General features: G+C 65.7%; 118 protein-coding genes and 2 tRNA genes (2 of these 120 cut by a window edge). 81 read left to right on the top strand and 39 right to left on the bottom strand.

What is annotated here, in order from left to right; genetic code table 11:
* Positions 1–840, top strand: the 3' portion of a protein-coding gene (gene argJ, locus V6X73_RS02065; protein ID WP_367957978.1) for a bifunctional glutamate N-acetyltransferase/amino-acid acetyltransferase ArgJ. It extends 372 nt beyond the left edge of the window; the window shows 840 of its 1,212 coding nt (coding positions 373–1,212); the start codon falls outside the window, past its left edge; it ends in the stop codon at positions 838–840.
* Between the two features lie 2 nt (positions 841–842).
* Complete coding sequence (locus tag V6X73_RS02060) at positions 843–1,796, top strand: Nudix family hydrolase (RefSeq protein ID WP_367957979.1); 954 nt, start codon at positions 843–845, stop codon at positions 1,794–1,796.
* Here V6X73_RS02060 and yacG read toward each other — a convergent pair.
* The 8 genes from yacG to V6X73_RS02020 all read right to left on the bottom strand — a co-directional run bounded on the left by yacG (position 1,793) and on the right by V6X73_RS02020 (position 8,293).
* Positions 1,793–2,014: a DNA gyrase inhibitor YacG gene (yacG, locus tag V6X73_RS02055; protein ID WP_367957980.1), complete on the bottom strand. Its 222-nt coding sequence runs from the start codon at positions 2,012–2,014 to the stop codon at positions 1,793–1,795. The genes V6X73_RS02060 and yacG overlap by 4 nt on opposite strands.
* Complete coding sequence (gene zapD / locus V6X73_RS02050; protein ID WP_367981207.1) at positions 1,980–2,768, bottom strand: cell division protein ZapD; 789 nt, start codon at positions 2,766–2,768, stop codon at positions 1,980–1,982. Before zapD ends, yacG begins: the two co-directional genes overlap by 35 nt.
* Positions 2,769–2,798: 30 nt before the next feature.
* A complete protein-coding gene (gene coaE, locus V6X73_RS02045; protein ID WP_367957982.1) occupies positions 2,799–3,467 on the bottom strand; it encodes a dephospho-CoA kinase in 669 nt (222 codons plus the stop codon).
* The gene (locus V6X73_RS02040) at positions 3,448–4,266 is read right to left on the bottom strand and encodes a prepilin peptidase (protein ID WP_367957983.1); all 819 of its coding nucleotides are present in this window, start codon (positions 4,264–4,266) and stop codon (positions 3,448–3,450) included. The genes coaE and V6X73_RS02040 overlap by 20 nt, the downstream gene beginning before the upstream one ends.
* On the bottom strand, positions 4,266–5,474 hold the full coding sequence (locus V6X73_RS02035; RefSeq protein ID WP_367981206.1) for a type II secretion system F family protein: 1,209 nt from the start codon (positions 5,472–5,474) through the stop codon (positions 4,266–4,268). The genes V6X73_RS02040 and V6X73_RS02035 overlap by 1 nt, the downstream gene beginning before the upstream one ends.
* 8 nt (positions 5,475–5,482) lie before the next feature.
* A complete protein-coding gene (locus V6X73_RS02030) occupies positions 5,483–7,135 on the bottom strand; it encodes a GspE/PulE family protein (RefSeq protein ID WP_367957985.1) in 1,653 nt (550 codons plus the stop codon).
* Between the two features lie 95 nt (positions 7,136–7,230).
* A tRNA-Pro gene (locus tag V6X73_RS02025) sits at positions 7,231–7,307 on the bottom strand.
* An 8-nt stretch (positions 7,308–7,315) separates the two neighbouring features.
* Complete coding sequence (locus V6X73_RS02020; protein ID WP_367957986.1) at positions 7,316–8,293, bottom strand: polyprenyl synthetase family protein; 978 nt, start codon at positions 8,291–8,293, stop codon at positions 7,316–7,318.
* A gap of 145 nt (positions 8,294–8,438) precedes the next feature.
* Here V6X73_RS02020 and rplU point away from each other — a divergent pair, with 145 nt between their 5' ends.
* From rplU to proB, 4 genes are all read left to right on the top strand, one after another.
* Complete coding sequence (rplU, locus tag V6X73_RS02015) at positions 8,439–8,753, top strand: 50S ribosomal protein L21 (protein WP_367957987.1); 315 nt, start codon at positions 8,439–8,441, stop codon at positions 8,751–8,753.
* A gap of 32 nt (positions 8,754–8,785) precedes the next feature.
* Positions 8,786–9,046: a 50S ribosomal protein L27 gene (gene rpmA, locus V6X73_RS02010; protein ID WP_367957988.1), complete on the top strand. Its 261-nt coding sequence runs from the start codon at positions 8,786–8,788 to the stop codon at positions 9,044–9,046.
* A gap of 70 nt (positions 9,047–9,116) precedes the next feature.
* Positions 9,117–10,181 (top strand): Obg family GTPase CgtA, encoded by a 1,065-nt coding sequence (cgtA, locus tag V6X73_RS02005; RefSeq protein ID WP_367957989.1) that lies wholly within the window; start codon positions 9,117–9,119, stop codon positions 10,179–10,181.
* The gene (gene proB, locus V6X73_RS02000; RefSeq protein ID WP_367957990.1) at positions 10,174–11,298 is read left to right on the top strand and encodes a glutamate 5-kinase; all 1,125 of its coding nucleotides are present in this window, start codon (positions 10,174–10,176) and stop codon (positions 11,296–11,298) included. Before cgtA ends, proB begins: the two co-directional genes overlap by 8 nt.
* 30 nt (positions 11,299–11,328) lie before the next feature.
* Here the strand turns inward: proB and rpsT are convergent, their stop codons facing one another.
* On the bottom strand, positions 11,329–11,592 hold the full coding sequence (gene rpsT / locus V6X73_RS01995; RefSeq protein WP_367957991.1) for a 30S ribosomal protein S20: 264 nt from the start codon (positions 11,590–11,592) through the stop codon (positions 11,329–11,331).
* A gap of 117 nt (positions 11,593–11,709) precedes the next feature.
* Between rpsT and murJ the strand changes: the two genes are divergently transcribed.
* The 5 genes from murJ to ispH are packed head-to-tail and all read left to right on the top strand — an operon-like array spanning position 11,710 to position 18,647.
* A complete protein-coding gene (murJ, locus tag V6X73_RS01990; RefSeq protein WP_367957992.1) occupies positions 11,710–13,275 on the top strand; it encodes a murein biosynthesis integral membrane protein MurJ in 1,566 nt (521 codons plus the stop codon).
* A gap of 57 nt (positions 13,276–13,332) precedes the next feature.
* Positions 13,333–14,283 carry a bifunctional riboflavin kinase/FAD synthetase gene (gene ribF, locus V6X73_RS01985; protein ID WP_367957993.1) on the top strand — a complete coding sequence of 317 codons (951 nt, stop codon included), beginning with the start codon at positions 13,333–13,335 and terminating at the stop codon, positions 14,281–14,283.
* Between the two features lie 4 nt (positions 14,284–14,287).
* Positions 14,288–17,107 carry an isoleucine--tRNA ligase gene (ileS, locus tag V6X73_RS01980; protein ID WP_367957994.1) on the top strand — a complete coding sequence of 940 codons (2,820 nt, stop codon included), beginning with the start codon at positions 14,288–14,290 and terminating at the stop codon, positions 17,105–17,107.
* Between the two features lie 15 nt (positions 17,108–17,122).
* Entirely contained in the window at positions 17,123–17,623 is a 501-nt protein-coding gene (gene lspA / locus V6X73_RS01975) for a signal peptidase II (RefSeq protein WP_367957995.1), read from the top strand.
* 40 nt (positions 17,624–17,663) lie between these two features.
* Positions 17,664–18,647, top strand: coding sequence for a 4-hydroxy-3-methylbut-2-enyl diphosphate reductase (ispH, locus tag V6X73_RS01970; protein WP_367957996.1), 984 nt, complete (start codon positions 17,664–17,666; stop codon positions 18,645–18,647).
* Between the two features lie 7 nt (positions 18,648–18,654).
* Here ispH and V6X73_RS01965 read toward each other — a convergent pair whose 3' ends face one another.
* Entirely contained in the window at positions 18,655–19,176 is a 522-nt protein-coding gene (locus tag V6X73_RS01965; RefSeq protein ID WP_367957997.1) for a GspH/FimT family pseudopilin, read from the bottom strand.
* Positions 19,177–19,245: 69 nt separating this feature from the next.
* On the opposite strand from V6X73_RS01965, the gene V6X73_RS01960 reads away from it, so the two are divergent.
* The gene (locus V6X73_RS01960) at positions 19,246–19,725 is read left to right on the top strand and encodes a type IV pilin protein (RefSeq protein WP_367957998.1); all 480 of its coding nucleotides are present in this window, start codon (positions 19,246–19,248) and stop codon (positions 19,723–19,725) included.
* Between the two features lie 46 nt (positions 19,726–19,771).
* Positions 19,772–19,847 (top strand) — tRNA-Thr (locus tag V6X73_RS01955).
* A 26-nt stretch (positions 19,848–19,873) separates the two neighbouring features.
* Here V6X73_RS01955 and V6X73_RS01950 read toward each other — a convergent pair.
* The 10 genes from V6X73_RS01950 to V6X73_RS01905 are packed head-to-tail and all read right to left on the bottom strand — an operon-like array spanning position 19,874 to position 27,296.
* Positions 19,874–21,556, bottom strand: coding sequence for a Na(+)/H(+) antiporter subunit D (locus tag V6X73_RS01950; RefSeq protein ID WP_367957999.1), 1,683 nt, complete (start codon positions 21,554–21,556; stop codon positions 19,874–19,876).
* A complete protein-coding gene (locus tag V6X73_RS01945; RefSeq protein ID WP_367958000.1) occupies positions 21,549–21,845 on the bottom strand; it encodes a hypothetical protein in 297 nt (98 codons plus the stop codon). The genes V6X73_RS01950 and V6X73_RS01945 overlap by 8 nt, the downstream gene beginning before the upstream one ends.
* Positions 21,846–21,865: 20 nt before the next feature.
* Positions 21,866–23,314, bottom strand: a complete 1,449-nt coding sequence (locus tag V6X73_RS01940; RefSeq protein WP_367958001.1) for a proton-conducting transporter transmembrane domain-containing protein — start codon at positions 23,312–23,314, stop codon at positions 21,866–21,868.
* The gene (locus V6X73_RS01935) at positions 23,311–24,804 is read right to left on the bottom strand and encodes a monovalent cation/H+ antiporter subunit D family protein (protein ID WP_367958002.1); all 1,494 of its coding nucleotides are present in this window, start codon (positions 24,802–24,804) and stop codon (positions 23,311–23,313) included. Before V6X73_RS01935 ends, V6X73_RS01940 begins: the two co-directional genes overlap by 4 nt.
* Entirely contained in the window at positions 24,801–25,160 is a 360-nt protein-coding gene (locus tag V6X73_RS01930) for a cation:proton antiporter subunit C (RefSeq protein WP_367958003.1), read from the bottom strand. The genes V6X73_RS01935 and V6X73_RS01930 overlap by 4 nt, the downstream gene beginning before the upstream one ends.
* Complete coding sequence (locus V6X73_RS01925) at positions 25,157–25,645, bottom strand: Na(+)/H(+) antiporter subunit B (RefSeq protein WP_367958004.1); 489 nt, start codon at positions 25,643–25,645, stop codon at positions 25,157–25,159. The genes V6X73_RS01930 and V6X73_RS01925 overlap by 4 nt, the downstream gene beginning before the upstream one ends.
* Positions 25,645–26,169 (bottom strand): DUF4040 domain-containing protein, encoded by a 525-nt coding sequence (locus tag V6X73_RS01920; protein WP_367958005.1) that lies wholly within the window; start codon positions 26,167–26,169, stop codon positions 25,645–25,647. Before V6X73_RS01920 ends, V6X73_RS01925 begins: the two co-directional genes overlap by 1 nt.
* Before the next feature lie 8 nt (positions 26,170–26,177).
* Positions 26,178–26,537 (bottom strand): monovalent cation/H(+) antiporter subunit G, encoded by a 360-nt coding sequence (gene mnhG / locus V6X73_RS01915; protein ID WP_367991042.1) that lies wholly within the window; start codon positions 26,535–26,537, stop codon positions 26,178–26,180.
* Complete coding sequence (locus V6X73_RS01910) at positions 26,530–26,820, bottom strand: monovalent cation/H+ antiporter complex subunit F (protein ID WP_367958007.1); 291 nt, start codon at positions 26,818–26,820, stop codon at positions 26,530–26,532. The genes mnhG and V6X73_RS01910 overlap by 8 nt, the downstream gene beginning before the upstream one ends.
* The gene (locus V6X73_RS01905) at positions 26,817–27,296 is read right to left on the bottom strand and encodes a Na+/H+ antiporter subunit E (protein ID WP_367958008.1); all 480 of its coding nucleotides are present in this window, start codon (positions 27,294–27,296) and stop codon (positions 26,817–26,819) included. Before V6X73_RS01905 ends, V6X73_RS01910 begins: the two co-directional genes overlap by 4 nt.
* A 137-nt stretch (positions 27,297–27,433) precedes the next feature.
* Between V6X73_RS01905 and phoB the strand changes: the two genes are divergently transcribed.
* From phoB to phoU, 7 genes are all read left to right on the top strand, one after another.
* A complete protein-coding gene (gene phoB / locus V6X73_RS01900) occupies positions 27,434–28,117 on the top strand; it encodes a phosphate regulon transcriptional regulator PhoB (RefSeq protein WP_367958009.1) in 684 nt (227 codons plus the stop codon).
* 12 nt (positions 28,118–28,129) lie between these two features.
* Positions 28,130–29,446 (top strand): phosphate regulon sensor histidine kinase PhoR, encoded by a 1,317-nt coding sequence (gene phoR / locus V6X73_RS01895; protein ID WP_367958010.1) that lies wholly within the window; start codon positions 28,130–28,132, stop codon positions 29,444–29,446.
* A gap of 81 nt (positions 29,447–29,527) precedes the next feature.
* Positions 29,528–30,544, top strand: a complete 1,017-nt coding sequence (locus V6X73_RS01890) for a substrate-binding domain-containing protein (protein ID WP_367958011.1) — start codon at positions 29,528–29,530, stop codon at positions 30,542–30,544.
* Between the two features lie 112 nt (positions 30,545–30,656).
* Entirely contained in the window at positions 30,657–31,904 is a 1,248-nt protein-coding gene (pstC, locus tag V6X73_RS01885) for a phosphate ABC transporter permease subunit PstC (RefSeq protein ID WP_367958012.1), read from the top strand.
* A gap of 14 nt (positions 31,905–31,918) precedes the next feature.
* A complete protein-coding gene (gene pstA, locus V6X73_RS01880; protein ID WP_367958013.1) occupies positions 31,919–33,097 on the top strand; it encodes a phosphate ABC transporter permease PstA in 1,179 nt (392 codons plus the stop codon).
* A 17-nt stretch (positions 33,098–33,114) separates the two neighbouring features.
* The gene (pstB, locus tag V6X73_RS01875; protein WP_407810450.1) at positions 33,115–33,969 is read left to right on the top strand and encodes a phosphate ABC transporter ATP-binding protein PstB; all 855 of its coding nucleotides are present in this window, start codon (positions 33,115–33,117) and stop codon (positions 33,967–33,969) included.
* A 22-nt stretch (positions 33,970–33,991) separates the two neighbouring features.
* Complete coding sequence (gene phoU, locus V6X73_RS01870; RefSeq protein ID WP_367958014.1) at positions 33,992–34,714, top strand: phosphate signaling complex protein PhoU; 723 nt, start codon at positions 33,992–33,994, stop codon at positions 34,712–34,714.
* On the opposite strand, the gene argF is transcribed toward phoU, so the two are convergent.
* Together argF and V6X73_RS01860 are read right to left on the bottom strand one after the other, a co-directional pair.
* Positions 34,711–35,640: an ornithine carbamoyltransferase gene (argF, locus tag V6X73_RS01865; protein ID WP_367958015.1), complete on the bottom strand. Its 930-nt coding sequence runs from the start codon at positions 35,638–35,640 to the stop codon at positions 34,711–34,713. The two genes, phoU and argF, sit on opposite strands and share 4 nt — an antisense overlap.
* 19 nt (positions 35,641–35,659) lie before the next feature.
* Positions 35,660–36,862, bottom strand: coding sequence for an acetylornithine transaminase (locus tag V6X73_RS01860; protein ID WP_367958016.1), 1,203 nt, complete (start codon positions 36,860–36,862; stop codon positions 35,660–35,662).
* An 89-nt stretch (positions 36,863–36,951) separates the two neighbouring features.
* On the opposite strand from V6X73_RS01860, the gene V6X73_RS01855 reads away from it, so the two are divergent.
* The 5 genes from V6X73_RS01855 to typA all read left to right on the top strand — a co-directional run bounded on the left by V6X73_RS01855 (position 36,952) and on the right by typA (position 42,957).
* The gene (locus V6X73_RS01855; protein ID WP_367981205.1) at positions 36,952–37,797 is read left to right on the top strand and encodes a PHP domain-containing protein; all 846 of its coding nucleotides are present in this window, start codon (positions 36,952–36,954) and stop codon (positions 37,795–37,797) included.
* Positions 37,794–38,804 carry a serine/threonine protein kinase gene (locus V6X73_RS01850; RefSeq protein ID WP_367958018.1) on the top strand — a complete coding sequence of 337 codons (1,011 nt, stop codon included), beginning with the start codon at positions 37,794–37,796 and terminating at the stop codon, positions 38,802–38,804. Before V6X73_RS01855 ends, V6X73_RS01850 begins: the two co-directional genes overlap by 4 nt.
* Before the next feature lie 40 nt (positions 38,805–38,844).
* Positions 38,845–39,525: a potassium channel family protein gene (locus V6X73_RS01845; protein ID WP_367958019.1), complete on the top strand. Its 681-nt coding sequence runs from the start codon at positions 38,845–38,847 to the stop codon at positions 39,523–39,525.
* 3 nt (positions 39,526–39,528) lie between these two features.
* A complete protein-coding gene (locus tag V6X73_RS01840) occupies positions 39,529–40,992 on the top strand; it encodes a TrkH family potassium uptake protein (protein ID WP_367958020.1) in 1,464 nt (487 codons plus the stop codon).
* Between the two features lie 126 nt (positions 40,993–41,118).
* Positions 41,119–42,957 carry a translational GTPase TypA gene (gene typA, locus V6X73_RS01835; protein ID WP_367958021.1) on the top strand — a complete coding sequence of 613 codons (1,839 nt, stop codon included), beginning with the start codon at positions 41,119–41,121 and terminating at the stop codon, positions 42,955–42,957.
* Here typA and V6X73_RS01830 read toward each other — a convergent pair whose 3' ends face one another.
* Positions 42,958–43,851: a polyprenyl synthetase family protein gene (locus V6X73_RS01830; RefSeq protein WP_367958022.1), complete on the bottom strand. Its 894-nt coding sequence runs from the start codon at positions 43,849–43,851 to the stop codon at positions 42,958–42,960.
* Positions 43,838–44,086, bottom strand: a complete 249-nt coding sequence (locus V6X73_RS01825) for an exodeoxyribonuclease VII small subunit (protein ID WP_367958023.1) — start codon at positions 44,084–44,086, stop codon at positions 43,838–43,840. Before V6X73_RS01825 ends, V6X73_RS01830 begins: the two co-directional genes overlap by 14 nt.
* 126 nt (positions 44,087–44,212) lie before the next feature.
* Between V6X73_RS01825 and parE the strand changes: the two genes are divergently transcribed.
* Genes parE through htpX form a run of 3 tightly spaced genes read left to right on the top strand, consistent with a single transcriptional unit; the run spans position 44,213 to position 49,284 of the window.
* On the top strand, positions 44,213–46,105 hold the full coding sequence (parE, locus tag V6X73_RS01820) for a DNA topoisomerase IV subunit B (protein WP_367958024.1): 1,893 nt from the start codon (positions 44,213–44,215) through the stop codon (positions 46,103–46,105).
* Between the two features lie 43 nt (positions 46,106–46,148).
* Positions 46,149–48,395, top strand: coding sequence for a DNA topoisomerase IV subunit A (gene parC / locus V6X73_RS01815; RefSeq protein ID WP_367958025.1), 2,247 nt, complete (start codon positions 46,149–46,151; stop codon positions 48,393–48,395).
* Positions 48,396–48,399: 4 nt separating this feature from the next.
* Entirely contained in the window at positions 48,400–49,284 is an 885-nt protein-coding gene (htpX, locus tag V6X73_RS01810) for a protease HtpX (RefSeq protein ID WP_367958026.1), read from the top strand.
* A gap of 31 nt (positions 49,285–49,315) precedes the next feature.
* On the opposite strand, the gene epmB is transcribed toward htpX, so the two are convergent.
* Positions 49,316–50,314: an EF-P beta-lysylation protein EpmB gene (epmB, locus tag V6X73_RS01805; protein ID WP_367958027.1), complete on the bottom strand. Its 999-nt coding sequence runs from the start codon at positions 50,312–50,314 to the stop codon at positions 49,316–49,318.
* 83 nt (positions 50,315–50,397) lie between these two features.
* Here epmB and efp point away from each other — a divergent pair, with 83 nt between their 5' ends.
* Both efp and epmA read left to right on the top strand, forming a co-directional pair.
* The gene (efp, locus tag V6X73_RS01800) at positions 50,398–50,967 is read left to right on the top strand and encodes an elongation factor P (protein WP_367958028.1); all 570 of its coding nucleotides are present in this window, start codon (positions 50,398–50,400) and stop codon (positions 50,965–50,967) included.
* Positions 50,968–50,985: 18 nt separating this feature from the next.
* Entirely contained in the window at positions 50,986–51,924 is a 939-nt protein-coding gene (gene epmA, locus V6X73_RS01795) for an EF-P lysine aminoacylase EpmA (protein ID WP_367958029.1), read from the top strand.
* Here epmA and asd (V6X73_RS01790) read toward each other — a convergent pair.
* On the bottom strand, positions 51,856–52,797 hold the full coding sequence (gene asd / locus V6X73_RS01790; RefSeq protein WP_367958030.1) for an archaetidylserine decarboxylase: 942 nt from the start codon (positions 52,795–52,797) through the stop codon (positions 51,856–51,858). The genes epmA and asd (V6X73_RS01790) overlap by 69 nt on opposite strands.
* Entirely contained in the window at positions 52,797–53,435 is a 639-nt protein-coding gene (locus V6X73_RS01785; RefSeq protein WP_367958031.1) for an SCO family protein, read from the bottom strand. Before V6X73_RS01785 ends, asd (V6X73_RS01790) begins: the two co-directional genes overlap by 1 nt.
* A 61-nt stretch (positions 53,436–53,496) precedes the next feature.
* On the opposite strand from V6X73_RS01785, the gene prmB reads away from it, so the two are divergent.
* From prmB to V6X73_RS01685, 20 genes are all read left to right on the top strand, one after another.
* Positions 53,497–54,426: a 50S ribosomal protein L3 N(5)-glutamine methyltransferase gene (gene prmB, locus V6X73_RS01780; protein ID WP_367958032.1), complete on the top strand. Its 930-nt coding sequence runs from the start codon at positions 53,497–53,499 to the stop codon at positions 54,424–54,426.
* 4 nt (positions 54,427–54,430) lie between these two features.
* Positions 54,431–55,534 (top strand): chorismate synthase, encoded by a 1,104-nt coding sequence (gene aroC / locus V6X73_RS01775; protein WP_367958033.1) that lies wholly within the window; start codon positions 54,431–54,433, stop codon positions 55,532–55,534.
* Positions 55,535–55,543: 9 nt separating this feature from the next.
* On the top strand, positions 55,544–56,710 hold the full coding sequence (locus V6X73_RS01770; protein ID WP_367958034.1) for an MFS transporter: 1,167 nt from the start codon (positions 55,544–55,546) through the stop codon (positions 56,708–56,710).
* A gap of 70 nt (positions 56,711–56,780) precedes the next feature.
* A complete protein-coding gene (gene leuC, locus V6X73_RS01765) occupies positions 56,781–58,190 on the top strand; it encodes a 3-isopropylmalate dehydratase large subunit (protein WP_367958035.1) in 1,410 nt (469 codons plus the stop codon).
* A gap of 3 nt (positions 58,191–58,193) precedes the next feature.
* Entirely contained in the window at positions 58,194–58,847 is a 654-nt protein-coding gene (leuD, locus tag V6X73_RS01760) for a 3-isopropylmalate dehydratase small subunit (protein ID WP_367958036.1), read from the top strand.
* The gene (leuB, locus tag V6X73_RS01755) at positions 58,844–59,932 is read left to right on the top strand and encodes a 3-isopropylmalate dehydrogenase (RefSeq protein ID WP_367958037.1); all 1,089 of its coding nucleotides are present in this window, start codon (positions 58,844–58,846) and stop codon (positions 59,930–59,932) included. Before leuD ends, leuB begins: the two co-directional genes overlap by 4 nt.
* A gap of 9 nt (positions 59,933–59,941) precedes the next feature.
* The gene (gene asd, locus V6X73_RS01750) at positions 59,942–61,054 is read left to right on the top strand and encodes an aspartate-semialdehyde dehydrogenase (RefSeq protein WP_367958038.1); all 1,113 of its coding nucleotides are present in this window, start codon (positions 59,942–59,944) and stop codon (positions 61,052–61,054) included.
* On the top strand, positions 61,054–62,619 hold the full coding sequence (locus tag V6X73_RS01745; RefSeq protein WP_367958039.1) for a FimV/HubP family polar landmark protein: 1,566 nt from the start codon (positions 61,054–61,056) through the stop codon (positions 62,617–62,619). The genes asd (V6X73_RS01750) and V6X73_RS01745 overlap by 1 nt, the downstream gene beginning before the upstream one ends.
* Positions 62,620–62,626: 7 nt before the next feature.
* Positions 62,627–63,427: a tRNA pseudouridine(38-40) synthase TruA gene (gene truA / locus V6X73_RS01740; protein ID WP_367958040.1), complete on the top strand. Its 801-nt coding sequence runs from the start codon at positions 62,627–62,629 to the stop codon at positions 63,425–63,427.
* A gap of 10 nt (positions 63,428–63,437) precedes the next feature.
* A complete protein-coding gene (locus V6X73_RS01735; RefSeq protein ID WP_367958041.1) occupies positions 63,438–64,067 on the top strand; it encodes a phosphoribosylanthranilate isomerase in 630 nt (209 codons plus the stop codon).
* Entirely contained in the window at positions 64,054–65,274 is a 1,221-nt protein-coding gene (gene trpB / locus V6X73_RS01730; RefSeq protein ID WP_367958380.1) for a tryptophan synthase subunit beta, read from the top strand. The genes V6X73_RS01735 and trpB overlap by 14 nt, the downstream gene beginning before the upstream one ends.
* The gene (gene trpA, locus V6X73_RS01725) at positions 65,271–66,098 is read left to right on the top strand and encodes a tryptophan synthase subunit alpha (RefSeq protein ID WP_367958042.1); all 828 of its coding nucleotides are present in this window, start codon (positions 65,271–65,273) and stop codon (positions 66,096–66,098) included. The genes trpB and trpA overlap by 4 nt, the downstream gene beginning before the upstream one ends.
* Entirely contained in the window at positions 66,095–66,982 is an 888-nt protein-coding gene (gene accD / locus V6X73_RS01720) for an acetyl-CoA carboxylase, carboxyltransferase subunit beta (protein WP_367958043.1), read from the top strand. The genes trpA and accD overlap by 4 nt, the downstream gene beginning before the upstream one ends.
* Before the next feature lie 10 nt (positions 66,983–66,992).
* Positions 66,993–68,285 carry a bifunctional folylpolyglutamate synthase/dihydrofolate synthase gene (locus V6X73_RS01715; protein WP_367958044.1) on the top strand — a complete coding sequence of 431 codons (1,293 nt, stop codon included), beginning with the start codon at positions 66,993–66,995 and terminating at the stop codon, positions 68,283–68,285.
* 23 nt (positions 68,286–68,308) lie between these two features.
* The gene (locus V6X73_RS01710; protein WP_367958045.1) at positions 68,309–68,884 is read left to right on the top strand and encodes an SPOR domain-containing protein; all 576 of its coding nucleotides are present in this window, start codon (positions 68,309–68,311) and stop codon (positions 68,882–68,884) included.
* 36 nt (positions 68,885–68,920) lie between these two features.
* Positions 68,921–69,496: a CvpA family protein gene (locus V6X73_RS01705; protein WP_367958046.1), complete on the top strand. Its 576-nt coding sequence runs from the start codon at positions 68,921–68,923 to the stop codon at positions 69,494–69,496.
* A gap of 6 nt (positions 69,497–69,502) precedes the next feature.
* Positions 69,503–71,008 carry an amidophosphoribosyltransferase gene (purF, locus tag V6X73_RS01700; RefSeq protein WP_367958047.1) on the top strand — a complete coding sequence of 502 codons (1,506 nt, stop codon included), beginning with the start codon at positions 69,503–69,505 and terminating at the stop codon, positions 71,006–71,008.
* Positions 71,008–72,195, top strand: a complete 1,188-nt coding sequence (locus tag V6X73_RS01695) for an O-succinylhomoserine sulfhydrylase (RefSeq protein WP_367958048.1) — start codon at positions 71,008–71,010, stop codon at positions 72,193–72,195. Before purF ends, V6X73_RS01695 begins: the two co-directional genes overlap by 1 nt.
* Entirely contained in the window at positions 72,192–73,433 is a 1,242-nt protein-coding gene (locus V6X73_RS01690) for a glycerate kinase type-2 family protein (RefSeq protein WP_367958049.1), read from the top strand. Before V6X73_RS01695 ends, V6X73_RS01690 begins: the two co-directional genes overlap by 4 nt.
* A 4-nt stretch (positions 73,434–73,437) precedes the next feature.
* On the top strand, positions 73,438–73,944 hold the full coding sequence (locus V6X73_RS01685) for a hypothetical protein (RefSeq protein ID WP_367958050.1): 507 nt from the start codon (positions 73,438–73,440) through the stop codon (positions 73,942–73,944).
* Here V6X73_RS01685 and V6X73_RS01680 read toward each other — a convergent pair.
* Positions 73,909–74,649: a UDP-2,3-diacylglucosamine diphosphatase gene (locus tag V6X73_RS01680; RefSeq protein ID WP_367958051.1), complete on the bottom strand. Its 741-nt coding sequence runs from the start codon at positions 74,647–74,649 to the stop codon at positions 73,909–73,911. The two genes, V6X73_RS01685 and V6X73_RS01680, sit on opposite strands and share 36 nt — an antisense overlap.
* 85 nt (positions 74,650–74,734) lie before the next feature.
* Between V6X73_RS01680 and gltX the strand changes: the two genes are divergently transcribed.
* Together gltX and cysS are read left to right on the top strand one after the other, a co-directional pair.
* Positions 74,735–76,156, top strand: a complete 1,422-nt coding sequence (gltX, locus tag V6X73_RS01675) for a glutamate--tRNA ligase (RefSeq protein WP_367958052.1) — start codon at positions 74,735–74,737, stop codon at positions 76,154–76,156.
* Complete coding sequence (cysS, locus tag V6X73_RS01670) at positions 76,149–77,540, top strand: cysteine--tRNA ligase (protein ID WP_367958053.1); 1,392 nt, start codon at positions 76,149–76,151, stop codon at positions 77,538–77,540. The genes gltX and cysS overlap by 8 nt, the downstream gene beginning before the upstream one ends.
* Here cysS and V6X73_RS01665 read toward each other — a convergent pair.
* Positions 77,537–78,811 (bottom strand): HlyC/CorC family transporter, encoded by a 1,275-nt coding sequence (locus V6X73_RS01665; RefSeq protein ID WP_367958054.1) that lies wholly within the window; start codon positions 78,809–78,811, stop codon positions 77,537–77,539. The two genes, cysS and V6X73_RS01665, sit on opposite strands and share 4 nt — an antisense overlap.
* 9 nt (positions 78,812–78,820) lie before the next feature.
* Positions 78,821–79,624 carry a cytochrome C assembly family protein gene (locus tag V6X73_RS01660; RefSeq protein WP_367981204.1) on the bottom strand — a complete coding sequence of 268 codons (804 nt, stop codon included), beginning with the start codon at positions 79,622–79,624 and terminating at the stop codon, positions 78,821–78,823.
* A 153-nt stretch (positions 79,625–79,777) separates the two neighbouring features.
* Here V6X73_RS01660 and ffh point away from each other — a divergent pair, with 153 nt between their 5' ends.
* The 5 genes from ffh to rplS are packed head-to-tail and all read left to right on the top strand — an operon-like array spanning position 79,778 to position 83,158.
* Positions 79,778–81,175 carry a signal recognition particle protein gene (gene ffh, locus V6X73_RS01655; protein WP_367958056.1) on the top strand — a complete coding sequence of 466 codons (1,398 nt, stop codon included), beginning with the start codon at positions 79,778–79,780 and terminating at the stop codon, positions 81,173–81,175.
* A 54-nt stretch (positions 81,176–81,229) separates the two neighbouring features.
* Positions 81,230–81,490, top strand: a complete 261-nt coding sequence (gene rpsP / locus V6X73_RS01650) for a 30S ribosomal protein S16 (RefSeq protein ID WP_367958057.1) — start codon at positions 81,230–81,232, stop codon at positions 81,488–81,490.
* A 10-nt stretch (positions 81,491–81,500) separates the two neighbouring features.
* Positions 81,501–82,022 carry a ribosome maturation factor RimM gene (rimM, locus tag V6X73_RS01645; RefSeq protein WP_367958058.1) on the top strand — a complete coding sequence of 174 codons (522 nt, stop codon included), beginning with the start codon at positions 81,501–81,503 and terminating at the stop codon, positions 82,020–82,022.
* A gap of 6 nt (positions 82,023–82,028) precedes the next feature.
* The gene (gene trmD, locus V6X73_RS01640; protein ID WP_367958059.1) at positions 82,029–82,766 is read left to right on the top strand and encodes a tRNA (guanosine(37)-N1)-methyltransferase TrmD; all 738 of its coding nucleotides are present in this window, start codon (positions 82,029–82,031) and stop codon (positions 82,764–82,766) included.
* A gap of 14 nt (positions 82,767–82,780) precedes the next feature.
* Complete coding sequence (gene rplS / locus V6X73_RS01635; RefSeq protein WP_367958060.1) at positions 82,781–83,158, top strand: 50S ribosomal protein L19; 378 nt, start codon at positions 82,781–82,783, stop codon at positions 83,156–83,158.
* Between the two features lie 47 nt (positions 83,159–83,205).
* Here the strand turns inward: rplS and serB are convergent, their stop codons facing one another.
* Complete coding sequence (gene serB, locus V6X73_RS01630) at positions 83,206–84,438, bottom strand: phosphoserine phosphatase SerB (RefSeq protein WP_367958061.1); 1,233 nt, start codon at positions 84,436–84,438, stop codon at positions 83,206–83,208.
* Between the two features lie 62 nt (positions 84,439–84,500).
* Between serB and msrB the strand changes: the two genes are divergently transcribed.
* From msrB to minE, 6 genes are all read left to right on the top strand, one after another.
* Positions 84,501–84,902, top strand: coding sequence for a peptide-methionine (R)-S-oxide reductase MsrB (gene msrB, locus V6X73_RS01625; protein ID WP_367958062.1), 402 nt, complete (start codon positions 84,501–84,503; stop codon positions 84,900–84,902).
* Positions 84,903–84,980: 78 nt separating this feature from the next.
* The gene (gene ilvB / locus V6X73_RS01620; protein WP_367958063.1) at positions 84,981–86,870 is read left to right on the top strand and encodes a biosynthetic-type acetolactate synthase large subunit; all 1,890 of its coding nucleotides are present in this window, start codon (positions 84,981–84,983) and stop codon (positions 86,868–86,870) included.
* A 94-nt stretch (positions 86,871–86,964) separates the two neighbouring features.
* Positions 86,965–88,827 (top strand): molecular chaperone HtpG, encoded by a 1,863-nt coding sequence (htpG, locus tag V6X73_RS01615; protein ID WP_367958064.1) that lies wholly within the window; start codon positions 86,965–86,967, stop codon positions 88,825–88,827.
* The gene (gene minC / locus V6X73_RS01610) at positions 88,827–89,537 is read left to right on the top strand and encodes a septum site-determining protein MinC (protein ID WP_367958065.1); all 711 of its coding nucleotides are present in this window, start codon (positions 88,827–88,829) and stop codon (positions 89,535–89,537) included. The genes htpG and minC overlap by 1 nt, the downstream gene beginning before the upstream one ends.
* A gap of 13 nt (positions 89,538–89,550) precedes the next feature.
* Entirely contained in the window at positions 89,551–90,357 is an 807-nt protein-coding gene (gene minD, locus V6X73_RS01605; protein WP_367958066.1) for a septum site-determining protein MinD, read from the top strand.
* Between the two features lie 4 nt (positions 90,358–90,361).
* Entirely contained in the window at positions 90,362–90,619 is a 258-nt protein-coding gene (gene minE, locus V6X73_RS01600) for a cell division topological specificity factor MinE (RefSeq protein ID WP_367958067.1), read from the top strand.
* Positions 90,620–90,635: 16 nt separating this feature from the next.
* Here the strand turns inward: minE and V6X73_RS01595 are convergent, their stop codons facing one another.
* Positions 90,636–92,255 (bottom strand): lytic transglycosylase, encoded by a 1,620-nt coding sequence (locus V6X73_RS01595; protein WP_367958068.1) that lies wholly within the window; start codon positions 92,253–92,255, stop codon positions 90,636–90,638.
* 8 nt (positions 92,256–92,263) lie between these two features.
* The gene (gene gloB, locus V6X73_RS01590) at positions 92,264–93,031 is read right to left on the bottom strand and encodes a hydroxyacylglutathione hydrolase (RefSeq protein ID WP_367958069.1); all 768 of its coding nucleotides are present in this window, start codon (positions 93,029–93,031) and stop codon (positions 92,264–92,266) included.
* 66 nt (positions 93,032–93,097) lie between these two features.
* Between gloB and V6X73_RS01585 the strand changes: the two genes are divergently transcribed.
* Genes V6X73_RS01585 through V6X73_RS01555 form a run of 7 tightly spaced genes read left to right on the top strand, consistent with a single transcriptional unit; the run spans position 93,098 to position 98,157 of the window.
* On the top strand, positions 93,098–93,847 hold the full coding sequence (locus tag V6X73_RS01585) for a class I SAM-dependent methyltransferase (protein ID WP_367958070.1): 750 nt from the start codon (positions 93,098–93,100) through the stop codon (positions 93,845–93,847).
* On the top strand, positions 93,834–94,280 hold the full coding sequence (gene rnhA / locus V6X73_RS01580; protein ID WP_367958071.1) for a ribonuclease HI: 447 nt from the start codon (positions 93,834–93,836) through the stop codon (positions 94,278–94,280). Before V6X73_RS01585 ends, rnhA begins: the two co-directional genes overlap by 14 nt.
* Positions 94,280–95,008, top strand: a complete 729-nt coding sequence (dnaQ, locus tag V6X73_RS01575) for a DNA polymerase III subunit epsilon (RefSeq protein WP_367958072.1) — start codon at positions 94,280–94,282, stop codon at positions 95,006–95,008. The genes rnhA and dnaQ overlap by 1 nt, the downstream gene beginning before the upstream one ends.
* Positions 95,005–95,739 carry an HAD-IA family hydrolase gene (locus tag V6X73_RS01570; RefSeq protein WP_367958073.1) on the top strand — a complete coding sequence of 245 codons (735 nt, stop codon included), beginning with the start codon at positions 95,005–95,007 and terminating at the stop codon, positions 95,737–95,739. The genes dnaQ and V6X73_RS01570 overlap by 4 nt, the downstream gene beginning before the upstream one ends.
* Entirely contained in the window at positions 95,739–96,503 is a 765-nt protein-coding gene (locus V6X73_RS01565; protein ID WP_367958074.1) for a competence/damage-inducible protein A, read from the top strand. Before V6X73_RS01570 ends, V6X73_RS01565 begins: the two co-directional genes overlap by 1 nt.
* The gene (locus V6X73_RS01560) at positions 96,503–96,694 is read left to right on the top strand and encodes a hypothetical protein (protein ID WP_367958075.1); all 192 of its coding nucleotides are present in this window, start codon (positions 96,503–96,505) and stop codon (positions 96,692–96,694) included. The genes V6X73_RS01565 and V6X73_RS01560 overlap by 1 nt, the downstream gene beginning before the upstream one ends.
* A complete protein-coding gene (locus tag V6X73_RS01555) occupies positions 96,691–98,157 on the top strand; it encodes a sodium:solute symporter family protein (RefSeq protein WP_367958076.1) in 1,467 nt (488 codons plus the stop codon). The genes V6X73_RS01560 and V6X73_RS01555 overlap by 4 nt, the downstream gene beginning before the upstream one ends.
* Positions 98,158–98,183: 26 nt before the next feature.
* Here the strand turns inward: V6X73_RS01555 and V6X73_RS01550 are convergent, their stop codons facing one another.
* Positions 98,184–98,780, bottom strand: a complete 597-nt coding sequence (locus tag V6X73_RS01550) for a chalcone isomerase family protein (RefSeq protein WP_367958077.1) — start codon at positions 98,778–98,780, stop codon at positions 98,184–98,186.
* The gene (locus V6X73_RS01545) at positions 98,777–99,343 is read right to left on the bottom strand and encodes a DUF3833 domain-containing protein (RefSeq protein WP_367958078.1); all 567 of its coding nucleotides are present in this window, start codon (positions 99,341–99,343) and stop codon (positions 98,777–98,779) included. The genes V6X73_RS01550 and V6X73_RS01545 overlap by 4 nt, the downstream gene beginning before the upstream one ends.
* Before the next feature lie 90 nt (positions 99,344–99,433).
* Here V6X73_RS01545 and V6X73_RS01540 point away from each other — a divergent pair, with 90 nt between their 5' ends.
* Entirely contained in the window at positions 99,434–99,880 is a 447-nt protein-coding gene (locus tag V6X73_RS01540) for a DUF3429 domain-containing protein (RefSeq protein WP_367958079.1), read from the top strand.
* Here the strand turns inward: V6X73_RS01540 and V6X73_RS01535 are convergent.
* The gene (locus V6X73_RS01535; RefSeq protein ID WP_367958080.1) at positions 99,864–101,276 is read right to left on the bottom strand and encodes a phospholipase D-like domain-containing protein; all 1,413 of its coding nucleotides are present in this window, start codon (positions 101,274–101,276) and stop codon (positions 99,864–99,866) included. The genes V6X73_RS01540 and V6X73_RS01535 overlap by 17 nt on opposite strands.
* A 63-nt stretch (positions 101,277–101,339) precedes the next feature.
* Between V6X73_RS01535 and V6X73_RS01530 the strand changes: the two genes are divergently transcribed.
* From V6X73_RS01530 to V6X73_RS01485, 10 genes are all read left to right on the top strand, one after another.
* Positions 101,340–102,851 carry a lytic transglycosylase domain-containing protein gene (locus tag V6X73_RS01530; protein ID WP_367958081.1) on the top strand — a complete coding sequence of 504 codons (1,512 nt, stop codon included), beginning with the start codon at positions 101,340–101,342 and terminating at the stop codon, positions 102,849–102,851.
* 42 nt (positions 102,852–102,893) lie between these two features.
* The gene (locus V6X73_RS01525; protein ID WP_367958082.1) at positions 102,894–103,391 is read left to right on the top strand and encodes a tellurite resistance TerB family protein; all 498 of its coding nucleotides are present in this window, start codon (positions 102,894–102,896) and stop codon (positions 103,389–103,391) included.
* Positions 103,391–103,873 (top strand): hypothetical protein, encoded by a 483-nt coding sequence (locus V6X73_RS01520; protein ID WP_367958083.1) that lies wholly within the window; start codon positions 103,391–103,393, stop codon positions 103,871–103,873. Before V6X73_RS01525 ends, V6X73_RS01520 begins: the two co-directional genes overlap by 1 nt.
* Positions 103,874–103,890: 17 nt before the next feature.
* Positions 103,891–104,037, top strand: a complete 147-nt coding sequence (locus V6X73_RS01515) for a hypothetical protein (RefSeq protein ID WP_367958084.1) — start codon at positions 103,891–103,893, stop codon at positions 104,035–104,037.
* A gap of 153 nt (positions 104,038–104,190) precedes the next feature.
* On the top strand, positions 104,191–106,347 hold the full coding sequence (locus V6X73_RS01510; protein ID WP_367958085.1) for an adenosylcobalamin-dependent ribonucleoside-diphosphate reductase: 2,157 nt from the start codon (positions 104,191–104,193) through the stop codon (positions 106,345–106,347).
* Between the two features lie 11 nt (positions 106,348–106,358).
* Positions 106,359–107,069 carry a TSCPD domain-containing protein gene (locus V6X73_RS01505; RefSeq protein WP_367958086.1) on the top strand — a complete coding sequence of 237 codons (711 nt, stop codon included), beginning with the start codon at positions 106,359–106,361 and terminating at the stop codon, positions 107,067–107,069.
* An 83-nt stretch (positions 107,070–107,152) separates the two neighbouring features.
* Positions 107,153–107,545 (top strand): prepilin-type N-terminal cleavage/methylation domain-containing protein, encoded by a 393-nt coding sequence (locus V6X73_RS01500; RefSeq protein WP_367958087.1) that lies wholly within the window; start codon positions 107,153–107,155, stop codon positions 107,543–107,545.
* Entirely contained in the window at positions 107,542–108,441 is a 900-nt protein-coding gene (locus V6X73_RS01495) for a PilW family protein (protein ID WP_367958088.1), read from the top strand. The genes V6X73_RS01500 and V6X73_RS01495 overlap by 4 nt, the downstream gene beginning before the upstream one ends.
* Positions 108,438–108,923, top strand: coding sequence for a pilus assembly PilX family protein (locus V6X73_RS01490; RefSeq protein WP_367958089.1), 486 nt, complete (start codon positions 108,438–108,440; stop codon positions 108,921–108,923). Before V6X73_RS01495 ends, V6X73_RS01490 begins: the two co-directional genes overlap by 4 nt.
* Before the next feature lie 37 nt (positions 108,924–108,960).
* Complete coding sequence (locus V6X73_RS01485) at positions 108,961–109,818, top strand: D-amino-acid transaminase (RefSeq protein WP_367958090.1); 858 nt, start codon at positions 108,961–108,963, stop codon at positions 109,816–109,818.
* A gap of 10 nt (positions 109,819–109,828) precedes the next feature.
* Here the strand turns inward: V6X73_RS01485 and dsbG are convergent, their stop codons facing one another.
* The 3 genes from dsbG to V6X73_RS01470 all read right to left on the bottom strand — a co-directional run.
* Positions 109,829–110,617: a thiol:disulfide interchange protein DsbG gene (dsbG, locus tag V6X73_RS01480; RefSeq protein WP_367972584.1), complete on the bottom strand. Its 789-nt coding sequence runs from the start codon at positions 110,615–110,617 to the stop codon at positions 109,829–109,831.
* A 147-nt stretch (positions 110,618–110,764) separates the two neighbouring features.
* Complete coding sequence (locus V6X73_RS01475) at positions 110,765–111,103, bottom strand: high-potential iron-sulfur protein (protein ID WP_367958092.1); 339 nt, start codon at positions 111,101–111,103, stop codon at positions 110,765–110,767.
* Positions 111,104–111,256: 153 nt separating this feature from the next.
* Positions 111,257–112,041, bottom strand: partial view of an SLAC1 anion channel family protein gene (locus tag V6X73_RS01470; protein ID WP_367958093.1) — the 3' portion only. The gene runs 175 nt beyond the window's last position; the window shows 785 of its 960 coding nt (coding positions 176–960); the start codon falls outside the window, past its right edge; it ends in the stop codon at positions 111,257–111,259.

Here is a 112,041-nt window from a genome sequence, read left to right as displayed (position 1 = left end):
GCCGATCGCATCGACGCGGCCCTGCCGCAGGCGCTGGAGGCGCTGAGCGACGAGGGCTGGGCGCTGGCCGCCGATGGCATCCGCACCACCGATACCCGGCCCAAGGGCGATAGCATGCGTCTGCCGCTGAGCGGCGGCGAAGTGACACTCACCGGCATTGCCAAGGGCTCGGGCATGATCCGCCCGGACATGGCGACCATGCTGGCGTTTATCGCCAGCGATATCCGTATCCCGCAAAACCGGCTCCAGGCGTTGTTGGAGGTGGCCGTCGCCGAGAGCTTCAACCGCATCACCGTGGATGGGGATACCTCGACCAATGATGCCTGCAGCCTTGTGGCCACCGGTGCCAGCGGCATCGGGCTTGAAACCCCCGAAGACGAGCGGCTGTTCGCCCGGGCGCTCGGCCAGCTTTGTCAGCGCCTTGCCCGGGCCATCGTCGCCGATGGCGAGGGGGCAACGCGGCTGGTGACGGTCCGCGTCGCCGGCGCGCGGACAGTGGCCGAGGCCGAGCAGGTGGCCTTTACGGTGGCGCAGTCGCCTCTGGTCAAAACCGCGCTTTTCGCCGGTGATCCCAACTGGGGGCGGATCCTGGCGGCGGTGGGCCGGGCGGGGATCGCCGACCTGGCGCTGGATCGGGTGTCGATCGCCATTGGCGATTATCCCATCGCCGAGGCCGGGGCATTGAGCCCGGATTATGACGAGCGCAAGGCGGCGGCTCGCATGGGCGCCGATGAGTTGACCCTCGATATCCAGCTGGGTCGCGGCGATGCCGAGGCCTCGGTCTGGACCTGTGACCTTTCCTATGATTACGTCCGCATCAATGCGGAATACCGCAGCTGAGCATGAGCGGAGCGGGACCGGTCCACGTGGCCGTCGGGGTCGTCCAGGACGGCGCTGGCCGGATCGTGATTGCCCGCCGCGACGCCCATCGCCACCAGGGGGGGCGCTGGGAGTTTCCCGGCGGCAAGATCGAGCCCGGAGAAACGCCGTTCACGGCACTCCAGCGCGAGCTCGCAGAAGAGCTCGGCGTGACGGCGGAGGCGGCATCGCCATTGATTCGCATCCCGTACGACTATGGCGACCGGCAGGTTGTGCTTGATGTGATGCGCGTCACCGCCTATAGCGGTGAGCCCGAGGGCGTCGAGGGCCAGCCCCTGGCCCGGGTCGCGATTGATTCGCTCGATCCGGTGGCGTTTCCGGCCGGCAACCGGGCAATCATCACGGCCCTGCGCCTGCCATCCACCTATATCATCAGCCCGGACTGCCATGACCCGGACGACTGGCTGGCGCAGCTCGACCGCTGCCTGGCCGGTGGTACGCGCCTGATTCAGTTCCGGGTCCGCGGTGAATCGCCCGGCCGTGACCGACTGGCCAGTGAGGCGGTCAAGCGATGCCATGCCGGCGGCGCCGTGATGCTGGTCAATGGCGATGCAACACTGGCCGAAGCCTCGGGCGCCGACGGTGTGCATTTGAATGCCCGGCAATTGCGGGATTGCAACCGACAGTCACTGTCGGGCTTTACATGGATTGGGGCCTCCTGCCACAACGGCCCCGAGCTGGCGCGGGCGGCCGATCTGGGTGCGGATTTTGCAGTGCTTGGCCCCGTGGCGCCGACCGCCAGTCACCCGGGGGCAGCGCCGCTGGGGTGGGCGGCGTTTGCCGACGCGGTGGCCGCGGCCCGGCTACCGGTCTACGCCCTCGGCGGCATGGGCCGGGCGGATACCGAGACGGCCATCACCCACGGCGGCCAGGGGGCTGCCGGTATTCGCGGGTTCTGGCCCGGCCTGTCGGGTTAGTGGGGGTCGTTGTCGCCGGGTGGCGGGGGATCGGCGGGCTCGCCCGGAATACGATGCCCTTCGTCCAGCCACTCCCCCAGGTCGACCAACCGACAGCGCCTCGAGCAGAACGGCCGATAGGTGGACGATGCCGTCCACGGCACCGGCGTGCCACATTGCGGGCAGCTGACCTGCGCGGGTTGATCAGATGACACAGCGTTCCAGGATGAACGAGACATCGTTGTCCACCTGTTGGGGTCGCTCGCCGGAGCGGGGTTGCTGGAGGAAGCGGATGTTGCAGTAGTGCCGGCTCCCGCTGATCTCTGGATAAACGCCGGCACCGCCCGGGACGGTGATGCGCAGCATCTGATACGGGGTGGCCCGGTCGAGCATGGCCTGGAAATTGCCGCCGGGGGCACTCTCTTCGATGGGGTCGGCGCTGTGCCGGAGCAGCTTGAGTACCATGGCGACCCCCTTGTCGATCAGCTCGAAGGCGTCATGCCAGTGCGCAAGAAGCGCCTGACGTTCGGCGACCGGGGTTTCGAGCCATAGATGATAGCCCGGCAGGTCAAAGGCGCAGGTGCCTCCGGGCACGCCGGCGCGTTGTTCGATGGTGGTGAGAAAGGCGTTGTCGCTGACCGCCGCCGGAATGCCGGTGGGGGCATTGCGCAGCCGGCCGGCGAGCGCGTTACAGTCCTGGATCACCGGCTCGAGCAGACCGCTGTCGACCTCGGGCCGTTGCTCAAGCTGGGTGAGGCTGGCCTCGATTCGGTCGAGCTCTTTCTGTAGCTCGGAGCGGACATCGCTGCGAGTGAGCAGGCTTTTGACATCCAGCAGTGCGTTCACAGCCTCACGGGTATGCCAAGCGCTTTCACCGGCGGCGCCGAAGCGGTACTGGGCGAACAGAAACTCAAGACGCAAGAAGGTCCGCATCCGCTCGTTGAGCGGATACTCATACACGATTGGCTCATCCAATGCGTCCGAATTGCCCACGCATGCCCTCCAATGGATCCTGCGGCATTCTCACTCACTCGGGCCGGTGGGCACAAATGGGGGGGATGACCGGCGCGCCGCCAGGTCCCGATATCGACGATCCAGTGCTGCGATCTGTGACTGCAGTGCCGTGTGGTTGTGCCGATTGTCGATGATGTCATCGGCGATGGCCCGGCGTTGATCCGCATTGGCCTGGTTTTCGAGCATTCGGCGTGCAGCGGGCGCACTGAGCTGGTCGCGTTGCATCACGCGGCGTTTCTGATCAGCGGCCGAGGCATCCACAAGCAGGATACGGTCAAAATGATCCTGCCAACCGGCCTCCACCATCAGCGGTACGACGACGATGGCATAGGGTGTGGTCAAGGCTGCGAGGCGTTGCGCCATCAAAGCCTCGATTCGCGGATGGGTAATGGCTTCGAGGGTCTCGCGCGCGGTCGGGTCGGCAAAGATCCGATCCCGAAGTGCCCGTCGGTCGAGTTGCCCGTCGTCGGTGATCACCTCCGGCCCAAAGGCGTCGCGGACGGCTTCCAGCCCCTCGGTGCCGGGGGCCACGACCTCACGGGCCAGGTCATCGGTGTCGATGACCGGCACCCCCAGCCGGGCAAACGCCTGTGACACCGTGGACTTGCCGCTGGCCACACCGCCGGTCATCCCGACCCGAAGGCCGACGCCGTTGTGGCTAGAGGTAGAACCGCTCATGCCCCCAGACTAGCGTGATCCAGCCCGCCAGGGCGAGCCAGGGGCCAAAGGCGAGGTGATTGTCACCGCCGGTGCCAGGCCAGCGACGCACCAGCAGCCAGAGACAGCCGCCGCCGGCGGCGAGCAGCAGAACCACTGGCAGGGCCGCGGGTCCGGCCCAGGCGCCGAGCATCGCCAAGAGCTTGCAATCGCCGCCGCCCAGGCCATCGTGGCCCCGCACCAGGCGATAGGCGCAATTCAGCCCGGCCAGTAGTGCATAACCCGCGGCCGCACCGATGATGGCGCCACTCGGCCCGGGCATGGACGCCACCGGCATGACGCTCAAAAGCAGCCCGATCCAAAGACCGCTGAGCGTCAGGCTGTCCGGCAGCAGCCGTGTCTCGGCGTCAATCACCGACAACGCCACCAACCAGAGACTGACGAGGGTCAGGGCAGCGGTCCGCCACGGGTCGGCCTGGGTCGCCCAGACCACCATCACTACCAGGGTGGTCACTGATTCGATGACCGGATAACGCAGGCTCACCTGCTGCCGGCAGACCGAACAACGCCCCAGGCCGATGGCCCAGCCCACAAGCGGCAGGTTGCGGTACCAGGGGATCACCCCGCCGCAGCGAGGACAGCAGGAACGCCAGGCTCGCTCGGGGGTGGTCGTGGGACCGTTCGACTCGGTTTGCCATAACGGCAGCAACCGCAGCGCTATCCGATGGGTGAGCATGGTCAGAAAGCTGCCCGATACCAGACCGAGCACGAGCGAGGCGCTCAAGCCGATGCAGTAATGAATGGTGTCGGCGGCGATCATCAAAACACCGCGCCCATGCGAAAGACCGGCAGATACATGGCGAAGACCAGGGCGCCGACCAAAAGGCCCAGCAAGGCCATCATCAACGGCTCGATGCTGCTTGTCAGGGCACTGACCCGCCGCTCGAGCTCGCCCTCCTCGGCAGCGGCTAGCTCATCAAGCAGTGCGGGTAGCCGGCCGGTGGACTCGCCTACGGCGGCAACCTGAGCCAGTGCCGGCGAAAAGCCCTCGCTGCGGGCGATGGCATCGGCCATCGAGCGCCCGGCCCGGAGCTCGTGAACCATGCGCGTGACCAGCCGCTGGTAGTGGTGGTTATCCAGCGCCCGTGCCACCGCCGACAACGCCTCGGTGGCCGGCACATCGGCGCGCAGGAGCAACGCCAGGGTCCGGGCAAAACGACACAGCAACGCCCGTCGATGAACGCCGCCGTAGATCGGCAGTCGCACCCGCAGCCGATCGCGCAGGTGGTGCAGGCGGGGCAGGTACCGGGCGAATCCCCAGAGCAATGGCAGCAACCCGGTCAGCATCGGGACGAGCGTCCCCCCGCCGGTGCGAAACCAGCGTGACAGGTCAATCACCGATTGGGTGAATGCCGGCAAGGGTGCATCGAGATCGCTGAACATCGCCTCGAAACGGGGGATGACGAAAATCAGTAATGCCGCGGTGACCAGCAGGGCGACCGCCAGGACCAGACCAGGATAGAAAAGCGCCCGCCGCAGGCGCTGCCGCGTCTGCGCCAGGCGTTGTCGATGATCGACGATGCGACGCAGCAGGGCGGGCAGTTCGCCGGACTGCTCACCGGCGGCAATCAACCCGCGTGCCAGCTCATCGAAGCAGCTGGGCCACTCGGCGAGTACCGCTGACAGGTCGCTGCCACTGGCGATTCCCTCGGCGAGGCTCTCGAGCAGACGGCGGCCGGCACCGTGCCGTTCCTCGGCGGCGAGCATCTCCAGCGCCTGGGCCAGGGGGATGCCGGCGTCGATGAGCGCGGCCATGCGCTGGAGGATGCGGGTGATGTCCTGCTCGCGCAGTCGGGGACGCGCGGGGTTGATCAGCCGGTCAAACCAATCGGGCAGCGAGAGGGCCCGCGTGGTGATCACCCCCTGGTGGCGGAGCCGTTGCTGGAGCTGCCGTTGACTGCGTGCCGGCGCCAGTCCCATCCGGTTTCGTCCGTGCCGGTCCGTGCCCTGCCAGATGAAACTTCGCATGGCTCTCATCACCGGATGATGCGATCGATTTCGGTGCGGCTGGTGACTCCCTCGGCGACACGCTGCAAACCAATGGCATGCAGATTCTCATAACCCGCTCGCCGGGCTGCCGACAGCAGCTGCGATCGCGTCCCGCCGGCGGCGATGCATTCGGCAAGCGCTGGTGTGACGGCGAGCAGCTCGTGGATGCCGGTGCGGCCGTCATAGCCGTCGCGGCATCGGTGACAGCCGACCGGCGCAAAGTCGACGCCCGATTGGCAGCTGCCATCGGATCCATGGTCCTCGGCGCCCGCCGCCGGCCCGGCCGGCCGCCGGCATTCCGGGCAGAGGCAGCGCACGAGACGCTGCGCGGTGATCAGATTGAGCGTTGCCGCCAGACTCCATCGCGGGATCCCCATGTTGGCCAGTCTTGTAATGGCCCCCAGGGCATCGTCGGTATGCAGCGTCGAGAGGACGAGATGGCCGGTTTGAGCCGCCTTGATGGCGATTTCGGCGGTCTCGCGGTCGCGGATCTCACCGACCATCATGATGTCCGGGTCCTGTCGCAGAAAGGCGCGCAGCGCTGCGGGAAAATCCAGTCCGATGCGCGGATTGATGGAGACTTGGTTGACCCCAGGCAGGCGAATCTCGACCGGATCCTCCACGGTGAGCAGATTGCGCTCGGGGGTGTTGAGCGTCTCCAGGCCGCTGTAGAGGGTCATGGTCTTGCCCGAGCCGGTCGGCCCGGTCACCAGGATGATGCCATAGGGCCGTTGCAGGGCCTGCCGGTACTGCTCGATCTGGGCGGCCGTCATCCCCAGCCGATCCAGGGCCAGGGCACGGTGGCTGCCATCAAGCAGCCGCAGCACCAGCTTTTCGCCAAAGAGCGTGGGCAGTGTGCTGACGCGGAAATCCAGCGGCGCGCCGGCGTCACGGGCGATGCGGATGCGGCCGTCCTGCGGCAGGCGTCGCTCGGCGATGTCCAGACGCGCCATGACCTTCAGCCGGGTTGTCAACCGCGGGCCGAGCGGCGCAGGCGGGACGGCCGTCTCCTCGAGCAATCCATCCTGACGCAGCCGGATCCGGTAGCCATCCGCCAGTGGTTCGAGATGGATATCCGACGCCCCCTCGGCGGCAGCGCGACCGAGGAGTTCATCGATGTAGCGGGCTGCCGGTGAGTCGTCACCGGTGTCATCGCCATCGCGAAGGGTGATGGCGCTTTTGCGTGTCGCCGCGGCGGGGGCATCCTCGGGCGCAAGTGCATCGAGACAGGCCTTGAGGCGGTCGTCGGCAGCGATCACCGGAGTAACGGATAAACCGGTTTTCAGGCGGATCGTCTCCTGGGCGTTGACATTGCCCGGATCCGAGACCGCCACCAGCAGGCCGCCATCGCCGATTCGCAGCGGCAGGGCATGCAGGCGGCGCAACAGGGCGGGGTCCAGGGGCGGCAGCTGCGAGGGCTCATGCTCGGCGCCCGGGTCGCAGAGGCGCAGCCCGAAAAGCCGCGCCAGGCAGTCCGCCAGTGCCGCCGGCGATACCTGCCGATGATCCAGAAGGTAGCGGACCAGGGACTGGTTGTGGTGGCGGGCCCGTTCGAGGGCCGCATCGATCTGCGCCGGGTCGACCAAACCCTCGTCGATGAGCTGCTGCGCAATGGCCGGTCGTCTTCGGGGTGCGGGCACCGGATGCTGCTCCAATCGCCGTCAGGGACGTCGATCACAGCATGGGTTTCACCGTTGTTCCGGGCAGTGGTTCACAACCTGAGGCATTCGATAAGTGGTCGGGGTGACTGGATTCGAACCAGCGACTCCTGCCTCCCGAAGACAGTGCTCTACCAAGCTGAGCTACACCCCGTTCTGGGACTAGTGGTCCCGCCCGACCGAAAACCGGGCGAGATCACTGAGCGCCGATCGGAAGTCGTTTTCCGGGAAGGCCTCCAGCGCCTCCAGCGCCCGGTCGGCTTCGGCCTCGGCGAGCGCGCGAGTATAGGCAATCGACCCGGTCTGCGCAATTGTCTCGGCCACTCGGGTCATGTCTTCACGGCCGCCCTGTTCGATGGCCCGCTGCAGGACGGTCCGGGCCTCGCCGTGGCTTTGCGCCAGGCTGTGGATAATCGGCAGGGTCGGCTTGCCCTCCGCCAGATCATCGCCAATGTTTTTGCCGGTGGCGGCGCTGTCGCCGTCGTAGTCGAGTGCGTCGTCGGCGAGCTGGAAGGCAATCCCCAGGTGCCGTCCGTAGGCCGCCGCCGCGTCGGTCAGCCGGGTGTCGCCGGGGTGAGAGAGCCGGGCGGCGAGCCGGCAGCCGGCCTCGAACAGCACAGCGGTCTTGCGATGGATGATCTCCATGTAGCGGGTCTCGGTGACATCGGCGTCATGGATGTTCATCAGCTGCATGACCTCACCCTCGGCGATCTGATTGGTGGTCCGCGAGAAAACCGACATCACGGTCATATCCTCGAGCTCGACCATCATCTGGAAAGCCCGTGTATACAGAAAGTCGCCCACCAGGACGCTGGCCTCGTTGCCCCAGATCTGGTTGGCCGTATCGCGTCCGCGGCGGACGGCGGAGTCATCTACCACATCATCATGCAGCAGGGTGGCGGTGTGGATGAGCTCGACGGTGGCGGCGAGCAGCGCATGGCGGGTGTCGTCCGGTGGGTGGCCAGCAAGCCGTGCCGTCAAAACGGTCACCATGGGCCGCAGGCGCTTGCCTCCGCCGCCGACGATGTACTGTCCGAGCTGGTTGATCAGCGCCACATCCGAGCGCAGCCGCTCGGTAATCATCGTGTCCACCGCCTTCATGTCCGTGGCGACGCGTTCGCGGATACGGGTTATGTCCATGGCGGGCGGGGTACTATGTCGAGAAAAGGACACTGGATGCTAGGAAGGGGGCGTGGGGGTGTCAAGCGAGGCGACGAGCGTTGACGCTCGCCCCCGATGCGGCTATCCTTCTGCGGTTTTGAACCATTCCTCGGGAGAAATCCAGATGTACGCGGTTATCAAGTCGGGCGGCAAACAGTATCGGGTTGCTGAAGGCGATGTGCTGCGGGTTGAAAAGCTCGAAGCCGAGGCCGGCGAGACGGTGACCTTTGATGATGTGCTTCTGGTGGCCGACGGCGACAAAGTGACCGTGGGAACGCCGCGGGTGGACGGTGGCAGCGTCTCGGCCGAAGTCGTTGCCGAAGCCCGCGCGCGCAAGATCGAGATCGTCAAGTTCAAGCGCCGGCAGGACTATCAGCGCCACTACGGCCATCGTCAGCCCTACACCGAGGTCCGTATTACCGGGATCAAGGCCGGTTGAACGTTTGGGATTTACGCGGAGACTAGACAGGCATGGCACATAAAAAGGCAGGCGGCAGCACACGAAACGGCCGCGATTCGCAATCCAAACGGCTGGGCGTGAAGCGCTTCGGCGGCCAGGCAGTGGTGGCCGGGAACATCCTGGTGCGCCAGCGGGGTACTCACTTCCATGCCGGCGAAAATGTCGGGATCGGAAACGACCATACCCTGTTTGCGAAAACCGACGGACATGTGGTGTTCGCCCGCAAGGGCCCACTCAAACGGCGGGTGGTCAGCGTTCAGCCGGCGGGCTGATCCCGAGCGGGCCGAAGCCGCCCCACCAGCCCCGCCCCGAGCGGGGCTTTTTGTTAGCGGGTAAGCGACCATGAAATTCGTTGACGAGGCCAGCATCCAGGTGACCGCCGGGGATGGGGGTGATGGTTGCGTGAGCTTTCGGCGCGAGAAGTATATCCCGCGGGGTGGGCCGGATGGGGGCGACGGCGGTCGCGGGGGCAGCGTCTGGCTGGTGGCCGATCCGGGGCTCAATACGCTCGCCGATTTCCGTCACAGCCGGCGTTTTGCCGCCCAGCGTGGCCACAACGGACAGGGGCGGCAGATGACCGGTCGTTCCGCCGAGGACATCGTCATCCCGGTGCCGGTGGGGACGGTTGTCCGGGATGCGGATACCGATGAACTGCTCGGCGATCTCACCCGCAGCGATGAAAGGCTGTGTGTGGCCGCCGGCGGCGAGGGCGGGCTGGGTAACGTCCACTTCAAGAGCTCGACCAATCGGGCACCGCGACAGTCGGTGCCTGGCACCGCCGGCGAGCGGCGTCGACTGGCGCTCGAGCTTCGATTGCTGGCGGATGTGGGGCTGCTGGGGTTGCCCAATGCGGGCAAATCCACCTTTTTGCGGGCGGTCTCCGCCGCCCGCCCGCGGGTAGCGGATTATCCTTTCACCACCCTCCATCCCGGGCTGGGGGTGGTTCGGATCGGCCCGGGGAGTAGTTTTACGGTTGCCGATATCCCCGGGCTGATCGAGGGCGCCGCCCAGGGCGCCGGGCTGGGGACCCGGTTTCTGCGTCATCTCTCGCGGACGCGTTTGTTGCTCCACCTGGTGGATGCCGGCTCGCTGCTCGAGGGGCGTGACCCGGTGGCCGAGGTCGAGACCGTAGCCGGCGAGCTGCAGGCCTATCATGCCGATCTTGCCGCGCGGCCTCGGTGGCTTGTGGTCAACAAGTCGGATCTATTTGCCGACAATACCGCGGAGACGCTCGCCGAGACACTCCGGCAGCGGCTTGAGTGGTCCGGGCCGGTTTTTATCGTCTCGGCCGAAACCGGTGCCGGCATTGAGGCGGTATGCCAGGCGGCCATGACTTTTCTGGACGAATCCGGTCAAAGGCCAGGGCGCGAAGGGCCAGTGCAGCAGGAGACGGCGGGCGATGACTGAGCGGCTCAACGAGTCCCGGCGCCGATGGGTGATCAAGGTCGGCAGTGCGCTGGTCACCAATCATGGACGCGGGCTCGATCATGAACGCATCGCTGCCTGGGTGGATGGGATCATGGCCATCCGTCAACAGGGCATCGAGGTGGTCCTGGTCTCTTCGGGCTCGGTGGCGGAGGGCGTGCGGCGATTGGGTTGGCAGGATCGACCCCATGCCTTGCATCAGCTCCAGGCTGCCGCCGCGGTCGGGCAGATGGGACTGGTGCAGGCCTATGAAAGCCGCTTTCAGGCCTTCGGCGCGAAAACCGCCCAGGTGTTGCTGACCCATGAGGATCTGGCCGATCGGCAGCGCTATCTCAACGCCCGGGTGACCCTGCGGGCCCTGCTTAATCTGGCGGTGGTGCCGGTGGTCAACGAAAACGACACCATCGCCACCGAGGAAATCCGGTTTGGAGACAATGACACCCTGGCCGCGCTGGTCAGCAATCTGATCGAGGCGGAGCGCCTGGTGATCCTCACCGACCAGGCCGGGTTATTCGACAGCGATCCGCGGGCCAACCCCTGGGCAGCGCTGGTGGAGGAGGCCGAGGCCGAGGATTTGGGGCTCGAGCGAATGTGCTCGGATGCCCCGGGGGTCCTCGGTCAGGGCGGGATGCGGGCCAAGGTCATGGCGGCACGACGGGCTGCACGGGCCGGGGCGGCCACGGTGATTGCCTCGGGCCGGGAGGCGGCGGTACTCGAGCGGCTGGCGGCCGGCGAGCGCTGCGGGACCTTGTTGACGCCCTCTCGCGAACCACTGGCCGCACGCAAGCAATGGCTCGCCGGGCAGCTCCAGGCGCCCGGTCGGGTCTGGCTGGATGACGGCGCGGTCCGGGTGCTGCGGGAGGGAGGTGCCTCACTGCTGCCGGTGGGCGTGACGCGGGTGGCCGGGCGGTTCCGGCGGGGCGAGCTTGTGCTCTGCCTCGATGCCCGGGGCGAGGAGATTGCCCGGGGGCTCATCAACTATGACGCCGAGGCGGCGGATCGGATTAAGGGCATGGCGAGCGATGATATCGAGTCGGTGCTCGGCTATGTGACCGAGCCCGAGTTGATTCATCGAGATAACCTGGTGTTAACCGGCTGATGCCGGGTCGCCCCCGGCGGCCGCAAAGCGCTAGCCGAGCGCCTTGATCTGCTGGGACAACCGGCTTTTGTGCCGGGCGGCCTTGTTTTTGTGGATCACCCCACGGGTGGCCATCCGGTCGAGCACCGGGACTGCCTCGTTGAACGCGGCCTCGGCGGCGGCCTTGTCGCCCTTAGCGATGGCGGCGGTCACCTGCTTGAGCTTGCCGCGCATCATCGAGCGACGCGCCTGGTTGTGGCGACGCCGATGCTCAGCCTGGCGGGCGCGTTTCTTGGCGGAGGCAATGTTGGCCAACGTGATGCTCCTGTCAGAGGTTCGTCTCGAAGAAAAGAGCGGTAATATGCGAATCTTGGCGGGGAATGTCAACCACGGCCGGCCACAGCGCCGGTCCTCGGGACAAGGGAGGCGGGGTTGCGCGCCGGGCTGTGGCAATCGGTAATGACCTTTGGCAGTTGGACGCTGCTCTCCCGGGTCTTCGGGCTGGTGCGGGACATTGTGCTGGGCGTGGTTTTTGGCCCCTCCGCGGCCACGGACGCGTTTTTTGTCGCCTTCAAGATCCCCAATTTCCTGCGCCGACTGTTTGCCGAGGGGGCCTTTCAGCAGGCCTTCGTGCCCGTGCTTGCCGACGCCCGTCGCGCCGGCGGCGATGCCGAGGTCCGCGCGCTCCTGGCACGGGTGAATGGCTGCCTCGGCGCTGTCCTGCTGGTGCTGACTAGTCTGGCAATGGCCGCCTCGCCGGGGCTGATCACCCTCTTTGCCCCCGGGTTCGCCGATGCCCCCGCCCAGCTTGCCCTGGCGGCAGAGATGCTTCGCTTGACCTTTCCGTATCTGCTGCTCATCGCCTTGACCGCTGCGGCGGCGGCGGTGCTGAACACCTATGAGAGTTTCGGCCCACCCGCCTTTGCCCCGGTTTTGCTCAACCTGGCTTTGATCGGCGCCGCCTGGCTGGTCGCGCCCCGGCTCGAGACCGGGGTCATGGCACTGGCCCTGGCAGTGCCGGTGGCCGGCGCGCTGCAGCTGGCGCTGCAGCTGCCATTCCTCTGGCGCCGCGGTCTGCTGCGCTGGCCGACCCTGCGGTGGCGGGACGCGCGGGTCCGTCGCATCCTGCGGTTGATGGGGCCGACGCTTTTCAGCACATCCGTCCAGCAGCTAAACCTGTTGCTCGACACCGTGCTGGCCTCCTTTCTGGTGGCCGGCTCCATCAGCTGGCTGTACTGGTCGGATCGGCTCATGGAGTTTCCGCTGGGGATTTTTGGGGTGGCGCTCGGCACGGTCATCCTGCCGCGGCTATCCAGCGACCATGCACGGGTCGATCCGGCGGGGTTCAACGCCACGCTGGACTGGGCCCTGCGGCTGACCGCGGTATTGATGGTCCCGGCAACACTGGGCCTGGTGGTATTGGCCCAGCCATTGTTAACCACGCTTTTTCAGTACGGGGCGTTTGCCCCGGCTGACGTGGCAGCGGCGAGCTACTCGTTGATGGCCTATGGCGCCAGTCTGATGGCGTTTGTGCTGGTCCGGGTTCTGGTGCCGGGGTATTTTTCTCGGCAGGACACCCGCGGACCGGTTCGCTGCGCCATCGCGGCGATGCTCGTCAACATGGCTGCCAGCATCACCCTGGTGCTGATGCTGATCGGAACCGGTCTCGCCCATGCGGGCCTGGCACTGGCGACAGGCCTGGGCGCCTGGACCAATGCCCTTTTGCTCTATCGGGGCCTGCGCGCCCAGGGCATCTATCGCCCCGGCGCCGGCTGGGCCTGGCTATGGCCGCGGATCGGGCTGGCGGCGCTGGTCATGGTGGCGGTGCTGGCCTGGCCCGCCGCCCAGCAGACGTTCTGGCTGGCCCAGGGGGCGGTGGTCCGGGTGGTGGCCATGATCGGGCTGATCGCGGTGGGGGGGCTGGTCTACTTTGCCGTGCTCTGGGCCGCCGGGCTGCGGCCGGCAGCGCTGGCGGAGCCGCGGCCCGAGCATGGCTGATCAATGGCCGGCTGGCGTATACTCTAGGCCTTTTGCACCGGTATCCGGGAAGACCGTATGGAGCTCATAAGAGGCGCCCACAACCTGAGCGAAAGGCACCGGGGGTGTGTTGCGACCATCGGCAACTTCGACGGCATCCACCGGGGCCATCAGGCGGTGATCGAAGCGCTGCATCAGGCAGCCGCCCGACTGGGCCTGCCCGATATGGTGATCCTGTTCGAACCCCAGCCGCGTGAGTTCTTCGCCCCGCAGACCGCGCCCGGGCGGATCACCCGGCTGCGCGACAAGCTGCGCATCCTCCGGGAGCTGGGGGTACAGCGGGTATTGTGTCTGCGCTTCGACGCCCGACTGGCGGCCCAGCCGGCGGAAGCGTTCATCCAGACGCTGCTTCACCAGGCCCTGGACGTACGCTTTTTGATGGTGGGCGACGACTTTCGCTTTGGGCACAAGCGCCGGGGCGATTTCGCCATGCTCGCCGAGGCCGCCGACCAGTATGGGTTCGAGTTGTCGCGGATGCCGACGGTGCAGGAGGGGGATAGTCGGGTGAGCAGCACCAGGGTGCGAGAAACCCTGGCCGCCGGCGATCTGGCCACCGCCGCGCGCCTGCTTGGCCGCCGGCTTCGGATCTCAGGGCGCATCGTCCGGGGTCAGGCCCTTGGCCGCGAGCTTGGATGGCCAACCGCCAATATGGCCTTTGGCAAACATCCCCCGCCCATGCGCGGTATCTTTAACGTCTTGGTCCACGGACTGGGTGATCCGGTGCCTGGCGTGGCCAGTCTGGGCACACGGCCAACGGTCAACGGGGTCGAGACATTGCTCGAGACCTATCTGATCGACTTTGCGGGTGATCTCTACGGCCGTCATGTCGAGGTGGAGTTCATCCACCGCCAGCGCGATGAGTGGGATTTCGAGGGGCTGGACGCGCTCAAGCGTCAGATCGCCATCGATGTCGCGCAGGCGCGTGATTGGTTTGACGGCTTCGATGCAACAAACACGACGGCAGGATGAGTAAGTGAGCGATTACAAGGATACGCTGAATCTTCCCCGCACGGACTTTCCCATGCGGGCCGGTCTGGCCAAGAGCGAACCCGAACGACTGCGACGCTGGCGGGAGGCGGGCGTTTATCAGCGCCTGCGTGACGCCCGCCAGGGGCGTGAGCGCTACATCCTCCACGATGGCCCACCCTACGCCAACGGCGATATCCACATCGGCCATGCGGTCAACAAAATCCTCAAGGACATTATCGTCAAAACCCGCAGCCTCGACGGGCTGGATGCGGTTTATGTGCCCGGATGGGACTGTCACGGACTGCCGATCGAGCACAAGGTCGAGCAGACCGTGGGCAAGGCCGGTGAGGCGATAAGCCCCCGGGCGTTCCGGGATGCCTGCCGCGAATTCGCCGCTACCCAGGTGGCCGGGCAGAGCGAGGACTTCCAGCGGCTCGGAGTGCTAGGGGACTGGGATCAGCCGTATCTGACCATGGCCCCGGCGACCGAGGCCAACATCTTGCGCGCCCTTGGCGATATCGTTCGTAAGGGGCACCTGCGGCGAGGCTACAAGCCCGTTCATTGGTGCACCGACTGCGGCTCGGCACTGGCCGAAGCCGAAGTGGAGTATCACGAGCACACCTCGCCGGCGATCGATGTGCGCTTTGCCGCGTTGGATCCCGAGGCCATGATGCGCCGCTGCGGCGCGGCCTCGCCGGCGGCGGATGCCCCGGTCTCGGTGGTGATCTGGACCACGACCCCATGGACCCTGCCGGCCAACCAGGCGGTGGCGCTTCATCCGGAACTCGATTATGTGCTCGTGTCGGTGGATCACGAGCGCGAGTTCCTGCTGCTGGCCGAGGATCTGCACGAAGCGGCCCTGGCGCGCTACGGCATCGAGCATTTCGGGATCGTTGGCCGGTGTCGTGGCCGGGATCTCGAAGGGTTGAGCCTGGTGCATCCGTTCATCGAACGCCACGTGCCGGTCATTCTGGGCGAACATGTCACCACCGAAGCCGGCACGGGGGCCGTTCATACCGCGCCCGGACACGGCGCGGACGACTTTGCCGTGGGGCAGCGGTACAACCTGCCGGTGGACAACCCGGTGGGCGACGACGGGCGGTTTCTGCGCGGCGATTTTGCCGGGGCCTTCGTCTTTGATGCCAACCAGGACATCGTCCAACGGCTCGAGGCCGAGGACGCCCTGCTCGAGCATGCCCCCTACAACCACAGCTACCCCCACTGCTGGCGGCACAAAACGCCCATCCTGTTTCGGGCTACGCCGCAGTGGTTTCTTAATCTCGAGGCCGGCGGTGTCCGCGAGAAGACCCTCGAGGCATTGCCCGGCGTGGCGTGGTTTCCGCACTGGGGCGAAGAGCGCATGGCGGCGATGATCCGCAACCGGCCGGAGTGGTGCATCTCGCGTCAGCGCAACTGGGGCGTGCCCATTGCGCTTTTCGTTGACCGCGAGACCGGCGAACCCCACCCGGATACCGATCGGTTGATCGAGGTGGTGGCCAAACGCATGGAAGCCGACGGCATTGATGCCTGGTTCGAGCTGGATGCCGCGGAGCTGCTCGGCGACGAGGCGAGTGCGTACGAGAAGGTGACCGATATCCTCGATGTCTGGTTCGATTCGGGTACCACCCACGCGACGGTACTGCGCGGGCGGGATGATCTGTCCTGGCCGGCGGATCTCTATCTCGAAGGCAGCGATCAATACCGGGGGTGGTTTCAGTCATCGCTGCTGACCTCGATGATGATCAACGGCGAGCCGCCCTATCGGGGTGTGCTTACCCACGGGTTCACCGTGGATGAGCAGGGGCACAAGATGTCCAAATCGCGTGGCAACGTGATTGCGCCCCAGACGGTCATGGATCAGCTAGGTGCCGATATCCTGCGGCTGTGGGTGGCCTCGTCGGATTACACCGGCGAGATCGCCGTCTCGGATGACATCCTCACGCGTACGGCCGATGCCTACCGTCGGCTGCGCAACACCGCCCGGTTCCTGCTCGCGAACCTGGCCGGCTTTGATCCGGCACAGAATGCGGTGGCCCCTGACGAGATGCTCGCCCTCGATCGCTGGGCAGTGGATCGGGCCTGGCGGTTGCAGGAGCAGATCATTGAAAGTGCCCATCGCTACGACTTCCACCAGCTCTATCAGCGGGTGCATCACTTCTGCGTGCTGGATATGGGCGGTTTCTATCTCGACGTCATCAAGGATCGTCAATACACCACCCCACCGGATAGCCTGGCCCGTCGCTCGGCGCAGACGGCGCTGTGGCACATCGCCGAGGCACTGGTGCGTTGGCTGATGCCGGTGCTCTCCTTCACCGCCGATGAAATCTGGGACCACCTCCCGGGGGCGCGTTCGGGCACCGCGCTGGAGACCGAGTGGTACGACGGCCTCTTTGCACTCGACGACAACACCATGGATGCGGCTTTCTGGGACGATATCCTCGCGCTGCGCGAGGTGGTGGCCAAACGCATCGAGGCCCTGCGCAGTGAGCAGGTCATCGGGGCCACGCTGGAAGCCGAGGTCGATCTCTACTGCCCCGAGCCACTCGCCGCCCGCTGGGGCCGGCTGGGTGAAGAAATGCGGTTTGTGCTGATCACCTCGGACGCCCGGGTCCACCCGCTGACCGCCGCGGGTGATGCCGCCGAGGCGGGGCATCTGGGCGATGGAACCCGTTTTCTGTTCGAGGTCCGGCCCAGCGAGCATGCCAAATGCGAACGCTGCTGGCACCGGCGTGCTGATGTGGGCCACCACGCCGAGCATCCGGATCTCTGCGGGCGCTGTATCAGCAATATCGCCGGTGATGGCGAAATCCGCCGGTTTGCCTGAGCCATCGGAGTGGGGTTGAGACAGGCTTCGACCGGGCTGCCCCTGGGGCTGGGGGTGGCAGTGGCCGTGCTGATCGCCGATCAGCTGGCCAAGCGGCTCGCCATCGAGATGCTTGACCCCTACCAGCCGGTGGCACTGCTGCCGGTGCTCAATCTCACCCTCGCTTTCAATCCGGGTGCGGCCTTCAGCCTGCTGGCCGACGAAGGCGGGTGGCAGCGCTGGGCACTGGCGGCAGTGGCCCTGGCGGTCAGCGCCTATCTTGTCCACTGGCTGAAAACGCTGCCTGCCGTAGATCGGCTGCAGGCGGTCGGGCTGGGCGGCATCCTGGGCGGTGCGCTTGGCAACATGGTCGATCGGCTCTGGCTGGGCGCGGTGGTCGATTTCATCGATCTGCATGTGGCCGGCTGGCACTGGCCGGCTTTCAATGTGGCCGACAGCGCCATTACCGTCGGCGTTGGCGCCGTTATTGTCTGTGTGCTGCGCGATCATCGACGCGAGCGACGGGCTCAGCGCTGAGGTTTGGTCGACGGCCAGCGGTCATGGGAGACTAATAGCCATGCAAGAGATACGACTCGCCAACCCCCGAGGTTTCTGCGCCGGTGTGGACAGGGCCATCAGCATTGTCGAACAGGCCCTCGAGGCCTTCGGCCGGCCCATCTATGTCCGCCACGAGGTCGTCCACAATCAGACCGTCGTCGACGAACTCCGGGACAAGGGGGCGATATTCGTCGAGGCGCTCGAAGGCGTACCGGCGGGCTCGACATTGATCTTCTCGGCCCACGGCGTGTCTCAGCAGGTGCGTGACGAGGCCGTCGACCGCGGGCTGCATGTATTCGATGCCACCTGTCCGTTGGTCACCAAGGTCCATATGGAGGTGCGCAAGCACGCCCGTCAGGGTCGTGAGGTCATCCTCATCGGCCACGACGGCCACCCCGAGGTCGAAGGCACCCTGGGGCAGTATATCGGCGAGAAGGCCGACCAGGGCGGGGTCTATCTGGTTGAGTCACCGCAGGACGCCGAGCGCCTTTCGGTGAAAGACCCGGACAACCTGGCCTTCGTGACTCAGACCACGCTCTCCATGGACGACACCGCTGAGGTCATCGAAGCCCTGCAGCGGCGATTCCCGAGCATCGAAGGGCCACGCAAGGACGATATCTGCTATGCCACCCAAAACCGGCAGGACGCGGTGCGTGATCTCGCCGGCGAGGTGGATGTCATGCTGGTGGTCGGTTCGGCGAACAGCTCCAATACCCGTCGGCTGACGGAGCTGGCCGAGCGGATGGGCGTCGCGGCCCACCAGATTGACCGGGCTGCCGAACTGGACCGTCAGTGGTTTGCCGATGCTTCGGTCATCGGGATCACCGCGGGTGCCTCGGCGCCGGAGTCGCTGGTCCGTGAGGTCATCGATCAGCTGGTCCAGTGGGGGGCTCGACGGCCGGATACCAGTGGTCAGTACACCGAGGACGTGGTTTTCTCGATGCCCCGGGATCTGTTGCGGGCGATCCCGCGGCGGGGAGAAATCCGATCGGTGGTCGACTGAAGCGCGCCTAGCCCCGTCCGGGTGTGGCCAGTCGGGTCCGCCCGGCCGCGTTGAGGACAAGCTCGAAAGCCGGCTCGCCGTTGGCCGCCGACAGGCCGAAGCGCCCCATCTGCAGCCCCCCGCCAGGCCGTCGTGCACTGCCATCGGGCCGATAGTAAACCCGTTCGCCGATGCCGGCGTTGGGCTTGATGCGCACATCTCGGCCGGCCAGCCTGACGGTTTCGATCACCATCTCGTCGGGCTCGCTCAAGCCGTCGTTGTCCTCGTCGATGCGCACCTGCCAGCCATTTTGCCAATCCCCATCGACGCTCGAGACCAGCACCGGCCGGCCCTGGCTGATCGCCATCATGCGGGCCTGGTCAAGGGACTGGTGAAGGGTGGTAGCGGCATGCCTGACGCGGACACCGTCCACGCTTGTTCGGAGCGCCGGCAGAGCGACGCTCACCAGGGCGCCGACGATGCCCACGGTGACCAGAAGCCCGACGAGTGTGACGCCGTGTTGCCGCGAAACTGTCTGTAATGGCCGCATATCCTGCAATTTAACGCGACCATCGGCCGGTTGTGGCGACCATCCATCGAATGCCTCAGCCTCTGGCCTATGGCGAGAGAAAAAGGCTTTACCCTCATCGAGATGATGGTGGTGCTCAGTATCGTCGGCATCCTTGCCATGCTGGCGATACCCGGCTATCGCAGCCATATCGCGCAGGCGCAGCAGACCCGGGCGGCGGCCTGCCTGGTCGAAACCGCCGCCGCCATCCACCGTCAGGCGCTGGCTGATGAGTCGCGCAGCGATTGGACGCTGCCGCGACCGGCGGGTGGCTGCATCGAGGGGCTGAGCGAGGTCTACGCCTTTGCCATTGCCGCCACGGCCGAATCGGCCAGTGAGTCGACCTGGGGCGACCGTCTCTCTATGGCCGAGCCCTGGCAGATTCGGGCCTGGCGGCGGGATGGCATGGCAGCATCCAGCAACCGACTCTGCCGGGGGTTGATCTACCGCCACGACGGGTTGCGGCGGGTTGTACCCGCCGATGGCGAGGCGCCAGCGCCGATCGGAGAAGCCCGCCGGTGCTGGCAATAGCGCTTGTCTGACCCCCGCCCCTCGTCTAGTATTGCTCGTCCGGATGGCCGGCGTAGCTCAGTTGGTAGAGCAACGCATTCGTAATGCGTAGGTCCGCGGTTCGAATCCGTGCGCCGGCACCATCTCCCCGCACCGACCTGGCCGACGGCTAACGCCCCAGTCCGAACACCAGCAGCAAGGCCAGCACCAGGGCGGTCCACAGCGCCATGGAGCCAGTGGGCCAGCTGCGCATGGGCCAGCCACTGACACGCAACCGGCAGGCGGCGGCCTCGAGGCGTCGGAAGCCGGTCATGAACTCACGGCGAATATCCGCGTTGGCGGTGCTGACGAGGTCCCGGGCGCTGCCAACCCAACGCCGACCCAGGTCGCGATAGAACCAGTCAAAATCCAGGCTGATCTTGTCCTTGCCACCCAGATGCTTGAGTAAAAGGAAAAAGGCAATGCCGGTGAAAAGCAGTAGCTGACCTTCCTTGATCAGATGCGAGGCGGTGTAGGCGTTGTAGTCCACGGCATACGGCAGGATCGTGTAGAGCAGCTGCGGCATCACCCCGATGACAAAGCACATAAGCGCCGCCAGTCCCATCGCCACGCGCATGTTTATTGGCGCCTCGGCGGGCTTCAGGCCGGCATCCCTGCCAAAGAAGGTAAACCAGGGGAGTTTGAGTGTGGTACTGAGGAAGGTGCCCACACCAGCGAGCATCATGAGCAAGAAAATCACGCCCCGACCGTCTTCGGCCGCCGCCTCGATGATGATGGTCTTGCTGACGAACCCGCTGAAAAGCGGGAAGGCCGAGATGGACAGCCCACCGACCATATAGAGCAATAAGGTGACGGGCATGTAGCGATACAGCCCACCGAGCTCGGTGAGCTTGCTGCGGCCTGTCATGTGCAACACCGCACCCGCGCCCATTAGAAGAAGCGCCTTGTAGAGGATATGAGTAAAGGCATGGGCGGCGGTTCCGCTGATCGCCAGGGTTGTCCCGATGCCCACGCCCGCCACCATGTAACCCACCTGCGAGATGATGTGGTAGGCGAGCAGGCGGCGGATGTCATTGACCAGAAACGCGTAGGTTACCCCGTAGAGGGTCATGCCGACGCCCAGCCAGACCAGGAACTCGGTACCGGGAAAGCCTCGCGCGAGCACATAAACCGCCGTTTTGGTGGTGAAGGCGCTTAAAAATACCGTGCCGGTCACCGTGGCCTCGGGATAGGCATCCGGTAGCCAGGCATGGAGCGGCGGGGCCGCCGCGTTGATCAGAAAAGCGGCAAGAATCAGATAGAACGCCGGGCCGCCGCCGGCAAGGGGTTCAAAGGCAAGGCTGCCGGTGTGCAGGTAATAGGCGATGACACCGGCGAAAAGCAGCATGCCGCCCAAGGCGTGGACAATGAGGTAGCGATACCCGGCCTGGTAGGCGCTGCGCTGCTGCCGGCGCCAGATCAGCCATACCGAGGCCACCACCATGATCTCCCAGAACACGTACAGGGTGACCAGGTCGCCGGCCAGAGTGGCCCCCAGCGCGGCCGCCGCATACAGCGCGGCCGCCACATGCTGGGCGTTGTCCTCGACCTGCAGGGCAAAGATGTTGCCGATGAAAAGGATGAGGGCAAAGATGTAGGCGAATACCAGACTCAGCCCGTCCGCGCGCAGGGGCGTGAGCTCGAGGCCGGCCAGCTGCATGGTCACCCGGGTGCCGGATTCCAGCGAGGCCACGCTGGCGAGCACCAGCAACGGCAGCACAATCTGCCATGCCTGGCGCCCACGGCCTTGCAGCACGCCGAGCGGCAAGGCCGCGAGGGCAAGCAGCAAAGCCGGATGGAGCCACTCAGTCATGACCGTCCGCCCCTCGCTCGTCCTGCCCGCGGTGGTAGTAATCGGGGCGGCGATAGACCAGTCCGTAACCGATTAGCTTGTACAGGCCGATCAGCGCCAGTGCCCCCAGAAAGGCGTAAATCGCGGTAAAGGCCGGTATCCCATCCCATGCAAACCGGCTGTAGCCCTTGTCCTTGAGGATGTCCGCCAGGACCACGGCGCCGGCAAGCAGAATCGCGCCGCGGCGCAGCCAGCGGACTTCGCGGACCAGTGTATCGAGGACGCGGGCGGTAAAATCGACTAAAGCCATCGCTGTATCGCCTCCGGGTCTCAGGACAACGCGCCGGTCAAAAGGTGGTAGGCCGGGTCGGCCAGGACAAACAGCACCAGCGTGCCGGCAGCCGTGAGCAGCAGGGGGATCAGGCAGAGCGCCGGTGCCTCGTTGATCCCGCTCGCGCGATCATCCGGTGGCGGTTTGAGAAAGGCCCGGGTGACCGGCGGCAGGAGGTAGGCGATATTCAGCAGGGTGCTGAGGACGAACGCGCCGACAACCAGATAGTGGCCCGCGCTGTAGGCACCGCTGACCAGATACCATTTGCTCCAGAACCCGCCGCTGGGCGGCAGTCCGATCACGCACAGCGCCCCCACAAAAAACGCCAGCATGGTCAACGGCATACGTCGGGCCAGTCCGTCCATGCCGCTGACGGTGTTGATCCCGCTGGCGATGTAGATGGCGCCGGCGCAGAAAAACAACGTGATCTTGCCAAACCCGTGCATGAGCATGTGCAGCCCGCCGCCGAGGGCCGAGAGCTCGGTGGCCAGCAGGGCACCGGTGACAATGTAGGCAAGCTGGCTGACCGTCGAGTAGGCGAGTCGTGCCTTGAGATTGTCCTGATGCAGCGCCACCAGTGAGGCAGCAAGCATGGTGAACACCGCGATGTAGAGCATCAGCGGCTGGGTGGCCAGCCCGCGCAGATAGTCCAGTCCAAAGATGAAAAGCGCCACGGTGAGCATGCTGAAAACGCCGGCCTTGACCACCGCCACCGCATGCAGGAGTGCCGAGACCGGTGTGGGCGCGACCATGGCGGCCGGCAGCCAGCGGTGGAAGGGCATCAACGCGGCCTTGCCGATGCCATAGGCGAGCACCACGAGCAGCAGTGCCCCGAGTGCCGGATCGACGCGGCCGGCCATGATCCCCTCGGGCGTGAAGGCCAGGGTGCCGGTGAGCATCCAGATCGCGACCATCGCCGGCAGCATCAGCCCGACACTGGTGACAAGCAGCAGCGCTAGATAGGTGCGCGCACCACTGCGGGCCTTGTCGGTGCCGGTGTGCGCCACCAGCGGATAGGTCGAGATCGACAGGATTTCGTAGAACAGATACAGGGTGAGCAGGTTTTCGGCAAAGGCGATGCCCATGGCGGCGCCCAGGGCAATGGCGTAGCAGGCCATGAAGCGGGCCAGATTGCCGTAGCCGCCATGTTTCATGTACCCCAGGGCATAGGGTGTGGCGACGATATAGAGCGTCGCAGCCAGCAGGGCAAAGGTTAGCCCCAAGGGGTGGACGGCCAGCGCGATCTCAAGGCCCGGCATGAGCTCGAGCAGCGTCACCGCCCGGGTGTCACCGGCCACGACATAGGCCGAGGTCAGCATGACCACCGCGGCGAACAGTGGCAGCGGTGTGGCAAAGCAAAGGCTATCCCGCAGCCGCGGTCGATGGGCGGCGAGCGCGATGGCCACCGCACCGATCATCGGAATGGCAACCGCGGTGAGGGGCGTCATCGGCCAACCCCCAGGGCACCGCCGGCCAGGGCCTCCGCCGCCGCGGTGGCGCCGCCCAGGGTCAACCGGGTATCGAGACCAAAGTAGAAATTGGCCGCTACCAGCAGCCAGACCGGGGCGAGCAGCCACCAGGCCGCCTCGTTCACGGCCGGAGCATCCGCCGGTCGCGGGCGCAGCCAGGCGGTCTCCACCACCCGGGCGATGTAGACGAGCGCCATGAGCGAGGTGATGAGGATGAGCACCACCAGCCAGGCCTGGCCGGCGTTCAGCGCCGCCGAGATCAGCACCCATTTACTGATGAACCCGGCCGTTGGAGGCACGCCGATCAGGCTGAGTCCTGCCAGTGCGAACGCCGTCAGGGTCCACGGCATCTGCCGGCCGATGCCCTGCAGGTCCTGGATCCGCACACTGCCGGCCTGGTAGGCGACGATGCCAACGCTGGCAAAGAGGGCGGCTTTCATCAGACCGTGGTTGAACAAATGCAAAAAGGCCGCGCCCAGGCCGGCAACGCTCACCAGGCTCACCCCCAGGACCATGTAGCCGACTTGGGCCACCGACGAGTAGGCGAGCATGCGTTTGAGGTTTTCCTGCAGGATGGCGAGCCAGGACCCGGCGAACATGCCGGCGATGGCGAGGACCATCAAGGCGCTGGCAAGCGGCAGGGCGGCAAAGCTGTAAGCCGGCCCGAAGACATCGAACACCACCCGCAGCATCACATAGAGCGCCACCTTGGTGGCCGTGGCCGCCAGAAACGCGGTGATCAGTGTCGGCGCGTAGGTATAGGCATTGGGCAGCCAGTGATGCAGCGGAAAAAGTGCCAGTTTGATGGCCAGGCCCACCACGATAAAGCCCAGCGCCACCTGAAGGGCGCGCGAATCACTGACCCCCGGCAGCCGCTCGGCCAGATCGACCATGTTGAGGCTGCCGGTGAGGATGTACAAAAACGCGATACCGATGAGCAGGAAGGTGGCGCCCACGGTGCCCATGATCAGATAGCGGAATGCTGCCAGCAGCGCTCGCCGGTCCCGGCCATGGGCGATCAGCCCATAGGTGGCCAGCGACGAGATCTCGAGAAAGACAAAGACGTTGAACACATCGCCGGTCAGCGTGATGCCCAGCAGTCCGGCCATGGCGATGAGAAAAAGCGCATAGAACACCCCCTGGCGTTCGGGCACTTCGGCGTCCACCGTCGGTGCCGCCCAGGGCAGAAGGATCGTCGCCACGCCGGTGATGAGCAACGCAACGAGGGCGTTGGCCGCATCGACCCGGTATTCGATGCCGATGGGCGGCGGCCAGTTACCAAAGGCGTAGCGCAGGGTGGTGCCGTCCATCACCCCGGCCAGGGTGGTCGCGGCAATGATGAAAGCCCCCGCCGCGGCGGCCACGGCAAGCAACCAGGGCAGCCGTCGGCCGGGTAGCAGCGCACAGACCGGGCCAGCCAGCAGGGGCAGCAGCACGATGAACGGCATCAGCTCGACGAGACGGTTCATTGCCGCTCCTGCGCCTCGGCGGCGTCGATCGCGTCATCGTCGATGCTGCCGTAGGCCTCGTGGATACGCACTGTCAGTGCCAGTCCCAACGCGGTGGTGGCGATACCCACGACAATGGCGGTGAGGATGAGCACATGGGGCAGGGGGTTGGAGTAGACCTCGACGCCGTCACGCAATACCGGTGTCGATCCGCCGATGACCTTGCCGGCCGAGATGAACAGGATGAACACCGAGGTCTGGAAGATGCCCAGCCCGATGATTTTCTTGATCATGTTGCCGCGCACGATGACGCAGTAGTAGCCGATCATCATCAACACGATCACTGCCCAGTAGTTGAAAAAGCTCAAGAACGTCATGGGCGCGGCTCCCTGCGCGATTCGTCCTCATCCAGCGGGTCCACCAGCGGCAGCCCCTCGGCCTCGGCCTCGGCGCGGCGACGGGCAAAGAGCAGGAAAAACAGCATCACCACGCTGGCCACGGTGATGCCCACCCCCAGCTCGACCAGGATGATGCCCGCCTGCTGGGCGGCCCTGGGCGCGGGGAGGAGGACCGAGAAATCCAGATAGTGCCCCCCCAGCAATGGGCCGAGCAGGCCGATCAACCCGTAGAGCAACACACCCAGACAGGCCAGTGCATAGATGACGCGCTCGGGGATGATGCGAAGGCCCGTCTCGAGGCCGTAGATGAACACGAATAGAATCCAGCCAGCGGCGAACAGCACCCCGGCCTGGAATCCGCCGCCGGGTGAATATTCGCCATGAAACTGTACGTACAGCCCGAAGAGCATCATCAAGGGGATCAGAAACCGGGCGACGACCACCAGGATGGCATTGTCTTTCATCACCGGTCTCCTTTGTCGCGCCGACGCGGACGGGTCGCCAGCAATGCATAGACCCCCAGGCCGGCGGTCAGGATGACCACCGCCTCACCCATGGTGTCGATGGATCGATAGCTTGCCAGTACCGCCGCCACCATGTTCGGGATGCCCATATCGGCGTAGGTCTGCTCGATGTAGTACGGGCCAACGTGCTGATGGACCGGATTGGCGGGATCGCCGAACTGCGGCAGATCAAGCGATGCGTAGACCAGGGCCGCGCCGGTGATGGTGACAATGACAAGCGCCGGCAGGCTGTGCCCGGCCTTGGTTGTCTCGAAACGCGGCGTCAATGCCAGCACGGCGAGAATCAGCACGGTGCTGATGCCGGCGCCGACCGCCGCCTCGGTGAGGGCGACATCGCCGGCGTCAAGCAGGGCGAAAAGCCCGGCGATGGTCAGCGAATAGATCGCAAACAGCATGGTGGCTTTGAGCAGATCGCGGGTCAGCACCACGGCCAGACCGACAACCACCAGGAAAAGCAGCAGCACGATGTCGATCAGGTGTTCGATGACGAAGGCTCCTCTTGGTTGGGGTCGCGGCCGTCGCGACCGGAAGCCGTCACCGGCCTGATCCCCGCAAGCATGGCCGCCCGGGCCGTGGCATGGGAGGCGGTGGGCGTGGTGAAGAGCAGGAACAGCAGGATCAACAATAGCTTGAGCGTCAGCAGGCTCCAGCCCGATTGCAGCGCCAGGCCGCCAACGATCAGAAGCGGCGCCAGGGTGTCGGTGATGCTCCCGGCATGCAGCCGGGTGTAGACGTCCGGAAAGCGGAGCAGTCCGATGCCGCCGATCATCGCAAAGACCCCGCCGGCCAGCAGCATCAGCATCGAGGCGATGTTGAGCATCGATTCAGTCATGGCCGCGCTCGCCGCTGGCCGCCAGGTCCCGTCGCCGCACCAGCTTGAGTACCGCGATCACGGCAAGGAAGTTGATCAGCGCATACACAAGCGCCACATCGATCAGATCATCGTGGCCGCTAAAGTAGGTGATCAGGGCAATCAGCAGGACCGTTTTGGTACCGAAGACGTTCACCCCGACGATGGTGTCGTAGATGGACTGCCCGCGGACCGCCCGCCAGAGGGCCATGGCCATGGTGGCAAAGATCGCCAGGATGCAGACGAGCAGTCCCATCTCCATCATCGGCCGTTCTCCAGCCAGTCGACCCGCCGCGCCATCTCGCCGCTGCGCAGATCCTCCGCCGCGACCGGCAACAGCGCGTGGACCTGCAGGTCTTCATCGTCACTGGGTAAATCGGTGGTGATGGTGCCCGGCGTGAGGGTGATCGAGTTGCCATAGGTCACCCGCCCGACCAGCGTCTGCTGCGAGGCCCGCACCTGGAGCAGTCGAGGCCGGATCGGCCGGCGCGAGAGCACCGCCCGGCTGACCATCAGGTTAGCCAGCACGACCTGCCAGAGCAGCCACCCCCAGTAGACCGGCAGCCGCCACGACCAAAGCCCCGCGTCATGTTCGGCGCCGAGGACTTCCATGCGCTCGGTCAGCCAGACCACCAGCGCGATGGATGCACCGCCGAGGCCAAAGATCAGGGGCTTGTAGACCCCTGAGAGACTCAGCCAGAGTGCCGCCAGCATCAGTGACAGTGAGATGAAATACCGCATCCATCGGAATGTACCAAGCCCACCGGCACCCCGCCAGTGATGCGATGACCATGGGGATCGGGTCGCCGGGGTGTCACAGTCCCGCAATCTGACTGTCTTTATACTGAAGCCTTGTATCGGGGAACCCGGGGGATAACGTGGCGACGATTCTGCTGGTCGAAGACGAAGAAGCCATCCGCGAGATGGTGGCCATGGCGCTGGCGCGTGCCGGCTACCGGGTGCGGCACGCCGAGTCGGCCGAGGATGCCGATGCGGCCATGCGATTGAGTCAGCCGGATCTGGTGTTGCTCGACTGGATGCTCCCCGGTGAATCCGGCATCGATTTTGCGCGTCGACTCAAACGAGACCGCGCGACCCGCGAAATCCCCATCATTCTTCTGACCGCCCGCGGCGAGGAGGGGGACCGTATCCGTGGACTGGACGCCGGCGCCGATGACTATGTCCCGAAGCCGTTTTCGCCACGCGAGCTGGTTGCGCGCATCAAGGCGGTGTTGCGGCGGGTCCAGCCCACGGCCGCGGACCAGCCGGTCGAGGTTCGCGGCCTGCGCCTGGATCCGGTCAGTCATCGGATCACCGGACACGGGCAGGCCCTTGCCATGGGCCCGACCGAGTTTCGTCTGTTGCATTTTCTCATGACCCACCCGGATCGCGTATTCAATCGTGCCCAGCTTCTCGATAATGTCTGGGGAGCGAATGTTTATGTCGAGGAGCGAACGGTCGATGTCCACGTCCGTCGATTGCGCAAGGCGCTGGCGATCAGCGGCCACGAGGATCTGGTGCAGACGGTTCGGGGCGCGGGCTACCGTTTCTCGGCCGAGTAGGCAACGGCACTGATGGGTAACCCCTGGCCGGCGGCCCTGACCCGGACAGGCCTGAGCCTGGTGGCGGCGCTTGTGCTGGGGCTGGCGGTGGGCCGGCCCTGGCTGGTGCTGGCAGTGGCCGCACTGGCGCTGCTCGCCTTCAACCTGGTGCAGACCCACCGGCTCGAGCAGTGGCTGCGCCGTTCGAATCGGCAGCGGCCGCCAGCGGCCGAGGGGCTGTGGGGCGGCATTTTCTCGGCCATCGACCGGCGACAGTACCGGCGCCGTGGCCGGCTGCTGCGATTGCTTGACCTGCTGCAGCGGTTTCGCGAGAGCGTCAGCGCCATGCCCGACGGGGTGATCATGCTCGCCGGTGAGGGCGAGATGCAGTGGTGGAACCGCCTGGCCAGCCGCTACATGGGGCTTCGCTGGCCCCAGGACCGCGGCCAGCGCATCGCCAACCTGCTCAGGCATCCCGATTTTGCGGCTTTCCTTGGCCGGGGCGACTGGAATGCCGCGGTCAAGATTCCCTCGCCCCAGGACGCCGACCGAACCCTCGAGATCCGGATTGTCCCCTACGGCTCGGATCGTCAGCTGCTGCTTGCCCGGGATGTCTCGGAACTGGACCGGCTCGAGACCATGCGGCGGGATTTTGTCGGCAACATCTCCCATGAGCTGAGAACGCCACTGACCGTGCTGCGCGGGATGTCCGAGCAGCTCAATGACTCCGACGCGGCCGCGAGTGGCGAGCTGCAGCGGCCGCTGGCGCTGATGGAGCAGCAGGTAGGCCGCATGAGCCGGCTGGTGGACGATCTGCTGTTGCTCTCGCGGCTCGAGACCGAGAGCCCGCCGGTGGAGCCCGGGCCGGTGGTGGTGGCCGAGCTGCTGCGCGATGTCCAGGACGAGGCCAAGGCGCTCAGCGGCGGCGAACATACCATCACCCTGACCGCCGATGAGGCATTGCAGGTCGAGGGCGACCGGGACGAGCTGCGCAGCGCGTTTTCCAATCTGGTCAGCAACGCCGTGAAGTACACCGAGGCCGGCGGGCGGATCGATATCCGCTGGTTCGAAGCGGCCGGAGCGGCGTGTGCGGCGGTGGCGGACACCGGCAAGGGCATTCCGGCCCATCATCTGCCCCGCCTGACCGAGCGGTTCTATCGTGTCGATGCCGGTCGGGCCAGTCGTGAGGGCGGGACGGGGCTGGGGCTTGCCATCGTCAAGCATGTCCTCTCCCGTCACGGGGCACGGCTTTCGGTGACCAGCGAGCAGGGTGTGGGCAGCACCTTCACAGCGGTGTTCCCGCACTACCAGCGGGTCAAGACGACGACACCGGCGTCACAACCGGATTGATGAGACGGGTCACAGTCCTGTCACATTTGTTCACTAATCTCCTCCTCGCACTTACCTGAAGCACTAACGAGGAGATTCCTCATGACGACTTGGAAGACGACAGCCCTTGCCGTTGCCGCGGTTGTTGGCACGACCTCCGTGGCCATCGCCCAGGAGCGCGAGCAGATTCGCATCGTGGGTTCCAGCACGGTTTACCCCTTCGCCAGCTATGTGGTCGAAGAGTTCGGCGCGACCACCAACCACCCCACGCCGGTCATCGAGTCCACGGGCTCCGGCGGCGGCATGCGCCTTTTTTGCGAGGGTGTTGGCGTGAGCACGCCGGACATCACCAACGCGTCGCGTCGCATGAAGGTCAGCGAGTTCGACCGTTGCATGGAAAACGGCGTCACCGACATCACCGAGGCCACGATTGGCTACGACGGCATCGTGCTCGCCCAGAGCACCGATAACGATCCCCTGGCGCTGACCCGCGAGCAGGTCATGCTGGCGGTGGCTGCTGAGGTGCCGCAGGACGGTGAGCTGGTGGACAACCCGTACACCAACTGGAGTGAGATCGACGCCAGCCTGCCCGATCGCGAGATCGAGATCCTTGGCCCGCCGACCACCTCGGGCACCCGTGACGCCTTCGAAGAGATGGTCATGGAAGAGTCCAGTGAGGCCCTCGGCTATCCCGAGGAGTACACCGATATCCGTGCCGACGGTGTCTACGTGGATTCCGGTGAGAACGACAACTTGATCGTTCAGCGCATCAACGAAAACGCCGACGCAATTGGCGTGTTCGGGTATGGCTTCCTGGTTGAGAACACCGACATCATCCAGGCCGCGACCATCGACGGCGTCGAGCCCACCCCGGAGACCATCGGCAGCGGCGAGTATCCCGTGGCCCGGAGCCTGTGGTTCTACATCAAGGAAGCCCACGAGGGTGTGATCCCGGGCATCGACGAGTATGTCAGCCTGTTCATGGATCCGGTGATGATCGGCCAGGACGGCCTGCTGAAGGACGAGGGGCTCATCCCGCTGCCTTCTGACGCGCTTGCCGAGTGGAGCGACCGCGTCGAGAACCGGGTCAACCTGCAGCGCAGCGACCTGGGCGGTTAAGGCTTGCGATGCTCGCCGGGACAGGCGAGCATTTGCGGCCTGACAGTCGCCGTCCCCGGATTGCCGGGGGCGGCGACATCTGATTCAGAAGCCAGGAGATTGGAGTAGCAGCTTGGGTATCGGACTGACAACACTGTTGCTTTTAGCGGCGCTGGCGCCGCTGGGTCTTCTGGCTTACCGGCTGGGTCGGGGCAAGGCGCTGAGCGCCATGGCCGCCGGCGTCAGCATGCACTCACGGCCCCAGCAGTATGGCTGGTATTCGGTGGTCTGGATGGGTCTGCCGGCGCTGGGTGTGGCCATCGCCGCCGGGCTGCTGAGCCTATTCGGTGTCATCGCACCGGCCCACGAGCTGGTGCTCATCGTCTCGCTGGCCATCGCCTTGCTGGGGCTTGCCCAGGGGCTTCGGGCGATCCGCCCGGAGGTACGGGCGCGCAACGCCCTGGATGGTGTAATTCGCTGGCTGCTTTTAAGCGCCGCGTTGATCTCGATTGTCACTACCGTGGCCATCGTCCTGTCGATTCTTTTCGAGGCCATGCGGTTTTTCCGCGAGGTCAGTGTCTGGGAGTTTGTCACCGGCACGGTCTGGTCGCCGGGGGATACCTTCCTCGAGGCCGCGGGCCGGGGTGACGAGGTTGGCGAGAACACCTCGTTTTTCGGTTCGGTGCCGTTGTTCGCCGGCACGTTCATGGTCACGGCCATTGCCATGGCCACCGCTCTGCCTATCGGGCTTTTGTCGGCGATTTTCATGAGCGAATACGCCTCGCACCGGCAGCGCGGTTTCGCCAAGCCCATCCTCGAGATCCTCGCGGGGATCCCGACGGTGGTCTATGGCTTTTTCGCCGCCATTACCGTCACCCCCATCATTGTCGATATCGCCGCGTTTTTCGGCCTGGATGCCTCGTACAGCAATATCCTCTCGCCGGGGATTGTCATGGGGATTATGATCATCCCCTTTATCTCGTCGCTGTCCGACGATGTGATCAACAGCATCCCTCAGAGCCTCCGGCAGGGCGCCTATGCGCTGGGGACCACTAAATCGGAAACCATCCAGAAAGTCATCCTCCCGGCGGCCCTGCCCGGGGTGATCTCGGCGTTCCTGCTCGGGGTCTCGCGGGCACTGGGTGAGACGATGATCGTGGTCATGGCCGCCGGGGTGCGACCCAATCTGACATGGAACCCGCTGGAAGACATGACCACGGTGACGGTCAGCATCGTTTACTCGCTGACCGGCGATCTGGCCTTTGACAGCCCGCAGACGCTCTCGGCCTTTGCCCTTGGCCTGGTGCTTTTCATCGTCACCCTGTCGCTGAATCTGGTCTCGACCTATCTGGTCCGCCGGTTCAAACAAAAATACGACTGAACGGATCACCCCGCATGTCCACGACGCAAAGCAGACTGACCGGCTCGGCGAATGATCCGCGGATCAAGGCGCGGTACCGCAAGGAGAAACGCTTCAAGGCCTATACCATCGCGGCGCTTTTCACCGCGTTCGCCATCATCGTGGCGTTTTTCACCGATATCATCAGCCAGGGGTATACGGCCTTCTGGCGCGCCGAGGTCAATGTCACCCTCGACTACAACGAGCGCGCCGAGCGCATCGGCCGTTTCGCCCTGGCGGAGGACATGCGCGATATCGCTTCGCGCGGGGCGGTCCGGTCCATTCCGCTCGAGATCAAGAACAACCCCGAGCTGGCCGGGATCACGCGCCAGGCCTGGGTGCCGGCCTACAGCCGGATCGACCAGTACCTCAAAGGCCGCGAGGAGCTTCCGCCGGAGTTGGCCCGCCAGGTCGACGCAATGGTCGAGGGCGGTACGATCCGTTCGTCGTTCAACTGGGCGTTCTTTACCTCGGGTGATTCCAAGCTGCCGGAGCTGGCGGGCATCTTCTCGGCTGCGGTTGGCTCGATTCTGGTGTTGTTCGTCACCCTGGTCTTTGCCTTTCCCATCGGCGTCATGTCGGCGATCTACCTCGAGGAATTCGCCCCGGATAACAAGCTCACCCAGGCCATCGAGGTCAATATCAACAACCTGGCCGCGGTGCCATCGATCATTTTCGGCCTGCTGGGGCTGGCGGTATTCATCGGGACCTTCGGGGTGCCGCGGTCATCGGCGCTGGTCGGTGGCCTGACCCTGGGGTTGATGACCCTGCCGATCATCATCATCAGCACCCGGGCGGCGTTGCGGGCGGTGCCCGACCCCATCCGGCTGGGCGCCTTTGCCATGGGCTGCTCGCGCTGGCAGGTGGTGCGCGACCACGTCCTGCCGCTGTCACTGCCGGGGATTCTCACCGGCACCATCATCGGCCTGGCCCAGGCCATGGGCGAGACCGCGCCGCTGATCATTGTCGGCATGATCGCCTATATCCCGGATGCCCCCAGCAGCATCTTCGAGTCGGCCACGGTATTGCCGGCGCAGGTCTTTACCTGGGCCAGCGAACCCCGCAAGGCGTTTGTCGAGAAAACCGCCGCCGGGATCATCGTTTTGCTGGCGATCCTCCTGACATTGAATGCGACCGCCGTTTTCCTGCGGCGCAAGTTTGAACGTCGCTGGTAGCGATTGGCGAGGAAACCATGGAAACTGAACTGACGAACGACACGGCGACAGAGGCGCGGCAGACCATGACGCAGGGCGTCGACAACGACAACGGACCGTCGCAGAAAGAGCGTCCGGAGGTGCGCATGCGCGCCCGGGACCTCAACCTGTGGTACGGCAACACCCAGGCACTGCACGACATCAATCTGGATATGTACAGCCGCGAGGTCACAGCACTGATCGGCCCCTCGGGGTGTGGCAAGTCGACCTTTCTGCGGTGTCTCAATCGCATGAATGACTTGATCCCCGAGGTGCGCCTCGAGGGCCGGGTCGAGCTCGACGGCGAGGACATTTACGACCACAGCGTCGATGTGGTGCAGCTGCGTACCCACGTGGGGATGGTGTTCCAGAAGCCCAATCCCTTTCCCAAGAGCATTTACGAGAACATCGCTTACGCGCCGCGGCTCCATGGCACCGGGACATCACGCGCCGAGCTGGATGCCCTGGTGGAATCGTCGCTCAAGCGGGCCGGGCTGTGGAACGAGGTGGCCGACCGGCTGGATACCCCGGGGACCGAGCTCTCGGGTGGCCAGCAGCAGCGGCTTTGCATTGCCCGGGCCATCGCCGTGAACCCCGAGGTGATCCTCATGGACGAGCCGGCTTCGGCGCTCGATCCTCTGGCCACGGCGACGGTGGAGGAGCTGATCCACGAGCTCAAGGACAACTACACCATTGTCATCGTCACCCACAATCTCCAGCAGGCGGCGCGGGTCGCGGGGTATACGGCGTTCTTCCACATGGGCAAAATCGTCGAGTTCAGCGACACGGATACGCTGTTCACCAATCCGACGGAACAGCGCACCGAAGATTACATCACCGGCCGGTTTGGCTGAGGCGACAGGGGCGCCACGCACCATGGATACCAAGGGTTTCTCGCAGCATATCTCCCGTCAGTACAACGAGGATCTTGAGCAGATCATCACCCGGGTCATGACCATGGGTGGGCTGGTGGAGCAGCAGCTCGAAGCGGCGCTCGTGGCGCTGGTGGATGGGGATCAGGCCAAGGGCGAGCAGGTCGTCACCAGCGACTATCGGGTCAACGCCATGGAGGTGGAACTGGATGAGGCCTGCACCACTGTGCTGGCCCGGCGTCAGCCGGCGGCCAGCGATCTGCGTTTGATCCTGGCGGTGATCAAGACCATCACCGATCTGGAGCGCATCGGCGATGAGGCCGAGCGGGTGGGGCGCATGGCGTTGCATCTGCTGGATGAGGACCGGCAACGCAGCCCGATGGCCGAGATCGCGGCCCTTGGCGAAAACGTCAAGGGCATGGTCCGGGGCGCACTGGATGCCTTCACCCGAATGGATGCCGAGCAGGCGGTGCGGGTGGCTCAGGAGGACATCAAGGCCGATGCCCAGTACGACTCGATCATCCGGCACCTGGTGAAATACCTCGAGGAAAACCCGAAATCCGTGCCGCCGGTCCTGGATATCGTCTGGGCGACCCGATCGCTCGAGCGCATTGGTGACCGGTCACGCAATATCTGCGAGTACGTCATCTATTTTGTCCGCGGCAAGGATGTCCGCCACACGAGCTTTGAGCAGATGGCCGAGGAGGCCACCGGCGACCGGCATTAATTGCCCCGCGGGGGCTCATCCGGCGCCAGCGATTCGGTGATCAGCCACTCGAGCAGCGCCTTTTGGGCGTGGAGGCGGTTTTCCGCCTCCTCCCAGACCACACTCTGGGGCCCGTCGATCACCTCGGCGGCCACTTCCTCGCCCCGGTGGGCCGGGAGGCAGTGCATGAAAAGGGCGTCGGGTCCTGCCGCCGCCATGATGGCGCCGGTCACCTGATAGGGGGCGAATGCGGTCCGTCGGGCGCTTTGCTCATCCTCCATCCCCATGCTCGCCCAGACATCCGTGACCACCAGATCGGCACCGGCGGCGGCGCGGTCGGGGTCGGGCTCGTGGCGGCTGCGCGGATAGGCATCCAGATCATCCGGCGCATAGCCGGGCGGGCAGCCGATGCGCAGATCGAACCCCATGAGTTCGGCGGCCTGCATCCACGACTGGCACATGTTGTTGCCATCGCCCATCCAGGCCACGGTCCGGCCGGTGATCTCGCGGCGGTGGCTCTGCCAGGTCATCAGATCGGCCAGCAGCTGACAGGGATGGTGGGCATCGGTCAGCCCGTTGATGACCGGCACCGAGGCGACGTCGGCAAATCGCTGCACGTTCTCATGGCCAAAGGTACGGATCATCACCGCATCCACCATGCCCGAGAGCACACGGGCGGTATCCTCGATGGGCTCGCCCCGGCCCAACTGGCTGTCCGCCGGCGAGAGGAAGATCGCACTCCCGCCGAGCTGCGCCATGCCCGCTTCGAAGGACACCCGGGTGCGGGTCGAGGATTTCTCGAAGATCATCCCCAGCACCCGGCCCCGCAGGGGCTCATGAAGCGCGCCGTTGTAGTGGGCGGCTCTTAGCTCGGCGGCGCGTCGCAGCAGCCGTTCGAGCTCATCAGCGGTCAAATCGGCCAGGGTGAGAAAATGACGCAGCGACATGGGTGGTTTCCTGTAGCGTTCAGGCCGTGGCAGCCGGGCTGACCTGCGCGGTGGCGGTGGCAGCGATCAGGGGCGCCAGCCGGTCGACGATCCGGTCGGCCTCGGCGTCGCTGAGGATCATTGGTGGCAGTAAACGCACCACCGAGCCGGCGGTGACATTGATCAGCACGCCTTCATCCAGGGCCTGTTGCACCAGGGCGGGGCAGGGCTCGGCCAGTTCGATGCCGATCATCAATCCGCGGCCGCGGATGTCCACGATATTGGGGCGCCCATCGAGGGCCTGGGCAAATCCTCCGCGGATGCGGCTGCCCAGGGTCTCGGCCCGGGCCATCAGCCCTTCTTCGTTGATGGTATCGAGCACGGCCGTGGCCGCCCGGGTGGCCAGGGGGTTGCCCCCAAAGGTGGTCCCGTGACTGCCCGGCCCCAGTACCCCGGCGGCGGCGCCACCGGCCAGGCAGGCACCGATGGGCACGCCGTTGGCGAGCGCCTTGGCCAGGGTGATCACATCCGGTCGCACGCCTTCGTGCTGGTGCCCGAACCAATACCCGGTGCGGCCCACGCCGGCCTGCACCTCATCGAGCATCAAAAGCCAGCCATGACGGTCGCAAAGCGCCCGCAGCCTGCTCAGGTAGCCATCATGGGGCACTACGATGCCGCCCTCGCCCTGGATGGGTTCGACGAAGACCGCCACGGTGTTGGTTGATGCCGCCTGTTCGATGGCGGGGATGTCGTCATAGGGCACGCGCACAAACCCGCCCGGCAGTGGGCCGAAGCCCGTCTGGGCGCGGGTGTTGCCGGTGGCGGCGAGGGCCCCGAGGGTACGGCCGTGAAAGGCGTTTTCCGCCACCAGGATTTCGGGTTGGTCGACCCCCCGGTGGTGGCCATAGAGGCGGGCCAGCTTGATCGCCGCTTCGTTGGCTTCGGCGCCGCTATTGGCAAAGAACACCTGCTCGAGTCCCGACAGCTGGGCCAATCGGTCACCCAGCGCCTGCTGATGGGGGATTTCGTAGAGGTTGGAGGTATGGACCAGGGTGTGGGCCTGTCCGGCCACGGCCTCGGCCACCGCGGGGTGGGCATGCCCGAGGTTGCAAACGGCAATACCCGAGAGGGCATCCAGATACTGTCGGCCGTCGGTGTCTTCGAGCCACGCACCCCGCCCCCGCCGGAACGCCACCGGCAAACGCGTATAGGTCGGCATCAGTGTCTGGGTGGATGAAGACATGCGGACAGCCTCTGAAAACACAAACGGCAGCCTGCGGCTGCCGAGCGTTCCATTATAGGATGGGGGCATTGCCGCCACAAGCAACGCCCATGCTCGCAAGCACTGTTGATCTGCATATGCACAGTACCGCCTCAGACGGCCGTTTGTCGCCTGCCACGGTGGTTCAGCGCGCCGCCGAGGCGGGTGTGGAGCTGATGAGCCTGACCGATCATGACACCCTCGATGGCGTGGTCGAGGCCCGCAAGGCGGCGGCCGATGCCGGTATCCGATGCCTGCCGGGCATTGAACTCTCCGCGCGTTGGGCCCGAGGCGTTGTCCATATTGTCGGCCTGGGAGTGGATGTCGATAACCGTTGTCTGCAGGACGGCGTCGCTGCCCAGCAGCGGGCCCGGCTAGCCCGCGCCCGGCAAATCGTCACTCGGCTCGAGCGTGCCGGGATCGAGGATCTGGAAGGGCGCCTCGCCGCGATGGTGGGCGGGGGCGTCCCCGGTCGGGCCCATGTGGCGCGTTGCCTGGTCGAGGCCGGTCATGCCCGGGATATCCAGCAAGCCTTCGATCGATTCCTGCAACGGGGGCGTCCCGGCTATGCGCCGGTGAGCTGGGCCAGCATCGATGCAGTGGTCGACTGGATTGGCCAGGCTGGCGGCATCGCCGTCTTTGCCCACCCGCTGCGCTACCGCATCTCCCGCGGCGCATTGCGGGCGGCGATCAGCGCTTTTGTCGAGGCCGGCGGGACGGCCATCGAGGTTTCGAATGCCGGCGGCGGGCGGGATGACTTGGCCGCCGCGGCGGCGCTGGCCCGGCGCTTTACGCTGAAAGCCTCGATGGGCTCGGATTTCCACGATCCGGATTTCCCCTGGATCCAGATTGGGCGACTGGCTCCGCTGCCGCGCGATCTCACGCCGGTCTGGGAGGATCTCGGGGGTGTGCAATGAGCGTGGACGAACCGCTCGACGATACCAACAGCCCGAGTCGGCCTTTCGCCGATCTGGGGCCGGTAACCTTGCTGGCCATGCTCGAATCCATCGGCCTCGAGCCGGACGGGCGGTTGCTCGAGCTCAACAGCTTTGAAAACCGGGTGTATCAGCTGGGCCTCGAAGACCAGCCGCCGGTCATCGTCAAGGTCTATCGTCCCGGGCGCTGGCCCGACGCCGCCATCGCCGAGGAGCACGACTTTGCCCGGGCGCTGGCCGCACAGGAGGTGCCGGTGGTCGCCCCGTTGGATTGTCAGGGGGCAAGCCTTCATCACCACGCTGGTTATCGCTTTGCGGTCTACCCAAGGCGCGGGGGGCATGCACCGGCGTTGGATCATCCCGAGACGCTGCAGTGGCTGGGCCGTCTGCTGGGGCAGCTGCACAACGTGGGTGCGTCGGATGCCTTCGCCCACCGGCCCGCCCTCGACTGGCACTGGATGGCCCGGCAAAGCCGGGATAATCTGCTGGCCGAGGGCTGGATACCCCATCATCTCGAGCCGGCCTATCGATCGGTGACCGAGGATCTGCTCACCGACATTGATGCGGCATTCCGGCGGGCGGCGTCCTGGCAGGCGATTCGCCTGCATGGGGATTTCCATCCGGGCAACATCCTCTGGACCGATGCCGGCCCGCATCTGGTGGATCTGGATGATTGTCTGAGCGGTCCGGCGATCCAGGATCTGTGGATGATGCTCTCTGGCGAGCGCGCCGAGCGGACCGGACAGCTCAGCGAGCTGCTTGTTGGCTACGAGCAGTTCCGCGACTTCGACCCCCGCGAGCTGCACCTACTCGAGGCACTGCGGACGATGCGCATGATGCGCTATGCGGCATGGCTTGCCCGGCGATGGCAGGACCCGGCCTTTCCGGCGGCCTTTGTCTGGTTCGATACACCGCGCTACTGGGAGGATCATATCCTGGCGCTGCGTGAACAGGCCGCCGCCATGCAGGAGCCGCCGCTGTGCGTATGATGCAGGCATTGGAGGGTTTTGACAGGGAGCGACACAGCCAATGATGATCGTTGTCATCGGTGCCGGAACCGTCGGGGTCAGCCTCGTTCAGCGCGCCCTCGCCGCCGGTCATAATGATCTGGTGGTAGTGGAGCCGGACCAGGCACTGGCCGACGCCTGTGCCGCGCAGTTCGATGCCCGGGTGCTGGCCATGGACGTGGGCGATGAGGGTTTTGTTCGCGAGACCCGGCTGGAGCGGGCGGAGGCATTGATCGCCACCACCGATGACGACGCCACCAACCTCATGGCGATGATGCTCGGCCAGGAGGCCGGCGTCGAGACACTGACCAGTACCGTGAATGGCACCACCCACCTGGGGCTTTTCAAACGCCTGGGTGTGCGCATCCTGGCCGATCCCGAACGGCTGGTGGCGCAGCATCTGTTGGACATCACGCTGCTGCCGGAGACCAGCGATGTGACCACATTGCGGGGCGGACAGCAGATCCTCGAGCTCCAGCTCGGCGAGGACTCGCCGTTGATCGGGCTGACCGACGCGCAGCTGCAGCAGGGCGACTGGCTGGATGGTGATCTGGAGCTGGTCGCCCGGATCCGCAACGGCGAGACCCGCGCCCTGAGCGATGACGAGACCCTGGCGGCCGGCGACGGGTTGATCCTTTTTGCGCCCGAGCGTCTTCGCGGGCGTCGTCGCCGGGTTTTCCGCGAAAAGCATCTGGAAGGCTGAAGCTTGCGCGAGATTCTTCGTGGGACCGGGTTTTTGCTGCATATCCCCGGGATCATGGCGCTGGTCTCGTTGCCGGTCGCGGCATGGGCGGACGAGGGCTGGGCGTTGGCCAACCTGCTTTTCACCGCCGCGCTGGCGCTGGCGGCCGGACAGGGACTGGTCTGGTCGAGCCGCGGGGCCGGGGGGTTTCAGCGTTACCAATCGATGCTGATCGCCGCACTCAGCTGGGTGTTGATTGCCGCGATCGGGGCGTTGCCCCTGTGGCTGGCCGCCCAGGCACCGGCGGCGATGGCCGGGGCGGCGATCAGCTTTCATACACCGGCCCACGCGCTTTTCGAATCGGTCTCCGGTTTTACCTCCACCGGGCTGAGCGTGGTCGAGCAGGCTGCCCGGCTGCCCGCGCATATCCAGTGGTGGCGAAGCCTGAGCCAATGGGTGGGCGGCATCGGGGTGATCCTGCTGCTGCTGGCGATCCTTCCGGCCGAGCGCGGCGCGATCAATCTTTACTTCTCTGAAGCCCGCGAGGAGAAGATCCTGCCCACGGTCAAATCCACCGTCCGGGCCATCTGGGGGATCTATCTCGCCTACACACTGATCGCCGTCGGGCTGCTGTGGCTGGCCGGCGAGCCCGGGTGGCGGGCCCTCAACCATGGCATGACCGCCATCGCCACCGGCGGGTTTACCATCACCGACCAAAGCCTTGTGAATACACCAACGCGGGTGCAGTTGGCCTATCTGCCCATCATGCTGGCCGGGGCGGTGAGTTTTGTTATCCACTACCGGCTGATCGTCGAGCGGGTGGCGCCGCCGAGGCTCTGGCGAATGGCCGAGCTGCGGCTGTTGCTCTGGGTCACGGTGGGCGGTGCGGCACTGCTGCTACTCGAACGCTGGCTCACCGTGGGTGACGGGGGCGGCCTGACCACGGTTTTCGTCTGGGTCTCTGCGGTCACCACCGCCGGCTTTACCGCCTCGGATCTCTCCGGCTGGGGGGACGGCCCGTTGCTGATGGTGTTGCTGGCCCTGATCATGGGCGGCATGGCCGGCTCGACCAGTGGCGGGGTCAAGCTGCTGCGGGTGAGCCTGTTGCTCAAAGACCTGCTCGCCCAGCTCCGCCAGCTCCGCGCCACTCCGCATCAGGTGGTGGTGCTTCGTCACGACAGCGAGCGGGTCAGTCCCGAGCGCATGGCTGAGCTCGGCCGCATCGCTTCGCGGCTTATCGGTATGTTCATGCTGCTCTGGCTGTTGGGCGTTCTGGTCATGCTGCACGGGGTGCCGGCGGACACCCGGCTCGGGCATGTCTTTTTTGATACCGCCTCGGCGCTTTTCAACTCCGGGCTCGCCACCGGCGTGGCCGGTCCCGGGCTGGGTACCGGGCCGAGCCTGGTATTGAGCGCGCTGATGCTGCTCGGGCGGTTGGAGATCTTCCCGCTGCTGGTGCTTGCGGCATGGGCCGCGGGCAGACGCTAAACGACCGGTCGATTGCTCGGCACGGACGGCGGCCAGTCTGTACAATGGAGGATTTAACCCATCGGCTCCGGCGCAGCAACCCAAGCGGGCAGCGCCGGGCATCCAGCCTTTCCGCGAGCAGAATCAATGACCAACGCCAACGCCTCGGATGTGCGCAACCTGCGCAACATCGCCATTATCGCCCACGTCGACCACGGTAAGACCACGCTGGTGGATCAGCTCCTGCAGCAATCCGGCACCCTCGAGTCCCGTGGCGAGGCGCAGGAGCGTGTGATGGATTCGAACGACCTCGAACGCGAGCGGGGCATCACCATCCTGTCCAAGAATACCGCCATTCAATGGCAGGATCTGCGGGTGAACATCGTCGATACTCCGGGACACGCCGACTTTGGCGGCGAGGTCGAGCGGGTACTGTCGATGGTCGATTCGGTGCTGCTACTGGTGGACGCTGTGGATGGCCCCATGCCGCAGACGCGCTTTGTCACCCAGAAGGCCCTGGCCCGGGGGCTCAAGCCTATCGTGGTCGTGAACAAGGTCGATCGCGACGGGGCGCGACCGGACTGGGTTGCGGACAAGACCTTTGATCTTTTCGACAACCTGGGCGCGAGCGACGAGCAGCTGGATTTTCCGGTGATCTACGCCTCGGCACTGAACGGTTACGCCGGCACCGAGGCCGAGGTGCGAAGCGGTGACATGACGCCGCTTTTCGAACTCATTCGTGACAGTGTGCCGTCACCCGAGGTGGATGCCGACGGGCCGTTTCGCATGCAGGTCATCAGCCTCGATTACAACAGCTATGTGGGGGTCATCGGCATCGGCCGCATCGAGCGCGGTCAGGTCAAAAGCGGGCAGACACTCAGTTGCATCGACCGGGATCGCAACAAGCGTCAGGTGCGTCTTTTGCAGGTTCTGGGGTTCATGGGCCTCGAGCGGGTCGAGGTGCCGGAGGCGAGCGCCGGCGATATCATCGCCTTTACCGGCATCGACGGGATCAATATCTCGGATACCCTGTGCGACCCCGCTTCCGTCGAGCCGCTGCCGGCGCTTACCGTCGATGAGCCGACCGTGTCGATGACCTTTCAGGTCAATACATCGCCGTTTGTCGGCCGCGAAGGCAAGTACGTCACCTCGCGGCAGTTGCGCGACCGGCTGATGCGCGAACTGGTCCACAACGTGGCGCTGCGTGTCGAGGATACCGAGGACCCGGAGAAGTTCCGGGTCTCGGGCCGCGGCGAGCTGCATCTGGGCATCCTCATCGAGAACATGCGTCGTGAGGGCTACGAGTTGGGTGTGTCGCGTCCCGAGGTCATCACCCGCGAGGTGGACGGCCGGCTCGAGGAGCCCTTCGAGCAGTTGACCGTGGACGTCGAAGAGGACTACCAGGGCGCGGTCATGCAACGGCTGGGCGAGCGGGGTGGCGAACTCACCGACATGCTGCCCGATGGTCGTGGGCGGGTGCGGCTCGATTACATCATACCGGCCCGGGGTCTGATCGGCTTTCGCACCGAGTTTCTGACCGCGACCTCCGGCACCGGGTTGATGTACCACGTCTTTGACCACTACGGCCCGGCCAAGCCCGCCGATTACGGGCAGCGCATCAACGGTGTGCTGATCGCCATGGCCGACGGCAAGGCGCTTGCCTATGCGCTATTTAACCTCCAGGACCGGGGCAAGCTTTTCATCGGCCCGGGTGAAGCGGTCTACGAGGGCATGGTCATCGGGCTGCACAGCCGTGACAACGATCTGGTGGTCAACCCCATGAAGGCCAAGCAGCTCACCAACGTCCGCGCCGCCGGGTCGGACGAAAACATCATCCTCACGCCGCCCCAGCGCCAGACGCTGGAGCAGGCGCTGGAGTTCATCGATGACGATGAGCTGGTCGAGGTGACCCCGGCAGCCATCCGCGTGCGCAAGAAATACCTCAAAGAGCATGAGCGCAAGCGGGCCGCCAAGTCGGCGGGCTGATCAGCGATCGCGCTTGATCACGTACTCGGCAAGTCGCCGCAGCGGGTCTGCGGCGCTGCCGAATGGCTCCAGTGCCGCAATGGCCCGGTCCTTGAGTTCGACGGCAAAGGCACGGGCCTTTTCCATACCCAGCAAACCGGGATAGGTGGTTTTGTCATGCCGGGCGTCCGCGCCGCTGGCCTTGCCCAGCTGTTGCGGGTCGCCGGCGACGTCGAGAATATCGTCCTGGACCTGAAAGGCCAGGCCGATGCAGCGGCCGTAGGCATCCAGCGCCGTGCGCTGCGCGGCATCCGCATCGACTGCACCGGCGGCCAGGACGCCCAGCCGCAGACTGGCCAGGATCAACGCGCCGGTCTTGTGCGAATGCATGTCCTCGAGATCCGCCGCGTCCGGGGTGCCGCCCACCGCCGCCAGATCCAGGGCCTGGCCGCCGGCCATGCCGCGCGAGCCGATCGCCGCGGCCAGGGTCTCGATCATGGCAAGCCGATGGGCCGGCGCCGGCGTCTCGGCGGCGGCCAGCAGCCGGAAGGCCAGCGACTGCAGCGCATCACCGGCGAGGATGGCGGTGGCCTCGTCAAAGGCGCGATGACAGGTCGCCCGACCCCGTCGCAGGTCATCGTCGTCCATGGCGGGCAGATCGTCGTGGATCAGTGAATAGGCGTGGATCATCTCCACCGCGCAGGCTGGCGGATCCAGCGCCGGGCCGGTTTCCCCGAAAAGCCCGCCGGCCTGGTAGACAAGAAAGGGGCGCAGCCGCTTGCCGGGGGCCAGGGTGGCGTAGCGCATCGCCTCGTGGAGCCGCTCGGGTGGCAGGGCCGCATCGGGCAGCACCGCATTCAGGGCGGTCTCGATGCGGTGGCGGGTATCCGTCAGCGCCGCGTCAAGGGTTGTCATCGTCCGCCTCGCCGAAGGGTTCCGGTTCGGCGTCGGCGTCCTTGCCCATGAGGATTTCCACCCGCTGCTCGGCCTCGGTCAGGGCTTTCTGGCATTCGCGGGTCAGGCGGATCCCTTTCTCGAAGCACTGCAATGACTGCTCCAGGCTCAGGTCACCGCGTTCCATCTGCTCGACCAGCCCTTCCAGGGTTTTGATCGCCGCTTCAAAGTCCGGCGCTTTCTCTTCGTCACTCATCCTTTAAGTCTATCGCGACAGGCCGATCGCCGCACTCGCCGGTCGCCGGGGTAGGCGTTACACTTCGGCGCGTCACGGGCTTGCCCGCAATTGTTCAGCCACTGACTGGAGGCATCGGCGCCGACTATGAGCGAACGCTATGATTCCGCGGCCATCGAGGTGCTCACCGGCCTCGACCCGGTGCGCCGCCGGCCCGGTATGTACACCGATACCAGCCGGCCCAACCATCTGGCCCAGGAGGTCATCGACAACAGCGTCGATGAGGCCATGGCCGGTCACTGTCGTCGCATTGACGTGACACTGCATCGGGACGGATCGCTTTCGGTCAGCGACGACGGCCGTGGCATGCCCGTGGATGTCCACCCCGAAGAGGGGGCGCCGGGGGTCGAGGTCATCCTCAGCCGGCTGCACGCCGGCGGCAAGTTCTCGCGCGAGAGCTACCAGTTCTCCGGCGGCCTGCATGGCGTCGGTGTCTCGGTGGTCAATGCCCTGTCGACACGGCTCGAAGTGACCATTCGCCGTGACGGGCAGGCCTGGCAGATGGCCTTCGCCGATGGCGAGAAGGTCCAGGACCTGCATGCGCAGGGCGAGGTTGGCCGACGGAATACCGGGACACGGCTGCATTTCTGGCCGGACGCCCGATATTTCGATTCGGCGAAGTTCTCGGTGCCGCGACTTCGACATGTTCTGCGCGCCAAGGCGGTGCTCTGTCCGGGGCTGACCATGCGGCTGCTGGAAGAGGCCAGTGGCGAGGAGACGGTGTGGTACTACGAAAACGGACTCGCCGACTATCTGACCGGCGCGTTGGGGGATCAGCCCCGCATCCCCGAGACGGGCTTCATCGGCCGGTTCGCCGCCGAGCACGAGGCGGCCGAATGGGCCGTTGTGTGGCTGCCAGAGCCCACCGAAACCATTCAGGAAAGCTACGTCAATCTGATCCCGACGCTGCAGGGCGGCACTCATGTCAATGGCCTGCGCACCGGCCTGACCGAGGCGCTGCGCGAGTTCTGCGAGTTTCGCAACCTCCTGCCCCGGGGGGTGCGGATTGCCCCCGAGGATGTCTGGGAGCGGGTGGCCTACGTGTTGTCGGTCAAGCTCGAGGAGCCTCAGTTCTCGGGGCAGACCAAGGAGCGGTTGTCATCGCGTGAATGCGCCACCTTTGTCTCGGGCGTGGTCAAGGATGCCTTCAGTCTGTGGCTCAATGAGCATACCGCCGAGGCCGAAAAGCTCGTCGAGCTGGTGCTTGCCAGTGCCCAGCGACGCATGCGGGCGGCCCGCAAGGTGACCCGCAAACGGGTGACCCAGGGGCCGGCCCTGCCGGGAAAGCTGGCCGACTGCACGGTCCAGGACCCGGCGATCAGCGAGCTCTTTTTAGTCGAGGGTGACTCCGCCGGTGGCTCGGCCAAGCAGGCCCGGGATCGTGAGTACCAGGCGGTGATGCCCCTGCGTGGCAAGATTCTCAACACCTGGGAGGTCGACCCGGCCGAAGTCATGGCCTCGCAGGAGGTCCACGACATCGCCGTGGCACTCGGGATCGAGCCCGGCTCGGAAGATCTCACCGGGCTGCGCTATGGCAAGGTTTGCGTGCTCGCGGATGCCGATCCGGATGGCGCTCACATCGCCACATTGCTCTGCGCCCTTTTTCTCAAGCACTTCCCCGCCCTGGTCCGGGCCGGGCATGTGTTTATGGCCATGCCGCCGCTCTATCGCATCGATGTGGGCAAGGACACCTGGTATGCGCTTGATGAGGACGAACGCCGGGGGATTCTCGATCGGATCGCCGCCGAGAATCGCAAAGGCAAGGTGGCCACCACCCGCTTCAAGGGGCTGGGCGAGATGAACCCGCTCCAGCTCCGCGAGACTACCATGGCGCGGGATACCCGGCGGCTGGTCCAGCTCACCGTCGATGCCCCCGAGCAGACCGAAAGCCTCATGGCCATGCTCCTGGGCAAACGGGCGGCCGCCCAGCGACGAGCCTGGCTGGAGCGCAAGGGGGATCTGGCCGAGGTGCTGGTGTGATCAGCCATCACCGCCGAGCAACAGGGAATGACAGGATAAGCGCATGAGCGAACAGACCCAGGGCCCGGACTACGAGCGCCGACCGTTACATGAGTTCACCGAAAAGGCGTACCTGGACTATTCCATGTACGTCATCCTCGACCGGGCACTGCCCCATGTCGGGGACGGGCTCAAGCCCGTGCAGCGGCGGATTGTCTACGCCATGTCCGAGCTCGGCCTGTCGGCGGCGGCCAAGCACAAGAAATCGGCCCGGACCGTTGGCGATGTGCTAGGCAAGTACCATCCCCACGGCGACTCCGCCTGCTACGAGGCCATGGTGCTCATGGCCCAGCCCTTCAGCTACCGCTATCCGTTGGTGGATGGGCAGGGCAACTGGGGCTCGGCGGACGACCCCAAGTCCTTCGCCGCCATGCGCTATACCGAAGCGCGTCTAGCGCCCTACAGCCGGCTCTTGCTCGAGGAGCTGGGGCAGGGGACTGTCGAGTGGCAGCCCAATTTTGACGGCAGCCTGGATGAGCCGGTGACTTTGCCGGCCCGGGTGCCCAATGTGCTGCTCAATGGCGGGACAGGCATCGCCGTTGGCATGGCCACGGACATCCCGCCCCATAACCTGCGCGAGGTGGCCGCTGCCTGCATTCGCCTGCTTGACGAGCCGGATGCGGATGTTGCCGCCCTTTGTGAGCACATCAAGGGACCGGATTTTCCCACCGAAGCCGAGATCATCACGCCGGCGGCGGAAGTCCACCGGCTCTATGAAACCGGTCAGGGTGGGCTGCGCCTGCGCGCGCGCTGGGAGCAGGACAGCCGGGATGTGATCGTCACTGCGCTGCCATTCCAGGTATCGGGCTCGCGGGTGCTCGAGCAGATCGCCGCACAGATGCAGGCGAAAAAGCTTCCCATGGTCGATGACCTGCGGGATGAGTCCGATCATGAAAACCCCACTCGGCTGGTGATTACCCTGCGCTCCAACCGGGTCGATGCCGACGAGGTGATGCAGCACCTGTTCGCAACCACCGATCTGGAGAAAACCTATCGGGTCAATCTCAACGTGATCGGTCTGGACGGTCGGCCCCGCGTGCGCAATCTCCGCGAGCTGCTGGCCGAATGGCTAGACTACCGCCGCGAGACGGTCCGACGACGGCTGGCGTGGCGCCTTGACAAGGTCGAGGCCCGGCTGCACGTCCTCGAGGGGCTGTTGGTGGCTTACCTCAATATCGATGAGGTCATCGCCATCATCCGTGAAGCCGACGAGCCCAAGCCAGCACTGATGGAGCGCTTCGGCCTTTCCCAGACCCAGGCCGAGGCCATCCTCGAGCTGCGGTTGCGGCATCTGGCCCGGCTCGAGGAGATGAAAATCCGGGGGGAACAGGATGAGCTGGCCGCCGAGCGGGACCAGCTGCAAAAAACTCTGGGCTCGCGGGCGCGCATGACCCGGCTCATTCAATCCGAGCTGCAGGCGGATGCCGAGCAGTACGGCGACGACCGGCGTTCGCCATTGGTCGAACGCGACAGCGCCCGGGCGCTCAGCGAGCAGGATCTGCTGCCCAGCGAACCGGTCACGGTGGTGTTATCCCAGAAAGGCTGGGCACGGGCGGCGAAGGGTCACGATATCGACCCGCAAAAGCTCTCCTATCGCGCCGGCGATGGCTTTGCCGATGCGGCGCCCGGGCGCAGCAACCAGTGGGCGGTGTTTCTGGACACCCTGGGGCGGAGTTACAGCCTGCCGGCCCATACGCTGCCTTCGGCCCGCGGCCAGGGCGAACCGCTCACCGGCCGGTTGCAGCCCCCCCAGGGCGGCTATTTTGTTCATGTGCTCTGCGGCGAGCCTGACGAAGGGGTGCTGCTGGCAGCGGATACCGGCTACGGGTTTGTCACCCGCCTCAAGCACCTGCAGGGCCGGCAGAAGGCGGGCAAAGCAGTGCTCAACCTGGGCGGCGGGTCGATCATCGCGCCGGTCAGCATCCCGCCCCAGGCCGCCCAGGTGGCGGTGGCGACCACGGCTGGCCGGTTGCTGGTCTTTGCGCTGGATCAGCTGCCCGAGCTGCCAAGGGGCAAGGGCAACAAACTGATTGATATTCCCGCCGCCCGGCGCAAGGATGCAAGCGAGAAGGTCGCCGGCCTGTGCGTGCTGGGCGATGGTCAGCCACTGGTGGTGGCGGCCGGAAAACGCCACCTCACCCTCAAAGCCGGTGACCTGGCTGGCTATGAGGGCGAGCGGGGACGCCGGGGCAAGGCGTTGCCCCGGGGGTTCCAGCGGGTGGACGGGTTGTCAGGACAACAGGGGGGCTAGATCCGTGAGGCGGATACTGCTTTTTCTGGGGACCAACATCGCCATTATCGTCGTCCTGGGCATTGTCCTGCGGCTGCTTGGCGTGGATCGCCTGCTCGAAGCCGACGGCGGTGCCCTGGATTACCGTGCCCTTTTGATTTTTGCCGCGGTGTTCGGGATGGGCGGCAGCTTTCTGTCGCTGGCCATCTCGAAGTGGATGGCCAAACGGGCCATGGGGGTGCGTGTCATCGATCGGCCACAGGGCGAGCAGGCGCAGTGGCTAATTGAGACCGTCCGACGCCAGGCCGCGGCGGCCGGAGTCGGCATGCCCGAGGTCGGGGTCTACGAATCCCCCCAGGTGAATGCCTTTGCCACCGGCATGAGCCGCAACAACGCCCTCGTAGCGGTCAGCAGCGGGCTGCTCGACACCATGACCCGGGACGAGGCCGAGGCGGTACTGGCCCACGAAGTCAGTCATATCCAGAACGGCGATATGATTACCCTTGCCCTGATCCAGGGGGTCATCAACACCTTTGTGATCTTCCTCGCCCGGCTGATCGGGCATTTTGTCGACCGTGTGGTCTTCAAGAACGAGCGCGGTCACGGGCCAGGGTTCTGGATTACGACGATCGTGGCCGAAATCCTCCTGGCGGTGGCCGCCTCGGTGATCGTGATGTGGTTTTCGCGGCAACGGGAATTCCGCGCGGACGCGGGCGCGGCGCGACTATCGGATCGTGACAAGATGATCGCCGCGCTGCAGCGACTGGCCGGGACGCCCCCGGCCGAGGATCTTCCGGATCAGATGGAGGCGTTCGGGATATCCGGCCGGATTGCCCGGGGTGGGTTCAAGCGCTGGTTCATGTCGCATCCGCCCATCGAGGCCCGCATCGAGGCGCTGCGGCGGGGGTAGCGGCATGGATCCCCCTGGCGGGAGCCGCTTTTCAACAGCCGCCGCTCCAGTCAATCGGCACCTTCCACGGCTCGCCGGCCACCTCGCGTACCAGCCGGGGCAGCAGATAGCCGGGTAGCTGTGATGCCAGCGCCTGCATCACCTGACAGGCCCGGCGCTCATCGACCTCGAAATGGCCCGCGCCCTCGACCCGATCCAGCAGATGCAGGTAATAGGGCTGGACGCCGATCGAGAACAGCCGCTCGCTGAGTTCGGTCAGCACGGCGGCATCGTCGTTGATATCGCGCAGCAGAACGGTCTGGTTGAACAACCGCACCCCCGCGGCCTGCAGCCGACGCATGGCAGAGCCAACCCGGTCATCCAGTTCGTTGGGATGATTGGCATGGATGACCATGACCGGGGTCAGCCGACCACCGGCCAGCCAGGCCAGTAAGTCATCGTCGACACGGCTTGGCAGGACCACCGGCAGGCGGCTGTGGATGCGCAGCCGGCGCAGGTGGGGGATGGCCTGCAGCGCTTCGGCCAGGGCGCTGAGTCGTCGATCAGCAAGGCTGAGCGGATCGCCGCCGCTGAGGATGACCTCGTGGAGGCTCGTGTCGCCTTGTAGGTAGGCCAGGGCGTTTCGCCATTGTCCGGTGCTGGCATTGGCCTCGGCGTAGGGAAAATGCCGCCGGAAGCAGTACCGGCAGTTGATGGCGCAGGCGCCGGTGGCGATCAGCAGGGCACGGCCGTGGTATTTGTGGATGACGCCGCCGTTTTGCAGGCTGGCGCCGTCGCCCACCGGATCCTTGACAAAATCGGGCGGGGTGCCGGTTTCCAGGTCCACTGGCAGGACCTGCTGCAGCAGAGGGTCGCGCGGGTTGCCCGGCTCGATGCGCTCGAGAAAGGCTCTGGGGACGCGCAGCTCGAAGCCCTCGGCCGCGCGTCGGGCCGGCGTCACCAGCGCCGGGTCCAGTTTCAGTGCATCGATCAGCTCGGCCGGTTCGCGGATGGCGGTCTGCCACTCGCGTTGCCACGGCGCTGCGCTCATATGTCATCCCCCGGGGTTTTCCGTTAGCATGCATCGCCATTCCTGGCCGCCGCCGGCGGCCGCGCCTGAATGATGGAGATGCCATGGCCACTTACACCACCAATCAGTTCAAATCCGGTCTCAAGCTCATGCTCGATGGCGAACCCTACACCATTGTCGAGAACGAGTTCGTCAAGCCGGGCAAGGGTCAGGCCTTCAATCGGGTCAAGGTGCGCAATCTCAAGACCGGCAAGGTGATCGACCGCACCTTTAAATCCGGTGAAAGCGTCGAAGCCGCCGACGTCATGGAAACCGAGATGCAGTATCTCTACAGCGATGGCGAGTTCTTCTACTTCATGGACCCGGCGAGCTTTGAGCAGCATCCCGCTCCCCCGGCGGCGGTGGGTGATGCCCACAAGTGGCTGAAAGAGCAGGACGTATGCAATGTCACGCTGTACAACGGCGAGCCCCTGTCGGTGGAACCACCGCCTCATGTGACCCTGCAGGTGACCCAGACCGACCCCGGGTTAAAGGGTGATACCAGCAGCGGTGGCAGCAAACCGGCCACCCTCGAGACCGGCGCGGTGATCCAGGTACCGCTTTTCATCCAGGAAGGCGAGGTCCTGAAGGTCGATACCCGCAGCGGCGAATACGTCTCCCGGGCCAAGGACTGAGCACAACGGGGTGGGCCGGTGACCGGAAGCGACTGGCGACCCACCGCCCGGGCCGATGTGCTGGCTCGACGCGCCCGGTGGCTGGCTGAGATTCGGGCGTTTTTTGCCGGTCGGCATGTCCTGGAGGTCCAGACCCCGGTGCTCGCCGCGGCCGGGGTGACCGATGTGCACATCGACGGAATGCGTGAGGCCGGCTCCGGCCGTTGGCTGCAGACATCGCCGGAATACGCCATGAAGCGGCTGCTGGCCGCCGGGGTGGGCGACTGCTATCAGATCGCGCCGGCGTTTCGCGCCGGCGAGCAGGGCCGTTGGCACAATCCCGAATTCACCCTCCTCGAGTGGTATCGCCTCGGCTTCGACGCGCCCGCCTTGATGGACGAGGTCTCGATGCTGGTCGACCGGATCCTCGGGCCCGGTCATTATCACCGCGGCAGCTATCAGGGGTTTTTCCTGGCTGCCGGATTGCCTGACCCTCTGACGGCCACCGCCGATGCGCTGCAAAAGGCGGCAGCCGAAGCGGTCACTTCGCCCCCCGGCGGGCTCGATCGCAGCGGTCTGCTGGATTGGCTTTTCAGTGAGACGGTCGTGCCGGCGCTGCCCCCAAGGGCCTTTGTCACGGGGTTCCCCGCCGAACAGGCCGTCCTCGCCCGTCGCGAGGCGGCCGATCCACGGGTGGCGGCGCGTTTCGAGCTCTTCTGCAATGGCGTGGAGCTAGCCAACGGATTTGACGAGCTCACCGATCCGGGGGAGCTGCGCGGACGTCTCGAGCGTGATCAGCAGCGGCGACGAACAACGGAGCGGACCGTGCCGGGGATCGATGAAAGGCTGATGGCGGCCATGGCCCACGGACTGCCGGCATGTGCCGGCGTGGCGCTGGGGCTCGACCGGCTATTCGCCCTGGCTGCCGGGGTTGACTCCATCGCCGAGGTGATGGCTTTCGACTGGCCACACGCCTGAGTCATCCAGGGCATCGGCGCGGGGGTGGCACTGGCCGAGTCGCTGACCCATGCGCAATGGCATGGTGGGGGTCAGCGACGGGGCCCAGTCCACGGCATCGGGTGGCAACAGCAGGATCACCGTCGAGCCCAGGTTGAACCGCCCCATCTCCGCACCCATCGGCAGGACCGGCGGCTCGCTGCGGAAATCCCAGCTGCGCACGCGCTGGCCCCGGGGTGGGGTGATTTCGCCGGTCCAGATGGTCTCGATGCTGCCAACCCCGATGGCACCGACCAGCACCATGGCCATGGGGCCGAAGGCCGTCTCGAATACCGTGATCACCCGCTCGTTGCGGGCGAATACCCGAGGGACATGCCGGACCACCGGTGCCGAGACGCCGAAAAGCCGGCCGGGGACGTGGATGATCTGCTCGAGCTCGCCGGTCACCGGCATGTGGACGCGGTGATAATCCCTGGGCGAGAGGTAGAGCGTGGCGTAGCGGCCGGCTTCGAACGGTGCCGCCAGCTGCGGGTCACCGGCCAGCAGGCTCGAGAGGTCGTAGCGCTGGCCCTTGGCCTGGATCAGCTCGCCCTCATGGATGTCGCCGAATTCGCTGAGCGCCCCGTCAATGGGACTCACGAACGCATCCGCCGTCGCCTCGATGGGCCGCTTGCCGGTGGCGAGTGCGCGGGTGAAAAGCGCATTGAGGCTTGGGTAGTCGGCCGGGTCCTGGATGGCGGCTTCGGTGAGGTCAATGCCGGCGTATCGACAGAACGCGCGGATTAGCAGCTGTTTCGCCGGCCGCCAGTGCCAGCGGGCCACCCCGTGCATGCAGCGGGATAAGCCATGCTGAGGCAGCATCGCCATCAACCAGGCACCCAGCCTTGCCAGCATTATTGGTTTGCCTCGTTGTAGCGGCGGACAATCCGGCGGAACTCCTCGGCCAGAATCTCGCGGCCGTGGGGCGGCTGCCACAGGGCCTGCCAGTCACCCTCGGGGTTGATCAAAAGGATGGCGGCGCTGTGATCCACCGGGTAGTCACCGTTTTCATCGGGTTGGCCCAGCGAGTAGCTGATACCCAACGACCCGGTGAGCCGGTCGATCGCTTCGCGCTCGCCGGTCACCCCCATGAACGCGTCATTGAAATGCTCGACGTAGCGCCGCAGGGTCTCGGGGTCATCCCGGCCCGGATCCACCGAGACAAAAACCACTTCCGGGACCGGTCCGCCATCGGCATCCAGCCGTTCCACGGCACCGGCCAGAGTGGCCAGCGTCATGGGACAGACGTCCGGGCAGTTGGTAAAGCCAAAGAAAAGAAACTGCCAGTCCCCCTGCAGGGATGCCCGGGTCCAGGGCTCGCCGTGGTGGTTTTCAAGCTCAAAGGCAGGCAGCGCCCTTGCCGTTGGAAAAACCGTTCCGACCGGCTCGCTGGGTGCCGGGCCTTGATCGCGCCACATCCAGACGCCTGCGGCAGCCACCAGGGCAGCCAGCAACCCGACCGCCGCCGCGGTTGTGATCAGCCGTAATCTCATGCTCACGATTATGCCATTGCTGGAGGCCGCCATGCGGTGGCAGCGATGTTAAACTCCGCGGATGAGTCACCACACGCTACAGACCATCGGCGATCATATCCGCTATGCCGCCAGTCGCTTCGAGGCGGCCGGCCTGCATTATGGCCATGGCACCGACAACGCCATCGATGAAGCGGCGGCGCTGGTGCTCGGCATCCTGCATATGCCGCCGGATCTCGCCGCCGGCTGGTTCACCTGCCGCGTCACCGATGACGAGCGCGAGACGCTGCTTGCCGCCATCGCCGAGCGCATCGACAAGCGCCGCCCGGTGCCCTACATCCTCGGCGAGGGCTGGTTCTGCGGCCTGTCCTTTGAGGTGGATGAAAGTGTACTGATTCCGCGCTCGCCCATCGCCGAGCTCATCGAACAGGGGTTTTCGCCCTGGATCGATCCGGCCCGGGTCGAGCGGATCGCCGATGTCGGCACCGGCTGCGGCTGCATTGCGGTGGCCTGCGCGCTGGCGTTCCCGCAGGCCGAGGTCTTTGCCCTGGACAACGCCGCCGGCGCCCTCGCCCATGCCCCCCACAATGCCAGACGCCACGGCGTCTCGGGCCGGGTGCGTGTACAGCGCTCGGATCTGCTCGAAGGCCTCGGTCAGGCCGGGGCGATGGATCTCATCGTCGCCAATCCGCCTTATGTGGACACCCGGGCGATGACCACCCTGCCGCCGGAATACCGGCACGAGCCCCGGGAGGCGCTGGCGGCCGGCCCCGATGGCATGGATGTGGTCCGCCGTCTGCTGCCTCAGGCAGCGCGATGTCTGGCGCCGGCGGGGTGGCTGGTCTGCGAGGTCGGGCATGGCATGGCGGCTTTCGAGGCGGCGTTCCCCGAGGTGCCGGTCACCTGGGTGGACCTCGAGCGGGGTGGCGAAGGGGTGTTTGTCATCCAGGGTGAGGCGCTGCAATCGGCCCTGGGTGCCGATGCGGCGATGGTTGGTGACGGGGTAGCATAAGCGCATGTCCGGAAACAGCATTGGCCGACTCTTTACCGTAACGACCTTTGGCGAGAGCCACGGGCCGGCGCTCGGTGCCGTGGTGGACGGCTGTCCGCCGGGGCTGGCGTTGACCGAGTCCGACCTCCAGGGCGATCTGGACCGGCGTAAGCCCGGCACCTCGCGGCATACCTCGCAACGCCGCGAAGGCGACGAGGTGCGGATCCTCTCCGGCGTATTCGAAGGCCGGACCACCGGGGCCCCCATCGGGCTTTTGATCGAAAACATCGATCAGCGATCCAAGGACTACAGTGACATCAGCGAGTTGTTCCGCCCGGGGCATGCCGACTACACCTACTGGCAGAAGTACGGCATCCGTGATTACCGCGGCGGGGGGCGCTCCTCGGCCCGCGAGACGGCCCTGCGGGTCGCTGCCGGGGGCATCGCGCGCAAGTATCTCCACGAGCAGTTGGGGGTGCGCATTCGTGGGTGGCTGGCGGCGCTCGGGCCCATCGAGCTGGCCTTGCAGGACTGGGATGCGGTGGACGACAACCCGTTTTTCTGCGCCCAGCCGGAGCGGCTGGGCGATCTTGAGTCCTACATGGACGAGTTGCGTCGCTCGGGGGATTCGGTCGGTGCGGTGGTCGGGGTGCTGGCCCGCGGGTTGCCGCCGGGCCTGGGCGAGCCCGTCTTCGATCGACTGGATGCGGATATCGCCCATGCGCTGATGAGCATCAATGCGGTCCGCGGCGTGGAAATCGGTGACGGGTTTGCCAGTGCCGGGCAGAAAGGCACCGAACACCGCGACGAGATCACCCCCGCCGGATTTGTGACCAATCATGCCGGTGGCACCCTCGGCGGGCTGTCCACTGGCCAGGATGTGGTGGCGCGCATGGCGCTCAAGCCCACCTCGAGCATCCGTATCCCGGGGCGCTCGGTCGACATCCACGGCGAGCCGGCCGAGGTGGTGACCACCGGTCGCCACGACCCCTGTGTGGGCATTCGCGCCACGCCCATCGCCGAGGCCATGCTGGCCATCGTTCTCATGGATCACTGGTTGCGGCATCGCGGTCAGAATGCCGATGTCGACTCGGGTACACCGGTTATTCCCCGACAAGCCGGCGATTGACGCCCCGCCATGGCTGCGGCGCTGCCCTACGGCCGACTGTCGGCCTTCTATCTGGTGTTCTTTGCCGTCCTTGGCGTGCTGGGACCCTATTGGGGGCCCTATCTCAAAAGCCTGGGCTACGAGGCTGCCCAGATTGGCACCCTGATCGGGCTTTTGCATGCCACCAAGCTCATCGCGCCCAACCTCTGGGGTTGGGTGGCCGATCGGCTGGGGCGGCGAATGGGGGTGATCCGCTTTGCCTGCGTGGCAGCGGCACTGGGCTTTGCCGGTGTCTTCGTGGCCGAGAGTTTCCTGACAATGGCCGGGGTGATCCTGGCGTTCAGTTTCTTCTGGAACGCCACCCTGTCGCAGTTCGAGGCCAACACGCTCAGCCACCTGGGCGCGCAGTCCCACCGCTATCCGCGGATCCGACTCTGGGGGACGGTGGGGTTCATGGTGGCGGTCCTGGCCGTTGGCGAGGGCATCGATGTGCTGGGCGCCGGTATTGTCCCGGCGGTGTTGCTGGCGCTTTTCATCACCCTCTCGGGGATCAGTCTGAGCGTGCCCGAGGCACCGGGCAATGGCGGCGATCGGGCAGGGCCCGGCCTTTGGGCGGTCTTGCGCCAGCCCAAGGTGCTGGGGCTTTTTGGCGCCTGCTTTCTGCTGCAGGCAAGCCATGGCCCGTTCTATGCTTTCTACAGCATCTATCTGCAAGATGCCGGCTACAGTGGCACTGCCATCGGCCTGCTCTGGGCTGTGGCGCTGCTGGCCGAAATCGCAGTGTTTCTGCTCATGCCCCGCTGGCTGCCCCGATTCGGCCACCGTCGGCTTTTGATCATCGCCATGCTGCTGGCGGTGGTGCGCTGGGTGATGGTGGGCCTGTTCCCCGAGCAGGTGCCGCTTCAGGCCTTTGCCCAGCTCTTTCACGCCGCGACCTATGGCGTCTACCACGCCGCGGCCATTTCCATGGTGGATCGCTATTTCACCGGCGCGTTGCAGGGGCGGGGCCAGGCGCTCTACAGCAGTCTGACCTTCGGCGCCGGTGTGGCCGTCGGCAGCTTTCTGGCCGGGGCGCTGTGGGATGTCATCGGCGGGGCATCGACCTTCGTGCTGGCGGCAGGTCTGGGTCTGGCGGCGGCAGTGCTGGCGCACCATACCCTGCCGCGGCCCGGGGCCAGGGCGCTGTCCGGCGCTTAACGCCATTACCCGCTCGGCGTATACTCGGTCTGCTAGGCAGATCAGGTCATCACCGCACGAGGAAAGGCAGATGGGCGGCAAAACGCTCTACGACAAACTCTGGGACGCCCATGTCGTTCGCGACAACGGCGACGGAACGGCCCTTTTGTACATCGACCGGCAGTTGGTACACGAGGTCACCTCGCCCCAGGCCTTCGAGGGCTTGCGACTGGCCGATCGGCCGCTGTGGCGAACACCGGCCAATCTGGCGGTGGTGGATCACAACGTGCCGACCACCGATCGCGACAAGGGCATTGCCGATCCGGTCTCGGCGTTGCAGGTCGAGACGCTCAACCGCAACTGCCGCGAATATGGCATCACCCAGTTCGGCCTTCTGGACCGCCGCCAGGGCATTGTCCACATCATCGGTCCGGAGCAGGGGGCGACCCAGCCTGGGATGACGGTGGTCTGTGGCGACTCGCATACCTCTACCCATGGCGCACTGGGGGCATTGGCCTTCGGCATCGGGACCTCCGAGGTCGAGCACGCGCTGGCGACCCAGACCGTGGTGCAGGCGCGCTCCCGGCGCATGCTCATTCGCGTCGATGGCCAGGTCGGCCCGGGTGTGACCGCCAAGGACATCATGCTGGCGATCATCGGCAAGATCGGTACCGCCGGCGGCACCGGCTATGCCATCGAGTACGGCGGCGAGGCCATCCGGTCGCTGCCCATGTCCGGGCGGATGACCATCTGCAACATGTCCATCGAGGCGGGGGCGCGCTGCGGCATGGTGGCGGTGGATGACACGACCATCGAATATCTGCGCGACCGCCCCTACTCGCCCCAGGGCGAGCTGTGGGATCAGGCGGTGGCTTACTGGCGCACCCTGGTCAGTGATGATGATGCCGAATTCGACCGGGTGGTCACCCTGGACGCGGCCGAGATCAAGCCGCAGGTATCCTGGGGCACTTCGCCCGAGATGGTGGTGCCTGTCGACGGGCGGGTGCCGAACCCGGCCGATGAGCCCGATGAGACCAAACGCACGGGGATGCAGCGCGCCCTCGAATACATGGGGCTCGAGCCCGGCACGCCGATTCGCGAGATCCGGCCGGAGAAAGTCTTCATCGGCTCGTGCACCAATGCGCGCATCGAGGATCTGCGCGCGGCCGCCCGGGTGCTCCGCGGCAAGCGGATCGCGCAGGGCATCCGCGAGGCGATGGTTGTGCCCGGCTCGGGGCTGGTGAAGTGGCAGGCCGAGCAGGAAGGACTGGATCAGGTGTTCAAGGCGGCAGGCTTCGAGTGGCGCGACGCGGGCTGCTCGATGTGTCTGGGCATGAACCCCGACCGGTTGAGCCCCGGCGAGCGCTGCGCCTCGACCTCGAACCGTAACTTTGAAGGCCGGCAGGGCGCCGGAGGCCGGACCCACCTGGTCAGCCCCGCCATGGCGGCGGCTGCTGCGGTGGCCGGCCATTTCGTCGATGTCCGCGAACTGGAGCAATAGGCGATGGAACCACTCACCCGTGTCGAGGGCCTGGTCGCCCCGCTGGATCGATCGAACGTCGATACCGATGCGATCATCCCCAAGCAGTTCCTCAAGTCCATTCACCGCACCGGTTTTGGGCCCAACCTCTTTGACGAGTGGCGCTACCTGGATGCCGGCGAACCCGGGCAGGATTGCAGCAACCGGCCGCTCAACCCGGATTTTGTCCTCAACCAGCCGCGCTATGCCGGCGCCAGCATCCTGCTCGCGCGGGAGAACTTTGGCTGCGGCTCATCCCGTGAGCATGCCCCCTGGGCACTGGCGGATTTCGGCTTTCGGGTGCTGATTGCCCCGAGCTTTGCCGACATTTTCTACAACAACTGCTCGAAAAACGGTCTGTTGGCGCTCACGCTGCCGGCAGAAACCGTCCAGGCGCTGTTCGAAGCCACCTGGGCCGAGTCAGGTTACCGGTTGACGGTGGATCTGCCGGCGCAACAGGTCATCACCCCCGAGGGCGATGTGCACGGTTTCGACATCGACCCCCACCGCAAACACATGCTCGTGGAGGGCCTGGATGAGATTGGCCTGACACTGGAACATGCCGATGCGATTCGCGCCTATGAACAGCAGCGGCGTCGGGTGACACCCTGGCTGTTCCAGGACCTGGATCCGGCATGAGCCACAAGGTATTGATGCTGCCCGGCGATCACGTCGGGCCAGAGATCGTGGCCGAAGCGGACAAGCTGCTGCGTTGTCTCGCCAGCGAGTTTGGCCTGGCGGTCGAGCTCGAGTATGCCAACCTTGGCGGCTGTGGTGTGGATGCCGAGGGGGCTCCCCTGCCGGACTCGACACTGGCACTCGCCCGCGACAGCGATGCGGCCCTGTTGGGCGCGGTGGGCGGACCCGAGTGGGATTACATCGAGCGTGACAAGCGCCCCGAGCGGGGGCTGCTAGCCATCCGTGCAGCGTTGGGCCTGTTCGCCAACCTGCGCCCGGCGCTGCTTGACCCCGAGCTGGTCAACGCCTCGTCGCTGCGGCCCGAGGTGGTCTCGGGGCTGGACATACTGATTGTTCGCGAGCTGACCGGCGGCATCTATTTTGGCCAGCCGCGGGGCATTCGCACCCGGGCCGACGGCGTCCGGGAGGGATTCAACACCCTGGTCTACGGCGTCGACGAGATCGAGCGCATCGGCCGGGCGGGGTTTGAAGCGGCCCGCCGCCGGGATGGGCGGCTCTGCTCGGTGGACAAGGCCAATGTGCTGGAGTCGAGCGAGCTCTGGCGTGAGGTGATGGAGGGGCTGGCCGGCGAGTATCCGGATGTCTCGCTGTCGCATATGTACGTCGACAACGCGGCCATGCAACTGGTCCGTGACCCACGGCAGTTCGATGTCATGGTCACCGGCAATCTGTTCGGCGATGTCCTCTCCGACTGCGCGGCGATGCTGACCGGCTCGATCGGGATGCTGCCCTCGGCATCGCTGGATGAGACCGGCCGTGGGCTCTACGAGCCGGTTCATGGATCGGCGCCGGATATCTCGGGGCAGGGCATTGCCAATCCGCTGGCGACTCTCCTGTCAGTCGCGATGCTGCTGCGATTCAGCCTCGATGAGGGTGAACTGGCGCAACGGGTGGAGCGGGCCGTCGCCCGGGTGCTGGCGGACGGGCTGCGGACCGCCGATCTTGGCGGCGGTCAGGGGCAATCGGTCGGCACGGCCGCCATGGGTGATGCGGTGGTTGCCGCTTTGCGGGCACAAGCAAACTAGGGGTTGATGATGAAAAAGGTCGGATTCGTCGGTTGGCGCGGCATGGTGGGCTCGGTGCTCATGGAGCGCATGCGCAGCGAGGGAGATTTCGGCGACATTGAGCCGGTGTTCTTCTCCACCTCGCAGACCGGTCAGCCGGGCCCGGACGTCGGCCGGGCCGTGCCGGCCCTGCAGGATGCCCATGACATGGCGGCGTTGTCCGAGATGGACGCCATCGTCACCTGTCAGGGGGGCGACTACACCAGTGCGGTGTATGACCCGTTGCGCAGCGCCGGCTGGCAGGGTTACTGGATCGACGCCGCCTCGACGCTGCGCATGAAAGACCACAGCGTCATCGTACTGGACCCGGTCAACGCCGGTGTCATCCGCCAGGCACTCGCCGACGGGACCCGGACCTTCGTCGGTGGCAACTGCACCGTCAGCCTGATGCTCATGGCCATCGGCGGGCTTGTCGAGCACGACCTGGTGGAGTGGATCGCGCCGATGACCTATCAGGCGGCCTCCGGATCGGGCGCGCAGCACATGCGCGAGCTGCTTCGCCAGATGGGTTATCTGCGTGACGCGGTGGGTGAGCGTCTGGATGACCCGGCGGCCGCCATACTGGAGATTGATCGGGACGTGACCGCGGCGCTGACCGGCGGTGATTACCCGGCCGAGCATTTCGGTGTGCCGCTGGCCGGGAGTCTGATTCCCTGGATCGACAAGCCCGTGGCGGGCGGCCAGAGTCGCGAGGAGTGGAAGGCCGGGGTCGAGACCAACAAGATCCTCGGCCGGCAGTTCGACCCGATTGCCATCGATGGGTTGTGTGTGCGCATTGGCGCCATGCGCTCCCACGCTCAGGCGCTGACGTTGAAGCTCAAACGGGATGTCCCGCTGGATGAGATCGAGGCCATGCTGGCAGCGGCCAACGACTGGGTGCGGGTCGTGCCCAACGAGCCGCAGCCGAGTCAGCAGCAGCTCACGCCCGCGGCGGTCAGCGGCCACATGCACGTGCCGGTGGGCCGGCTACGCAAGCTGGCCATGGGCGATGAATACCTCTCGGCGTTCACCGTCGGTGACCAGTTGCTCTGGGGCGCCGCCGAGCCATTGCGGCGCATGCTGCGGTTGGTGATCGGCGACTGATGCGCGGTGCCGGCGCGCTGTTGGCGCTCGCCTTTGCTCCGGCGGTGATGGCCGGTGCGGCGGGACTGGGCGAGCTCCAGTCCGTGGCCGTTGACAGCGATGGCCTCGAGGCATGGGTGGCCGTTCATCCCGGGGCCGAGCCGCCGAGCCGCCCGGCCCGCAGCCGGGTCGCCACCCGACCGGTCCAGGCGGCGGCCGGGCTCGAGACCGAACATCGGCCGCGGGATCTGACCGCCGAGCTGGTTGGTCAAGGCCGGGAAGCGCGGGTACGTCTGACCGCGACCGACGTTCGCCCGGGGCAGGGCTTTGAGGTGCTACTCGAGCTCAATACACCGGCTGGACGGCTGGCGCGGGGGTATCGCATCGATCCCACCGCGGCAGGCGGGTCGGGTCGAGCCCTGGCGCCTCTGCGCTTCGGGCCGACCACCTCCGGGCAGACCCTCTATCGGATCGCCAACGCCGTCCGGCCCCGGGCGGTGACCGGCAATCAGATGATGCTGGCGCTTCTGGCGGTCAATCCGGATCGATTCAATCGCAACAACGTCAATGCATTGCAGCGCGGTGTGCTGCTCGATATCCCCGCCGAGGACGCACTCGAGCTGGTGCCCATGGCCGAGGCCGATCAGCGGGTCCGCGCGCAGAACAAGGCCTGGCTGGACAGTGATGCGGACATGCCGGCCCAGGCCAGCCCGGAGCCGCCGGTTGAGGCCGAGTCGAGGGATCCGGCGCCGGACCCGGCCGCCGCCGATCCGGGGCTTTCCATCCGGCCATTGCGGCTTTTGCCACCGCCGGAAGCGCTGGTCTCGGAGGTGCTCGAGACACCGACATTCCAACGGCTGCAGGGGCAGATCGAACGCATGCAGGCCAGCAACGAGGCGCTGGCGCAGGAAAACCGCGAACTCGAAACCACCCTGGCGACCATGCAACAAAGCCTTGGCGATCTGCAGGCCGAGCTTGCAGCGGCTCGTGAACCCGTCGGGCCGGCGCGAGTCATCGACGCGGTGCAGGCCCAGTGGCGGCAGGCGACGACCACGCCGGCGCAGGCGTTGCAGCTGCCGCTTGTGCAGTACACGCTGTTGGGTCTGCTGGGGCTCGGGCTTTTGACTTTGTGGATCATCGGCAGCCGTCGACGGCGGCGTGAGGTCGCCGAGCAGTCAATGCCGGCCCGCTGGCAGCCCCAGACCGGCCGTCCCGAACCGTCCGCGGACACCGCCGATGTGGCACTAGGGGAAGTCTCGGTTCAGGACCGGGCGGTGGACCATACCGCGGCCCTGGCGGCGGCCGACGAGCTCATCGCCCACGGGCGTCTGGACGAGGCCCAGACGCGTCTGGATGACGCCCTGGGGGCGGCGCCGGATGATCTGGCGCTGCGGCTCAAGCTCTTGGATGTGCTCTACCTGCGTGGCGACCGATCGGGTTTTGAGGCCGAAGCCCATGTCCTGCACGCCCAGCTGGGTGATGCCTCGGACGAGCGGTGGCAGCGGGTGCAAGCACAAGGACGGACCCTGGCGCCGGCGCATCCCCTTTTTGCCGGGCCGGCGGGGGCGCCACCGGAGTCGGGATGAGCCTGTCGTGACGCGCATTGCCCTGGGCATCGAGTACGACGGTGCCGAATACAGCGGCTGGCAGCGTCAGGCCCACGCCCGCTCGGTCCAGGCGGCGCTGGAGGGCGCCATCAGCGCCGTGGCCTGTCACCCGGTCGAGGTGGCCGCCGCCGGGCGGACCGACGCCGGCGTCCATGCGCTGGGTCAGGTGGTGCATTTTGACACGGCGGCCAAGCGACCCGACCGGGCCTGGGTGCGAGGGGTCAACAGCCACCTGCCCGCAGATATCGGGGTGCGCTGGGTGGCCCATCCCGGAGCGGGTTTCGATGCCCGGCGCAGCGGGCTGGCCCGGCGATATCAGTATCTGTTGCAGGATACGCCGCTGCGGCCGGTGCTGGCCCGCCAGCGGGTCGGGTGGACCTGGCAGTCGATGGATGTGGCTGCCATGGCAGCGGCCGCCGCACCGCTGATCGGTGAGCATGATTTCAGCAGCTTTCGGGCGGCCGGGTGCCAGGCCCCGCATGCGGTTCGGCGACTCCTTCGCCTGGACGTCTACCGCCAGGGCGGGGTGGTCGTCTTTGACGTCGAAGCCAATGCCTTTTTGCATCATATGGTCCGTAATCTGGTCGGGAGTCTGATGCAGGTGGGCAGCGGCGAGCGGTCGTCGGACTGGCTGGCCGAAGTGCTGGCAGCCCGGGATCGGCGCCGGGCCGGGGTGACCGCACCGGCCGCCGGGCTCTATCTGCTGGGAGTGCGTTACCCGCCGGGCTTTGGCCTGCCGGATAGGCCGCCGGCGGGCGCTTTTGCCTGTGTCCCGGGCCAGGGGTAGGATGCGTTGGGTGCGTACCCGAATCAAGATCTGCGGGGTGACCCGGCCGGAGGATGCGCTGGCGGCGGCGGAGGCTGGCGCCGACGCCATTGGACTGGTCTTTCATGCGGCAAGCCCCCGGGCGGTGGATGCAGCGATGGCCGGCCGGATCATCGACCGGCTGCCGCCCCTGGTGGCGGCGGTGGGGCTATTCATGGACGCGCCCCGATCCCGGGTGGTGGCGGTGCTCGACCAGGTGCCCCTGGATTTGTTGCAGTTCCATGGCAACGAGCCGGCGGATTACTGTGAATCATTCCACCGCCGGTATATCAAATCCGTTGGCATGGCCGGAGGCGATGCGTTTGCCGTTGCCGCCGCCCATCCAGAGGCTTCGGCGTTGCTGTTGGATGGCCACGCCCCCGGGGATGCCGGTGGCAGTGGACAGACATTCGACTGGGGCAGCATGCTGCCGGATACGCATCGTATAATCGTCGCCGGCGGATTGCGGGCCGACAACGTGGCCGCCGCCATCAAGACAATCGAGCCCTGGGGCGTGGACTGCAGCAGTGGTGTGGAGTCTGCCCCGGGAATCAAGGACCGGCGCCAGGTCGCCGCCTTTTGCCAAGAGGTCTATCGTGTCAAAGGTAATGCAGGGCAGTGAAGCGCTGGGCAGCGAGCCGGCCGAGGCCGTTTTTGACGGGCATTTCGGTCCCTATGGCGGACGATTCGTCCCGGAGCTGCTCATGGCGCCGCTCGAGGAGCTCGCCGAGGCCTACGAGGCCATGCGCAACGATCCGGCCTTCCAGGCCGAATTCTATGCCGATCTTCAGCAATATGTCGGTCGCCCGACACCGCTGTACTACGCCGAGCACTGGACCCGGCGCATCGGTGGGGCGCGGCTTTTTCTCAAGCGCGAGGACCTGGATCACACCGGTGCGCACAAGATCAACAACACCATGGGCCAGGCGCTACTGGCGGTGCGCATGGGCAAACGCCGCATCGTCGCCGAGACCGGGGCCGGCCAGCATGGGGTTGCCACCGCCGCCGTCTGCGCCCGCCTGGGGCTCGAGTGTGTGGTCTACATGGGCGCCGAGGATGTCCGGCGGCAGTCGGTAAATGTCTACCGCATGCGGCTGATGGGCGCCCGGGTGGTGCCGGTGGAATCCGGTACCCGCACCCTCAAGGACGCCCTCAACGAGGCATTCCGGGATTGGGCGGCGAATGTCGATGACACCTTCTATATCATCGGGACCGTGGCCGGCCCCCACCCCTATCCGGCCATGGTGCGCGACTTTCAGTCGGTGATCGGCCGCGAGACCCGCGAGCAGTGCCTGGAGCAGCATGGCCGGCTGCCCGATGCGCTGGTGGCCTGTGTGGGGGGCGGCTCCAATGCCATCGGCCTGTTCCACCCGTTTCTGGACGACCACGATGTCAGCATCTACGGCGTCGAGGCCGGGGGTGACGGCGTCGAGACCGGCCGCCACGCCGCCCCGCTGTCCGCCGGGCGGCCGGGGGTGCTGCATGGCAACCGCACCTATTTGATGGAAAACGAGGACGGGCAGATCATGCCCACCCATTCCCTGTCGGCCGGGCTGGATTACCCGGGGGTCGGGCCCGAGCATGCCTGGCTCAAGGACAGTGGCCGGGTGAGCTATGTGGCGGTCAATGACGACGAAGCGCTGGCCGCCTTTCACAGCCTCACTCAGACCGAGGGCATCATCCCGGCGCTGGAAACCGCCCACGGCATCGCCTACGCCGAGCAGCTCGCCGCCCGTCTCGGGCCGGATCAGACCATCGTCGTCAACTGCTCGGGCCGGGGCGACAAAGACATCAATACCGTCGCCGAGGTGGAGGGGATGCAGGTATGAGCCGGATCAACCATCGTTTTGCTCAACGCCGGGCCGAAGGCCGGCGGGCGCTGGTCACCTATGTCACTGGTGGTGATCCCTACCCGGGTGCCACGGTGCCGATCATGCACGAGCTGGTCCGCTCGGGTGCCGATGTCATCGAGGTGGGCATGCCGTTTTCTGACCCCATGGCCGACGGGCCGGTCATACAGGATGCCTGTGACCGCGCGCTGGCCGGCGGAACCGGACTGGTCGGGGTGCTGGAGATGGTTCGCGAGTTCCGCCGCCAGGACCAGGATACCCCGGTGGTCTTGATGGGCTATCTCAACCCGATCGAGCAGATCGGCTATCGCCGCTTTGCCCGGGATGCGGCCGCGGCGGGGGTGGATGGTGTGCTCACGGTCGATCTGCCGCCGGAGGAGAGCCATGAACTGGTGCCGGCCATCGCCGAGCATGATCTCGACCCGATCTGGCTGGTGGCGCCGACCACCCGGCCCGAGCGCATCCGGGCGATCTGCGATCAGGCCCGGGGCTTTGTCTACTACGTCTCATTGAAGGGCGTGACCGGTGCGGCCACGCTGGATGTGGATGATGTTGCCGCCCATGTCGAGGCCATTCGTGAGGCCACCCAGCTGCCGGTCGGGGTGGGTTTTGGTGTTCGCAACGGCGAGGATGCCGCCCGCCTGGGGCAAGTGGCCGACGCCGTGGTTGTTGGCAGCGCCATTGTCTCGCGCATTGCCGAACACCCCGACGCCGATGAAAGCCAGCTCTCGCGCGAGGTCGGGGCCGTGGTGCGGGACCTGCGGGCCGGTCTCGATCAGCCGCTGCCGGAGGTCGCCCCGTGAGCTGGTTCGAAAAGCTCATGCCCTCGCGCATCCGCACCGAAGGCGGCAACCGGGGGCGCAGTGTACCGGAGGGGCTTTGGAGCAAGTGCGAGGGCTGCGGCGCGGTGCTCTATCGCCCGGAGGTCGAGCGCCATCTCGAGGTCTGCCCCAAGTGTGACGCCCACATGCGCATCGGTGCGCGCCGGCGGCTTGAAGTGTTCCTCGACAGCGAGGGGCAGCAGGAAATCGGCGCCGAGCTGCAGCCGGTGGACGCGCTGCGTTTCAAGGACTCGCGCCGTTATAAAGAGCGTCTGGGCCAGGCCCAGAAAGCCACCGGCGAGCGGGATGCACTGGTGGCCATGTCCGGACGGGTGCACAACGTCCCGGTGGTGGCGGCCGCCTTCGAGTTCCGCTTCATGGGCGGCTCGATGGGCAGTGTGGTCGGCGAGCGGTTTGTCCGCGCGGTGGACCATGCCCGCGAAGGGGGTGGTGCGCTGGTCTGCTTTAGTGCCAGTGGTGGTGCGCGGATGCAGGAGGCGCTGTTTTCGTTAATGCAGATGGCCAAGACCAGCGCCGCGCTCAAGCGCCTTTCCGATTCGGGCGTGCCGTTTGTCAGTGTCCTCACCGATCCGACCATGGGCGGCGTATCGGCCAGCCTCGCCATGCTCGGCGATGTCATCGTCGCCGAGCCGGGGGCATTGATTGGCTTTGCCGGCCCCCGGGTGATCGAACAGACCGTGCGCGAGACCCTGCCGGAGGGGTTCCAGCGCAGCGAGTTTCTGCTTGAACACGGCGCGGTGGATATGATCATCGACCGGCGCGAGCAGCGGGCGCGGCTGGCCTCGCTGATCGCCATGCTCACCGGAGCCGAGGCACCGGCCGTCGCCGCGCCGGCCACGGCCTGAACCCCCGGCGGTGAGCGCAAGCGAACTTGGCGGTTGGCTGCGCTGGCTGGAGGGGATCCATCCGCGCGAGATCGACCTGGGGCTGGTGCGCATTGCTCAGGTCGCCGACAACCTGGGGCTACGGCGGGGCGGGCATCGGCTGATCACGATCGCCGGTACCAATGGCAAGGGCAGTACCGTAGCCTGTCTCGAGGGCATCTATCGGGCGGCCGGCCGCCGACCGGGCGCCTACACCTCGCCCCACTTGCTGGCCTACAACGAGCGGATCCGTGTGGATGGCGAGCCCGTCTCCGAGGCAATGATCATTGAGGCCTTTCGCGCCATCGACGCCGCCCGCGGGTCCATTACGCTGACCTATTTCGAGTTCGCCACGTTGGCCGCCGCCTGGTGCTTTCGCGAGACCGCCGCCGACCCCTGGTTGCTGGAAGTGGGGTTGGGCGGGCGTCTGGATGCCACCAATTGCTTTGATGCCGACCTCGCGGTGGTCACGGCCATCGATCTGGATCACATGGAATGGCTGGGGGACACCCGCGAGGCGATCGCGATCGAGAAGATGGGGATTGCCCGACCCGGCCGTCCCGTTGTCTGCTCCGACCCTCATCCGCCCGCCACGATTGCCGATACAGCCCGTCAGCGGGGCGCTTTGCTGTGGCAGCTGGGCAGGGATTACCGGATCGGCGAGCTTGATGACGCCGGGCAATGGCAGTGGTTGGCCGAGGGTGGCCGGCGGCTGACCCTGCCGCGGCCCGAGTGGATGCCGCCGGCGGCGCTCGGCAACGCGGCGGGGGCGGTGATGGCGGTCGATGGGGCGCATCCTGATCTGCAGGTCGATCCGGCGGTAATCGCATCCGGACTGCGACACGCCCGGCTCGCCGGGCGTCAGCAGCGTGTCCGGCGGCCGGCCGCCGAGTGGTTGCTGGACGTCGGACACAATCCGGCCGCCATCGAGTTGCTCGCCGAAACCCTGCGGCAGCACCCGGGCCGGGTCCGGATGGCCTTCGCGCTGATGCAGCGCAAGGCCCTGGAGGTGGTGATTGAGCCCCTGGCAGGCGTTGTCGACGATTGGTACCTGCTCGATCTCGATGACCCCGGGGCCCACTCGGTGGAGACCACCCGGGCGGCTCTGGCTGGCATCGGGGCTCGGGTGGTGGGCGCCGGTCCGGCGGCATCGGCGGTCAGCGAGCTGGAGCAGACCGCCCGACCGGACGATCTGCTGGTTGGCTGCGGCTCGTTTCGCGTGGTGGAGGTGCTTGCCCGGGCCGGCGTGGAGGCTTGCAACCCCGGGGACAGCAGCCGAAACTGAGATCAACGCATGGCGTCGGGGGCATGGTTTTGGAGCAACGGCTCAAACAACGATTGATCGGGGCGGTGGTGCTGGTCGCGCTGGGGGTGATCTTCCTGCCCATGCTGCTGTCGGGCCCCGTCGAACGGACCCGGGTGGATATTGATCTGGACATCCCGGCCGAACCCGAGTTGCCGCAGGCGCCGGCGGTACCCGAGGACGACAGCCTCGAGGCGCCATCACCCGGCGCGGAGCTGGCCGAGACGCCCATCCCCGATGAGCCCGATCAGCGGCCGGATGTCGAGCCGCTGCCGGAGGTCGACAGGCCGGCCGAGGATCAGCCGGACGCCGATAGCCAGCCCAGCGAGGCAGCGCAAGTGGACAGGGCATCGGAGGGCGGCGTCTATGTGCAGGTGGGGGCTTTTGGCAGCATCGAAAACGCCCGGCGCCTTGCGGAGCGACTGCGAGAGGATGGCTTCGAGCTGCGGATTGTCGAGCGGGACAGCGAACTGGCGCATCGTGTCCAGGTCGGGCCGCTCGAAGATCGGGCGGCCGCCGAGGCGATGAGCCAACGCCTGGCCGAGGGGCATGAGCTACCGGGTTTTATCGTCGAGCCATAGCGGTGGCGGGTGATAGACTGGGGCAACGAGGATTGAATGAACTGGCTTGATTACGCGTTTCTCGGGGTGATTGGCCTGTCGGTGGTCATCGGGGTCATCCGCGGCTTCGTCCGAGAGGTGATCTCGGTGGTTGTCTGGGTCACCGCCTTCTGGCTGGCGGCCCGCTATGGTGTGCAGGTAGGCGAGCAGTTCTCTGGCTGGCTGAACTCGTCCATGCTGCAGATGGTGGCCGGCTTCGCAACGGTCTTTGTCATTATTCTCGTCGGCGGGACGCTGGTGGGTTATCTGGCACGAATGATCGTCGGCCAGACCGGACTCGGTGGCACCGACCGGCTGCTGGGGGTGGTCTTCGGCGGCCTGCGCGGCGGTCTGCTGGTCGGGCTTGTGGTGCTTGGCGCCGGGTTCACCGCGCTGCCGCAGCAGGCCTGGTGGCAGGGGTCGATCATCGCCAGCGGCTATCAGCCCTGGGTCTGTCATGACCGGGTTGGCCAGTGGCTGACTCGGGCCCGCGAGGTGCCGGGTATCGAGCAGGCACCGATGGACACCTCGGCGGCGTTCGCCCACTGGCAGGCCTATTGCCAGCGTCCGACACAAACCGATAACGGGAGCTGACTCCATATGTGCGGTGTCATTGGTATCGTCGCCCGGTCCGCGGTCAATCAGGCCCTCTACGACGGGCTCACCGTGCTTCAGCATCGCGGTCAGGATGCGGCCGGTATCATGACCTTCGACAACGGACGGCTGCATCTGCGCAAGGACAACGGGCTGGTGCGGGATGTCTTCAGCGCGGCGGATATGCTGGAGCTGCGGGGCAACATGGGCATCGGCCATTGCCGCTACCCCACCGCCGGTTGCTCCAGCTCGGCCGAGGCGCAGCCGTTCTATGTCAACTCGCCCTACGGGATCAGCCTCGCCCATAACGGCAACCTGACCAACGCCGAGGCCATTAAACGCGATCTCTATCTCGAAGATCTGCGCCATATCAACACCCAGTCGGATTCCGAAATCCTGCTCAATGTCCTGGCCCATCGCCTGGGGGGGCCGGGCAAGCTGCGTGCCAGCGAGTCGGATCTGTTCGACGCGGTGGCCACCATCCACGAGCGCTGCCGGGGCGGTTACGCCGCGGTGGCGATGATCAATGGCTACGGGATTCTCGGTTTTCGTGATCCCCATGGCATCCGCCCGCTTTGCTTTGGCAAGCGCGAGACCGATGCCGGCACCGAATACATGATCGCCTCGGAGAGCGTAGCGCTGGATGTGCTCGGTTACACACTGGTTCGCGATGTGGCGCCGGGAGAGGCGCTATTCATCGATCTCGACGGCAATCTCCACAGCCGCCAGTGTGCCGAGGCGCCGCGGCTTGCGCCCTGTATCTTCGAATATGTCTATCTGGCCCGCCCCGACTCGATGCTCGACGATGTGTCGGTTTACAAGTCACGGCTGCGCATGGGCCGGATGCTGGCCGGACAGATCAACCGCGAGTGGGCCAATCACGACATTGACGTGGTCATTCCCATTCCCGATACCAGCCGCACCAGTGCCCTGGACCTGGCCAACGAACTGAACATCAATTACCGCGAAGGCTTTATCAAAAACCGCTACATCGGCCGGACCTTCATCATGCCCGGACAGGCGGTGAGGCGGAAGTCGGTGCGCCAGAAGCTCAACGCCATCGATCTGGAGTTCCGCGGCAAGAATGTGCTGTTGCTTGATGACTCGATCGTCCGGGGAACCACTTCGGAGCAGATCATCGAAATGGCCCGCGATGCGGGTGCCCGCCGGGTGTATTTCGCTTCGGCGGCGCCGCCGGTGCGCTATCCCAATGTCTATGGGATCGATATGCCGGCAGCCCGCGAGCTGCTCGCCCACAATCGCAGCATCGACGAGATCCGTCAGACCATTGGCGCCGATGAGATGATCTACCAGTCGCTGGATGACCTGGTTGCGGCGGTGAAAGAGGGCAATGCCGGTATCCAGGGGTTCGACTGTTCATGCTTTGATGGCCGTTACGTCACCGGCGATATCACCGCCGATTATCTGCTTGATCTCGAGGCCCAGCGCAATGATCAGGCCCGGGTCGGCGACAGCGCTCGCGGCTACCCCGAGCGCGCCGGAGGGTTGTGATGGCCGAGTGGGGCGACGATACCACCGGGCTGCGCGCCGGCTGGGCGCGCACACCCGAGCAGGAGCATTCCGAGGCGATTTTTCCGACCTCGAGCTTTACCTTTCGCAACGCCGCCGAGGCGGCGGCTCGGTTCAGCGGCGAGGCGCCGGGCAATATCTATGCGCGCTTTACCAACCCGACGGTTCGGGCTTTCGAGGAGCGGCTCGCGGCGATGGAGGGCGGCGAACGGGCCATCGGCACCAGTTCGGGCATGGCGGCGATCCTGGCGATCTGCATGGGGCTTCTGCGCAGTGGCGATCATGTGCTCTGCTCGCTGGGCGTGTTCGGGACCACCGCGTCGCTGTTTGCCAATCAGTTAAGCCGCTTCGGGATCGAGACCGATTTCGTCGCGCCCACCGACACCGCGGGCTGGGCGGCGGCCATGCGGCCGCAGACGCGGCTGCTTTTTCTCGAGACCCCGTCCAATCCGCTGACCGAGGTGGCCGACATCCCGGCACTCGCCGACATCGCCCACGCCGGGGGTGCGCGGCTGGTAGTGGATAATTGCTTTTGCACCCCCGCACTGCAAAAGCCCCTTGCCATGGGGGCGGATCTGGTCAGTCATTCGGCGACCAAGTTCCTCGACGGCCAGGGGCGTTGCGTTGGCGGTGCGGTGGTCGGCGATGCCGGGACACTGGATAACCACATCTTTCCATTCCTGCGCACCGCCGGGCCGACCATGAGCCCGTTCAACGCCTGGGTCTTTTTAAAGGGGCTCGAGACACTCAACCTGCGGATGCGCCACCACAGCGAACAGGCGCTGGCCCTGGCCCAATGGCTGGGTGAGCAGCGCGCCGTGACACAGGTCTATTACCCGGGGCTTGCTGACCATCCCCAGCACGACCTCGCGGCCCGTCAGCAAAGCGGCTTTGGTGGCGTGGTCTCATTCGAGGTCGAGGGCGGGCGTGAGGCCGCCTGGCAGGTGGTCGATGCCACCCGCATGCTGTCGATCACTGCCAACCTGGGCGATGTCCGCACCACCATTACCCATCCGGCCAGCACGACCCACGGGCGGTTGAGTGCAGAACAACGCACCCGGATGGGGATCGGTGAAGGATTGGTGCGGATCTCGGTGGGACTGGAAGACCAGGCGGATATCCGCGCTGATCTGGCCCACGGGCTCGATCGTCTCGCTCCCGCCGGATGACGGCCATCGCCGGGCTTCGCGCCGACATCGAGCGGATCTACCACGCCGCCCTCGAGGCGGTGAACGGCCGCACCGCGGTGGCCCGGGCGCTGCGCGAAGGCGTTGTCCCCAAGGGGCCGTTCTACCTTGTGGCGGTGGGCAAGGCGGCCACGGCCATGGCCCACGGACTGGCGGACGAACGCGGCGGCGATGTCATGGACGCGCTGGTGGTGACCCGGGCGGGGTACGAGGATCCCGAACTCGGCGAGCGTCTACCGGGGCGAACCATCACCGCCCCCCATCCGATCCCGGATGGGCGCAGCCTCGAGGCGGGAGAGGCCCTGGTCGGTTTTATCGAACAGGCGCCGGCGAATGGGCGCTTTGTCTTTCTTGTCTCGGGAGGTGCCTCGAGCCTGGTCGAACGCCTCGCGCCCGGGATGGATGCCGCCGCGCTGGCTCGATTGAACCGCTGGTTGCTGGCGAGCGGACTGGACATCGGCCGGATGAACCGGCTGCGAAAGGCCTTCTCCACCATCAAGGGCGGTCGGCTGGCGCAATGGCTGGCTGGACGGCGGGCGGATGTGTTGCTGATATCGGACGTGCCAGGCGATGCCCCGGCGATGATCGGCTCGGGCCTGCTGTTCGCCGATGATGCGCCGCCCCTGACCGACGCCGAGCTGGCTGCCTTGCCCGAGGGGCTGGTGCCCGCTTCACCGGGCCCTGCGACGCCGGCACCTTCGGTCAGTGGGCATGTGGTGGCCAGCAATGCCGCCGCCGTCGAAGCCGCCGCCGAGCGGGCGCGGTCGCTGGGTTTTGCGGTGACCTGCCCCGGACGCTTCCTCGACGGCGAGGCCCGGGCGTTGGGGGCGAGCCTGGCCGAGACGCTGATCAATGCTCCGGATTGTCTGCATGTCTGGGGCGGCGAGCCGACCGTGACCCTGCCCGAACAACCCGGCCGTGGCGGGCGGATGCAGGCCCTGGCGCTGGCGGCGGCACAAAGACTGGCCGACCGCCCGGCGGTATTGCTCGCCGCCGGGACCGATGGCGCGGATGGCCCGGGAGAGGACGCCGGTGCGTTGGTCGACGGCCACACCCTGTACCGGGGCCACCGGGCCGGTCTGGACGACGAATACACCCTGGATGCCGCCGATTCGGGGCGCTTTCTTGCCGCCAGTGGCGATCTCATACGCACCGGCGGGACGGGGACCAATGTCATGGATTTGGTGATCGGCTACTACGGATCCAAAGGCACGGGGTAAGCCGATGAAGCGTTGGCTCGCGAGACGCCACCGGGGCGTGCGGCCGGATGTGTACGCCGACGAGCCCGATCAGCGTCGGGCCGCCGTCGAGGTGGGCCAATGCGGCGAGAGTGTCCTGCGCCGGCTTGTCAGTCGTGACGCGGACGCTCGTGTCCGCGCCGCCGCCGCGCGGCGGCTCCAGGATCCGGTGATGCTGCGCCGGGTGATCGAGTCAGATACCGATGTGCAGGTAGTGGCGTCGGCCCGGAGCCGGTATCGGCATTTACTGGCCGGTGGCGATGCCCTGTCACTGGACTACCGGCTGGCGGCGCTTGCGGCCTGCCGGGACGGGCAGATCATTGCCCATGTGGCCCGCAGTGCCCGAGAGCCGGCGCTGCGCCGGGCGGCCATGGAGCGGGTCGATGATCATCGATTGCTTGCCGAGATCGCCGAGCATGATGACGATCGCGACCTGCGCCGGGCCGCCGCCGGCCGGCTAGCCGCCATCCGCGGCAAAGGGCAGCGACGCTAGCTGCCACTCGCCCTGATCGATGCGCAGGACACTGCCTTGCTGGAACCAGTCTCCCAGCACCACGCGGCGGTAATCATTGCCATCGGCGCTCATCGCATGCACCGCCGGCCGATGGGTATGACCATGGATGAGGTCGCGGGCATTGCAGGCTGTCAGTCGATCGCGAACCGCCTGCTGGTTGACGTCCATGATGGCGCTGTCCTTGCCGGCCATGGCCTCGCCACTTTTCTCGCGGGCCTCGAGGGCCTGTCGGTAGCGCTCATCCGGGGGCAGCGCCAGAAAATCCCGCTGCCAGGCCGGGTCCCGAACCTGTTGTCGGAACGCCTGATAGGCGGCGTCGTCGGTGCAAAGGGCATCGCCGTGCTCGAGCACAACCGGGAGGTCGTCGACGCGGATGACCGTTGGCTCGCGCATTCGCTCGATACGGGCGCGGGCGATGTAGTCATCGCCGACGAGGAAATCCCGGTTGCCGGGCATGAAACCAACCCATGTGCCGTTCTCGACCAGTGCCCGGATGGCGGGGGCCACCGGATCGTCGGCCGGGGCGGCATCATCGCCGATCCAGGCCTCAAAAAGATCGCCCAGGATGAAAAGCGCGCCGGCCTGTCGGGCCTCACCGGCGAGGAAGGCCAGAAACGTCTGTATCGCCGCCGGCCGGTCTGGATGCAAATGGAGGTCCGCTACAAAGAGTAACGGCGAATCCATCGAGCTGAATTGCCGTGTGTCCATGGGTCAAAGATGGCGGTCGACGAAGCTGCATGCAAGTCGCGGTTCGATTACCATGCCGCCCATGAGTCAGCCGCCTGTCGTTACCCGGTTCGCCCCCAGTCCTACGGGGTTATTGCATGCCGGCAATCTGCGCACCGCACTTTTTAACTATCTGCTGGCTCGCCGGGCCGGTGGCCGTTTCATCCTGCGGATCGAAGACAGCGACGCAAGCCGTGCGTATCCGGATGCCGAAGCGGCGTTGCAACAGGATCTCGAATGGTTGGGGATCGACTGGGACCTGGGCCCCGGCCGGGACGAGCCCTCGGCCTGGCGGCAATCCGCCCGGCAGGATGCTTATCAGGCCGCCCTCGATACCCTGATGGCCGGGGGTCGGGCCTATTATTGCTTTTGTTCAATCGAGCGGCTCCGCGCATTACGCGAGGCGCAGCAAAAGGCCGGACAGCCACCGCGTTACGACGGTTGCTGCGCGGCACTCGATCCGGACGAGGCGGCCACTCGGGTCGCCGCGGGGGAGTCAGCCACCGTGCGACTGCGGGTGCCGGCGACAGGGGATATGACATTCGACGACCTGGTCCGGGGCGAACAGCGGTTCGACGCAAGCGCCTATGGGGATCCGGTGATCCGGCGCGCCGACGGGAGTGTGGCGTTTTTGTTCGCCAATGCCCTGGATGATGCGCGGATGGGTGTCACCCATGTTCTGCGCGGTGAGGACCATCTCAGTAACACCCCTTTGCAGCGGCAGCTTTTCAACGGGCTCGGCGTGGCCCCGCCTTGTTACGGTCACCTCTCGCTGGTGGTCGATGCCCACGGGGCACCGCTTTCCAAACGCAGTCAGGCTGCGGCGGTCGCGGCATTGCGGTCCCAGGGGTACCGGCCCGAGGCGTTGCTGAATTATCTCGCGCGGCTGGGCAACCCGATGCCGGGGGATGATCTGCTTGACATGGATGGACTGGCCGAGGGTTTCGCCCCCGACCGTCTGAGTCGCAGCCCGGCACGCTTTGATCCAACCCAGCTCGATGGCTGGCAGCAGCAGGCCATGGCGGCCATCCCGCTGTCCACCCTGCGGGGGTATTTGCAAATCGAGGTCCCGGCCGAGCGGCTGGACGGGTTTCTGGCCCTGGTCCGCCCCAATCTGCGAGTGGCCGAAGAGGTCAACGACTGGGCCGAACGGATCTTCTCGGCCGACTGGCGGGTTGATCCGGCAACGGCAGCGGGCTCGCCGCAACCGGCCGCCGCTTTCTATGAAACCGTCGCCCGGGTGATCGAGGCGACGGGCACGGACGACTGGAGCGCGCTGCGGCCAGCGCTCGAGGCCGCCACCGAGCGGCGCGGCGGTGCGATGATGAAACCGCTTCGACATGCCCTCACCGGGCTCGGTCACGGCCCCGCGCTGGGCGAAATCATCCGTTTGATGCCCGAGCCGGTGCGACGTCTGCGCCTGCAAAGGGCGGCCGCCGAAGCCGCCGGAGTCATCGATGCTTGAGATTCACAACAGCCTGACCGGCCGCAAACAGGCCTTCCAGCCCATCGATCCTCCGCGGGTCGGGCTTTATGTCTGCGGCATGACGGTCTACGACTACTGCCATCTCGGCCACGCCCGAGCCATGGTGGTTTTCGACATGGTGGTGCGCTATCTGCGCGCGAGCGGTTACCAGGTGCGGTATGTCCGCAATATCACCGATATTGATGACAAGATCATCCAGCGCGCGGCGAGCCTTGGCGAGCCCATCGAACAGCTGACCCGACGGTTTACCGAGGCGATGCATGCCGATGCCGATGCGCTCGGCTGTCTGCGGCCCGACGAAGAGCCCCGCGCCACGGCCCACATGGATGCCATTATCAAGATGATCGAGGCGCTCATCGAAAAAGGGCACGCCTACACCGCAGGGGGTGATGTCTACTTCTCGGTGGCGGCTTTCGACGGCTACGGGGCGCTTTCCGGCAAGCGGCCGGGGGACTTGCGGGCCGGGGCGCGCATCGAGTCGGACGAGGCCAAGCGTGACCCCGCCGACTTCGTGCTCTGGAAAGCGGCCAAGCCCGACGGGCCGAGCTGGCCTTCGCCCTGGGGCGATGGCCGACCGGGGTGGCATATCGAGTGCTCTGCCATGTCCACCCGTTGCCTGGGCAATCATTTCGATATCCACGGCGGGGGGCTGGATCTGCAATTTCCTCACCACGAAAACGAGATCGCCCAGTCCGAGGCGGCCACCGGCGAGCATTTCGTCAACTACTGGATGCACAACGGGCATGTGCGCATCGATGACGAGAAGATGGCCAAGTCACTGGGCAATTTCACCACGGTGAGGGATGTCCTCGCCGCGCACGACCCCGAATCGATCCGGCATTTTCTGCTCTCGAGCCACTACCGCAGCCCTTTGAACTACACCGCCGATGCGCTGGACCAGGCCCGGGCATCCATGGAGCGACTGTATCTGGCGCTGCGCGGGGGTGAGCGAGATGACCAACCCGGTGGCCATGACAAAGCTTATGCCGAGCGTTTTTATGCGGCCATGGATGATGATTTCAACACCCCGCTGGCATTGGCGGTGCTGTTTGACCTGGCCCGCGAAGTCAATCGGGCCCGCGAAGCCGGCGAGTCGGACCGGGCCGACGGCCTGGCCGGAGAATTGCGCCGACTCGGGCACATGCTGGGTCTGTTACAGGGCGATGCCGAGGGCTTTTTGCAGGGGGGCAGCGCCGAGGACCCGGCAGAAGTTGCCCGTATTAACGCCCTTGTCGCCGAACGCGACCAGGCCCGGGCCCAGCGTGACTTCGCACGCGCCGATGCGATTCGTGATCAGCTCATCGGCGAGGGCATCGTGCTGGAAGACGGGACCGGCGGCACCCGCTGGCGGCGGGGGCGCTAGTCCTTGTTGGCCGGCTGGATGCGTCGATCCAGTCGTGCCACCTTCACCCGGTTGTCTTCGGTCTGCATGACCGTGACCGGGTGGTTGTCGATCAAAAGGCTGGTGCCGGGCTCCGGGATGTTTTCGAGCTGCTCGAGGATCAGGCCATTCAGGGTTTTCGGCCCGTCGGCGCTGATCTCCCAGCCGAGCAGGCGTTTGAGCTCGCGCACACTGGCGCTGCCTGCAGCCAGGTAGCTGCCATCGGGCTGACGATGGATATCCCCCACCGCCTCGGCCGGATCGGTGGTGAATTCACCGACAATCTCTTCGAGGATATCCTCGAGGGTGACCAGCCCCAGCAGCTCGCCGTATTCATCCACCACCAGGCCGATGCGCCGCTTCTCGGTCTGGAAATTGATCATCTGCCGGTGCAGCGGCGTGCCTTCGGGGACAAAGTAGGGCGGGCGGACATGCTCGAGGAGATTGTCGCGGGTCAGCTCACCGTCGAGCATGGCGGTCACCACCCGCCGGACATGGATGACCCCGCGGATATTGTCGATCCCGCCCTCGAAAACCGGCAGACGGGTGTATTCGGAGGCCGCGATCTGCGCGGTGATGGTGCGCCAGTCGGCCTCCAGGTCGATGCCGGCGACCTCGTTGCGCGGCACCATGATGTCCTCGACGGTGGCCTGGTCCAGATCCAGGATACTCAAGAGCATGCGTTGGTGGCGCTGCGGGATCATGGCGCCGGCCTCGTTGACCACGGTGCGCAGCTCTTCCCGGCTCAGTGGCGATTCGCCTTCTTCCGATGGGTTGACCCCGAGCAGACCAAGCAGGGCATTGGCCAGGGTGTTGGTCAGCCAGACCAGCGGGTAGAGCAGTCGCAGCAGCGGTCGCAACACCAGTGCCGCCGGAAAAGCCACCCGCTCGGGGCGCAGGGCCGCCAGGGTCTTCGGGGCCACCTCGGCAAAAATCAGGATCGTCAGGGTCAGCAGCCCGGTGGCCGCCGCTAGTGCGCCCTCGCCACCCAGTCGCAGGGCAATGAGGGTGGCCACCGACGAGGCCGCGATGTTCATGAAATTGTTGCCAAGCAGGATGATGCCGATCAGGCGGTCCGGCCGCTGGAGCAGCCGCTCGGCCCGGCGCGCCCCGCGATGCCCGTCCCGGGCCAGGTGTCGCAGCCGGTATCGGTTTAGGGTCATCAGTGCCGTCTCGGAGCCCGAAAAACAGGCCGACAGCAGGATCAGCACGCCCAGGGCGAGAAACAGCAGCGGTAGGGGGATACCGTCCAATTCCTGGCCTCAGCCTTTGAGCAGGATTTCAAGCACGACCTTGCTGCCAAAGTAGGCAAGGGCGAGCAGGACAAAACCGGCCAGGCTCCAGCGAATGGCGGTGCGTCCGCGCCAGCCGGCCCGCTGACGGCCAATCAGCAACGCCGCAAAGACCAGCCACGCCATCATCGATAAAAGCGTCTTGTGCGCCAGGTCCTGGGCAAACAGATCCTCGACGAACAGCCAGCCGGTAATCAGCGCCACCGACAAAAGCACCATGCCGGCGGCGAGCATCTGAAAGAGCAGTGCTTCCATGCCCTGGAGCGAGGGCAACATGCCGATCAGACGGCCAGCCCGACGGCGACGCAGGCTGCGGTCGAGCCAGGCTAGCAGCACGGTCTGTGCACAGGCGAGGCCGAATACCGCGTAGGCAAGAATCGAGCTGACCACATGCCAATCCACCGGTGCGCCGATCGGTACCAGCGTGGGTGCCGGGGTCCCCAGCGCGCCGGCCAATCCCGCACTGATGGCAGCGAAGGGAAAGACCACCAGCCCGAGGCTTTGAACCGGCTGCCGAAGGGTCGCCAGCAGCAGCATCGTGACCATGATCCAGCCCAGCAGCGAGAGTGCGTTGTAGAGCGCGAGATTGACGCCGGCCGCGGTCCACAGCCCCTGCCAGAGCGCAGCGGCATGCAGCGGCACGGCAAGTACCGCCATGAACAGCGCCAGCCGCTCGCCGCGACGTGGCATAACCATCCCCTGGAGGGCGGCCACGAGGCTCAGAACTGCCAGTGCATAGAGGATGACCGCGATCCAGCTGATCAGGCTGTGCATCATGGCCGCCGTCGGTTGTACCTGCTTGGGCGCATGGCTTGATCATCGCACAGAACGCGGGGGCATTCGAGAAGACGGCGCTGGCGCGAAACCCGGGGTTGCACTGGTACACTAGCCGGACAGGATATCGCCACGGCAGGAGTTCCCGGCGCTATGTTCGACAATCTCAGTGATCGGCTCGAGGCCATTGGCAAGCGCCTGCGGGGCAAAGGCCGCCTGACCGAAGACAACATCCAGGATACCCTGCGTGAAGTGCGCATGGCGCTGCTCGAGGCGGATGTCGCACTGCCGGTAGTCAAGGACTTTGTGGCGGCCGTACGCGAGCGGGCGCTGGGTGCGGAGGTGATGAAAAGCCTCACCCCGGGGCAGGCCTTTATCAAGATCGTCAACGATGAACTTGTCCAGGTTATGGGCGAGGCCAATGATGCGCTTGACCTCAGCGTCCGCCCCCCGGCGGTGGTGATGCTTGCCGGTCTGCAGGGCTCGGGCAAGACCACCAGCATCGCCAAGCTCGGCCGCTGGCTCCAGGAGCGCGATCAAAAAAAGGTGCTGGCGGTCTCGGTTGATATCCACCGGCCGGCGGCGATTGATCAGTTGCAGCGCCTCGCCGGCGAGGTGGGCATCGATTTTTTCCCGACCGAACCGGGGGCGGATCCGGCAGCGACCGGCGAGGCCGCGCTCGAGCGGGCCCGGACTGGCTACTACGATGTGCTGCTGGTGGATACCGCCGGGCGGCTGTCGATTGACGAGCAAATGATGGACGAGGCTCGCCGGGTGCATCATGCGGTGGCGCCGGCCGAGACGCTGTTCGTGGTCGACAGCATGACCGGGCAGGATGCGGCCAATACCGCTCGGGCATTCGATGCTGCCTTGCCGCTGACCGGGGTGATCCTCACCAAAGCCGACGGCGACGCGCGCGGCGGTGCGGCGCTCTCCATTCGGCAGGTTACCGGCAAGCCCATCAAGTTTCTTGGCGTCGGTGAGAAGACCGATGCCCTCGAGCCCTTCTATCCCGATCGCATGGCCTCGCGCATCCTCGGCATGGGCGATGTCCTCAGTCTGGTCGAGGAGGTCGAGCGCAAAGTCGATCGGCAACAGGCCGAGCGCATGGCCGGCAAGCTCAAGAAAGGCAAAGGATTTGATCTCGAGGACATGCGCGATCAGCTCCAGCAGGTCACCCAGATGGGCGGCATGGGCGGTCTGATGGACAAGCTCCCGGGGATGGGGCAAATGAGCGAGCAGGTCAGCCAGCAGATGAATGACGGCCAGCTGCGTCGGCAGATCGCGATCATCAACGCCATGACCCCCGGCGAGCGTCGCCGCCCCGATGTCCTCAACGGCTCGCGCAAGCGCCGTGTGGCCTCGGGCGCCGGGCTGCAGGTCCAGGATGTCAATCGTCTGCTCAAGCAGCACAAGCAGATGCAGAAGATGATGAAGCAGTTTAAAAAAGGCGGCATGCAAAAAATGATGCGTCAGCTTGGCGGTGGCGGCATGCCCGGCGGCGGTATGCCTCCGGGGGGCGGACTGCCACCGGGGCTTGGCGGGCGATAACGCCCGGGGTAGAATGAACGGTTTACTAGTCGGCCTGATCAATTAGGGACTTACATGGTTACGATTCGTCTTGCGCGCACCGGCGCCAAAAAGCGGCCTTTCTACCATCTCGTGGTGACCGACAGCCGGAACGCCCGGGACGGGCGGTTCATCGAGCGGCTGGGCTTTTTCAACCCTGTCGCAGCGGGCGAAGAGGTGCCGCTGCGGGTGGATGTCGAGCGCGCCCAGTACTGGCTCTCGAAAGGGGCGAAGCCCAGCGAGCGGGTCAGTCAGCTGTTGCGCCAGGCCCAGGCCGCCGAGAGCGCCAGCGCCTGAGGGTAAGGTGATGGGGACAGCCTCCGGGGATCAACCGGATTGTGTTGTCCTCGGCGAGGTGCTCGGGGCCCACGGTGTCCGCGGCGATCTGCGGATCTACTCCTGGACCCGGCCCAGGGAGAACATCCTTGAGTATTCGCGCTGGACCCTCGGGGCCGGCAGCGAGGCAGAACAATACAAGGTAGCCGCGACCCGCGTTCAGGGCCGCCATCTGCTGGCACGGCTGCAGGGGGTGGATCACCGCGACGCTGCCGAGGCGCTGCGCGGTCAGCCGATTGTCGTTGGCCGCGACGCGCTGCCTGAGAAAGGCGACCACGAGTATTACTGGTGGGAGCTCAAGGGACTGGCCGTGGAGACCCGCGACGGTCATGGGCTCGGACGGGTCAGCGGGCTCATGGAAACCGGCGCCAATGACGTGCTGGTCGTGGATGGCGAGAAGCGCCACCTGATTCCGTATGCGCCGGGGCGCTACGTCGAGTCGGTGGATCTTGCCGCAGGCCGGATGCGGGTGGACTGGGATCCGGAGTTTTGAACGGGAATGCGATTCGATGTCATCACGCTGTTCCCGGAGATGGTCGCCTCGGCGCTTGGCTACGGAGTCATTGGTCGGGCGCTCGATGAGGGTCGGCTGGAGCTGGTGACCTGGAACCCGCGGGATTACGCGGATGATACCCACCGAACGGTGGATGACCGGCCCTACGGCGGTGGCCCGGGCATGGTGATGAAAGTCGCGCCGCTGCTCGGGGCGATCCGCGCTGCCCGAGAGGCGGCAGCGCCAGCCCCGGTGATCTATCTCTCGCCGGAGGGCGCGAAGCTGGATGGCGGGCGTGCGCAGGCGCTGGCACAACGCTCGCGGGTCATTCTGCTGTGCGGGCGGTATGAGGGCATCGACCAACGGGTCATCGACCTTGAGGTCGATATGGAATTGTCCATTGGCGATTTTGTCGTCAGTGGCGGCGAGCTGCCGGCGCTGCTGGTGGTGGATGCGGTTGCGCGTCATCTGCCGGGTGTGCTCGGGCATGCGGAATCAGCCGAGCAGGATGCCTTTTCGCAGGGCCTGCTGGACTGCCCGCACTACACCCGGCCCGAGGTGGCCGAGGGCCAGTCGGTGCCGCCGGTGCTGCTGAGCGGAGACCACCAGGCGGTGGCTCGCTGGCGACGGCGGATGGCCATTGGCCGGACTTGGGAGAAAAGACCGGATCTGCTGGAGAGCCGCGAGCTCAGCGACGAAGAACAAGCCCTGCTGGACGACTATCGGGGCGATGGAACTGACTGACAAGGGATGCTGGAATGAGCAACATCATTGACGAACTCGAGCGCGAGCAGGTCGAGAAGACCGGCCGCAATCTCGATGACATCAACCCGGGCGATACGGTCCTCGTCAACGTCTGGGTGCGTGAGGGCAACCGCGAACGCACGCAGCCCTTCGAGGGCGTGGTCATCGCCAAGCGGAACCGGGGGCTGAATTCATCGTTCACCCTTCGCAAGGTCTCCCACGGCGAGGGTGTGGAGCGGGTGTTCCAGCTGCACTCCCCGCTGATCGAGAGCATGCAGGTCAAGCGCCGGGGCGATGTCCGTCGGGCCAAGCTCTATTTCCTGCGCGAGCGCAGCGGCAAGTCGGCCCGGATCAAAGAGAAGGTCCGGTCCAAGAACCGCTCGGCGAGCTGACCCGGCGTCAAGCCCCGACCATTCTGCTCGACGCCGGCAAGGCCCGCCTAGTGCGGGCTCTCGGCGTCGTTCATCCCCATCAGGTACAACACCCCATCCAGGCCGATGGTGGATATCGCCTGGCGGGCGCTGCGCTGGACCAGTGGCTTGGCATGAAAGGCGATGCCAAGGCCGGCGATGCCCAGCATGGGCAGATCGTTGGCGCCATCACCCACGGCGATGACCTGGGCCAGGTCGATACCCATTTCGTCGGCCAGCGAGCGAACCAGCTCCGCCTTGCGCTCACCATCGATCACCGGTTCGCGGACCTGCCCGGTCAGACGCCCGTCGACGATCTCGAGGCGGTTGGCGTGGACCACATCCAGTGGCAGCAGGGTCTGCAGGTGTTCACCAAAGAAGTCGAATCCGCCGGAGATGACAGCGGTCCGGTAGCCGAGCAGCTTCAACGTCTTGAGCAAGCGATCCGCGCCCTCGGTCAGTGTGAGCCGTTGGGCGACCCTGGACAGCACGGCGGTATCCAGTCCTTCCAGTAACGCCACCCGCCGGGTCAGGCTTTCCCGAAAATCGATCTCGCCGCGCATCGCCGCCGCGGTGATCTCGGCGACCGCCTCGCCAACCCCCGCCTCGCGGGCGAGTTCGTCGATGACCTCCTCGTGGATCAGCGTTGAGTCCATATCAAAGACCACCAGGCGACGATTGCGGCGGTAGAAGTTGTCCTGCTGAAACGAGATATCGATGTCCATCTCCTGCGAGATCGACAGAAACTGGGCTTTCATCGCATCCGGGTCGTCGGGTTCTCCGCGCAGGCTGAGCTCGAGACAGGCGCGCCCGGCGTTGAGATCTTCATGCAGCGGGCTGCGGGCGGACAGGCGGACGATATCCTCGATATTCAATCCGTGGTCGGTGGTCACCGCGGCGATGCGGGCAATCTGGGCCGCTGTCACGCGACGCCCCAGCAGGGTCAGTACGTAGGCCGGCTGGCGTTGTCCGGTCACCCACTGCTGGTACTCGTCGCTGGGCACGGGCTGAAAACGCACCCGCAGATCCAGTTGATGGGCCTCGAAGAGAAAATCTTTGAGCACTGAGGCCGATTGGGATCCTTCGGGGAGTTTGATGAGGATGCCAAGGGCGAGGTTTTCGTGGACCATCGCTTGGCTGATATCCAGGACACGGACGCCGTATTCGGCGAGGATGCCCATCAATACGGCGGTGATGCCGGGGCGGTCACTGCCGGAGATGTTGATCAGCAGGATCTCGCGGGCATTGTGGGAATCGCTCATGGGCTCGCTCGCTGGCCGGATATCACGCTATTGTAGGGCAAATTCTCCGGGAGCCGGTTGCAATGAGTGAAGATGAGGGATTCGCCAGGGTGGACTGGCGGCAGCGATTGACCCCCGAGCAGTATCGGGTCACCCGCGAGCATGGCACCGAGCCGCCTTTCAGCGGCGAGTACAACGATTTCAAGGGCGATGGCCAGTTCGATTGTGTCTGCTGTGGCCAGCCGCTTTTCGACAGCGCGCAGAAGTACGATTCGGGCTCGGGATGGCCGAGTTTCTGGGATCCGGTTAGCGAGGCGGCCATCGTCACCCGGGCGGACAACAGCCTTGGCATGCGGCGTGTCGAAGTCCTCTGCCGGCGCTGCGATGCCCATCTCGGGCATGTCTTTCCGGATGGCCCGCCACCCACCGGACAGCGCTATTGCATCAATTCCCTGGCGCTGGTGTTTCGTCCGCGCCATGACTGAGCCGGTGGCTTGTGGCACAGCGGGCTGCATCGGTATGATCAAAAACTGATCACAACTATCTGATTTTGAGACAACGACATGCAGGATCCCGCCCCCTCCACCGAGCTTGATCAAGCGCCGGGCCAGCCCGGCGGTCAACCCAGCCACCCCCGTGCCGGCGAGCGTATGAGCGGGGCGGAAATGGTGGTCGAGGTGCTGGCCCAGGAAGGGGTGGGTACCGTATTCGGCTACAGCGGCGGCGCCATTCTGCCCACCTATGATGCGATCTTCCGCTACAACGAGCGGGAACGCGCCGCGGATGGCGCCGATCCGATGCCACTGATTGTCCCGGCTAACGAGCAGGGCGCCGGGTTCATGGCCGCCGGCTATGCCCGTAGCAGCGGCGAGGTCGGTGTGTTTCTGGTGACTTCCGGCCCGGGTGCCACCAATACGGTCACCCCGATCCGCGATTGCATGGCCGACTCGGTGCCGGTGGTCTGCATCACCGGTCAGGTGGCGCGTGGCGCCATGGGCACCGATGCCTTCCAGGAAGCGCCCATCGTCAACATCATGGGCAACTGCGCCAAGCACGTGTTTTTGGTGACACGCCCCGAGCAGCTCGAGGAGACCATCCGCACTGCATTCGAGGTGGCCCGCTCGGGACGGCCCGGGCCGGTGGTGGTGGACCTGCCCAAGGATGTGCAGAACTGGGTGGGCGAGTTCAAAGGCAGCGGGGTGCTTGGCATCCGGGGTTATCGGCAGCGCATGGAGGCCCTGCGGCAGACCGAGATCTCCGAGCGCAAGGCGCGGCAGTTTTTCGAGATGCTCGAAAAAGCCCGGCGGCCGTTGCTCTACATCGGTGGCGGTGCCATCCACGGCGATGGCAGCGAGGCGGTTTCGGCATTTGCCCGGGAATACGGCATCCCCAGCGTCAGCACGGTCATGGGCCTGGGGGCGGTCGACACCAAAGACCCGCTGCATCTGCACATGCTCGGCATGCACGGCACGGCCTATGCCAACTACGCCGTCGAGGACTGCGACTTTATCATCGCTGTCGGGTCGCGGTTTGACGACCGGGTGGCGGCCAAGGCCGAGCTGTTTGCCCCGCAGGCCGAGCATGTCGCACACATCGACATCGACGCGGCCGAAATCGGCAAGGTCAAGCGGGTGGACTGGTCCCATGTCGGAGAGGCCGGCCACGCCATGGAACAGCTGTTGGCCTACGGCCGGTCGATGGGCTTCGGGCCGGACTACAGCCGTTGGGCCGCTCACTGCGACAAGCTGCGTGACAAACACCCGATGGCGTTCAAGGAAGACGGCGCGCTCATCCAGCCTCAGGCGGTGATGCGCACCCTCAACGAGATCACCGGTGGCGAGGCCATCATCAGCACCGGTGTGGGGCAGCATCAGATGTGGGCGGCGCAGTATCTCGACTTCCGCAGGCCGCGACTCTGGATGACCTCCGGGTCGATGGGCACCATGGGGTTCGGTCTGCCGGCGGCGATCGGCGCGCAGTTCGCCAACCCGGGGGCGCTGGTTGTGGATGTCGACGGCGACGGCAGCCTGCGCATGAACCTGGGCGAGATGGAAACCGTCACCACCTACGGCCTGCCGGTCAAGATTCTGCTTTTGAACAACAACGGCGATGGCATGGTCCGGCAGTGGCAGAAGCTGTATTTCAACGACCGCTTCTCTGCCAGTGACAAATCCCTCCATCGCAAGGACTTCATCAAGGCCGCCGAGGCGGACGGCTTCGCATTCGCCCGGCGCATCAGCGACCGGGACGAGCTGCAGGCGGGGCTGCAGGCGTTCATTGATTTCGACGGTCCGGCCTTTCTCGAGGTCATGATCGACCCGGACGCCGGGGTCTATCCCATGGTGGGCCCGGGGATGGGCTACAAACAGATGGTCACCGGCGACTACATCCCGGGCCGTGAGGTGCCGGAGATTGGCAAAGGGGGGCGGGTCGACCCCAGTGAGGCCTTCTAGGCCTGTCGGCACTTTCCGTATCAGCGCTTGAATCCGTCAGGTTCTGTCCCTATTTCGAGGGAGGACAGAGCAACTGATGGTAATGGATGGAACAATGAGCGAGACCCAGACACCCGAGACGCACGAATTCCAGGCCGAGGTCCGGCAGCTGCTGGATCTGATGATCCACTCCCTCTACAGCAACCGCGATATCTTCCTTCGCGAGCTGATCTCCAACGCCGCCGATGCCGCTGACCGGCTCCGGTTCGAGGCGCTGCAGGATGACACCCTGTTCGAGGACGACCCCGAGCCGCGGGTACAGATCGCCGTGGACAAAAACGCCAGAACCATCACCATCACCGACAACGGGATCGGCATGAACCGCGCCGATGTGATGGACAACCTCGGCACCATTGCCCGTTCGGGCACGCGCCGTTTTCTCGACGCGCTGACCGGCGACCAGAAACAGGATGCCCAGCTGATCGGGCAGTTCGGCGTGGGCTTCTACTCGGCGTTCATCGTCGCTGACCGGGTTGTCGTCCATACCCGGCGCGCCGGCGAGCCGGCCGAGAACGGCGTGCGCTGGGAGTCCGACGGCCGGGGTGAGTATGCTCTGCAGAGCGTCTCACGTCAGGCCCGGGGGACCGCCATCACCCTCCATCTGGGTGAAGATCAGGATGAGTTTCTCGAGCCGCAGCGGCTGCGGCAGATCGTGCGGCGCTATTCCGACCATATCGCGCTGCCCATCGAACTGCTCGGCGAGGATGATGCGCCCGAGACCGTCAATCAGGCCTCGGCGCTGTGGATGCGGCCCAAGCGCGAGCTCGAAGACAGCGACTACGAGCAGTTCTACCAGCAGCTGACCTTCGATCCGGAAAAGCCGTTGACCTGGATGCACAACAGCGTCGAGGGCAACCAGGCCTACACCAGCCTGCTTTATATCCCGGCGCAGCGACCGTTTGATCTTTTCGAGCCTGAATCCAGCCACGGGCTGCGGCTTTATGTGCGCCGCGTTTTCATCATGGAGGACAAGGAAAACCGGCTGTTGCCGCGCTATCTGCGGTTTGTTCGCGGTGTTGTGGACTCGGACGACCTGCCACTGAACGTCTCGCGTGAGATCCTCCAGCACAACCGACTCATCGATCGCATCCGCGGCGCATCGACCAAACGGGTTCTGGATGCGCTGGCCCGCCTGGCTGAGGACGACCCCCAGGCCTATGGCCGTTTCTGGTCGGCCTTCGGGACGGTGCTCAAGGAAGGGCCGGTGGAAGACCCCGGCAATGCCGAGAAGATCGCGGGTCTGCTGCGTTTTCACTCCACCCATGATGAGACCGGGCCGAATGTATCGCTGGCCGACTATGTCGGTCGCATGCAGTCGGGGCAGAAAGCGATCTACTACCTCACCGGCGAGGGACTGGCCGCGGTGCGTAACAGCCCCCATCTGGAGGTTTTCCGCAAGCGGGGCATCGAGGTATTGCTGCTGGCCGAGCCGATCGATGAATGGCTGGTCGCCCATCTGAGCGAGTACGACGGCACGCCGCTGCGCTCGGCCGGCAAGGGCGAGCTTGACCTTGACGAGCTGCCCGAGGCCGAGGCGGACGAGAAGGCCGATGAGACGCCGGATGCCTCGGTGCAGGCGTTGATCGACCGGCTGGGCGAGACGCTGGGCGAGCGGGTTTCGGCGGTTCGCTCGAGCACCCGCCTGACTGATTCGCCGGCGTGTATTGTCGTCGGCGAGCATGAGTTCGGGTTGAACATGCAACGCATGCTCGAGGCGGCGGGGCACGATCTGCCGGCGGAAAAGCCGGTGCTCGAGATCAATCCCACCCACCCGCTCATCACCCGGCTGGCCGGGGACGAGTCGGCCTCGCTGGCGGACTGGGGGGCACTGTTGCTGGAACAGTCCATCCTTATGGACGGCGGTCGGCTGGACGACCCGGCGGCGTTTGTCCGTCGCATGAATCGGCTGCTCGACTGATGTCGACAACCGAGGCCTTCACGCTGAAGGGGCGGATGGCAACCCTGTCGGTGCTCGAGATCATCGACCCGGGACGGCTTTTCGATCAGCTGGATCAGCGGCTTGGCCAGGTGCCCGGGTTCTTTGACGGCATGCCATTGGTGGTGATGCCCGGTCCCGGGGTGGATTTTAGCCAAGAGGCGTTTGCCGCACTGATTGACGGGTTGCGTGAGCGCGGCCTGCTGCCGGTGGCGGGCAGCGGGGTGCCGGCTGCGGTGGCCGCCGCGGCCGGGCTGGGCGTGATGCGCAATCCGGCGGGCCACGAGCGCGCCGAGAAACCATCGCCGGCGAATAACGGTGCCGCCACCGGGCAGCCCCCTGCGGGGGGGCGGGACAACCCCCGGGGCCCGGCACGGCGGGTGGATCAGCCGGTGCGCTCGGGCCAGCAGATCTATGCGCGCGGGGGCGATCTGGTGGTCACCGCACCGGTCAGCGCCGGGGCCGAGGTGATGGCCGATGGCCACGTGCATATCTACGGCGCACTCCGCGGCCGGGCGCTGGCCGGGGTGCAAGGGGACCGGGATGCGCGTATCTTTTGCCAATCGCTGGAGGCCGAGCTGGTGGCGGTGGCCGGTCAGTATCGACTCAGCGAACAGCTGCCGGGACGTCTGCGGGGCAAACCGGCGATGATGGGCCTGCAGCAGGACGAATTGCAGGTCGAGGCACTCTGATTCGGAGGTGAACGTGGCGCGAATCGTCGTGGTGACATCGGGCAAAGGGGGCGTGGGCAAGACCACCACCAGTGCGGCGCTGGCGGCGGGGCTTGCCAAGGCCGGCTACAAGACCGTCGTGGTGGATTTTGACGTGGGTCTGCGCAACCTGGATCTGATCATGGGGTGCGAACGTCGGGTGGTCTATGACTTTGTCAACGTTATCAATGGCGAGGCCAACCTCAATCAGGCCCTCATTCGAGACAAGCGTGTTGAAGGCCTGGAAATCCTGCCCGCCTCTCAGACCCGCGACAAGGACGCCCTGACCTTCGAGGGGGTGCAGTCCGTACTAGAAGGGCTGGCGGAGAACCATGATTACATCATCTGCGACTCGCCGGCCGGCATCGAGCGGGGCGCGCATCTAGCCATGTATTTTGCCGACGATGCCATCGTCGTCACCAATCCGGAGGTCTCATCGGTGCGCGACTCGGATCGGGTGCTGGGTCTGCTTGCCAGCAAGACCCGCCGCGCCGAGCAGGGGGATGCCCCGGTGGCAGAGCATCTGGTGGTCACCCGTTATGCGCCGTCGCGGGTGGGCAAGGGCGAGATGCTGAGTGTCGAGGATATCTGCGAGATCCTGTCCATCGAGTTACTGGGGGTCGTGCCCGAGTCCAACGCCGTGCTCAACGCCTCCAACGCCGGCGTCCCGGTGATCCTCGAAGACGGCACCGATGCCGGACAGGCCTATGACGATCTGGTCGCCCGCTATCTGGGCGAAGCGCGCCCGCAACGCTTCCTCAACGAGAAAAAGGGCCTGCTGGGCCGGATCTTCAAGGGCTAGTGGCATGGGATTCCTGGATTACTTTCGCTCGCAGCAGAAAAAGCGCACTGCCTCGATGGCCAAGGACCGGCTGCAGGTCATTGTGGCCCGCGAGCGCAGCCACCGTGACGGCCCCGATTATCTGCCCGCGCTGCAGTCGGATATCCTCGAGGTCATCCGTCGCTACATCGAGGTCGAGGACGATGCCGTGCGCATCCAGGTCGAGCGCGAGGGGGATTGTGAGGTCCTCGAGCTCAATGTCACTCTGCCCGAGGAAAGCTGAGCGGATCGCCGAGGGGTCAGCGGCCGCCGCTTTGCGCCGTCACATCGACGCGTAGGCGCAGGCGCTGACCGGGCTGAAGGTAACTGCCTTCGGCGATGTTGTTCCAGCGCTGCAGATCGGCCACGGCCACATTGAAGCGTTGGGCAATCAGATAGAGCGAATCACCACTGCGCACGGTATAGGTGACCGACTGCAGGCGATCAACGGGCCCGGCGCCCGTATCGACAGCGGTCTGCTGGACCGGGCCGTTGCTCCAGATCACCAGCTGTTCACCGATGCTCAGGGTGTCGCCGGGTGCCATGCCGTTCCAGCGCGCCAGTTCTCGAACACCGACGCCATGACGCCTGGCGATGGCCCAGAAGCTGTCGCCGGCCTGGACGGTATATTGCCGGCGCTGACGGTTGTCGGGGCCCGTGCGCTGTCTCGCTTGGCGACGGTCGTCGGCGCTCAGGCGGTACTGCCCGCTCGGCCGACTGGCCACCGGCACCAGCAGATGGTCGCCAGCCCGGATGATATGCCCGTCGATCCCGTTGCTCTGCTTGAGGGTGTCCACGGTGACATGGTAGCGATCGGCGATCTCCCCCAGCGTCTCACCGCGGGCGATGCGGTGGCGCTGCCAGCGCAGCCAGTCGCTCTCGGGGGTCTGTGCCAGCCCTCGACGAAAGGCGGGGATGTTCTCGAGCGGCAGCAGCAGGCGGTGCGGTCCATCGGGGGCGGTGGCCCAGCGGTTGTAGCCGGGGTTGAGCCGGTAGAGGGTCTCGATGTCCAGCCCGGCGAGCTCGGCGGCCAGTGCCAGATCGACCTGTCGCTCCAGCGTGACCGCATCGACCACCGGTTCGTTGGGAATGGGCTGCAGCGCGATGCCGTGGGAGGAAGGGTCGGCGACCAGCTCGCTGATGGCCAGCAGCTTGGGGACATAGTTCATGGTCTCGCGCGGCAGCTCCAGTGACCAGTAGTCGGTGGGCCGGCCCGCCTGGCGGTTGCGCTCGATGGCCCGCGAGACTGTGCCTTCGCCGCCGTTGTAGGCGGCGACTGCCAGCAACCAGTCGCCATCGAACATCTCTGCCAGATATTCGAGATAGGTCAGCGCCGCGTCGGTGGCGGCGAGCACATCGCGGCGGCCGTCGTACCACCAGTTCTGCTCGAGCCCATAGTGCCGGCCGGTGGCCGGTATGAACTGCCAGATCCCGGCGGCCCGGCCATGGGAGTAGGCGAACGGCCGGAACGCGCTCTCGACAATGGGCAGCAATGCGAGCTCCATTGGCATGTCGCGCGCGTCCAACGCTTCGACGATATGGAAAAGATAAGGGTGAGCGCGCTCGGAGACCCGCTGCCAGTACCCGTCCAGTCCCCGGAAATGCTCGTACTGCGCCTGCACCCGGGCATTGTCGTGGCCGGGGATGGCATAGCCGCGTCGGATGCGCGCCCACAGATCCCGCGGCGGTGCGGGCGGCTCGGCGGTTGCCGACGCGGCGGGATCGGCATTGGCATCGCGGCCGCTGGCCCGTTCGGCCGGTTCGGCCGCAGTGGGCTGTGAGGGGGCGTCGCTGACTTCGGTGGGTTGGTCACCCGGCACACTGGCACAGCCGGCCAGCAACAAAACAACGCCAATGGGCAGAAACCGACGAGTGTTCACGAGCGATCCTAGAAGTGGTCTTTCCATTGGCGCAGGGCAGCAAACACCGCGACATCGCCCTCGAGGGCATGGCCCGCCTGCTGACGGGCCTGCTTGATGACCTCGGGCTTGTCCCAACGCAGAAACGGGTTGGTTGCCTTCTCTTCGCCCAGAGTCGAGGGCAGCGTCACGGCCTGACGGGCCCGCTGTTCGCGGACCTTGTCGAGCCGCTGTCGCAGCTTTTCGTTACCCGGTTCGGCGGCGGTGGCGAACTCGAGGTTGGCGAGGGTGTACTCATGGCCACAGTACAGCCGCGTCTCATCGGCGAGCTCGCGTAGCCGGGCGAGATAGCCCTGCATGGTGGCGGCGTCGCCTTCGAACATCCGTCCGCAGCCGCCGGCAAACAGTGCGTCGCCAGCAAACAGCGCGTCATCGCCGATATAGGCAATATGGTCAAGGGTATGACCCGGCACCGTCATGACCGTCAACGTGGTGTCCAGACCCGGCAGCAACACCGGGTCACCTTCGCCCACGGGCTCGGTCACCCCGGGGGTCTGCCCACCGGCGGGGCCAAAGACCGGCATCCCGGGCTGGCTGAGGTCGGCGACACCACCGACATGGTCATGATGATGGTGGGTGAGCAGGATGGCCGAGAGGGTCAGGCCGAACCCTTCGAGGGCCCGACGCACGGGCTCGGACTCACCCGGGTCAACCACCGCGGCATGGCTCGACTGCGGCGAGTGCAGCAGCCACGTATAATTATCCGCGAGAACGGGTATCGGGGTAATGTTGAGCATGGGCGAATGCTACCCCGCCCGTCGATCGCTCACAAACCGAATCAGGCCATTTTGTGGGGGTGACTGATGGCGTGGCTCAATGACTGGTTCAAGACACCGGCGGGTCGGGAGCTGGCGCAACAGGAGTCGCGCCTGCTATCCCGTCGTCTGGCCGGACTTTATGCCCGTCGGGTGCTCCAGGTGGGCAGTTACGGCGAGGGCTGCGGTCCGACGGTCTACGACCACACCCGACAGTGGATCATGGATGCCTGTCCCGGTGAGGCGATCACGCTGCGCGGCAACAGCCAGGTCATGCCGCTGGCTTCGGGCAGCGTCGACGGGATCGTGCTGGTCCATCAGCTGGAGTTTACCGACAAACCCCATCAGGTCTTTCGGGAGGCCGCACGTGTACTGGCACCCGAGGGCCATATGCTGGTGCTCTGCTTCAACCCCCTGAGCCTTTGGGGAGTGCGGCGCTGGCTGAGTCTGCGGGCCGACGCACCGCCATGGAACGGGACCTATCTTTCGGCCGGCCGATTGATGGACTGGATGCGGCTGCTCGGCGTGACGCCGCGACCGCGCGAGAGCATGGCACCACTGCCGCCACCCCTGTATGGTCAACGCGCAGGGGGTCAGGACAATCGTCGTCGGGATACCCGTCTGCCTCGCATCATGCGCGGCCTGGGCGGGGTCAATCTGATCATCGGCCAGAAGCGGGTCAGCGGTCAGGTCCATCCACCGGCGGTCCGTCAGCGGCGGCTAGCGATCATCCCTGGGGGGCTGGCCCAGGCCGGCGCCCGTGCAGCGATCAGACAGGAGCGGCATGACTCAGGTTGAGATTTATACCGACGGCGCCTGTCGCGGCAACCCGGGGCCGGGTGGCTGGGGCGCCTTGCTGCGGTGGGGCGATCAGGAGCGCACGCTCCATGGGGGTGAAGCGCAGACGACCAACAACCGGATGGAGCTGATGGCTGCCATCCAGGCGCTCGAAACACTCAATCGAGCCTGCCGCGTCGAGCTGACCACGGACTCGCAGTATCTGCGCAAAGGCATTACCGAGTGGATGGCTGACTGGAAGCGGCGCGGCTGGAAAACCGCCGCCCGAAAGCCGGTCAAGAATCGGGACCTGTGGGAGCGACTGGATGCCCTCACAGCGCGCCATGACATTCATTGGCACTGGGTCAAGGGGCATGCCGGGCACGACGAGAACGAACGGGTCGATGCCCTGGCCAACCGCGGCATTGATGAACTGCTGGGAGGAAGTGTTTGATGCGCCAGGTGGTGCTGGATACCGAGACAACCGGCCTCGAGCCCGAGGCAGGCCACCGGGTGATCGAGATCGGCTGCTACGAGCTCGAGCAGCGGCGGGCGACCGGCGAGACCTTTCATGCCTATCTCAACCCCGGCCGGCCGGTGGATCCCGAGGCCATGGCAGTCCATGGGATCACCGATGCGTTTCTGGCGGACAAACCGCGGTTTGCCGATCTGGCCCAGACGTTCGTTGCCTTTGTCGCCAACGCCGAGGTGATCATTCATAACGCGCCGTTCGATGTAGGTTTCCTCGATTACGAACTCGCCCGGCTGGGTGAGGCCTGGGGCAGGCTCGAGGATCACTGCCGGGTCGTGGACAGCCTGGCGATGGCGCGGCAACAGCACCCCGGCCAGCGCAACAGTCTGGACGCCCTCTGCCGGCGCTACGGAATCGACAACAGCAGCCGCACCCTGCACGGGGCGCTGCTCGATGCCGAAATCCTGGCCGAGGTGTATCTGGCCATGACCGGTGGGCAGGTGACATTGCATCTTGGCGGCGACGAGGGCGGTCCGGCCGCCGCCCGCATCGATCCGCCCCGACCGGTGAGCAGCGATCGCCCCCGGCTGCCGGTGATCGAACCGGCCGAGGCGGCGCTCAACGCCCATGCCGCGTGGCTGGATCGGCTCGACGAGAGCGCCGGCAAACCCTGCGTGTGGCGGCAACTCGAGTCCGGAGCGGCATCATGATCCCGCGTCCCCTGCAGGCGCCGGTCGCCGTGGTGATGTTTGATCTGGACTTCACCCTGTGGGATCTCTCGGGGGTGATTCCCCATGCCGAGCAGGTTTGTCAGGGACTGCTCGAACAGCGCTATCCGGCGGTCGCCGAGCGATTTGATATCGAGTCACAGCGCTCACTGCGGGTGGAGTTGGCCGAGCAACACCCCGAGCTGGCACACGATGTCACCCGACTACGTCGAGCCTCGCTCGAGCGGATCGGTGCGGTGGCGGGCTATCAGGGCGCCGCCCTGCAGGCACTGGTGGAGGAGGCCTTCACCGCCTTTATCGATGCTCGGCATGCGGTGACACTCTATGACGATACCCTGCCGTTGCTGCGCGCCCTGCGTGGACAGGTGCGGCTGGGTGCGCTCACCAATGGCAATGCCGATGTCCATCGGATCGGGCTGGGCGAGTACTTTGACTTTACCCTCTCGGCGGTGGAACTCGGGGCGGCGAAACCTTCGCACCTGGTTTACGAGACAGCGGCCCGTCGAGCCGGTGCCCCGGCGGCAGAGATTGTCCACGTCGGCGATGATGTCCATACCGATGTCTACGGTGCGGCGAACTTCGGGATGCAGGCGGTGTGGCTCAATCGCGATGGAGCGCACTGGCCCGACGAGGTGCCGGCCGTACCGCATCACGCCGTCGGCAGCCTGGCTGAACTCGAGGGGATGCTGCTCGGCCTTTTGAGGGCGGCGTGATGAGCGCCGAGATGCAGGGCTTCGGTCTGGTGGTGATCGGCGATGAGCTGCTCTCGGGCAAGCGGGCCGACAAGCATTTCCCGCATCTATGCGGGCTTTTGGCCGAGCGGGGGCTGGAGCTGCGCTGGGTGCGATTCGTCAATGACGAGGCCCGGCTGATCACCCGCACCCTGCAGGAGAGCGCCGAGGCCGGTGATGTGGTGTTCAGTTGCGGTGGCATCGGCGCAACGCCGGATGATCGTACCCGTCAGTGCGCGGCGGACGCCTTCGATCGCCCGCTGGCGGTCCACCCCGAAGGCCGGGCCATGCTCGAGGCGCGTTTTGGTCGTCCGGTCGAACCGGCGCGGCGGCTCAATCTGGTGAACTTTCCCGAGGGCGCGACGCTCATCCCCAACCCGGTCAACGACGTACCGGGTTTTTCGCTTCTCGATCATCACTTCTTGCCCGGCTTCCCGCAGATGGCCTGGCCGATGATGGCCTGGGTACTGGATCAGCATTATGGGCATTGGCATGATGCCGGGCGGCTGGGCGAGCGCAGTATCATCGTCCATGGCGCAAGAGAGAGCGACGTCATCCCGTTGCTCGAGCGATTCGAGGCCGACTACCCGGCACTGCGACTCTCCTGCCTGCCGAGTCTGCGCGACGAGGGCCATCAACTCGAGCTCGGGCTGAGGGGGTCGCCCGATGACATCGAAAACGCCATGCCGCGGCTTTGTGATGCCGTTGCCGCGTTGGGGTTTTCCTGGAAGGAGGCCATTGCCTGATGGATAGATCAACCGCACCCGGTCGGGGCCTTCTGGGGCTGCTGGCGGTGCTGATCGTGCTTGCCTATGCCGTGCCCTACGGGCTTTTGCGCGACATCCCGTCCTGGCAGGCCGCGTTTTTGTTCTGGACGCTCTTTGGTGTCGCCGCGGTGGCAGTGATCATCCGTTTGATCAGCGGGTGGCGGCCATGACACAGGGTGTGTTGATCCTGCTCGGGGTCTACGCGCTGCTGGGCATGGCGGTGGCGTTTAGTGCCCGGCGTGGGCTTGGCGAGGGCGCCGGTGAGTACTACCTCGCCGGGCGACGGGCCGGTGGTGTTCTCTCGGCGTTGAGCTACGGCGCGACGACCTACAGCGCCTTCATGATGGTGGGCCTCGCCGGGTTGACCTATGCAGGGGGCGTGGGGGCGCTGGGCTTCGAGCTGGTCTACCTGGCCGGCCTGGGGCTGGTGGCGATATTCGGCCCCCGTTTCTGGCTGGCAGGCCGGGCCCACGGATTCATCACGCCGGCGGAAATGCTCAGCCATCGTTATGACAGCCCCTGGGTGGGGGGTGTGATGGCGGTGGCGGCCTGCATCTTTCTCATCCCCTACAGCGCCGTGCAGCTGATGGGCATCGGCTATCTGCTCGAGGCGGTGACCGATGGCGCGGTGGGCTTTCAGTCGGGCATCCTCATCGGCGCGGGGCTGGCGTTGATCTGGACACTCGCGGCGGGGCTGCGATCGGTGCTCTGGACCGATGCGCTGCAGGTGATCGTGATGCTGGTGACCAGCCTGTTGGCCGTCGGTTTCATTGTCGCTGCCCTCGGCGGTCCGTGGGATTTTCTCGATACCATCGCCACCGATCATGGTGAGTGGTTGGCGGTCCCGGGGCCGGGGCTGTTCAGCCTGACAACCTTCATCGGCCTGACCCTGCCGTGGTTTTTCTTCTCGATTAGTAATCCCCAGGTCAGCCAGCGGCTGTTTACCACCGAATCCCTGGGTGCGATGCGCACCATGCTGGCCGGGTTTCTGATCCTGGGGCTCGTCTACACCCTGGTCTCGGTGGTCTGGGGCTTTTCGGCCCTGGCGCTGTTGCCCGGGCTGGAGAGTGCCGATCAGGCCACCCCGGCGCTGCTCGCCAGCGGCGCGATCCCCAAGGGCATCGCCATCGTCCTTGTGATTGGTATCGTCGCGGCTGCGGTCTCGACAGTGGACTCGATCATGCTCAGCCTCTCGGCGCTGGCCGGTCGTGATCTGTACCGGCCGCTTGCCCGGGGCGGGCGGCACGAGCTGCTGGCCGGCAAACTGGTGATGCTGCTTGTCACTGGCCTGGCGATCGCGTTCGCCCGTCTGCAGCTCGATCTCATCACGATTCTCTCGGTGGCTTCGTCGTCCGGGTTGCTGGTGACGGTGCCGGCCATTGTAGGGTGTTTTTTCTGGGCAAGGGGCACGGCGACGGGGGCGCTTGTCAGCATCATCGGTGCCGGGGTGGTGGTGACCCTGCTGCAGGTGACCGGCAGCAACCCGCTGGGTATCCCCGCCTCGGTGTGGGGTGGCGCACTGGCGGTGGTGCTGTTTGTCACCGCCAGCCTGCTGACCCGAGCGCCGACAGCACGGGCCGAGGCGTTCATGCAGCCGGTGCGCGAGGGCCTGGCGCGCCATCGCGTGCTCTAGACCGGGGTGATGGCTGCCGCCGCGGCTCAATCAACCCGGGCGAGCAGATCCCTCCGCAGCGATGCCGACAAGGGTGCCTCGGCATCCAGCCAGATGCCGAAATAGGCAGCGGCAAAGTCGCCACCGGGGACGGTGCCGAGCGGTTCGCCGTTGAAGTACAGGGTGGTGCCCTTTTCTGGCTGGTAGTCCATGCGATACCGGTCGCCTTCACTAACCGGGCGGAAGAGGTCGTGGAACTGCTCGATAGACGATCCCAGAGGCTCGCGCTCGGCGTCGGTGAGCTGTTCGGCCAGCTTGGTGTTGGCCGCGCGAATGATGTCCTCGGCGCTTATGTCGTGGAAGTACTCGATGGTCAGCCGCCGTGGTGTGTCCGCTGCCAGCACGGCCTCGGCCGGTGTCTGCGGTGGCAGATGCAGCGCCGCGGCGTAAACCGTGAACACCAGCCGGTAACGGACCGTGCCCGTGCCGCTTAGCTGCAACGGCCGATCATCGATGCGAACCGTCTCGGCGAAGGTTGCGCCATGGGTTTCGACCGTCTGCGCCAGAGCGCTGCCGGTGGTCAGCCCGGCCAGGGCCAGAAGCGCGGGCGCGATCCATTGCCGGGCCGGACGTGGCCGTGTCATGGCGTGCCGGACGCCGTCGCGGCATCCGCTCGCCGGAAGAAAAGTGTCACTGTCCCGACCCGGAACCCGAATTTGGTGACCTCGGCGGTATTGATCAGGGTGTGCTCGTCGGTCAGGTACATCCAGTCGTCGAACTGCAGATTCCAGGTCCGATCACCCACCTCCAGGGCCAGCGTGTACTGCCAGTTCAGTGCGTTGCCATAGCGTTTGCCCGTGGCCACGCCCACCACATCGCCGGCCCGGCCTTCGTAGGTGTGCTCATCGATGCGCTCGATCTCCCATACCCGGCGGTCGGTTTCGCCATCGGCGTAGTGGAACCGCTCATCCAGGGTGATGCGATCGCCCTCGACGGTGCCATCGATATCAACCGTAAAACGCCGGCGCACCTCGCCATTGCGGGCCTGGAACATCCCCCAGGCCTGGACACGACCGTCAAAATACTCCTCGATGCGAAAGCTCGGCCCCTCGCCGGCGTAGTCCTGCGGCTCGACACCGGCACAGGCGGTGAGCAGCAATGTGAGCAGGGCGAGTAGGATCAGCTTTGGGTTGTTGGCAAGCGGCATTCCGGCCTCCTGATTGGCCCCTTTGATGCATTGGGTCGACGATGGTTTGACCCTATCATGCACCAGGAATTCGTGAAGCGGGGAGTGGGCATGGCAGACAAGCTGAACGCCGGCCAGCCACCAGCGGCGGCCTGGATGGGCTATCTCGGGCTTTTGCCGTTCCTGGCCGCGGCGCTCGGGCTGTGGGTGGGACCGGCGTGGTTCGCGGGGGTGCTGTCTGCCTATGGCGCGGTCATCCTCTCGTTTGTCGGCGCCATCCAGTGGGGGCTCGCCAGCTCGGCGGACCATCCCCGGGCCGACGCCTTCTATGCCTCGGTGGTGCCGGCCCTGGTTGCCTGGCTGGCCTTGCTGCTGCCGGCGTGGCTCGCCCTGCCGATGCTGGCATTGGGGTTTGTGGTCTGGCGGGTCTGGGAAGGCCTCAACGGTTTGTCCATGCCCCGGTGGCTCGGGCGTTTACGCACCGTACTGACCATCGGTGCGGTGATCTCGTTGCTCGGTGGTTGGCTGGCGCTGCTGCCAATTACAGGTAAGGGGTAAACAGCCAGGCGATGGCATCACGGATGCGCGGCAACAACGGCCGTGCATCCAGGGATTCCAGTGTCACGCGTTCGCTGGCGTCCCGCGCCCGCTCAACATGACTGGCCATGGCGGCGCCAAAGTGCTCGTCATAGACCTCCACCACCACCTCGAAATTGAGCCGCAGACTCCGCGGGTCGAGATTGGCCGATCCAAGCTGTGTGTAATGCCCGTCGACCACCAGCAGTTTGGTGTGATCAAAGGCGCCATCCTGGTAATAGACCCGCACCCCCCATTTGACCAGCTCCCAGAGCATGTTGCGGGTCGCCCAGTGCATGAAAGGCAGGTTGTTACGTCCGGGCAGGACGATGTCCACCCGTGTCCCGCGCACGGCGGCGGCCTGCAGCGCCGCCACCAGCTCCCGGGGCGGCAGGAAATAGGGGGTCATGATCGCGATATGCTCGCGGGCGGCGGCCACCGCGCCGACCAGCACCATGGTCAGTCGTTGCAGGTCTTCATTGGGGCCATCCACCAGGGTCCGGGCCAGGGCCGTGCCGGCCCCGGCAGGCGGTGGCGGCAGCGGGGTGGGGGGCGTCGGCGCGGCATCGCTGGCAAATGCCCAGTCATCCAGAAAGACCTGTTCGAGTTGCGTGGTCAGGGCCCCTTCGATACGGAAATGCAGATCGCGGACCCCCCGGCGACCCCGGGGGCGATCCATCAGGTGCCGGTCGCCGATGTTCATGCCGCCGGTAAAGGCCTCGCGGCCGTCGATGATCAGCAGTTTGCGGTGATTGCGCAGATTGATCACCGGATTGGGAGGCAGCAGCCGGGGTGGCAGAAAGCGAACCGTGGCGACGCCGGCACGGCGCAGGGCGCGACGCGCCCGGGGCCAGCTGTACCACTCGCCGGCGCCATCGAGCAGGACCCGAACATCCACCCCGCGTTGATGGGCGGCGGACAGGGCGGTGATAAAGCGCTCGCCGCTATGGTTGCTCTCGAAGATGTAGGTTGAGAGATAGACCCGGTGCCGGGCGCCGGCGATGGCCTCGAGCATGGCCGGATAGGCCTGCTCGCCGCCGCTCAGCGGCTTGATATGATTGCCGGCGGTGATCGCGAGCCCCGCCACGGCCCCCGAGATCTGAGCCTGGGTGCGAAAGGCGGCGGGCACCGGGGGGTCGTCGTGATCCGTCCGGTCGGGGTTGTATCCCAGCGGTTGCCGCAATTGCCGGGCCCGGGTGCGCACCCGGTTGATCCCGAACAGGTAATAGAGCACCGGCCCGACCACCGGAAAGAGCAGGCATGTCGCGATCCAGGCGAATGCCGCCGGCGGCTCGCGCTTGTACAAAAGCGCATGCAGGGCGCTGCCGGTCGAGACCAGGGCGATCAGCGCCAGTACGATCCATTGCAGGGGCTGCATTGTCGGCGATGGTCTCCCGGGGCTACTATCCAGTGAAAGGCACAGCGGTGCCGAGGAGACCGCATGATAACCCTCCAGCGCTGGATTCTGCTTGTCGCCTGCCTGTTGCTGGCTTCGCCCGGCACGGCAGCGGATCGATTGCCCCGACCGGAGGGCCTGGCGCCCGCCATCGATTTCTGGGTGCATATCTACACCGAGGTGCCGGTGGATGCCGGCGTCATCCACGATGCCGCGCATCCGCTCAGGCGCTATGGCCGGGTGGCCGTGGCCGCGCCCCCCGAGTGGCGGGCGCGACGCGAGCAGGTCCGCGACGCCCTGGCGCGGTATCGCCAGGCGTTCGCCGACCTCGCCGATCACAACGGGCAGCCCCGGACGCCGTTGCAGCGACGGATTGCCGCCCGGTTGCCAGCAGACGCGGGCGCCGCCGAGATCGCGCGCATCGGCGAGCGACTGCGGTTTCAGGGCGGGTTGCGTGAGCGGTTCCGCAACAGCCTGATCCGCGCCGGGCGGTGGCGGGCGTACATCGCCGATGTGCTCGCCGCCGAGGGGGTCCCCGCCGAGCTTGTCGCGCTGCCGCACGTGGAATCGTCGTTCAACCCCCGGGCCCGCTCCTATGCCGGAGCCGCCGGCCTCTGGCAGTTCACGGCCGGGACCGGCCGCGAATACATGCGCGTCGACCCGGTCGTCGATGAGCGACTCGATCCATGGGCCAGTACCCGGGCGGCGGCGGCCCTGCTGGCGGACAATCATGAAAAGCTCGGCCACTGGCCGCTCGCAATCACCGCCTACAATCATGGTGCAGCGGGGGTCAAGCGCGGTGTCGAGGCCGTGGGCGAAACCGATTACATGGCCCTGTATCACCGCTACGAGGGGCCGCGTTTCGGCTTTGCCTCACGCAATTTCTACCCCGCCTTACTGGCGGCCGCCCGCGTCGATCGCCGGCCCGGGGCGTATTTCGCCAATCTCCAACCGGACCCGGCCGTCGAGCCGGTGCGCACGGCGCTGCCGCATTTCACCCCGGTGTCGGTGTTACTGGCCGAATTGCCCGTTGATGAGGCAACACTCCAGCGACTCAATCCCGGGCTCGGACCATCGGTCTGGGATGGCCGTAAGTTCATCCCCCGTGGCCATCGGCTGGCGCTGCCCGCCGATGGCGTGGACGACTGGCGATTGGCTATCGCCGCACTGCCCGGGTCAGGGCTCTACCGCGAACAGCGTCCGGATGTCACCCACCGCATTGCGGCCGGCGACACCCTCTCGGCGATCGCCGCGCGCTACCAGGTGGCCATGGCAGATCTGATGCGCCACAACGGTATCGATCACCCCGACCGGATCCGCGCCGGACAGCAACTCGAATTGCCGGTTGCCGGGGGGATGCCGGCGCCGGTGGGTGGTCAGCATTACCGGGTGCAGCCCGGCGATACCCTGGGGGAAATCGCGCGTCGTCACGACCTGCGCACGGATCAACTCGCCAGTCTCAACCAGCTGGATGATCCGGATCGTTTACAGGTCGGGCAGCGTCTTCTGGTGGATGCCGCGGCAGTTGCGGCGGTCGACATTGAACAAACGCCCTGATAGGAAGGGGGCAGGGTTGAGTGACGGGGACGGATTCGGGCAATGATTGATGCCATCAAGCAGTTCTTTGACACCCGCATTGCCGGGGACGAAAAAGAAACCGCCGATACCGGACAGCATCGCCTGCAACTGGCCACCGCGGCGTTGCTCATCGAAATGGCGCAGGCCGACAACCAGCGTCACAGCATGGAGTTTCAGGCCATCCATGACGGGATCATGGAGGTCTTTGACCTCTCGCCCGAGGAAACCGCCGAGATCATCGAGCTGGCCGATGAGGAAGCCCACGAGGCGACGGATCATTTCGAGTTCACCCAGCTGATCAACCAGCAGTTCGGATACGATGACAAATGTCGGGTGGTCGAGCTGCTCTGGCGGGTCTGTCTGGCGGATGCCGAGATGGATCGCTACGAGGAGCAGCTGGTTCGCAAGATCGCCGAGCTGCTGCATGTCCAGCACAGCGAATTCATTGCCGCCAAGCTTCGTGTCCAGCGGGCCTACAGTGCCGCCAGTCACCTCGCCGATTTCGACGACTACGAATAGTGGCGGCATTTCGCGCCCGTCAGGTTGCCTGCATTCGCGACGCCATCGCCGCTGGGCGGCGGGCCGTGCGGGCCCATGGCGATGCCGACCCGGTGGTGTTTGCCCGGGCTTTTGTCGAAGCCGGTGGGGCGCAGGTGCCCGGCGATCGGCAGGGGGACGCCTCGCGGGCGCTCGGTGAACGGCTGCTCGCCGCGTTGGCCCGGGGTCAGAGGCCGCCGGGCGACGATGCGGACCTGGCGCGGGAGATGCAGCGCGCCGACAACGAATCGCGCTGGGCGATGGCGCTGGACGATGAGCATGTGGTGGGTTTTCTGCTGGATCTGCCCGAAGCGGCGCTTGAACAGCCCACCGTCGAGGCACTCGCCCACCAGAGCCAGGGGCTGGGCCCGGGGGTTTTCCGCAAGGCCGATATCCTGGTGCTTCAGCCGGAATGCGACGGCGCGCGGTTCATTCCGGTGACCGAGCACGACATCGAATGCTGAGAAGGAGTGAATCATCAATGAAGGATCTTGGACTCCTGTTATTGGGGGTGTGGCTGCTGGTGACCGGCGCTCAGGACCTGCTGGCGCTGGATTTCCGTCATGACGAGGTGATTCTGGCGCTGCTCGGCATCGCCGCCGGCGGTCTGATCATCGTTCGGCGATAGCGGTTGACTTGGGTTTTTCTTGGGTTAGTCTAGAGTTAATTGCACAATATGTAGTGGCCGATGGGGAGTCGGCTTGTACATATTGTGTAACAACACCGGCAGCGGCCCGCTGCCGCGGGCTGGCCAAGAACCGAACAGCGCAAGGAGAACCCCATGACGACCGCGACAAAATTGCGAGCGCTACCGACTGCCGTGACCGAAATCCCCATTCAGCCGGCATCGGAAGACATCTGGGATAAAAAGTACCGACTCAAGACCAAGGAAGGCGAAGCGGTCGACCAGGGTGTCGATGACACCTACAAGCGCGTCGCCCGGGCACTGGCCGAGGTCGAAGAGCCAGGCAATCGCGAATACTGGTACGAGCAGTTTCTCTGGGCACTTCGCCGCGGGGCCATCCCGGCCGGGCGGATCACCTCGAATGCGGGCGCCTGGGAGCACAAACCGGCCACCTCGACCATCAACTGCACCGTCTCATCGACGGTGGGTGATTCGATGGACGATATCCTCGATAAGGTCCACGAGGCGGGTCTGACGTTGAAAGCCGGCTGTGGCATCGGCTACGAGTTCTCCACCTTGAGGCCCAAGGGCGCCTACGTCACCGGAGCCGGTGCCTACACCTCCGGGCCGCTGTCGTTCATGGATATCTACGACAAGATGTGCTTTACCGTCTCTTCGGCGGGTGGGCGCCGTGGCGCGCAGATGGCCACCTTCGATGTCGGCCACCCGGATGTCATGGACTTCATTCGCGCCAAGCGGGAGGACGGGCGGCTTCGGCAGTTCAACCTCTCGCTGCTGATCACCGATGGCTTCATGCAGGCCGTTGAAAAAGGCGAGGACTGGCCGCTGGCCTTTCCGATGAAAGCCGATGAGGCCGAGAGCGAGGGCGTGGATGTCAATGACCCGCAGCAGGTGCTCTGGCGGGAATGGCCCAACCGTAACAATGGCTACCTCACCCGCGAAGACGGGCTGGTCGCGTGCCGGATCTACCGCTGGGTCAAGGCACAGCGGATCTGGGACATGATCATGACCTCAACCTATGATTACGCCGAGCCCGGTTTTGTGCTCATCGATCGTGTCAACGAGATGAACAACAACTGGTTCTGCGAGGAAATCCGCGCCACCAACCCCTGCGGCGAACAGCCGTTGCCGCCTTACGGAGCCTGCCTGCTGGGCTCGGTCAACCTCACCAAGTTCGTCCGCGAGCCGTTCACCGACCGGGCTCACTTCGACTGGGAGGAATACCGGCGGGTCGTGGCGCTTTTCACTCGCATGCTCGATAACGTCGTCGAGATCAATGGCCTGCCGCTGGAGCGGCAGCAGCAAGAGATCTACCGCAAGCGCCGCCACGGCATGGGCTTTCTGGGGCTTGGCTCGACGGTGACCATGTTGTGCATGAAATACGGCGACGCGGACTCCCTCGCCTTTACCGAAGAGGTGGCCAGGGAGATGGCCCTGGAAGGCTGGCGCGAAGCCCTGCGCCTGGCCGAAGAGAAGGGGCCGGCGCCGATCATGGAGGAAGACTTCGAGCTCACCGAGCGCATGCTGGCCTGGCGGCCGGAGCTCACCGACGATGGCTACCAGGTCGGCGACAAGGTCAAGGGCCGGGTGCTGTGGGGACGCTACAGCCGCTACATGCAGCGGGTGGCCGAGGCGGATCCCGAACTGGTGGATGCGCTCATCGACAAAGGGGCTCGGTTTACCCACCACACCTCGATCGCGCCCACCGGCACCATCAGTCTGTCGCTGGCCAACAATGCCTCCAACGGCATCGAGCCGAGCTTTGCCCATCACTATTTCCGCAATGTCATTCGTGAGGGCAAGAAGTCGAAGGAGAAGGTGGATGTATTCAGCTTCGAGCTGCTGGCCTATCGTAGCCTCATCGATGAGGGCGCACTGCCGAGCACCGATCCGGAGACCCGGAACCTGCCGGATTATTTCATCGCTGCCGATGATGTAACGCCCAAGCAGCATGTGGACATTCAGTCGGCTGCCCAGAAGTGGGTGGACTCGAGCATCTCCAAGACGGCCAATGTCCCGACCGAGTATCCCTACGATGATTTCAAGGACATCTACCGTTATGCCTACCAGAACGGGCTGAAGGGCTGCACGACCTTCCGCTTCAATCCGGAGGCGTTCCAGGGCGTGCTGGTCAAGGAATCCGATCTCGAGAACACCACCTACCGCTTCAAGCTCGAGGACGGCCGGACCGTCGAGGTCAAAGGCGGTGACGAGGTTGAATACGATGGCGAGGTTCACACCGCCGCCAATCTCTACGACGCCCTCAAGGAAGGGTACTACGGCAAATTCTGAGGACTGTGGCCATGGCCGTGAAAATCGACACCAAGATCATCGACTACGAAGTGGCCCGGGCAGAGGCCGAGGGCGCGGCAGCGGAGTCTGCACAGACGGGTGCCGAGCGCGACATCGAGCACATGCACGAGGAGCTCCAGCGTCCGGAACGCCTTGAGGGGCAGACCTACAAGATCAAGACGCCGCTGTCCGAGCATGCGCTTTATGTCACCGTCAATGATGTGATCCTCAACGAAGGCACCGAGCATGAGGTGCGGCGTCCCTTTGAGGTGTTCATCAACTCCAAGAACATGGACCATTTTCAGTGGATCGTGGCGCTGACGCGTATCGTCTCGGCGGTGTTCCGCAAGGGCGGTGACTGCACCTTTCTGGTCGAAGAGCTGCGCAGTGTTTTTGACCCGCGGGGCGGGTATTTCAAAAAGGGCGGCAAGTTCATGCCTTCGCTGGTTGCCGAGATCGGTGATGTGCTCGAACAGCATCTGCGCTCTATCGGGATGATGGAAAGCGAAGGGCTGGATGAGCACCAGCAGGCATTCATCGCCCAGAAACGCGCCGAGGTGGAAACCCGCGCCGCCCAGGAGCCCGTGGAGGCGGATTGCGATGACAGCACCGGTGACTACCCGCCCGGGGCCGAGCTGTGTGCAAAATGCCACACCAAGGCGATGGTGGTCATGGATGGCTGCCTGACCTGCCTGAGTTGCGGCGAGAGCAAGTGCGGCTGACCCATCGCTGATCGGCCGCGCGGCGTCTGCCGGCCGCCCGGCGGTTGACCCCCTCAGGTCATGCCCTTGCTAGGGTCGGGGGCATGGCTCGAGTATCGCGGTACGCATCGGTGGTTGGTGATCGACCCCGGCAACAGGGTGCGACGCTGATCGAAGTCCTGGTCGCGGGGCTGCTGCTCGCCGTTGCTCTGCTTGGCCTGGCGGGGGCGCAGGTCCGCGCGGTCGCCGAAGTGCGATTTGCACAGCAGATTTTTTTCGCGGCCACCGCAACCGACGATCTGATCGCCCGCTGGCGCGCCCATGGACGCGAGCCGGTGCCGGCGACGCGAGTTAATCGATGGCGTGCCAGGCTGGAGGATCAGTTGCCCGGTGCCCGGGCAAGCGTTCGCTGGCCCACGCCGGATCGCCTGGGTCAAATCGAAATCCGCTGGGCCGATTCGCTTGGACCCGCCTACCGGCGCGCGTTCGGCCCATGAACAACGGCTTTCGGCAACGGGGGTTTTCGCTGCCGGAACTGCTTGTGGCCATGGGCCTGGGCGTCACGCTGCTGCTGGCCGCCGCGCAGATCCACACAAGCCTGCTGGGCAGCGTCCAACAGACGATCGCCGAGGCCCGGGTCAACAACGATGCCCGGGTGGCCCGGGCGCTTCTCACCGAGGCCATTCGCAGCGCCGGCTTTCCGGGATGCCACCCGCGGTTGCAGCAGAATCTGACCGTTGATGACTGGCAGCCCGGCGTCCCGGCGGTGGGCGTTGACGCCGGGGACGGTGTTGTGGGTCCGCGAGAGCGACTGGTGGTGCGGCGCATGCGTTCGATCGGTATGTTCCGGGTGGTCCATCAGGACCCGGTGCAGGGTGCCCTGACCCTGGATCGACCCCATGGCCTGGAGTCGGGGATGCCGGTGGTGGTCGCCGGCCGCGGCGGCGCCGTCTGCCTGGTCTTTCGCCAGGCGGTGGACGATCCACGGGTGTTATATCCGGGGCCCGGGCCCCGACAGATCAATCGCCCTCGCGACGCCTATCCGGCGCTCACCGGTCCGGTGGAGGTTTTCCGTCCTCAACGTCGGGTCTTTTTTCTCGCCGAGTCGGTCGGCCAGTCCGATCAGAAAAGCCTGTATCGGCGACGCAGCGACCGGGGGAACCGGCGCGAGGCGCTGGTGGAAGGCATCGATGACCTGACGCTGGCCTACGGCATCGATGAAACCGGCGATGGCGCCGCCGATGGCTATCACCCCGGTTTTCAATCGACCTCGCCCGTATCGGTGGTGGCCGTTGACCTTGGAATCCGCCAAGCATTGCCCATCCCCGGCGAGGCGACGGACGGTGGGCACCGGCAATGGCGGACGACCGTGAGTGTGGCCGGGCGTCGATGAGGGCTCGTCGGCAGACCGGTGTGGCGTTGATCGGTGTGCTTGGCTTCATTATGGCCGGCTCGGTGGCCGCGTTGACGGTGATGGAAAGCGCTGCGGTACAACATCGTATGGCGGCGGGCGCGGCAGACCGCCGGCTGGCGATGACGCTGGCCATTGCCGCGATCGAGCAGGGCCATCGCCGGTCGGCGTCGTTGTCGGTCCCGCTGGCGGCGGCGATGCCGCCCAGTGCGACGGTCTGGCAGGACCGCCTCGAGGATGAGGGCATCGCATTGCCGGCCATTGGCCGTGGTGAGGCCGACGCGCCACCCCGGGTGATCGTCGAGCGCCTGCGCCGCGATCCCGATGCCCCCTGCGGCGCTGACAACCCCTGTGGCTATCGGGTCACCGCCCTGGCCAGAGGCCGCCACCCCGCGGCCCGGGCGGTGCTGCAATCGATTCGTCTTGCCGAGGCGAACACCCGTATCCGCCGCGAACTGCGCTAGACTGACGGCTTTGGGTCCGCGTGCGAAGGGTTGGGCGGTGTCACGAATTGTTTATGTCAACGGGGCGTACCTGCCCGCCGAGTCGGCCAGTATCTCGATATTCGATCGGGGCCTGCTCTTTGGTGATGCGGTCTATGAGGTCACCGCCGTGATCGATGGTGGGTTGGTGGATTTTCACGCCCATCAGCAGCGCCTGCGGCGCAGCCTCGGCGAGCTGGGTATCGACTTTGACCCGGCATCAATCGATTTGATGGGCATCCATCAGGGGTTGCGCGACCGCAATGGCCTCGACGAGGGACTGATTTATCTGCAGATCAGTCGGGGTGTCGCCGACCGGGATTTTCTCCAGCCCGAGGGGCTGGAGCCGTCGATCCTGCTTTTCTCCCAGGCGCTGCCCTTGATCGATTCGCCGGCGGCGGAGCGCGGATTGGCGGTGATCACCCGTGAGGATCTGCGCTGGGGTCGACGCGATATCAAGACCACCCAGCTGCTGTATCCGTCAATGATGAAAACCGAGGCCGTGGGTGGCGGGGCGGATGATGTGTGGATGGTCGACAACGGCACCGTCACCGAGGGCAGCTCCAGCAATGCCCACATCCTCACCGCCGACGGGCGGTTGATTACCCGCGGTCTGTCCCACGATATCCTCCACGGGATCACCCGGGCAGCGGTCCTCGATTACGCCCGCGAAGCCGGCCTTGAAATCGAGGAACGCCCGTTTACCGTCGCCGAGGCGCAGCAGGCCCGAGAGGCCTTCGCCACCAGTGCAACGGCCTTTGTCATGCCGGTGGTCTCCATCGATGGCCAACCCATTGGCGATGGCCGTGTCGGCGAGAGTGTCCGGCGGCTGCGCTCGCTGTACATCGAGCGCAGCCGCGAGCGCCTGACTTTCTAGCCCGGCGCGGTCATTCGCTGCCGGGGTGGGCGCCGCCCATCACCGCCTGCATCTGATCGCCGCGCGGGAGACCCCGAACGAGCCGGATCTTCCCCTCGTCGTCGCGGTAGAACACCGAGGGCGTGCCCCGGATCCCGAGCTCACTCATGAGCTGGTTGTTCTGCTGGACGCGTTCCTGGGCCTCGGCGGGCAGACGGTCGGCCGGTGTGACGCCGCCCTCGTCAAAGTTCGCCTCGTGCTCGGCCAGTGCGGCCGATGGGTCGTCCGAGGCCAGCAGGGTGGCGGACTTGGGCAGACTGTCCTGGCGGAGCACCCCTACCATCACGTGCCGGATCTGCACTGCACCGGCCTCGATCCAGTCACGGCTTTGCTGATAGAAGCGGTGGCAGAACGGGCAATTCGGGTCGGTGAACGCATAGACCACCCGCTCGGCCTCGTCGCTGCCATCGGCAATCCAGCCGGCTTTGGCAAGCGCGGCCCAGTCACTCTCGGGCCGTGCTGCGTTGGCCGCGGCCTCGATCACCGGCTGCGAAAGGTTGGTGCCGTCACCGTCGAGCAGTGTGCCCACCACGACATGCTCACCATCGCTGGTGAGATAGGCCGCCAAGGTCTGGCCCTGAAAGCTGACGGTGTAGCCGGTCAGTCCCGAGGGAGCCTCGAAGGACTGGCCGATTTCTGCCCCCCGGTCGGCCAGCGCCGCCATGGGTGCAGGCAGTGTTTCGTCACCGTCCTGTGCGGCGACCACCGGGGGGTAACCGACGACCAGGGCGATAGAGATGGATGCGAATAGCCGGATCATGTGGACGTTCCTTGACGTTTTCATTGGTCGCATTGGAACACAAGGCGGCCGGTGAGTTCTCGCGATGGGGCCAGTGGCGGGTCGCCGGCCATAAAAAACCCCCGGCCGCCGACGCGAACCCGGGGGTGATCGAGGTGACCGGATGGTTTAGCCCGAGGCCTGGACCCAGGCACTGCACCAGCCGTTGGTGTTGACCAGCTTGCCCGGAAAGGCCGTGCAACCGCCCCATTCCGCGTCCCGCTCGGCGAGATACAGCCGGCAGTTGGCGCAGATGGCGCCGGGCTCACGCATGTCGTCCTTCTCGGTTGCATCGTGGACGTAGTTCAGGGCCACGGCCTGAGGATCGTCCTCGGAGAGTTTCGGCATATCCTGCGCCAGGGCATTGGAGCCGCGCAGGCTCACGGTGGCCAGCGGTGCGGCGGCAATGCCCATCAGGGCGCCACGCAGAAGCCGACGGCGATCATTACGGAATTGATGGTCAGTCATGGTTTTCCCCTTGGATGATGGATCGAATCGTTGTTTGTAAACGTTGCAAAGATGGCTGACACAATACCCGACCCGGATGAGCCGGGAAAAGTTCGTTCTGCCGTCGACTTGATCCAGGGCAACCGTGCCACGCTGCGATCGGCGGCTTGGGGGTCAACCCTCGGGCACACAGATCTCGCCGGCCCGGGCCGCCTTTGCCGTGGCAACCGCCAGCCAGGCGATCACGAGCGTTGTCACCGCCACCAGCAGCCCGCTCGCCCACAGCGTCCAGGGGGTCTGGGTGAGCTGGTGGTAGACCATCATGGCCACGGTCATCGCCGCCAACGGAAAGCTGTAGGCCCAGAATGAAATGAAAAACGGCAACGCCACGAACCGACGAAATTGGATGGCCAGCAATAACGTCAAAAACAGCGCGATATTGACCTGGACCCGGGCAAACGCGTCCAGCCCGCCGGCGAGCTGGGTGTAGCCGATGAAACCGGCGGCCGGTGGCGCCACAAGGATGAAAAGGGTCGGCAGCAGCCGACCGGGCAGTGGTGCATGGAAAAACACCCGATAGAAAATGATCGTGAGCAGCACCAGCCAGAACACCACCCCGATGCTGAAGAAAAACCACGACGCCGAAACCTGCCCAAACCCGACCCCGGCGATGGGGACGAGGATATTGCCCACTGCCGGGATGAACCAAGCGGGATTGATGTGGTTGATCTCGAAATGCTGGTGATGGATCCAGCGGTTGACGATGAACAGCGTGAGCAGCAGATGGGCCACCGCGCCCACCGTCCAGATGGTCTCGGCGATTGCCGGCAGGCTGTGGGCCATGCCGGTGCCGATGAGGATGAGGCTGATGCTGATCGCCGGGACAAAGCTCAACTTGACCGGATGGTCCAGCTCGGCCCGGACTGCGTCGGGGTGTTTAAGCCACTTAACGCCATAGG

The organism is Spiribacter pallidus (genome assembly GCF_040838495.1).
Taxonomy (GTDB): Bacteria; Pseudomonadota; Gammaproteobacteria; order Nitrococcales; family Nitrococcaceae; genus Spiribacter; species Spiribacter pallidus.
Note: the sequence above shows the minus strand (reverse complement) of the source record. Positions and strands in the feature narration are given on the sequence as shown.

Coding starts and splice junctions, on each gene's coding strand:
- V6X73_RS02060 (WP_367957979.1), top strand. CDS start 843: ATGAGCGGAGCGGGACCGGTCCACGTGGCCGTCGGGGTCGTCCAGGAC.
- yacG (WP_367957980.1), bottom strand. CDS start 2,014: ATGTCTCGTTCATCCTGGAACGCTGTGTCATCTGATCAACCCGCGCAG.
- coaE (WP_367957982.1), bottom strand. CDS start 3,467: ATGAGCGGTTCTACCTCTAGCCACAACGGCGTCGGCCTTCGGGTCGGG.
- V6X73_RS02040 (WP_367957983.1), bottom strand. CDS start 4,266: ATGATCGCCGCCGACACCATTCATTACTGCATCGGCTTGAGCGCCTCG.
- V6X73_RS02035 (WP_367981206.1), bottom strand. CDS start 5,474: ATGCGAAGTTTCATCTGGCAGGGCACGGACCGGCACGGACGAAACCGG.
- V6X73_RS02020 (WP_367957986.1), bottom strand. CDS start 8,293: ATGGACATAACCCGTATCCGCGAACGCGTCGCCACGGACATGAAGGCG.
- rplU (WP_367957987.1), top strand. CDS start 8,439: ATGTACGCGGTTATCAAGTCGGGCGGCAAACAGTATCGGGTTGCTGAA.
- rpmA (WP_367957988.1), top strand. CDS start 8,786: ATGGCACATAAAAAGGCAGGCGGCAGCACACGAAACGGCCGCGATTCG.
- cgtA (WP_367957989.1), top strand. CDS start 9,117: ATGAAATTCGTTGACGAGGCCAGCATCCAGGTGACCGCCGGGGATGGG.
- proB (WP_367957990.1), top strand. CDS start 10,174: ATGACTGAGCGGCTCAACGAGTCCCGGCGCCGATGGGTGATCAAGGTC.
- ribF (WP_367957993.1), top strand. CDS start 13,333: ATGGAGCTCATAAGAGGCGCCCACAACCTGAGCGAAAGGCACCGGGGG.
- ispH (WP_367957996.1), top strand. CDS start 17,664: ATGCAAGAGATACGACTCGCCAACCCCCGAGGTTTCTGCGCCGGTGTG.
- V6X73_RS01965 (WP_367957997.1), bottom strand. CDS start 19,176: ATGCGGCCATTACAGACAGTTTCGCGGCAACACGGCGTCACACTCGTC.
- V6X73_RS01960 (WP_367957998.1), top strand. CDS start 19,246: ATGGCGAGAGAAAAAGGCTTTACCCTCATCGAGATGATGGTGGTGCTC.
- V6X73_RS01950 (WP_367957999.1), bottom strand. CDS start 21,556: ATGACTGAGTGGCTCCATCCGGCTTTGCTGCTTGCCCTCGCGGCCTTG.
- V6X73_RS01945 (WP_367958000.1), bottom strand. CDS start 21,845: ATGGCTTTAGTCGATTTTACCGCCCGCGTCCTCGATACACTGGTCCGC.
- V6X73_RS01940 (WP_367958001.1), bottom strand. CDS start 23,314: ATGACGCCCCTCACCGCGGTTGCCATTCCGATGATCGGTGCGGTGGCC.
- V6X73_RS01935 (WP_367958002.1), bottom strand. CDS start 24,804: ATGAACCGTCTCGTCGAGCTGATGCCGTTCATCGTGCTGCTGCCCCTG.
- V6X73_RS01930 (WP_367958003.1), bottom strand. CDS start 25,160: ATGACGTTCTTGAGCTTTTTCAACTACTGGGCAGTGATCGTGTTGATG.
- V6X73_RS01925 (WP_367958004.1), bottom strand. CDS start 25,645: ATGAAAGACAATGCCATCCTGGTGGTCGTCGCCCGGTTTCTGATCCCC.
- mnhG (WP_367991042.1), bottom strand. CDS start 26,537: ATGACTGAATCGATGCTCAACATCGCCTCGATGCTGATGCTGCTGGCC.
- V6X73_RS01910 (WP_367958007.1), bottom strand. CDS start 26,820: ATGATGGAGATGGGACTGCTCGTCTGCATCCTGGCGATCTTTGCCACC.
- V6X73_RS01905 (WP_367958008.1), bottom strand. CDS start 27,296: ATGCGGTATTTCATCTCACTGTCACTGATGCTGGCGGCACTCTGGCTG.
- phoR (WP_367958010.1), top strand. CDS start 28,130: ATGGGTAACCCCTGGCCGGCGGCCCTGACCCGGACAGGCCTGAGCCTG.
- V6X73_RS01890 (WP_367958011.1), top strand. CDS start 29,528: ATGACGACTTGGAAGACGACAGCCCTTGCCGTTGCCGCGGTTGTTGGC.
- pstA (WP_367958013.1), top strand. CDS start 31,919: ATGTCCACGACGCAAAGCAGACTGACCGGCTCGGCGAATGATCCGCGG.
- pstB (WP_407810450.1), top strand. CDS start 33,115: ATGGAAACTGAACTGACGAACGACACGGCGACAGAGGCGCGGCAGACC.
- phoU (WP_367958014.1), top strand. CDS start 33,992: ATGGATACCAAGGGTTTCTCGCAGCATATCTCCCGTCAGTACAACGAG.
- argF (WP_367958015.1), bottom strand. CDS start 35,640: ATGTCGCTGCGTCATTTTCTCACCCTGGCCGATTTGACCGCTGATGAG.
- V6X73_RS01860 (WP_367958016.1), bottom strand. CDS start 36,862: ATGTCTTCATCCACCCAGACACTGATGCCGACCTATACGCGTTTGCCG.
- V6X73_RS01855 (WP_367981205.1), top strand. CDS start 36,952: ATGCTCGCAAGCACTGTTGATCTGCATATGCACAGTACCGCCTCAGAC.
- V6X73_RS01850 (WP_367958018.1), top strand. CDS start 37,794: ATGAGCGTGGACGAACCGCTCGACGATACCAACAGCCCGAGTCGGCCT.
- V6X73_RS01845 (WP_367958019.1), top strand. CDS start 38,845: ATGATGATCGTTGTCATCGGTGCCGGAACCGTCGGGGTCAGCCTCGTT.
- typA (WP_367958021.1), top strand. CDS start 41,119: ATGACCAACGCCAACGCCTCGGATGTGCGCAACCTGCGCAACATCGCC.
- V6X73_RS01830 (WP_367958022.1), bottom strand. CDS start 43,851: ATGACAACCCTTGACGCGGCGCTGACGGATACCCGCCACCGCATCGAG.
- V6X73_RS01825 (WP_367958023.1), bottom strand. CDS start 44,086: ATGAGTGACGAAGAGAAAGCGCCGGACTTTGAAGCGGCGATCAAAACC.
- parE (WP_367958024.1), top strand. CDS start 44,213: ATGAGCGAACGCTATGATTCCGCGGCCATCGAGGTGCTCACCGGCCTC.
- parC (WP_367958025.1), top strand. CDS start 46,149: ATGAGCGAACAGACCCAGGGCCCGGACTACGAGCGCCGACCGTTACAT.
- epmB (WP_367958027.1), bottom strand. CDS start 50,314: ATGAGCGCAGCGCCGTGGCAACGCGAGTGGCAGACCGCCATCCGCGAA.
- efp (WP_367958028.1), top strand. CDS start 50,398: ATGGCCACTTACACCACCAATCAGTTCAAATCCGGTCTCAAGCTCATG.
- asd (WP_367958030.1), bottom strand. CDS start 52,797: ATGCTGGCAAGGCTGGGTGCCTGGTTGATGGCGATGCTGCCTCAGCAT.
- V6X73_RS01785 (WP_367958031.1), bottom strand. CDS start 53,435: ATGAGATTACGGCTGATCACAACCGCGGCGGCGGTCGGGTTGCTGGCT.
- prmB (WP_367958032.1), top strand. CDS start 53,497: ATGAGTCACCACACGCTACAGACCATCGGCGATCATATCCGCTATGCC.
- aroC (WP_367958033.1), top strand. CDS start 54,431: ATGTCCGGAAACAGCATTGGCCGACTCTTTACCGTAACGACCTTTGGC.
- V6X73_RS01770 (WP_367958034.1), top strand. CDS start 55,544: ATGGCTGCGGCGCTGCCCTACGGCCGACTGTCGGCCTTCTATCTGGTG.
- leuC (WP_367958035.1), top strand. CDS start 56,781: ATGGGCGGCAAAACGCTCTACGACAAACTCTGGGACGCCCATGTCGTT.
- leuD (WP_367958036.1), top strand. CDS start 58,194: ATGGAACCACTCACCCGTGTCGAGGGCCTGGTCGCCCCGCTGGATCGA.
- leuB (WP_367958037.1), top strand. CDS start 58,844: ATGAGCCACAAGGTATTGATGCTGCCCGGCGATCACGTCGGGCCAGAG.
- asd (WP_367958038.1), top strand. CDS start 59,942: ATGAAAAAGGTCGGATTCGTCGGTTGGCGCGGCATGGTGGGCTCGGTG.
- V6X73_RS01745 (WP_367958039.1), top strand. CDS start 61,054: ATGCGCGGTGCCGGCGCGCTGTTGGCGCTCGCCTTTGCTCCGGCGGTG.
- trpB (WP_367958380.1), top strand. CDS start 64,054: ATGCAGGGCAGTGAAGCGCTGGGCAGCGAGCCGGCCGAGGCCGTTTTT.
- trpA (WP_367958042.1), top strand. CDS start 65,271: ATGAGCCGGATCAACCATCGTTTTGCTCAACGCCGGGCCGAAGGCCGG.
- V6X73_RS01710 (WP_367958045.1), top strand. CDS start 68,309: ATGGTTTTGGAGCAACGGCTCAAACAACGATTGATCGGGGCGGTGGTG.
- V6X73_RS01705 (WP_367958046.1), top strand. CDS start 68,921: ATGAACTGGCTTGATTACGCGTTTCTCGGGGTGATTGGCCTGTCGGTG.
- purF (WP_367958047.1), top strand. CDS start 69,503: ATGTGCGGTGTCATTGGTATCGTCGCCCGGTCCGCGGTCAATCAGGCC.
- V6X73_RS01695 (WP_367958048.1), top strand. CDS start 71,008: ATGGCCGAGTGGGGCGACGATACCACCGGGCTGCGCGCCGGCTGGGCG.
- V6X73_RS01690 (WP_367958049.1), top strand. CDS start 72,192: ATGACGGCCATCGCCGGGCTTCGCGCCGACATCGAGCGGATCTACCAC.
- V6X73_RS01685 (WP_367958050.1), top strand. CDS start 73,438: ATGAAGCGTTGGCTCGCGAGACGCCACCGGGGCGTGCGGCCGGATGTG.
- V6X73_RS01680 (WP_367958051.1), bottom strand. CDS start 74,649: ATGGATTCGCCGTTACTCTTTGTAGCGGACCTCCATTTGCATCCAGAC.
- gltX (WP_367958052.1), top strand. CDS start 74,735: ATGAGTCAGCCGCCTGTCGTTACCCGGTTCGCCCCCAGTCCTACGGGG.
- cysS (WP_367958053.1), top strand. CDS start 76,149: ATGCTTGAGATTCACAACAGCCTGACCGGCCGCAAACAGGCCTTCCAG.
- V6X73_RS01660 (WP_367981204.1), bottom strand. CDS start 79,624: ATGCACAGCCTGATCAGCTGGATCGCGGTCATCCTCTATGCACTGGCA.
- ffh (WP_367958056.1), top strand. CDS start 79,778: ATGTTCGACAATCTCAGTGATCGGCTCGAGGCCATTGGCAAGCGCCTG.
- rpsP (WP_367958057.1), top strand. CDS start 81,230: ATGGTTACGATTCGTCTTGCGCGCACCGGCGCCAAAAAGCGGCCTTTC.
- rimM (WP_367958058.1), top strand. CDS start 81,501: ATGGGGACAGCCTCCGGGGATCAACCGGATTGTGTTGTCCTCGGCGAG.
- trmD (WP_367958059.1), top strand. CDS start 82,029: ATGCGATTCGATGTCATCACGCTGTTCCCGGAGATGGTCGCCTCGGCG.
- rplS (WP_367958060.1), top strand. CDS start 82,781: ATGAGCAACATCATTGACGAACTCGAGCGCGAGCAGGTCGAGAAGACC.
- serB (WP_367958061.1), bottom strand. CDS start 84,438: ATGAGCGATTCCCACAATGCCCGCGAGATCCTGCTGATCAACATCTCC.
- msrB (WP_367958062.1), top strand. CDS start 84,501: ATGAGTGAAGATGAGGGATTCGCCAGGGTGGACTGGCGGCAGCGATTG.
- ilvB (WP_367958063.1), top strand. CDS start 84,981: ATGCAGGATCCCGCCCCCTCCACCGAGCTTGATCAAGCGCCGGGCCAG.
- htpG (WP_367958064.1), top strand. CDS start 86,965: ATGAGCGAGACCCAGACACCCGAGACGCACGAATTCCAGGCCGAGGTC.
- minC (WP_367958065.1), top strand. CDS start 88,827: ATGTCGACAACCGAGGCCTTCACGCTGAAGGGGCGGATGGCAACCCTG.
- minE (WP_367958067.1), top strand. CDS start 90,362: ATGGGATTCCTGGATTACTTTCGCTCGCAGCAGAAAAAGCGCACTGCC.
- gloB (WP_367958069.1), bottom strand. CDS start 93,031: ATGCTCAACATTACCCCGATACCCGTTCTCGCGGATAATTATACGTGG.
- V6X73_RS01585 (WP_367958070.1), top strand. CDS start 93,098: ATGGCGTGGCTCAATGACTGGTTCAAGACACCGGCGGGTCGGGAGCTG.
- rnhA (WP_367958071.1), top strand. CDS start 93,834: ATGACTCAGGTTGAGATTTATACCGACGGCGCCTGTCGCGGCAACCCG.
- dnaQ (WP_367958072.1), top strand. CDS start 94,280: ATGCGCCAGGTGGTGCTGGATACCGAGACAACCGGCCTCGAGCCCGAG.
- V6X73_RS01570 (WP_367958073.1), top strand. CDS start 95,005: ATGATCCCGCGTCCCCTGCAGGCGCCGGTCGCCGTGGTGATGTTTGAT.
- V6X73_RS01565 (WP_367958074.1), top strand. CDS start 95,739: ATGAGCGCCGAGATGCAGGGCTTCGGTCTGGTGGTGATCGGCGATGAG.
- V6X73_RS01560 (WP_367958075.1), top strand. CDS start 96,503: ATGGATAGATCAACCGCACCCGGTCGGGGCCTTCTGGGGCTGCTGGCG.
- V6X73_RS01555 (WP_367958076.1), top strand. CDS start 96,691: ATGACACAGGGTGTGTTGATCCTGCTCGGGGTCTACGCGCTGCTGGGC.
- V6X73_RS01550 (WP_367958077.1), bottom strand. CDS start 98,780: ATGACACGGCCACGTCCGGCCCGGCAATGGATCGCGCCCGCGCTTCTG.
- V6X73_RS01545 (WP_367958078.1), bottom strand. CDS start 99,343: ATGCCGCTTGCCAACAACCCAAAGCTGATCCTACTCGCCCTGCTCACA.
- V6X73_RS01540 (WP_367958079.1), top strand. CDS start 99,434: ATGGCAGACAAGCTGAACGCCGGCCAGCCACCAGCGGCGGCCTGGATG.
- V6X73_RS01535 (WP_367958080.1), bottom strand. CDS start 101,276: ATGCAGCCCCTGCAATGGATCGTACTGGCGCTGATCGCCCTGGTCTCG.
- V6X73_RS01530 (WP_367958081.1), top strand. CDS start 101,340: ATGATAACCCTCCAGCGCTGGATTCTGCTTGTCGCCTGCCTGTTGCTG.
- V6X73_RS01525 (WP_367958082.1), top strand. CDS start 102,894: ATGATTGATGCCATCAAGCAGTTCTTTGACACCCGCATTGCCGGGGAC.
- V6X73_RS01515 (WP_367958084.1), top strand. CDS start 103,891: ATGAAGGATCTTGGACTCCTGTTATTGGGGGTGTGGCTGCTGGTGACC.
- V6X73_RS01510 (WP_367958085.1), top strand. CDS start 104,191: ATGACGACCGCGACAAAATTGCGAGCGCTACCGACTGCCGTGACCGAA.
- V6X73_RS01505 (WP_367958086.1), top strand. CDS start 106,359: ATGGCCGTGAAAATCGACACCAAGATCATCGACTACGAAGTGGCCCGG.
- V6X73_RS01500 (WP_367958087.1), top strand. CDS start 107,153: ATGGCTCGAGTATCGCGGTACGCATCGGTGGTTGGTGATCGACCCCGG.
- V6X73_RS01495 (WP_367958088.1), top strand. CDS start 107,542: ATGAACAACGGCTTTCGGCAACGGGGGTTTTCGCTGCCGGAACTGCTT.
- V6X73_RS01490 (WP_367958089.1), top strand. CDS start 108,438: ATGAGGGCTCGTCGGCAGACCGGTGTGGCGTTGATCGGTGTGCTTGGC.
- dsbG (WP_367972584.1), bottom strand. CDS start 110,617: ATGATCCGGCTATTCGCATCCATCTCTATCGCCCTGGTCGTCGGTTAC.
- V6X73_RS01475 (WP_367958092.1), bottom strand. CDS start 111,103: ATGACTGACCATCAATTCCGTAATGATCGCCGTCGGCTTCTGCGTGGC.